A 107,822-nucleotide genomic window follows, 5' to 3' on the forward strand; every position below is an offset into this window, starting at 1 on the left:
GGGCCGATCAGCCGGACACCGGGCACCGAGACCACGGCGTCGACCAGCTCCGCCGCGAGAGCGTCCTCGTGTGCTCGCACGTTCGCCATCCCGAGCTCCTCCAGGTAGTCGACCGCCGCGCCGAGCCCGACGATCTGCGTGACCGGCTGCGTGCCGGCCTCGAATCGCTGCGGCGCGGGCAGGAACTCCGCCTCCGTCATCGTCACGGTCGTGATCGCCGAGCCGCCCGTGCGCGCCGGCGGGAGCTCGGCGAGGAGCTCCGCCCGCCCGAACAGCACGCCTACACCGTTCGGGCCCAGCATCTTGTGACCGGAGAACGCGGCGAAGTCGACGCCCAGCCGGCCGAGATCCAACGGCAGGTGTGGAGCGGACTGGCAGGCGTCGAGCACGGTGAGCGCTCCCGCCTCCTGCGCGAGCGCGACGATGTCGGCGACCGGGGCGATCATGCCCGTGACGTTGGAGACATGGGCGAACGCGATGACGCGGGTGCGGCTGCTGAGCTGCGCGCGCAGGTCGTCGATCGTCCAGAGGCCGCGCTCGTCCACCGGCACCCAGCGCAGCGCAGCGCCGGTGCGGCGGGCGAGGCGCTGCCAGGGAATGAGGTCGGCGTGGTGCTCGGCCTCCGTGACGAGGATCTCGTCGCCGGGCCGCAGCGCGAAGCGGTCGCCGCCGAGGCCGGCGGAGGCGTCGGACATCCCGAGCGCCACCACGTTCAGCGCGTCGGTGGCACTGGCGGTCCAGACGACCTCCCGCTCCCCCGCTCCGATGAAGGCCGCGACCCGCTCACGCGCGGTCTCGAAGGCGTAGGTGGCCTCCCCGGTGGCGAGGCTCGAGCCGCGGTGAACGGCGGCGTAGTCGCGGCGCGCGAAGTCCGCCTCAGCGGCGATCACCGACTCTGGGCGCTGCGAGGTCGCCGCCGAGTCGAGGTAGACGCGGTCGGGGCGGCCGGCGATGCCGGGGAAGTCCGCGCGGATGTCCTTGCGGACCGGCGCGGGCGAGACGAACGACATGGTGAGCTCCCTGCAGGGCGGGTAGGGCGTCTTCCAGTGTCTCATCCGCCCGCCTCCGCCGCTCAGCGGCGGGTGAACGTCACAGGCTCCTCCACGTACGGCTCCCACGCCGAGCGCATGGCCGGAGTCAGTCGCACGGGGCGGGCGGACTCCACGTCGACGAGCACGACGACCGCATCCGCGCGCGCGTAGATCACGCGCTCCTCCTCGCCCTCGGCGCTGTGCACCTCGTAGCAGACGTCGATGCTGGAGCCGCCGAGGCGGCCGATCCACAGCTGCACGTCCAGAGGCCGATGCCGATACGGCACGGGGTGCAGGTACTCGATGCTCTGCCGCGCGATGAGCGTGGCGACGCCCGTGGGCGAGCCGAGGACCTCCGGGTCGAACACGGCGGTGGCCGGAACGCCGTCGCCCGAGTCCTCCGCGCGGAAGAACGCCCGGCAGCGCGCCTCCTCGAGCAGGCGCAGCATCGCGGCGTTGTTCACATGGCCGAAGGCGTCGAGGTCTCCCCACCGAAGCTGGATGGGGACGTGCACGCGCGTCATCGGGGTCCTCTCCGGGCGGGATCCGGCGTCGGGGGTAACGATCCGGTCACGGTAGCGACCGCCCTTTCGGGCTCGACCATACCGCCTTCTTCCGCACCACGACGCGGAAGTCGGCGGTGCAGGACCGGTCATCGCCGCCCCCCGCTCGAGCACGTGGACGTTGTTATGGTGTCGGAGGCCCGCTTCGCCGCAACAGGAAGCGGGCCGCACCGCCGGCGACGCGTCCGACACGACCGAGCGGTGACCCGCCCAGGACCGCGAATGCCGCTTCAGCGGCGTGCGTATGGCCGACGAGCAGCCGCCCACCCGGACGGCCGCGAGCCAGGTGCCCGAAGCCCGGCCCCTCGTCTGCCCGGACCGCAACCGATGACCGAGCGTGGATGTTGCCTGCCTGGAGATCCCGCGTTCGGCATGTGGAGAACGTGACCGACAACGACACGACCATTGCCCTGCGCGCGGAAGGCCTCTACAAGGTCTTCGGCCGACGTCCGCACGACGCCGTGGAGCGCCTCAGAGCAGGTACCACGCGCGACCAGCTCGAGGGCGCCACCGCGGCCGTCATCGACGCCTCCTTCGAAGTCCGTCGCGGCGAGATCTTCGTCGTCATGGGGCTCTCCGGGTCCGGCAAGTCGACGCTCATCCGCATGCTGAACGGACTGCACGACATCACCGCGGGCACCGTGACGATCAACGGCGAGCCGATCACCGGCATCCCCGGCGCCCGCCTGCGGGAGATCCGGCGCGACCGGATCTCCATGGTGTTCCAGCACTTCGCGCTGCTCCCTCACCGCACGGTGGCGGCGAACGTCGCGTACCCGCTCGAGCTGCAGGGGGTCGGGCGAGCCGAGCGGATGGCCAAGGCCGCCGAGATCCTGGAGCTGGTCGGGCTCTCGGGCTGGGGAGACAAGCTGCCCGCTCAGCTCTCCGGCGGCATGCAGCAGCGCGTCGGCATCGCCCGCGCCCTCGCCGCGGACACCGACATCCTGCTCATGGATGAGGCCTTCAGCGCGCTCGACCCGCTCATCCGACGCGAAATGCAGGACCAGCTGCTGGAGCTCCAGCAGCGCCTCGGCAAGACCATCGTCTTCATCACGCACGACCTCAACGAGGCGATGCACCTCGGCGACCGCATCGCCGTGATGCGCGACGGCCGCATCGTGCAGATCGGAACGCCCGAGGACATCCTCACCGATCCCGCGAACGACTACGTCGAGCAGTTCGTGCAGGACGTCGACCGCGCGCGGGTGCTCACCGCGGGTAACGTCATGGAGCGGCCGCGCCCGGTCGTCGCGGAGAGCGCGGGCCCGCGTACGGCGCTGCGCACCATGCGCGACGCGTACACCTCCGCGACGTACGTCGTCGGCCGCGACCGCCGGCTCCTCGGCATCATCTCCGACCGCGACGCGATGAAACTCGTCCGCAAGGGCGAGAGCGCGCTGGCGAGCATCCTGAAGCCGGTGCCGCAGGCCGTGAGCGAGGACGACGTCCTGATGGACCTCTTCGTGCCGGCCGTGGAGTCGCCGCTGCCGCTCGCGGTGACCGACGGCAACGGGCGTCTCGTCGGCGTCATCCCGCGCGTCACCCTGCTCGCCGCCCTCGGCCCCGGCCCTGGCGCCACAGAGGAGATCACCTTGCCCCTGCGTCCCGTCCCGACGACCGTGATCGACCAGCTCCTCGCGGAGACGGATCCGGACGGCGCCGTCGAAGGCGGAGCCCGCGAGCCGGAGGGGGTGCGCTGATGGACGGCTTCATCCGCCTCCCGCTCGGTGACGTCGTCGCCGAGGCCATCCAGTGGGTCGTCGACAACCTGGGCGGCCTGTTCGATGTGATCCGCGCGGTCTTCGTCGGCATGTACGACGCCCTCGCGCTCGTGTTCGGCGCCCCCTCGTTCTGGATCGTCGCAGCCATTGCCCTCGTCATCGGCGTCCTCGCCCGCGGCTGGGTGTTCGGCATCGGCTCCGGTGTCGGTCTCCTCCTGATCGCCGCCGTGGACCAGTGGGACAATGCGATGAGCTCCCTCGCGCTCATCATCGTCGCGACGGTGTGGGCGCTCGTGCTCAGCATCCCGCTCGGAATCGCGGCGGCGAAGAGCGACCTCGTGTCGAAGGTCCTGCGCCCGGTGCTCGACTTCCTGCAGACGATGCCCGCCTTCGTGTACCTGATCCCCGCGCTGCTGCTGTTCCGCGTGGGCGTCGCGCCCGGCATCTTCGCGACCATCGTGTTCGCCATGGCCCCCGGCGTCCGGCTCACCGAGCTCGGCATCCGCGGCGTGGACCGCGAGGTCGTCGAGGCCGGCCACGCGTTCGGCTCCACCGGCGGACGCATCCTCCGCCAGATCCAGCTGCCACTGGCCCTGCCGACCATCATGGCCGGCGTCAACCAGGTGATCATGCTGGCGCTGTCGATGGTGGTCATCGCCGGCATGGTGGGCGCGGGCGGCCTCGGTGGCGACGTCGTCGCCTCGCTGAACCGTCTCGACACCGCTCTCGGCGTGGAAGCGGGCCTCTCCGTGGTCATCCTCGCGATCATCCTCGACCGGCTGACCGGCTCGTTCGGCAAGCGGATGGGCCTGCTCGCGCAGCTGAAGGCGACGCGCGCCGCGCGCGCCGACCGCGCCGCAACCGCTGATCGGGCAGAGCCCGTCGCCGTCGCGGCCTGAACTCACACACCTGCGGAGCCGCACGGCTTCGTCGCATCGGAACGCACGCCGATGCAGGCGGCGCGGAGAGACTCTCCCGCCGAGGAAGGAACACACGCATGACCAAGCGCATTCTCGCTTTCACCGCTCTCACCGCCACGGCGGCGCTGGCCCTCACCGGCTGCGCGGGCTCGGACGAGGCCGCCGGCGACGACGACTCGAAGGGCAGCATCACGATCGCCGTCTTCAACGGCTGGGACGAGGGCGTCGCCACCTCCGAGCTGTGGAAGGCCGTCCTGGAGAACGAGGGGTACGACGTCGAGCTGGAGTACGCCGACGTGGCGCCGCTCTTCACGGGGCTCTCGACGGGCGACTACGACTTCACGACCGACGTGTGGCTGCCCGTCACCCACGCCTCCTACCTGGAGAAGTTCGGCGACTCCATCGAGGAGCTCGGCGCGTGGAATGACGAGTCGCGCCTCACCGTGGCGGTCAACTCCGACGCTCCGATCGACTCGCTCTCGGAGCTCGCCGACAGCGCGGGTGAGTTCGGCGACCAGATCGTCGGCATCGAGCCGGGTGCGGGCCTGACGCTCACCATGGACGAGTCCGTGATCCCGACCTACGGCCTGGAGGACATGGACTTCACGACGTCCTCCACCGCGGCGATGCTCACCGAGCTCGAGGCGGCCGAGCAGTCGGGCGAGAACATCGTCGTGACGCTGTGGGAGCCGCACTGGGCGTACGGCGCCTACGACATCAAGAACCTCGAGGACCCGGAGGGCGCACTCGGCGACGCCGAGAGCCTCTACTCCTACGGCCGCGAGGGCTTCGGCGATGACTTCCCCGAGGTGGCCGAGTGGCTGTCGAACTTCCAGATGGACCTCGACACGCTGTACGACCTTGAGAACCTCCTCTTCGTCGAGAACGACACCGACGACTACGCGCCGCTGATCGACCAGTGGATCGAAGACAACCAGGAGTACGTGGACTCGCTCACCAGCTGAGCTCGCACGCTCGTCACGACAGGGCCGCCCTCGCGGTTTACGCGAGGGCGGCCCTGTGCATACGCGCACGCGCTGTGCGCACGATCGACAAGGAGAACACGATGAAGAACACCACCACCAGGATGCTCGCCGCCGGCTCCCTCACGGCCGTCACCGCGCTCGCTCTCGCGGGCTGCTCGGGCGGTGAGGCCGCCTCCGACGACCGCGGCGAGGAGGTGACGATCGCGGTGTTCAACGGATGGGCGGAGTCCATGGTCTCGAGCGAGCTCTGGAAGGCTGTCCTCGAGCAGAAGGGGTACGACGTGGAACTCGTCCCCGCCGATCCTGCTCCCGTATTCGCAGGCCTCGCCAGCGGCGACTACGATCTCGCCACGCAGGTGTCGCTGCCGACGCTGCACGCGGACTACGTCGCCCAGTTCGGCGACGCGCTCGAGGATCTCGGCGCGTGGTACGACAAGTCCTCGATCACCGTCGCGGTGAACGAGGACGCTCCCATCGACTCGCTCGACGAGTTCCTGGACAACGCAGACGCATTCGGCAATCGCATCGTCGGCATCGAGGCGGGAGCGGGTCAGACCCAGCTCATGGAGAGCGACGTGCTCCCCGGGTACGGGCTGGAGAGTGTGGACTTCCCGACGTCGTCGACGCCGGCGATGCTGGCGGAGCTCGATGCGGCCATCTCGAACGGCGAGAACATCGCCGTCTCGCTGTGGGAACCGCACTGGGCGTACGCGGTCTATCCGCTCAAGAACCTCGAGGACCCGAAGGGCCTGCTCGGGGAGCCGGAGCTGCTGCACACCTTCGCTCGGGAGGGGTTCTCCGACGATCACGCCGAGGTCGCCGGATGGCTGCGGGACTTCCAGATGGACGAGGAGCGGCTGCTGGACCTGGAGGAGCTCCTCTTCGTGGACAACGACACCGACGAGTACGGCCCGATCGTCGACGCGTGGATCGAGGAGAACCAGGACTACGTGGACTCGCTCACCAGCTGACGCGAGAACGACGAAGGCCGCCCCGTTCGCCGGGGCGGCCTTCGTCGTTCTCGCTGTGATCAGTCGCGCGTGAGCTTGCGGTGCGTCGCGCGGTGCGGTCGGGCGGCATCGGCGCCGAGCCGCTCGATCTTGTTCGCCTCGTACGCCTCGAAGTTGCCCTCGAACCAGTGCCACTGGGCCGGGTTCTCGTCGGTTCCCTCGTAGGCGAGGATGTGCGTGGCGATGCGGTCGAGGAACCACCGGTCGTGGGTGATGACCACGGCGCAGCCGGGGAACTCGAGCAGTGCGTTCTCGAGCGATCCCAGCGTCTCCACGTCGAGGTCGTTCGTCGGCTCGTCGAGGAGGAGCAGGTTGCCGCCCTCCTTGAGGGTGAGCGCGAGGTTCAACCGGTTGCGCTCGCCGCCGGAGAGGACGCCGGCCTTCTTCTGCTGGTCCGGCCCCTTGAAGCCGAACTTCGACACGTAGGCGCGCGAGGGGATCTCGGTCTTGCCGACCGTGATGTAGTCGAGCCCGTCGGAGACGACCTCCCACAGCGTCTTCTCGGGGTCGATGTTCGCGCGCGACTGGTCGACGTAGCTGATCTTGACCGTCTCGCCGATCTTGAGATCGCCGCCGTCGAGGGGCTCCAGCCCGACGATCGTCTTGAACAGCGTGGTCTTGCCGACGCCGTTCGGACCGATGACGCCGACGATGCCGTTCGGCGGCAGGCTGAACGAGAGGCCGTCGATGAGCGTGCGCGCGTCGAAGCCCTTCTCGAGCTTCTTCGCCTCGATGACGACCGATCCCAGACGCGGGCCCGCGGGGATTTGGATCTCCTCGAAGTCGAGCTTCCGCGTGCGCTCGGCCTCGTTCGCCATCTCCTCGTAGCGCGCCAGACGCGCCTTCGACTTCGCCTGGCGGCCCTTCGCGTTCGAGCGGACCCACTCCAGCTCCTCCTTGAGGCGCTTCTGGAGCTTGGCGTCCTTCTTGCCCTGGACATCGAGGCGCTCGGCCTTCTTCTCCAGGTAGGTCGAGTAGTTGCCCTCGTAGGGGTAGAGCCGGCCGCGGTCGACCTCGGCGATCCACTCCGCGACGTGGTCGAGGAAGTACCGATCGTGGGTGATCGCGATGACCGCGCCCTTGTACGCCTGCAGGTGCTGCTCGAGCCAGAGCACGCTCTCGGCGTCGAGGTGGTTGGTGGGCTCGTCGAGGAGCAGCAGGTCGGGCTTCTGCAGCAGCAGCTTCGCCAGCGCCACGCGGCGCTTCTCGCCACCGGAGAGCGGCGCGATGGCGGCGTCGCCGGGCGGCGTGCGCAGAGCGTCCATCGCCTGCTCCAGCTGCGAATCGAGGTCCCAGCCGTCGGCGGCGTCGATCTCCTCCTGCAGCGTGCCCATCTCGGCCAGCAGCGCGTCGAAGTCCGCGTCGGGCTCGGCCATGAGCGCGGAGATCTCATTGAAGCGATCGAGCTTGGCCTTGATGGCGATGCCGTCCTGGATGTTCTCCAGCACGGTCTTCGACTCGTCGAGCTCCGGCTCCTGCATGAGGATGCCGACCGAGAAGCCCGGGGTGAGCTTCGCGTCGCCGTTGGAGGGCTGGTCGAGACCGGCCATGATCTTGAGGATCGTCGACTTGCCGGCGCCGTTCGGGCCGACCATGCCGATCTTCGCGCCGGGCAGGAACGACATGGTCACGTCGTCGAGGATGAGCTTGTCGCCCACCGTCTTGCGGGCGCGCACCATTTGGTAGATGTATTCAGCCATTTGAGGTCCAGTCTAGAGGGCCATGGCTGAGCAGCGGATGGCCCGCGCCGGTGAGCAGGCCGACAGGGGACGTCGACGCGGGCGGCCGCTCAGAACGGGGAGAGCTCGCGCTCCGCCTCCTCTCCGAGCATCTCCGGTTCGCCGAGCGGCGCCGTGCTCCACGCCATGTCCGGCTCCTGCGTCTGCTCGGGCTCCTCCCGCCGGATCTCGCCGCCCGCGGCGTTCTTGGAGTACGAGACCGTGCCGAAGAGGAGGTCGACCGCGAGGTTGTCGGCGGTGATCTCCACGTCGGTGCCCTTGGCGCCCTTGTCGTTCTCCCACGGGCGCACCCGGAGCCGCCCGGTGACCAGCACGCGCATGCCCTTCGACAGCGACAGGGCGCCGTTGGACGCGAGGGACCTGAACGCCGACACCTTGTAGAAGTTCGGCGGGTCCTCGACCCACCCCGCCTTCTCGCGGACGTAGCGCCGGGGATTCGTCGCCAGACGGAAGCGAAGGACGGCGGTGCCGTCGGCGAGCGTGGTGGACGTCGGGTCGTTCGTGATGTTGCCCACCACCACGATCTGATCGGTCATGGGGATCCCTTCCGCCGGGGACGATCCCCGACTGCATCCAGCACACCGCCTGCGAGAGTCCGGCGGAGCGGGCGGCGGGGATCTGTGGATGCAGCGAACCCCTCCGCACCGCTGTGCACGCGGTGTCGGAGGGGTTCGCAGGATCTCAGGCGGCGTACTGCGCGAAGCGCGCGCGGACCTTGTTCACCTTGGGCGCGGCCACCGCGAGGCAGTACCCCTGCGTCGGGTTCTTCGCGAAGAAGTCCTGGTGGTAGTCCTCAGCGTCGTAGAAGTCGCCGAGGGGATCGATGCGCGTGACGATCGTGCCCTCCTCATCGCCGATGGGCGCGTCCCAGATCTCCGCGGCGCGCTCACGCGCCGCCTCGAACAGCTCACGCTGCTCGTCGCTCTCGTAGAACATCGCGCTGCGGTACTGGGTGCCCCGATCCGCGCCCTGATGGTTCAGCTGACGCGGGTCGTGCATCGTGAAGAACGCGTCGAGGATGATGTCGGGCGCGATGACCTCGGGATCGAACGTCACCTTCACCGCCTCGGCGTGCCCGGTCGCGCCCGTGCACACCTGCTCGTAAGTGGGATGGGGGCGTCGGCCACCCGTGTATCCGGACACGACGGACGAGACGCCTCGCAGCGCTCGATACGCGGCATCCAGACACCAGAAGCAGCCGCCGGCGATGACGTACGTCTCGGTCATGTGCACTCCTCAGAACGAATGTCGGAACCCCCTCCTATCGTCGCAGAGAAGCTCAGGAGGGATCACCGATGACCAACGCCGCCGTCGCCGCCGCCATTCCCCTCGCGCCCCCGGCTGTCCGCCGCGGACGTCTCACGCGCGCGGGTGCCGCGCTGTGGCGGGTCGTCGCTCCCGACGGGCGCGTCGCCGGCCACCTGCGCGCGCTCGAGTCCGACGCCGGCATGCGCTACCGAGCGGAACGACTCCGTGCGGGGGCGCTCGTCGCCGTCGGCGAATTCTGGACCCCCGACGAAGCGGTCGAGACGCTCCTGCTGTCGCGCTGAGCGCGCGGCTCAGTGCCTCCGGAACTCCGGGCGCTCCGCGCCCGGCTTCAGGTGCGCGTGCAGCGCGCGCTTCGCGATCTCGAGCTGCGGGTAGGTGCCGACCGCCCGGTCTGCGCCGACCATCCGCACCTCGTACTGGCCGTCAACCTCTCGGATCGACCCGACGGCCCCGACCGGACCGTGCGCGACCCACAGTCGACTCGTTCGCGTGATCGTCATCTTCGTCCCCCTCCGCTGACTGCCCCACCTTCGACGATACGAGCAGAACGGGCCGCGCACCAGGGCTTCAGCTGCAGCCCGCAGGCGGTCGAGATGACGCACCGGGCCGGACTCGGTAACCTGGGACCGACCCCCAGTAGCTCAGTGGATAGAGCAACGAACTTCTAATTCGCAGGCCGCACGTTCGAATCGTGCCTGGGGGACCGAGAGCCGAGTGTCCGCCCCGTCGATAGGCTGGGGGGATGTCAGGTGCCTCCGAGAACGACAGACTCGTCTGGATCGACTGCGAGATGACCGGCCTCGACCTCGCGGTCGATGAGCTCGTCGAGATCGCGATCGTCGTGACCGACTTCGAGCTGCGCATCCTCGACCCCGGATTCCAGGCGGTCATCAAACCGACCGAGGCGGCCCTCGAGAACATGGGCGACTTCGTGACGGAGATGCACCGCAAGTCGGGGCTCCTCGAGGAGATCCCCGGGGGCGTGAGCCTCGCCGAGGCCGAGCGGCTGTCGCTGGAGTACATCCGGCGCTTCGTCCCCCTCGAGCGCAAGGCGCCCCTGGCCGGCAACACCATCGGCACCGACCGGATGTTCCTCGCCCGCTACATGCCGGCGGTCGACGGCTACCTGCACTACCGCAACGTCGACGTGTCCAGCATCAAGGAGCTGTCGCGCCGGTGGTACCCGCGGGCGTATTTCCAGGCTCCGGCGAAGGACGGCGGACATCGCGCGCTGGCGGACATCCTCGAGTCCGTCCGCGAGCTGGAGTACTACCGCCGCGCGGTGTTCGTCGCCGATGGACCGACCTCCGAGGAGGCGCGACAGGTCGCCGCCGACGTCGTGTCGTCATTCACTCCGAACGTATGACAGAATAGAGAAGTTGCCCCGGCAGGCCGGGACACATGGTGGCTGTAGCTCAGCTGGTAGAGCACCGCGTTGTGGTCGCGGGGGTCGCGGGTTCAAGCCCCGTCAGCCACCCCAATGAGGCGAGGTTCGATTCTCGGCGAGAGGGAGCGCTCTCGGTCCGGGTTCGAACCTCGCCTTTCTTCACCTCGGGAGAGCGCGAGCTCTCGCGGTCTTCGCCACCTCGCCGGCCCGCTCGCCTCGGCGCCGAACGGAGCGGCCATCCGCGCCCAGGGCGGCGTTCTGACGACGCCGCAGTGACGAGTGATGGCTAGACTCGGAAGCCGATGATGGACATGGACGCCGACGCCTTCGAGGCCCTCGTGGTGGATGAGCTGGATCAGCTGCCCGACGAGATGGTCGACGGCCTGGACAACGTCGTGTTCGTCGTCGAGGACCGCTCCGACGACGGCGAGGAGCTGCTGGGTCTGTACGACGGGCTCGCCGTCACCGAGCGCGACCGCTACGGCATGGGCGAGCTGCCGGACCGCATCATCGTCTTCCGCGAGGCGCACCTGGAGCGGTGCACCTCGGAGCGCGAGCTTCGCGACGAGGTGCACACGACGCTCGTGCACGAGATCGCTCACTTCTACGGCATCGACGACGCCCGGCTCCACGAGCTGGGATGGGCGTGACCGGAATGACGAGCGCGCTGGCCGACCACGCGACCGAGGAGGACGTGCGCCTCGTCGTCGCTCCCGAGAGTTCGGCGCCCTGGCAGACCGTGGTGTGGGACGATCCGGTCAACCTCATGAACTACGTCGTGCGGGTGTTCCGCGAGTACTTCGGCTACGGCGAGGAACGGGCGACGCAGCTCATGCTCGCGGTGCACAACGACGGCCACGCGGTCGTCGCCGAGGGTGCCCGTGAGCAGATGGAGCTGCACGCCCAGGCGATGCACGACTACGGCCTGTGGGCTACCGTCCGCCGGGCCCCGATGTGAGGAAGACCGCATGACCGAGAAGCTGGTGATCTTCACGCTGACGCGGATCGAGGCCGCGCACCTGCGCGATCTCGTGACGCAGTTCGCGTCTCTCGTCGCCGAGACGCCCGCCGAGACCGACCCGGCCGTGGAGCGCCTCGCGCCCGACGCGTATCCCGACGATCGCGAGGCCGGCGCGGACTTCCGCAGCGTGACGCGCGGAGACCTCCTGGCGCGGCGCGCGGCCGACGCGGCCGCCGTCCTCGCGGATCTGGCGCGGATCGAGGATGCGCCCCTGGAGGACGCGCTCTCCCCCGTCGACGTGAGCATCGAGGGGCCGGCGCTCGACGCGTGGCTGCGCACGCTCGCGGCGGTCCGCCTCGTGCTGGCGAGCCGCCTCGGCATCCAGACCGCAGGGGACCACGACGAGGACGACCCGCGCTTCGCGCTGTACGACTGGCTGGGATACCGCCTCGACGGCCTGCTGCAGGCCGCGGAGGACGCCTGAATCAGCAGGTCGTCAGCGTGAGGTCGGCGAGCTCCTGCGGCGCCTCCCGGCGGATGTGCGCCTCCTCCTGCTCCGCCCACATCTCCCAGTAGGGTGCGAAGCCGTCTCCATCACGGCAGAGGGCGCGCTCCCGGCGGCGGTCGGCGTCGCCGTCGAGCCACGCCGACACATCCGCCAGCCCCGCTGCGGCGGCGGTGAGCGCACCGCATCCTTCGACCACGAGCGGCCGCTCCGGGTCGATCTCGACCAGCGGTCCCGCGAAGGTGCCGTCGACCCAGTCGAATCGGCGGTAGTCGCCGCGGCGCCCCTCTGCGTGCGGGGCGAGCACGAGCGCGCTCGCGAGCGCCGCCCCCTCCCGCAGGCCGCCCCAGCCCGGATACACCTCATCCAGTGAGAGCAGCTGCGCCCCCGACCACGACGCGACGAGATCGCGTGCGAGCGTGGTCTTGCCGGCGCCGCTGCGGCCGTCGATGACCACACGACGAGCACCGCTCCCCCGCACGAGGGTGCGGATGAGCTCGAGCGCGCGCGGGATCGGAAGCGGGGCGCTACTTCTTGAGGGCACGGACGAGCTTGGCCAGCATGCGCCCGGTCACCCAGAACAGCGGGATGGCCACCGCGAGCGTGGCGATGAGGTTCGGCTCGAACCGCAGCTCGCCGTTGCGGCGCACGTATGCGCCGATCGGCATCGAGAACCCGCCGCCGCCTCCGCCGCCGTTGCCGGTCTCGTCGGATCCGCCGCCGAACCCGGTCCAGGTGGCGGCGACCGGGACGAAGCGCTCGCCGTCGATGTCCTGCGGCTCGCCGTACGCGGCGGTCACGCCGAGGTTCGCGGAGATCCGGCCGATTTCCAATGCGATGTTGGGCATGAGGCCACGCTACCGCCGACCGGCGCCGCTGTCAGTCGGAATCCTCCGCCGGCCGCGGCGTGCGCGGCACCTGCGGATGGCGCTCCGTCCTGCCGAGGAACGCTGCGCGCATGACGACGCCGTCCCCGAAGCGGGAGACCGCGTCATCGAGGGTGCCCTCCACGCGCTTCCAGTCCGCGTCCTCGTCCCACAGTGCTAGGGCGGACGAACCGGCTTCGCGCAGCCGCTCGGCGCGCACGCCGATGAGCCGCACGGCCTGGCGCAGCTCCACGCCCGCGAGAAGATCGCGCGCGACGTCGCCGATCCGCTGCCCGAGCGCGGTGGGCTCGGCGAGGGTCTGCGAGCGGGTGAGCGTCGTGAAGTCCGAGAACCGGACCTTGATCGCGACACCCGCGGCCTCGAGGCCGCCGCGACGCAGCCGCACGGCGACTCGGTCGGAGAGCCGCAGCAGCTCGGCGCGCAGCAGCACGACGTCGTCCACGTCCGTCTGGAAGGTCTCCTCATGCGAGACGCTCTTCTCCACGCGGTGCGTCTCGACCTCTCGCGAGTCCTCGCCGCGGGAGAGCGCGTGCAGACGCTGTGCCGACGCCGCCCCGACGGCGCGCGTGAGCACGGGCAGCGGCGTCTCGCGCAGGTCCGCGATGGTGCGGATGCCCCGGCTCTCCAGCACCTCCGCCGCCTTCGGCCCGACGCCCCACATCGCCCGCACGGGCCGAGCGCCGAGGAACTCCAACGTCCGTGCACCCGGCACCACGAGCATCCCGTCCGGCTTGCAGATGGTGGAGGCCATCTTCGCGACGTGCTTGCTGGCGGCCACGCCGACGCTGCAGGTGATGCCGGCCTCGGCGTGCACCCGCGCGCGGATCATCCGCGCGATCTCGGCGGGCGTGCCCCACAGGCGGCGGGCACCCCGCACGTCGAGGAACGCCTCGTCGATCGAGAGCTGCTCCACGAGCGGTGTGAAGTCGCGGAAGATCGCCATCACCTGCGCGGAGACCGCGCGGTACCGGTCGAAGTGGGGCGGCACGATGAGCGCGTGCGGGCAGAGCCGCACGGCCTGGCTCACGGGCATCGCCGAGCGCACCCCGTAGCGGCGGGCCTCGTACGACGCGCTCGAGACGACGGAACGGCCATCCGGAGCGCCGATGATGAGCGGCTTCCCCGCCAGCGACGGGTCGTCCAGGATCTCCACCGCCGCGTAGAACGCATCCATGTCGACGTGGAGGATGCCGGTGCCGCTGTCGTCCGCGCCCTCGGCGGAGACGATGCGACCGGTGCCGTCAGCGCGCCCCATCCGCCCATCCTCTCCCCGGCCACGGACATCCGCTCACACAGCGCGGGCGGAGGCTTCCGCCTCCGCCCGCGCCGCTCGACTGCGCGTCGTCGTTACTCGTCGTCTTCCTCGAGCTCGGCCTGCACCTCGGGCGTGAGGTCGATGTTCGTGAAGACGTTCTGCACGTCCTCGCTGTCCTCGAGGGCGTCGATGAGGCGGAAGACCTTGCGCGCGGTCTCGGCGTCGGCCTCGACCTTGAGGTTCGGCACGAACTCGGCGTCGGCCGACTCGTACTCGATGCCGGCGTCCTGAAGCGCCGTGCGCACCGCGACCATGTCGGCGGCCTCGGTGATGATGGCGAACCCGGCGGGGTGCGGCTCGATCTCCTGAGCGCCGGCCTCGAGGGCGGCCATCATGACGTCGTCCTCGGTGGTGCCCTCGCCGGAGGCGACGATGACGCCCTTGCGCTCGAAGTTGTACGAGACGCTGCCCGGGTCGGCCATATTGCCGCCGTTGCGGGTCATCGCCGTGCGCACCTCGGCGGCCGCACGGTTCTTGTTGTCGGTGAGGCACTCGATGAGCATCGCGACCCCGCCGGGGGCGTAGCCCTCGTACATGATCGAGGTGTACTCGACCGCTTCGCCGCCGATGCCGGCGCCGCGCTTGATGGCGCGGTCGATGTTGTCCTTCGGGACCGACGTCTTCTTCGCCTTGAGCACGGCGTCGAACAGCGTCGGGTTGCCCTGCAGGTCGGCGCCGCCGAGCTTGGCCGCGACCTCGATGTTCTTGATGAGCTTGGCCCACGACTTCGCACGCTTGGCGTCGATGGCCGCCTTCTTGTGCTTCGTCGTGGCCCACTTGGAATGCCCGGACATATCTCTCCCGCTCGTGTGACTGCGAGACCGCACGCCGCGCGCGCAGGCCTCAGGCGATTCTATTCTCTCGCACGGCCGGCTCGGTGCGGATGGCCGGGGCCGGGTCGGGTGCGTCAGGTCGGTCGCCACCGGCGGGCGGGCGCAGCGCGCGTCGGGTGCGGCGGGCGGGCGCAGCGCGCGTCGAGTGCGGCCGGCGGGCGCGCTGGGCCGGTGCATCCCATGTCTCACTCGGCGCGGGAACTGCAGACGAATAGCCGCAGCAAATGAGACACGCACCGCTCGCCCAAGATCCCATGTCTCACTCGACGCGGGAACTGCAGACGAATAGCCGCAGCAAATGAGACACGCACCGCTCGCCCAGGACCCCATGTCTCACTCGACGCGGGAAAAACCGTCCTGAAGCCGCACGGAGTGAGACACGCCCCACACCCACGGCCGGCCCGGTGCGGATGGCCAGGGGCCGGTCAGTCGCGGATGTAGACCGGCGTGCCCTCCGGCAGCTCCGCCAGCCGCGTGATCGCGCTCTCGTCGAGTCGGATGCAGCCGTTGGAGATCTCGCCGGAGTGGGCGTCGTGGTAGTGGAACGCCGTGACCGCCACGCTCTGGCCGTCGAAGCCGTCGAGCACGGGCGACTGCGCGGAAAGGTACACGAGCGGCAGCCCGCGCGTGTAGGCGAGCGATGCGGTGCGCGTGGTCATCACGAACGAGCGTCCCCGCGGGGTGGGGGTGGCCGTCGCGCCGGAGGCGAAGTCACTCGCGACCCGCTCGGACTCGCCGCCCGTGACGATGTCGATCGTCCGATCCGACAGATCCACCTCGACGCGGTACGGATTGGCCGCCAGCTCGACATCGGCCATCCGCAGCCAGCCGGTGACCTGGCCGGGGTCGCCCTGCGACGGGATGGCCTGCCGCCCGACGAGCAGCACGCGCACCCAGTGCTCCTCGCGCTCGATCACCGGGACGACCGTGCCCTCGAAGTGCTGCGTGCGCGGCAGGTAGGCCACCGGCTCCCCGGTCGGATCGGCGAAGACCGGCGCGCCCTCCGCCAGCGGCTGCGCCGTGAGCGGTTCGGTGTCACCGTCGGGGTTGTCGTCGACGGGGAGGGCGGGGTTCACCTCGAACACCTCGACGACCTGGAGGGACGCGAGGTCGTAGGCCCGCGTGTTCTCCGGATGGCCCTCGGGCGTGGGCGACGGAGTGGGCGTGGGCGCCGGTGTCGCGGTCGGCGTGCGCGTGGGCTCCGCCGTGGGAGTCGGCGCCGGCAGCGCCTGCTGCTCGCGCGCTCCCGCGACGAGGAACCCCGTGACCACCGCGGCCGCCGCCACGAGGATCGCCACCGCCACCCAGATGATGCGCCGACGCGCCGTGATCGCCCCCATGCCGCCATTCCACCACGCGAGCGCGGCGGTCGGCGACGGATGAGAGGATCGCAGGATGAAGATCCTCTCGATCCAGTCCGCCGTCGCGTACGGACACGCCGGCAACTCCGCCGCCGTCTTCCCGATGCAGCGCATCGGAGTCGAGGTGCTGCCGGTCTACACCGTGAACTTCTCCAACCACACCGGCTACGGCGCCTGGCGCGGGCCGCTCATCGCGCCGAGCGACGTGGCCGAGGTCATCACCGGTGTCGAGGAGCGTGGGGCGTTCCCGACCTTGGACGTGGTGCTCTCGGGCTACCAGGGCAGCGAGGGCATCGCCGACGTCATCATCGACGCCGTCGCCCGCGTCAAGCAGGCCAACCCCGCCGCGGTCTACGCCTGCGACCCGGTCATGGGCAACGCGAAGTCCGGCTGCTTCGTGGCTCCGGCCATTCCCGATCTGCTCCGCGAGCGCGTCGTGCCGGTGGCCGACATCATCACGCCCAACCAGTTCGAGCTGGGATTCCTCACGGGGACCGAGCCCGACACCCTCGAGTCGACGATCGCGTCGGCGGACGCGGCGCGCGCGATGGGGCCGCGGACCGTGCTGGTGACGTCGGTGGAGCGCCCCGACCGGCCCGAGGGGACCATCGAGATGATGGTCGTCGACGACGAGGGCGCCTGGGTCGTGCAGACGCCGTTCCTGCCGATGAAGGCCAACGGATCCGGCGACGTCACGGCGGCCCTGTTCACCTCGCACTACGTGGCCACGAACTCGGCGCCCGATGCGCTCGCGCGCACGGCGTCGAGCGTCTTCGGCCTCCTCGAGCAGACCTACGCCGTGGGAGACCGTGAGCTGCAGCTCGTGCAGTCGCAGGAGCACTTCGCGAACCCGCGCCTGGAGTTCGAGGTCCGCCAGCTGCGCTGAGTGCCGTGTTCCGAGCCGGTGCCCCTACGCCGACGCTCGCACGTGGTCGAGGAAGCGCCGATGAAAGCGGTCCTCCCCCGTCACCTCCGGATGGAACGAGGTGCCGAGGAGTGATCCCTGCTCGACCGCGACCACCCGGCCGTCGGCGAGGGTCGCCAGCTCCGTCGCCCGCGCGCCGACCTCGGAGACGATCGGGGCGCGGATGAACGTGGCGCGGACGTCGGCGGCTCCGAGCGTCGGCACGGCCAGCCCGGTCTCGAACGAGTCACCCTGCGTGCCGAAGGCGTTCCGGCGCACGGTGACGTCGAGGCCGCCGAGGGTCTGCTGTCCGGGGATGCCGTCTTCGATGCGGTCGGCGAGCAGGATGAGCCCGGCGCACGTCCCGTAGGCCGGGAGCCCATTCGCGAGGGCGGCGACGAGCGGCTCGCGCAGCTCGAAGGCGCGGGTGAGCTTGTCGATGACGCTGGACTCGCCGCCCGGCAGCACGAGGCCGTCCACCTCGGCGAGCTCACTCGGTCGCCGCACCCGCGTCACGCGCGCCCCGAGGTGCTCGAGCACCGCGACATGCTCGCGGACGTCGCCCTGCAGCGCCAGGACGCCGACGCGCGGCGCCGCGCTCACCAGCCGCGCTCGGCGAGTCGGTGCGGTGCGGGCAGATCGGCGACGTTGATGCCGACCATGGCCTCGCCGAGGCCGCGCGAGGCGTCGGCGATGGCCTTCGGGTCGTCATAGAACGCCGTCGCCCGAACGATCGCCGCCGCCCGCTTGACGGGGTCGCCCGAACGGAAGATCCCCGAGCCGACGAAGACGCCGTCGGCGCCCAGCTGCATCATGAGCGCGGCATCGGCCGGCGTGGCCACGCCGCCCGCGGTGAACAGCACGACGGGGAGCTGGCCGGTCTCGGCGACCTCCACGACGAGCTCGTAAGGCGCCTGCAGCTCCTTGGCCGCGACGTACAGCTCATCCTTCGTCTTCGAGCGCAGCACGTTGATGTCGCTCGTGATGCGACGGATGTGCTTGGTGGCCTCCGAGACGTCGCCGGTGCCGGCCTCTCCCTTCGAGCGGATCATGGCCGCGCCCTCCGTGATGCGGCGGAGCGCCTCGCCGAGGTGAGTCGCTCCGCACACGAACGGCACCGTGAAGGGCCACTTGTCGACGTGGTTCACGTAGTCGGCGGGCGAGAGCACCTCCGACTCGTCGATGTAGTCGACGCCGAGCTCCTGCAGCACCTGCGCCTCGACGAAGTGGCCGATGCGCGCCTTCGCCATCACCGGGATGGACACGGCCGCCCTGATCTCGTCGATGAGGTCGGGGTCCGTCATGCGAGCCACCCCGCCCTGCGCCCGGATGTCGGCGGGCACCCGCTCGAGCGCCATGACCGCGACGGCACCCGCGTCCTCGGCGATCCTCGCCTGCTCGGCGGTGACGACGTCCATGATGACGCCGCCCTTCAGCATCTCCGCCAGCCCCCGCTTGACGCGCGCCGTCCCCGTCGTCGTACCGGTCATGGGTGTCCTCCCTCGCCTCACCCACGACTATGACAGCCGTGGATTTTGTCCTATGCCAAAAGCTAGCACGGGATGGGCCGTAGGATCGTCTCGATGCAACACGGCGACTCCTCCCCCGCGATCATCGGCCGTTCGACGGCCGAGATCGCCGAGAGCGTGCGCGGCTTGATCGAACGGGGCGCTCTCGCGCCGGGCGCCGCCCTTCCCTCCGTTCGCGCGCTCGCGGAGCGCCTCGGGGTGAACCGCAACACCGCGGTCGCCGCCTACCGGCAGCTCGCGCAGGCCGGGCTCGTCGTGACACTGGGCCGCGCCGGCACCCGTGTCACCGACCGCGCGGCCCTCGCCCAGGACGGCTTCGCCGCGGACAGCGTGCTCCGCGACGTCGGCACCGGGAACCCCGAGCCGGCTCTCATCCCCGACATGTCAACCGCCCTCACCGCCCTCGCCGGTCGCCCCGTGCTCTACGGCGAGCCCGTCATCGACGCCGGCCTCGAGGAGCGCGCCCGCGGCTGGCTCGGCGACGACGTGGCATCAGCAGAGGAGATGCGCCTCACCGTCACGAGCGGAGCGTTCGATGCCGTCGAGCGCCTGCTCGCCCAGGCCCTCACGCGGGACGACGCAGTCGCGGTCGAGGACCCCTGCTTCCTCGCGACGATCCGCACCGTCCGCCTCGCCGGCTACCGCCCCGTCGCCGTTCCCGTCGACGAGGAGGGCATGACGCCGGATGGCCTGCGCGCGGCCCTCGCGGAGGGGGTGCGCGCAGTGGTCTGCACCCCGCGCGCGCAGAACCCGACCGGCGCGAGCCTGTCGGCCGAACGCGCGGCCGAGCTCCGGGCCATCCTGTCGGAGCACCCCTACGTGCTCGTGATCGAGGACGACCACTTCTCGCTGCTCTCGCGCCATCCGTACCACTCGATCATCGGCCCGGCCCATCGACGCTGGGCGCTCGTGCGGTCGGTGTCGAAGTTCCTGGGTCCGGACATGTGCCTCGCGGTCACCGCTTCCGATGCGGAGACGGCGGAGCGGCTGGCGATGCGGTTGAGCCCCGGGACGACCTGGGTGAGCCACCTGCTGCAGCGACTCGCCCTCGCGCTGCTGACCGACCCCGTCGCTCTCGACACCATCGAGCGCGCCGGCGAGCACTACGCCGAGCGCAACCTCTCGTTCGCCGAGCGACTGCGGCGGCACGGCATCGACACAGCGCCTCTCGACGGGCTGAGCCTCTGGGTGCGGCTGCCCCTGCCGGCTCGCACGGTATCCGAGCGGCTCATGCGCCGCGGATGGCTCGCGCGGACCGGTGACGATTTCGCCCTGTCGCGAGGGGGCGCGGCCTCGCGCCACCTGCGCCTCACCGTGCACGGCCTCGACGACGCCGACGCCGAGACGCTGGCGGCCGACCTCGCGGCCGCCTGCGCGCAGCGCGTCTGACGTCGGACCGCTCAGGCGGCGGGCCAGGCGTCGGCGATGGCCGAGCGGACCTCGCCGAGGAGCTGCGGCAGCGCCTTCGTCTTGGCGATGATCGGGAAGAAGTTCGCGTCGCTCGTCCACCGCGGCACGATGTGCTGATGCAGGTGCTCCTCCACCCCTGCACCGGCGACGTGGCCCTGGTTCATGCCGATGTTGAACCCGTCGCAGCGCGACACCGTCCGCAGCACCCGCATCGCGGTCTGCGTGAGATAGGCGATCTCCGCCGTCTCGTGCGGATCGGCCTGGTCGTACAGGCCGATGTGGCGGTACGGGCACACGAGCATGTGCCCGGAGTTGTACGGGAAGAGGTTGAGGAGGACGAAGGCATGCTCTCCTCGGTGGACGATGAGGCCATCCTCGTCGCTCTTGTCCGGCGCTGCGCAGAACGGGCAGCCGGTCCCCCGGTTCGCGTCCGCACCGGCGTTGATGTAGGCCATCCGGTGCGGCGTCCAGAGGCGCTGGAACGCGTCTGAGGACGCCGCGAAGTCCGACGCGGGCTCGAGGCGCGCGAACTCCTCGCGCGCCTCGTGCTCGGTCGTCATGCTCAGAGGTCCTCGTCGGCCAGCACGAGGCGCTTCTCGGCGATCGCGCGGGTGACGAGCGCCACGGCCTCGTCGACCGGGACACCATTGCGCTGAGAGCCGTCCCGGAAGCGGAAGGAGACCGTGCCGGCGGAGCGGTCCTGCTCTCCCGCGATGAGGAGGAGCGGCACCTTGCCCGTGGTGTGGGTGCGGATCTTCTTCTGCATGCGGTCGTCGGAGTGGTCGACCTCGGCGCGCACGTCGGCGACGCGCAGCTTCTGCACGACCTCGTCGAGGTACGGCGCGAACTCGTCGGCCACCGGCACGCCCACCACCTGCTGCGGCGCGAGCCACAGCGGGAAGTCGCCCGCGTAGTGCTCGAGCAGGATGGCGAAGAATCGCTCGATCGAGCCGAACAGCGCGCGGTGAATCATGATGGGGCGCTGCTTGGTGCCGTCGGCCGCGGTGAACTCGAGGTCGAAGCGCTCAGGCAGGTTGAAGTCGAGCTGCACGGTCGAGAGCTGCCACGAGCGGCCCAGCGCGTCGGTGACCTTGAGGTCGATCTTCGGGCCGTAGAAGGCCGCCTCGCCGGGCTCCTCGATCAGCTCGAGTCCGGTGGACTTGGCCACGCGGCGCAGGGCGTCGGTGGCGGTCGCCCAGACATCCTCCTCGCCGATCCACTTGGACTTCTCGTCGTCGCGCATGGAGAGCTCGAGGCGGAAGTCCTCCAGCCCGAAGTCCTTGAGCAGCGAGAGCACGAATTCGAGCACCTTGGTCGTCTCGGCCTCGAGCTGGTCGGGCGTGACGAAGAGGTGCGCGTCGTCCTGCGTGAAGCCGCGCACGCGCGTGAGCCCGTGCAGCGCGCCGGAGAGCTCGTTGCGGTAGACCGTGCCGTTCTCCGCGAGGCGGAGGGGCAGGTCGCGGTAGCTGCGCGCGCGCTCCTTGTAGATGAGGATGTGCATCGGGCAGTTCATCGGCTTCAGGTAGTAGTCGACGCCCTGCTTCGTGACGTTGCCGTCCTCGTCGCGCTCCTCGTCCATCCGGATCGGCGGCCAGATGCCGTCCGCGTACGTGACGAGGTGGTTGGAGGTCACGAAGAGGTCCTTCTTCGTGATGTGCGGCGTGTAGACGTAGCTGTAGCCCTCGGCGATGTGCCGGCGGCGCGCGTGCTGCTCCATCTCGCCGCGCGCGATCGCCCCCTTGGGGTGCCAGACCGACAGGCCAGACCCGATCTCGTCGGGGAAGGAGAAGAGGTCGAGCTCGCGACCGAGCTTGCGGTGGTCGCGGCGCGCGGCCTCGGCGAGCCGGTCCTGGTACGCCTTGAGGTCGTCCTTCGTCGGCCAGGCGGTGCCGTAGATGCGCTGCAGCTGCGGGTTCTTCTCGCTGCCGCGCCAGTACGCGCCCGCGGTGCGGACGATGTCCCAGCCGTTGCCGAGCATGCGCGTCGTCGGCACGTGCGGGCCGCGGCAGAGGTCCTTCCACTGCGTCTCACCCGTCTTGGGGTCGACGTTGTCGTAGATGGTGAGCTCGCCGCCGCCGACCTCGACGTTCGCGCCTTCGGCGACTTCCTTCTGGCCGCCCTTGAGGCCGATGAGCTCGAGCTTGTAGGGCTCGTCGTGGAGCTCAGCGCGTGCCTCGTCGTCGGAGACGGCGCGGCGGACGAACCGCTGGCCCTCCTTGACGATGCGCTGCATCTCCTTCTTGACCGCCTTGAGGTCGTCGGGCGTGAAGGGCTCGGCGACGTCGAAGTCGTAGTAGAAGCCGTCGGTGATGAACGGACCGATGCCGAGCTTCGCGGCCGGGTTGATCTTCTGCACCGCCTGCGCGAGCACGTGCGCGGTCGAGTGGCGCAGGACGTTCAGCCCGTCGGGGCTGTCGATCGTCACCGGCTCCGTCGTCGCCGTGTCCGGGACCTCCGCCGCGAGGTCCTTCAGCTCACCGTCGACGCGCATCGCGACGACATTCTTCTCGGGGTACAGGTCGAATCCGGAGGTCACCGCACCATCCTAGTTCCGCGGACGCGGAGGCCGTGTCGGCAGGTGCGGGCTGAGCGCCGGGTGGCGGCCCTGGACCGCCGGGAACGAAGAAGGGCCTCCGCGAGGAGGCCCTTCGAGAGAGCGGATGACGAGATTCGAACTCGCGACCCTCACCTTGGCAAGGTGATGCGCTACCACTGCGCTACATCCGCATGCCGGGACGAGTCCCGGACGTCGGAAACCCCCGGCGAGCCGGGGGTTTCTCTGGTGGGCGATACTGGGATCGAACCAGTGACCTCTTCCGTGTCAGGGAAGCGCGCTACCGCTGCGCCAATCGCCCATATTGCTCCGGCCTGAGCCGGGAGTGGAGGTGGCGACGGGATTCGAACCCGTGTAAACGGCTTTGCAGGCCGGTGCCTCGCCTCTCGGCCACGCCACCGCGGGGGTTTCGAACCCGCATGCCGAGATCTCCGAAGAGATCCCTGCACTCGAGCGGATGACGAGATTCGAACTCGCGACCCTCACCTTGGCAAGGTGATGCGCTACCACTGCGCTACATCCGCATTTCATCCCCGGCTGCTTGCCCCGGGCACTTGAACTACATTAGCCCAGGTTCGGCGGGCGTCCAAACCACGCCTCAGATCCGGGCGTGTCACCGGCGCAGCCGTCACCCACGACACGCTCGGCTCTCTGCCCTGGTTCGTCAGCCACCCCAGCATCGGGTATGCTCGTCATCTGTGCCGCAAGGCCGACAACTTCAGAGCCTGGGCGATTGGCGCAGTTGGTAGCGCGCTTCCTTCACACGGAAGAGGTCATCAGTTCGAGTCTGGTATCGCCCACCACCCAAGACCCCCGGTACGCCGGGGGTCTTGTCGTTCCGCTGATTTCGCTCACGACGGCGGCGCCCTGCCTCCTCGGGAGGCGAGCACGATGCGAGCGCGTCAGGCGCCCTCGACGATGTCGAGTCGATAGCCGCGCTTCACGACCGTGCGGATGAGCTGCGGAGCGCCGAGCGCCTCCCGCACGCGCGCCACGGCGACCTCGACCGCGTGCGGACTGTCTGCCGAGCGCGCGAGAGCGCACTGCAGCTCCTGCCGCGAGACCACTCCGCCGCGCGCGTCGAAGAGCGTCCGCAGCACGCCGATGCCCGTGCGCGAGAGCGGCACGTGCCGCCCGTCGAGCACCGCTCCGGCGCTGCGCAGCTCCAGTCGCCCCGCGGCGGTCTCGAGGGACGGGGCGTGACCGCCGCCGAAGTGCGTGACCACCGCGCGCACGAGCGAGCCGAGCCGCCCCCGCTCGGCCACGAGCACCTCGATGCCGACGTCGACGAGCGGGGCCGAGGTGATGGGACCGACCGCCGCCATGAGCAGCCGCCCCGAACGCGACAGCCGCGCGAGGTCGCCGAGCACCTCCTGCCGGTCCGCCGCCGCCAGCCACTCCGCCGCGCCGGGTGCGGAGGTGAAGAGCACCGCGTCCACCTCGCCCTGCGCGGCCGCGAGCACAGAGCGGATCACGACCTCCGGATCCGGCGGCGGCCCCCACCGGTACACGGTGAGGCTCACGACGTCGGCGCCCGCCTCGGTGAAGAGGTCGTCGAGGCCGTCCGCGCCCGACCCGTGGTGCTGGATGGCGACACGACGCCCGCCGACACCCTCCGCGAGGAGGAACGCCCCGAGCTCGCTCGATGTCTCCGACTCCGCGACCCAGTCCGCGGAGAGGCCGGCCTGCTCGATGGCTCCCCGCGCCTTGGGCCCGCGCGCGACGATCTGGGCGGTGCGCAGGGCGGCCTGCAGCTCGTCGCGCAGCCCCGCCTCCTCGGCGGCCTCGATCCATCCGCGGAAGCCCACGCCCGTCGTGACGACCACGATGTCCGGTGGCCGCGCCACGAGCTCGCGCGTGGCCGACAGCAGCGCCTCGTCGTCGATGTGCGGCACGATGCTCAGCGCCGGCGCGCGGCGCACCCGTGCGCGGTGCCGTTCGAGGGCGGCCGCGAGCTCAGAGGACCGACGGTCGACGGCGATGACGATCGTGCAGCCGTCGAGGGCGGCCGAGAGGGCGGCACGGGCGGGGGCGGTCACGACGTCGCATCACCCGTCAGCGCGGGCTCCGCGAGCAGCAGCCCCACCCGGGCGACCTCTCCGACGACGATGACCGCCGGGTTCCGCACGCCGGCTGCCGCGGCGTCTGCGAGCACCCGGCCGAGCGTGGTGCGGGTGGTGCGCTGCTCGGGGGTGTGCCCGCGCTCGACGATCGCGACGGGCCGCTCATCGGGCGCGCCGGCCTCCCGCGCGGCGGCGACGAGGCGCGGGAGCGCCGCGACGCCCATGAGCACGACCGTCGTCACGGTCTCGTCGGCGAGCGCTGCGAGGGTGGACGGCGACACCTCGGCCTGGCCGTTGACGACGTGCAGGCCGGCGGATGTCCCCCGATGGGTGACGGGGATGCCCGCGGCCTGCGGCACGGACACCGCGCTCGTGAGCCCGGGGACGACCTCGACGGGGATGCCCGCCGCGAGGCACGCCGCCACCTCCTCGCCGCCGCGACCGTACACGAACGCGTCCCCGCCCTTCAGGCGCACGACCCGCTTCCCCTCGCGCGCGAGGGCGACGAGGAGGGCGTTGATCTGCTCCTGCGGCATCGTGTGGCGCCCCGGGCGCTTCCCGACGTCGATGACCTCGACGCCGCCCTCCAGCTCCCGCAGCACGTCGGTCGGCCCCAGGCGGTCGGCCACGACGACGTCGGCCTCGGCCAGCAGCCGGCGCCCGCGCACGGTGAGGAGGTCGGCCGGGCCGGGGCCGCCGCCCACGAGGTCCACGCGACCGGGGCCGCCGGCGCGGCGTGCGCGCAGCGGCAGCCGTCCGTCGCGCAGCTGCGCGCCGACAGCGTCGCGGACGGCGGCGGCGCGCCCGGGATCGACGCCGTCGTGCGACATGGCACCCACGACCACGTCGCCGGAGCGGGTCTGCGCGGTCATGCGCGCGGTCCCGTGCGCCCCGTCGGAGGCGTTGACGCACAGCACGCGTCGGCGCTCGCACTCCCCCGCGACCTCGTCGTCCGCACGGCGGTCGCCCGTGGCGGTGTGGACCATCCACGCCCCCTGCACGTCGTCGGCGCGCGCCTCCCGCGGGATCCACTCCAGGTCGTGGCGGAGGATGAGCTCGCGCGTGGCCGCGGCGAGCGCGGGCGCGACGACCACGACCTCCGCCCCCTCGTCGAGGAAGCGGGGCAGCCGCCGTGCTGTGACTGCGCCGCCGCCGACCATGAGGACGCGGCGGCCGGTGAGGGAGATCCCCATCATGATCGTCATGCGAGCGCCTTCCACTGGATGAGCACGAGGCCGTCTTCGGAGACGGCGGCGGGCCAGACGCGCAGCGGCGTCGGCTCCTTGCCCTGCGCGTCGAGGCACGCCCCGGTGCGAAGGTCGAAGACCTGCTTGTACATCGGGGAGGCGACGGTGGGGGCGTCCTGCCGGGTGCCGACGATGCCGCGCGCGATCACGTGCGCCCCGCTGTACGGGTCGCGGTTCGAGACGGCGTGGACGCGTCCGCTGTGCAAGAGGAACAGCGCCACCTGCTCACCCTCGACGAGGGCGGCCCGGCCGCGCTCGACCTCGAGGTCGCCGACCGCGCACACCGGCAGCCATCCCGTGCGCGGCTCGGCCGTGACGACGTCGAGAAGGGTCATGAGCGCACCTCCAGGGTGGTGCCGGCGATGAGGACGCGTGCGTCCTGGCGCTCGGCCTCGGTCGCGGGGCGCGCCTGCCCCCGCTCGACGGTGTACGCCAAGGACGGATCGGGCGTCGCGGGCGCGTTCACGAACGACGAGAACCGGCGCAGCTTCTCCGGGTCGTCCAGCGTCGCCTTCCACTCGTCCTCGTAGCCGTCGATGTGGCGCGCCATAGCCGCGTCGAGATCGTCGCACAGGCCCAGGCTGTCATCGAAGATCACCGCGCGGAGCCCCTCGATGCCGCCTTCGAGGTCCTCGAACCACGGCGCGGTGCGCTGCAGCCGGTCGGCGGTGAAGATGTAGTACATGAGAAAGCGGTCGATGGCGGTGAGGAGCGCGTCGTCGTCGAGTCCCTCGGCGAGGAGCACCGCGTGGCGCGGGGTGAACCCGCCGTTGCCGCCGACGTACATGTTCCATCCCGCCTCGGTCGCGATGACGCCGACGTCCTTGCCGCGCGCCTCCGCGCACTCGCGCGCGCAGCCGGAGACGCCGAACTTGATCTTGTGCGGCGAGCGCAGGCCCCGGTAGCGCAGCTCGAGCCGCACCGCCATCCCGACGGAGTTCTGCACGCCGTACCGGCACCACGTCGACCCGACGCACGACTTCACCGTGCGCAGCGACTTGCCGTACGCGTGCCCGGACTCGAAGCCGGCGTCGACGAGCCGCCGCCAGATGTCGGGGAGCTGCTCGAGGCGCGCGCCGAACATGTCGATGCGCTGGCCGCCGGTGATCTTCGTGTACAGCCCGTAGTCGCGGGCCACCTCGCCGATGACGAGCAGCCCCTCCGGGGTGATCTCGCCGCCGGGAATGCGGGGCACGACCGAGTAGCTGCCGTCCTTCTGCAGGTTCGCCATCACGTGATCGTTGGTGTCCTGGAGCGTCGCGTTCTCGCCGTCCAGGACGTGAGCGCCGGTGAGGGTGGAGAGGATGCTCGCAAGCGCGGGCTTGCAGAGGTCGCACCCGCGTCCTTGCCCGAACCGCTCGATGACGGCGCTGAATGTCCGCAGGCCCGACACCCGCACGGCGTCGAAGAGCTGCCGGCGCGACAGCGCGAAGTGCTCGCAGAGGGCGTCGCTCGCGACGGCGCCGGATGCCGCGAGCTCGCCGGCGACGAGCTTCTTGATCATGCCGACGCACGAGCCGCAGGCCGCTCCGGCCTTCGTGCACGACTTGACCGCCGCGACATCTGCGCAGCCCTCCTCGTGCACGGACGAGCGGATGCGTCCGGCCGTGACGCCGTTGCACGAGCAGACGAGCGCCTCATCCGGCAGGGCGCCGCTCGGCGCGGCAACGCCGTCCTCCGGCATGAGGTACGCCACCGGGTCACCGCCCAGGGCGCTGCCGACGAGGGGGCGCAGAGCTCCGTAGGCCGACGCGTCGCCGACGAGGATCCCGCCGAGCAGGGTCTTCGCATCGTCGGAGAGGACGAGCTTCTTGTAGACCCCCGCCACCGGGTCGGCGTAGACGACATCGAGCGCGCCCGGCGTCTCCGCGAACGCGTCGCCGAAGCTCGCCACGTCCACCCCGGAGAGCTTCAGCTTCGTCGAGAGGTCGTACCCGCCGAAGGCCGCGTCGCTCCCGAGGAGGCGGGTGGCGGCGACCTCGGCCATGGCGTAGCCGGGGGCGACGAGTCCGACGCTCGCGCCGCCGAAGCTCGCGACCTCGCCGATGGCGGAGATGCGCGGGTCCGCCGTGCCGCAGGCCGCGTCGATGACGACGCCACCCCGCGGATGGACCTCGAGACCCGCCGACCGGGCGAGCTCGTCGCGGGGGCGCACGCCCACCGTGAAGACGACGACGTCGGTCTGCTCCCACGCGCCGTCCCGGAACTCCAGCCCCGTCACCCGGCCGGACCGGTCCGCGTCGAGCCGGGTCGTGAGCGACTCCGTCCGCACGCGGAGCCCCCGGGCCTCGATGAGCCTGCGGAGGACGTCGCTGCCCGGTCGGTCGAGCTGCGCCGACATGAGGCGGTCGGACGACTGCACGACGGTGCATGCCACGTCGAGGCTCTGCAGCGCTCCGGCCGCCTCCAGCCCGAGGAGGCCCCCGCCGATCACGGTGCCCACGAGCGGCCGTCCGAGCTCCGCGCTGCGATGCCGCACGAAGTCGCGCAGGCGGGTCACGTCGTCGAGCGTCCGGTAGACGAAGCATCCGTCGTGCTCGAAGCCGTCCACCGCGAGCTTCGCGGCATACGACCCTGTGGCGAGCACCAGGTGCTCGTAGCCGATGCTCAGGCCGCTGCGCGTGGTCACTCGCCGCGCGGAGCGGTCGATCCGGACGACGGGATCGCCGGAGAGGAATCGCACCCGCTCGTCGTCGAGCCACGTGCGCTCGAGCGCGAGCTCGTCCGCGGACGCGCCGGAGAAGAACGAGGTCAGGCCGACCCGGTCGTAGGGTCCGTGCGGCTCCTCCCCCACCAGGGTGACGCGCCACTCGCTGCCGCCGCGGCTGAGGAGGCTCTCGACGAAGCGATGGGCGACCATCCCCGCGCCCACCACGACGACGTTCGTCGTGGTCGCGTCGGTGAAGCTCATTCGGTCACCGTAGGCGTCCGGTGTTGCGGTCATGTCAGCGGGATGTTTCCGGCTCTTGACGTGGGCCACGGAGATCCTCCTTCCGTCTGCGTCGCGTCAGACGCCGGTCGGGACCGACGGGGCGGCGGAGGCCGGGGCCGCGGCGGGCAGCGCGCTCCCCCGACGGTCGCGACGCGGCGAGCTCGAGCGGCCGTACGTGGCGTAGAACGGGAGGCCGACGAACAGGAGGCCGCCGACGAGGTTGCCGAGCACGGTGGGGATCTCGTTCCAGATGAGGTAGTCGAGGATCGTGAAGTCGCCGCCGAGGAGGAGGCCCGAGGGGAAGAGGAACATGTTGACGATCGAGTGCTCGAAGCCCATGAAGAAGAAGAGCATGATCGGCATCCACATCGCGATCACCTTGCCCGGCACGTCCTTCGCGACCATCGACAGGATGACCCCGGTGGCGACCATCCAGTTGCACAGCACGCCGCGCACGAACAGGGTGAGCATGCCGGCTGCGCCGTGCTCGGCATAGCCCACGGTGCGCCCCTCGCCGATGTGGCCGATGGCCTCGCCGACGGCGTTGGGCGCCGAGGAGAAGCCGAACGTGACGACGATCGCCATGAGCACCGCCACCGAGAACGCGCCGATGAAGTTCCCGAGGAACACCAGCCCCCAGTTGCGGAGGATGCCGCCGAACGTGACGCCCGGCCGGCGGTCGAGCCACGCCAGCGGCGTCAGGACGAAGACACCCGTCAGCAGGTCGAAGCCGAGCAGGTACAGCATGATGAAGCCGACCGGGAAGAGCAGGGCGCCGAGCAGCGCCACGCCGGTCGTGGTGGAGACGGTCACGGCGAAGGCGGCCGCGAGGGACAGCATCGCGCCCCCGAGGATGCCGCGCAGCAGGGTGTCGCGGGTCGACAGCATCACCTTGGATGCGCCGGCATCGATCACGGTTCCGATGAGTTCGGCGGGCTTGAGGTACGTCATGGCGGTTCTCCTCGAGTCGAAGGGCTTCGGGCCTTGATCCGAAGCTAGAACCCGCGTGTTTCCCGCCGACGACCCCTTCGAGCCCGTTGCGTTACCTCTCTCTCTCAACCCGGCGCGGCCGGTTGTGAGAACGCGCTATGCCCGCCAGCCGTACCGGCGGTGGAGCTCCTCGGCTACCCGGGCGAACCGCTCGCGATCGAGCTCCGCGGCCTCGCGACGCATCCCTTCGGGGTGGACGCTGTACAGCTGATCGAGGTCGACCCACGATTCCCGGCCCTGGCCATCCCACGGCCCCGCGCCGATCGAGACGTACTCCCGGTCGCCGTCGTGCGACTTGCTCGTGAGCTTCACCGCGTACGCGCGGTCCGCGCCGTGCGCCGCGATCACGAGCACGGGACGGTCCTTCCCGCGTCCGTCGTTCTCCGCGTACGGGACCCAGGTCCAGACGATCTCGCCGGCGTCGGGAGCCCCATCGCGATCGGGCGCGTAGCGGAGGCGCAGGTCGCGCACCGCGCGCGGGTCGATCTCGACCGTCTGCGCGGCCGAGTGCGCATCGCTCGCAACAGGAGGAATGGGCCGCACCGCGGCAGGGGCGGAACGCCTTCCCGCGTCGTGGGTGGGCCGAGATGCGCGACGCGGCGCCGCGGGCGCGCCCTGAGCAGCGCCGGCGAGCGCGCCCAGCGCGCGCGTGACGAGCATGCCGAGGAGTCCCTGTCGTGCCACGTGGTCACCCTACCTGCGCGCAGGAATGCCCCGGCCGAATCCGGCCGGGGCATTCCTCGAAGCGGGCGCTCAGCGCGCGGTGAGGACGTAGCCCTCCTCGCCGTGCAGCACCGTGTCGATCCCGGCGACCTCGTCCTCGTTCTTCACGCGGAAGCCGATCGTCTTCTCGATCGCGAAGCCGATGACATAGGCCAGCACGAAGGAGTAGACGAGGACCGCGGCCGCGGCGATCGCCTGCACGATCAGCTGGTTGATGCCGCCGCCCATGAACAGGCCCGTGCCGTTCGCGAAGAAGCCCAGGTAGAGCGTCCCGAGGAGACCGCCGACGAGGTGGATGCCCACGACGTCGAGGGAGTCGTCGAAGCCCCAGCGGTACTTCAGGTCGATGGCGAGGGCGCACACCGCGCCGGCGATGAGGCCGAGCAGGATGGCCCAGACCGGGTGCAGCGACGCGCAGGCGGGGGTGACGGCGACGAGACCGGCCACAGCGCCCGAGGCGGCGCCGACCGAGGTGGCCTTGCCGTCCTTCACCTTCTCCACGACGAGCCAGGCGAGAAGCGCTGCAGCGGGAGCGGCGATGGTGTTCACGAAGGCGAGGGCCGCGGTGCCGTCGGCGGCGAGCTCCGAGCCGGCGTTGAACCCGAACCAGCCGAACCACAGGAGTCCAGCACCCAGCAGCACGAACGGCGGGTTGTGGGGCACGTGCGCGCCCTTCTGGAACCCGACCCGCTTGCCGAGCACGAGTGCCAGGGCGAGGGCCGCGGCACCGGCGTTGATGTGGACGGCCGTGCCGCCGGCGAAGTCGATCGCCCCGACGCCGAAGACCTCCTGCATGCCGTACGTGATCCATCCGCCGTACGCGAAGGAGCCGTCGTCGGCGAGGCCGAAGTTGAACACCCAGCTGGCGACCGGGAAGTAGACGACCGTCGCCCAGATCCCCGCGAAGGTCATCCACGCCCCGAACTTCGCGCGGTCGGCGATGGCACCGGACACCAGCGCGACGGTGAGGATGGCGAAGGTCGCCTGGAAGGCCACGAACGCGAGCGGCGGGAAGGCGGCGTCCTCAGGGGTCTCCAGCAGGCTGTCGAGGCCGAGCGCCGTCCAGTCGATGGCCCAGGGCGCGACGAGCCCCTCGGCGCCGGGGAACGCGACGGCGTAGCCGTACAGCACCCAGAGCACCCCGATGAGGCCCATGGCCCCGAAGCTCAGCATCATCATGCTGATGACGCTCTTGGCCTTCACCAGGCCGCCGTAGAAGAACGCCAGTCCGGGCGTCATCAGCAGGACGAACGCCGCGGCGATCAGCAGGAACGCCGTGTTGCCTTGATCCATGTGCATCTCCAGATCCGTGAACAGGACCCGGGCGAGATGGGCGGATGACCTCAGCGGCTCGACCGGGTGCTCTCAGTGTCGAGCGGTCGCGTTACCGTCAACCTGCACTCGGTGTTTCCGCGGTGTTACAGGTCGCCCCTCTCCGTGAACACCGTGTTTCGCGGAGAGGGGACGACCGGATGACGCGGGTCAGGAGTTCGTGGAGGCGACCAGACGCGAGACGGCGCGCAGGTACTTCTTGCGGTAGCCGCCGGCGAGCATCTCGGCGCCGAAGACGTCGTCGAGCGGCGTGCCGGTGGCGCGGATCGGCAGCTGCGCGTCGTACACGCGGTCGACGAAGGCGACGAAGCGCAGCGCCTCGGACTGGTCGGTCAGCTGCCGCACACCGCGGAGGCCCACCGCGCTCAGCCCGTCGATGAGGCGGATGTAGCGCGAGGGGTGCACGCGCGCCAGCTGCCCGATGAGGGCGTCGAAATCGTCGTCGGAGGCGGTGCCACCGGCTGCGGCGAGCGCGTCGTCGTAGGCGCGCTCCTCGAGGACGGCGGCGTGCCCGTCGAGCGACCGCTGGCGGAAGTCGACGCCGTCGATCCGCAGGGTGCGGAAGCTGTCGGCCATGGCGTGGATCTCGCGCAGGAAGTCCTGCGCGGCGAACCGGCCCTCTCCGAGCGCGTTCGGGGGCGTGTTGCTCGTCGCGGCCAGGCGCGTTCCCGACCCGACGAGCTCGCCCAGCAGACGGGTCATCACCATGGTGTCGCCCGGATCGTCGAGCTCGAACTCGTCGATGCACAGCAGCGCCGACCCGCGCAGCAGGTCGACGGTGTTCTTGTAGCCGAGCGCGCCGACGAGCGCGGTGTACTCGATGAACGAGCCGAAGAACTTCCGCCGCGCGGGCACCGCATGGTAGATCGCAGCGAGCAGGTGCGTCTTGCCCACGCCGAACCCGCCGTCGAGGTAGACGCCCGGCTTGATCTCCGGCGCCTTGGGCTTGCGTGAGAAGAATCCGCCGCGGCGCTCCGGCTGCCCGCCCGATGCGAAGAGCTCGAGCTCCTGCTTCGCCTCCTCCTGCGAGGGATACGAGGCGTCGACCCGGTACGAGTCGAAGGTCGCGGTGTCGAACTGCCGCGGCGGCACGAGGCTCTCGAGCATCTCCTCGCCGGAGAGCTGCGGATGGCGTTCGGCGAGGTGGACGATCTCGGTCGCGGTGGAGGTCATGGGTCCTCGGATCTCGGAGAGTCGCGTCTCGACGGAGGAGCCGAGCCGCCCCGTGCTCGCGAGCCTTAGGCTCGAAGACGGATCCCATCAACGATAACGAGGAGCAGCCATGCCCGTCGCATCCGACCAGTCGCAGGAGAAGTTCGCGGCCTACGCCGAGCCGTGGCGGCTCGTCTCCACCCAGTGGCTCGAGGAGCACCGCGGCGACGCGGGCCTGGTCGTCGTTGAGTGCGATGAGGACGTCCTCCTCTACGAGGTCGGGCACATCCCCGGCGCCGTGAAGGTCGACTGGCACACCGAGCTCAACGACCCCGTCATGCGCGACTACCTCGACGGCGCCGGCTTCGCCGACCTCCTGAGCCGCAAGGGCATCTCGCGCGACGACACCGTCGTGATCTACGGCGACCGCAGCAACTGGTGGGCCGCCTACGCGCTGTGGGTGTTCTCCCTCTTCGGCCACGAGGACGTGCGCCTGCTGGACGGCGGCCGCGACAAGTGGGTGAGCGAGGGCCGCGAGCTCACCGCCGAGCGGCCGCAGCGCGAGCGCACCGACTACCCCGTCGTCGAGCGCGACGACGCCGAGCTGCGCGCCTTCAAGGACGACGTCCTCGCGCACCTCGGGAACCCCCTCATCGACGTGCGCTCCCCCGAGGAGTACTCCGGCGAGCGCACCACGGCGCCCGCCTATCCGGATGAGGGCGCGCTGCGGGCGGGGCACATCCCCTCCGCCCTGAGCGTGCCGTGGGGGCGCGCGGCGGCCGAGGACGGCACCTTCCGCACCCGCGCTGAGCTCGAGGCGATCTATCGCGACGAGCTCGGCCTCGGCGGTGACGACGACATCGTCGCCTACTGCCGCATCGGGGAGCGCTCGAGCCACACGTGGTTCGTCCTGAAGCACCTCCTGGGCTTCCCGCGCGTACGCAATTACGACGGCTCCTGGACGGAGTGGGGCAGCGCGGTGCGCGTCCCGATCGTCACGGGGTCCGAGCCGGGACCTGCTCCCGCGAAGGCGGCGTGACATGACCGAGAGCGCCCTGCCCGCCGCCCTCGCCGAGATCCGCGACGAGTTCCTGGAGCTCGACGAGCCCGAGCGGCTGCAGCTCCTCCTGGAGTTCTCCAACGAGCTGCCGGCGTTCCCGCAGCGCTACGCCGACCGCCCCGAGCTCTCCGAGCGCGTCGTCGAGTGCCAGTCCCCCGTGTTCATCGTGCTGGAGGTCGACGACGACCAGCGCGTGGCGATGCACGCGTCGGCGCCGGCGGAGGCGCCCACGACGCGGGGATTCGCGAGCATCCTCGCGCAGGGCCTCACCGGCCTGTCAGCCGCGGCGGCGCTCGCCGTGCCGGACGACTACCCGCAGTCGCTCGGTCTCACGCGGATCGTGTCGCCGCTGCGCATCTCCGGGATGACGGGGATGCTGCTGCGCGCGAAGCGGCAGATCCGAGCGCGCATCGGGGAGTGAGCCGGCTCAGGCGCCCGGGGCGAGCGAGCGCTCGCGCAGCCATTCCCGGATGGCCTCGTTCCACCGTCGCTCGTCGTAGTTCCAGAGCTTGGTGTGGCGCGCGGTGCGGAAGCTCTCCAGGGTGACGAGGTCCGGCCGCTCCGCCGCGAGCCGGTGGGACGCGTCGGACGGCACGAAGCCGTCGTCGTCGCTGTGCAGAAGCAGGATGGGATGGTCGAGCTCTCCCGCGCGGGAGACGATGTCGAGGTCGTCGAGCGAGATCGGGTCGCCCCGCCGGATCATGCGGGACGTCCAACTCCGTCCGAGCGCTCCCATCGCCAGCCGAGTGACCGGCGAGGGGACGCGCATCCGCTGCGCCTGGAAGCCCAGCACGAGGCGCCAGTCGACCACGGGCGACTCGAGGATGACGCCCGCGATGGCCTGGGCGTGCACGGAGTTGAGGGCGACCTGGAGCACGATCGCGCCGCCCATGGACCAGCCCATGAGGAGGACGCGGCGAGCGCCGTTCCGGAGCGCCCATGCCACGGCGGCGTCGACATCGCGCCACTCGGTCGCACCCAGCCCGTAGTGCCCCGACCGGCTGCGGGGCGCCTCGCCGTCGTTCCGGTACGACACGCACAGGACGGGAAGACCCTCCTCGTGCAGGACCGGCACCGCACGCAGCACCTCGGCGCGCGTCGTGCCGCGGCCGTGCACCGCGATGACCCACGTGTCCGCCGCCGCGCCGGCTGCGGGGAACAGCCATGCCGGGCACGCGCCGACGGGCGTACCGACCGAGACCGTGGTGAACGGCAGGTGCAGCTCCTCCGGACCCATCCAGTACCAGCCGCTGAACGCGGCGAACGGGGCGATCTCGGTGTCGGCGTCGACCTCGGTGAGGAGCTTCCGCCGCACGCTGAGACCGTCTTCGGAGAGCACGGCGCCCAGCTTCAGGTAGCGCTCGGTGCCGCCGGTGAACAGGCCGTAGCGGCCGGGCAGCACGGTGTCCGGCGTGCGCGCGAGGGTGATCGTCTGCGCCGCGGTGTCGAACCCGTGCACCGCGACGTCGGCCACCCGCACCGCGGGGGTGACGGCGGTGCGCGCGACCCGCAGCGAGAGGTAACCCACCGCTCCCGCGACGGCCGCGCCGAGCGCTCCGGCGAGGGTGAACGTCGCTCTCGCTGCTGCGAGGACCGGGGATGCGGCGCGCCTGGGGGTCTTCATGGCCCCCTCACTCTAATCTGTCGACGTGACGCGAGATGGGGCGGGCTCCGGCGCCTTCGCCGAGGCCGAGGCGGCGGTGCGGTCGGCGACGTTCCGCTCCGACCTGTCGGTGCGCGACATCCCCGCCCCGCAGGGACTGGCGCCCTTCAGCCTCGCCCTGGCCGCCGACATCCGTCCCGACGATCACGGCGACTCCCCCTACGGGACCGGACGCCTCGTCCTCCTGCACGACCCGGAGGGACAGGACTCCTGGGCCGGACCCTGGCGCATCGTCAGCTTCGCGCAGGCGCCTCTCGAGTCGGAGATCGGCACCGACCCGCTGCTGGCGGACGTCACCTGGTCCTGGCTCGTCGACGCCCTGCACTCGCGGGGCGCTCCCTATCACTCGCCGTCCGGCTCGGCCACGAAGATCCTCTCGAAGGGCTTCGGGTCGCTGGCGGACGAGGGCGACGGCGCGCAGATCGAGCTGCGCGCCTCCTGGTCGCCGATCGGCTCCTTCCGTGCGCACGTGGAGGCGTGGGCTGAGCTCGTGTGCATGCTGGCGGGGCTGCCGCCCGGCTCAGAGGACATCGCCGTGTTCGGCGCCCGGAGGTTCCGTGACTGACTACCCCGTGATCGACAGCGCCGACGCGTTCGAGGCCGCCGTCGAGCGCCTCGCCGGCGGCACCGGCCCCGTCGCGGTCGACGTGGAGCGCGCGTCCGGCTTCCGCTACTCGCAGCGCGCGTACCTCATCCAGCTCTACCGGCGCGACGGCGGGGTGGTCCTCGTCGACCCGATCGCTGTTCCCGACGTCTCCGCGATCCAGCGCCAGCTCGGCGAGGAGGAGTGGGTCTTCCACGCCGCGAGCCAGGATCTGCCGTCGCTGCGCGAGCTCGGCCTCGACCCGCGCCGCATCTTCGACACCGAGCTCGCCGCGCGCCTGCTGGGCTGGGAGCGGGTGGGCCTGGGAGCCGTCGTCGAGGCGGCGCTCGGCATCTCCCTCGCCAAGGCGCACTCCGCCGCGGACTGGTCGACCCGTCCCCTTCCCCGTGAGTGGGTCGAGTACGCCGCGCTCGACGTGCTCCACCTCATCGACGTCCGCGATCGGCTCGCGGACGAGCTCGAGGCCGCGGGTAAGACCGAGTTCGCGCGACAGGAGTTCCAGGCGACGCTCGACCGGCAGCCCAAGGCCCCGCGGGCCGACCCGTGGCGGCGCCTCAGCGGGCTCCACAAGGTGCGCGGACGCCGCGGTCTCGCGGTCGCGCGCGAGCTGTGGCGCTCCCGGGAGGAGCTGGCCCAGCAGCAGGACGTCTCCCCCGGCCGCCTCGTGCCCGACCGCGCGCTGCTGGCGGCGGTGCTCGCGATGCCCCGCACGAAGCAGGCGCTCGCCGGATTGAAGGAGTTCACCGGGCGCGCGAGCCGCACACAGCTCGACCGCTGGTGGGATGCCATCGTCGCCGGCCGGGAGACCGAGGATCTGCCCGCGGAGCGCGTGCCGAGCGACTCCCTGCCGCCGCATCGCGCCTGGGCCGAGCGGCACCCCGACGCCGACGCGCGCCTCAAGCAGGCCCGGCCCGAGGTGGAGGCGAAGGCGGCGGAGCTGGACATGCCCACGGAGAACCTCCTCACCCCGGAGACGCTGCGCCGGGTCGCGTGGGAGCCGCCCATCCCGATCACCGCCGAGAGCATCGCGGTGGCCCTCCGCGAGCAGGGCGCGCGCGAGTGGCAGATCGAGGCGACCGCCGAGGTGATCGCCACCGCCTTTGTGCGCGCCGCGCAAACACCCGGAGAGGACGCCGCCGCCGCTTCGTAGGTTCATCCCAATCGATGCGATCTCGCGTCGGAGGCCCCGCCTAGGCTGAAGCCAACTGACACAGGGAGGCAGAGTGGCCGAGCTTTCGGATGTCCACTTCGTGGATGGCGTGCGGACCCCTTTCGGGCGCGCGGGTGAGAAGGGCATGTACGCCGGTACGCGGGCGGACGACCTCGTCGTCAAGGCGATGATCGGGCTGATCGAGCGCAACGGCGGCGTTCCGCCCGAGCGGATCGACGACGTCGCGATCGCCGCGACGTCGCAGACGGGAGACCAGGGGCTCACCCTGGGACGCAGCGCGGCCATCCTCGCCGGCCTCCCGCAGACGGTCCCCGGCCTCGCCATCGACCGCATGTGCGCGGGCGCGATGACGGCCGTCACGACCATGGGTGCCTCGATCGGCGTGGGCATGTACGACCTCGCCATCGCGGGCGGCGTCGAGCACATGGGGCATCACCCGATCGGGAAGAACGCCGACCCCAATCCGCGCTTCGTCGCCGAGCGGATGGTCGACCCGGGGGCGCTGGACATGGGGGTCACCGCGGAGCGCATCCACGACCGGTTCCCGCACCTCACGAAGGAGCGCGCGGACCGCTTCGCGGTCGCCAGCCAGCAGAAGGTGCAGGCCGCGTACGACGCCGGCCGCATCCAGCTCGACCTCGTGCCCGTGGCGGTGGCCGGGGCGGACGGGGCCTGGCGACTCGCCGCCGACGACGAGGGCCGGCGCCCGGAGACGACGATGGAGGCGCTGGCGAACCTCAAGACGCCCTTCCGCCCGCACGGTCGCGTCACGGCCGGCACGTCGTCGCCCCTCACCGACGGCGCGACCGTGAGCCTCCTCGCGAGTTCCGCCGCGGTCAAGGAGCTCGGCCTCACGCCCAAGATGCGGATGGTCTCGTTCGCGTTCGCGGGGGTGCAGCCGGAGATCATGGGAATCGGTCCCATCCCGTCCACCGAGAAGGCGCTCGCGAAGGCCGGACTCTCGATCGACGACATCGGGCTTTTCGAGCTCAACGAGGCCTTCGCCATCCAGGTGCTGTCGTTCCTCGACCACTTCGGCATCGCCGACGACGATCCCCGCGTGAACCCGTGGGGCGGTGCGATCGCCGTCGGCCATCCGCTGGCCGCATCGGGCGTGCGCCTCATGATCCAGCTCGCCGCGCAGTTCGCCGAGCACCCCGAGGTGCGCTACGGCCTCACGGCGATGTGCGTGGGCCTCGGCCAGGGCGGCAGCGTCGTGTGGGAGAACCCGCACTACACCGGCAAGAAGAAGCGGAAGTGAGCACGATGACCCACTACAGCTCCCTCGACTTCTCCCGCCTCGAGCAGCTGGCGACCGAGGAGGTCGTCACTCATTCGCTGGTGAGCGACATCGCCCTCGCCAGCGGGCGCACCCTCGCGCTCATCACGCTGCACAACGGGCGCGACCACCGCCGTCCCAACACGATCGGCCCGCGCACGCTCCTCGAGCTGGACGACGTGCTGGAGACGCTGCGCGGGCGTGCGGCGGCCGGCGAGATCGACGCGGTCGCGATCACCGGCAAGCCGTACGTCTTCGCCGCCGGCGCCGACCTGTCGCAGATGAATGCGCTCCGCGAGCGCGACGACGCCCTCCTCGTCGCCCAGCAGGGGCACCACGTGCTGGGCAAGCTCTCCGACCTCGGGGTGCCGTCGTTCGCATTCGTCAACGGCGTCGCGCTCGGCGGCGGCACGGAGATCGCACTGAACTCGACGTACCGCACGGTGGACTCGTCGGCCGCCGCGATCGCGCTGCCCGAGGTGTTCCTCGGACTCGTCCCCGGCTGGGGCGGCGCCTACCTGCTGCCGAACCTCATCGGCATCGAGAACGCCCTCGAGGTCGTCATCTCGAACCCGCTCAAGCAGAACCGCACCCTGAAGCCGCAGCAGGCGTTCGAGCTCGGGATGTTCGACGCGATCTTCTCCCCCGCGAACTACCTCGAAGACTCGCTGCGCTGGGCCGACGGCGTGCTCTCGGGCGCGACGAAGGTCGAGCGGAGGAACGCGCCGGGGCGCCTCGAGCGTCTGACGAAGTGGCCCGTGGCGATCAAGATGGCGCGCGGCATGCTGGAGAGCCGCATCGGCACGGTGCCGCTCTCGCCGTACCGCGCCCTCGACCTGCTCGACAAGGCGAAGTCAGGCACCCGAGAGGAGGGCTTCGCCCGCGAGGACGAGGCGCTGGCCGACCTCATCTCGGGCGACCAGTTCGCCGCGTCGATGTACGCGTTCGACCTCGTGCAGAAGCGGGCGAAGCGCCCTGTGGCCGCACCCGATCGCTCACTCGCCCGCAAGGTGTCGAAGGTGGGCGTCATCGGCGCCGGCCTCATGGCCAGTCAGTTCGCGCTGCTCTTCGCGCGACGCCTGCAGGTGCCGGTGCTCATCACCGACGTCGACCAGGCGCGCGTGGACAAGGGGCTGCAGCACATCCGCGAGGAGATCGGCAAGCTCGAGCAGAAGGGCCGCGTGGATGGCGACACCGCCAACCGGCTGCGCGCGCTCGTGCAGGGCACGGTCGACAAGAGCGCCTATGCCGACTGCGACTTCGTCATCGAGGCGGTGTTCGAGGAGACGGGCGTGAAGCAGCAGGTGTTCGCCGAGATCGAGCGCATCGTCGCTCCCGAGGCCATCCTCGCCACGAACACGTCGTCGCTGTCGGTGGAGGAGATCGGGTCGGTGCTCGAGCATCCCGAGCGGCTCATCGGCTTCCACTTCTTCAACCCGGTCTCCGCGATGCCGCTCGTGGAGGTCGTGCGGACGCCGCGGTCGAGCGAGGAGGCGCTCGCCACCGCCTTCGCCGTGGCGAAGGACCTCCGGAAGAACGCCATCGGGTCGGCCGACGCCCCTGGCTTCATCGTGAACCGCCTGCTGGCGAAGGTCATGGGCGAGGCCGCGCGCGCGATCGACGAGGGCACGCCCCTCATGACAGTGGAGCGTGCGTTCGGCCCGCTGGGGCTCCCGATGACGCCGTTCCAGCTCATCGACCTCGTGGGCTGGAAGGTGGCCGCCCACGTGCAGGACACGATGGCGACGCACTTCCCCGAGCGCTTTCACGCCTCGGCCAACCTGCACGCGCTCGCGGACCTGCCGCACGCGGTCGAGAAGGACAAGAACGGCCGCGTGACGGGCTGGACGAAGGAGGCGCAGAAGGTCCTGCGTGTCGGCCGCGCGCCGGTGCCGGAGGCGGAGATCCTGCGCCGGGTGGAGGACGAGCTCGCGCGCGAGATCCGCATCATGCTCGACGAGCAGGTCGTCCCCGAGGTGCAGGACATCGACCTCGCCCTCATCCTGGGGGCCGGATGGCCGTTCATCGACGGCGGCGCATCGGCCTACCTCGATCGGGTGGGGGCTTCCGAGCGGGTGTTCGGCAGCACCTTCCACGACCCGGTCATCCGCGGGGTCTCCGCCTAGCGGACGACGTCGCTGCGGACGACGTCGAGGGGTGGGTGCCGGAAGGCGTCCGCCCCTCGTCGCGTCAGGACGAGGCGCCGCCCTCGCGGGTCATGGCTGGAAGGCCGCGCCAGCCCTTCTCCGGACGTGCCACCGGCACTCGCGTGCCCAGCACCTGCGACACGACGTCCTGCGCGATCTTCGCCGGTGTGAGGCCGGCGTCGGTCAGCACCTGCTCGCGGGAGGCGTGGTCGATGAACGCGTCGGGCAGCCCGAGCTCGTCCACGGCCGTGTCGACGCCCGCTTCGCGCAGCACCTGACGCACGCGTGTGCCGATGCCGCCGACGCGGATGCCGTCCTCCAGGGTGATGACGAGGCGATGACGATCCGCCAGCTCGACGATCGAGCGCGACACCGGCACCACCCAGCGCGGGTCGACGACGGTCGCGCCGATGCCCTGGTCGCGCAGGCGGCGGGCCACGTCGAGCGCGGTGGCGGCGAACGCGCCGATCGCGATGATGAGCACGTCCTCCTCGTCGCCGCGCGCGAGCACGTCCACGCCGTCCGCGAGGCGCTCGAGCGCAGGGATCTCCGCGCCCACCGCGCCCTTCGGGTAGCGGATGACCGTGGGGGCGTCGTCGACGGCGACGGCCTCTTCGAGCTCCTCGCGCAGGCGCTCGGCGTCGCGCGGGGCGGCCAGGCGGATGTCGGGGACGATGTTCAGCAGGGCGAGGTCCCACATGCCGTGGTGGCTCGGGCCATCCGGCCCGGTCACGCCGGCGCGGTCGAGCACGAAGGTCACCCCGGCGCGATGCAGCGCCACGTCCATGAGCACCTGGTCGAAGGCGCGGTTCATGAACGTCGCGTAGAGCGCGACGACGGGATGCAGGCCGCCGTACGCCAGACCCGCCGCCGAGGCCACGGCGTGCTGCTCGGCGATGCCGACGTCGTACACGCGGTCGGGGAACCGCTCGGCGAACGGCGCGAGGCCGGTGGGGCGCAGCATCGCCGCCGTGATCGCGATGACGTCGTCGCGCTCCTCGCCCACCCGCACCAGCGCGTCGGCGAAGACGTCGGTCCAGCCGCGCGCGGACGCTCCGCCGACGGGGTCGCCCGTGAGCGGATCGATGCGGCCCACCGCGTGGAACTGGTCGGCGACGTCGTCGAGCGCCGGCTGGTATCCGCGCCCCTTCTCCGTGATGACGTGCACGAGCACGGGCGCTCCGAAGGCCTTCGCCAGCTGCAGCGTCTCGATGAGCGCCGGCAGGTCGTGCCCGTCGACAGGGCCGAGGTACTTGATGTCCAGCTGCGAGTAGAGCTCGCTGTTGTTGGTCAGGCGCGAGAGGAACCCGTGCGTGCCGCCGCGCACGCCGCGGTACAGCGCGCGTCCGGCGGCGCCGAAGCGGCCGGCCAGCCGCCCGGACTTCTCGCCGAGGTCGCGGTAGACCTCCCCGGTCCGCACCCGGTTCAGGTAGCGGGCCATGCCGCCGATGGTCGGGGCGTAGGAGCGGCCGTTGTCGTTGACGACGATGACGAGGTTGCGCTCGTTGTCGTCGGTGATGTTGTTGAGCGCCTCCCACGTCATGCCGCCGGTGAGGGCGCCGTCGCCGACGACCGCCACGACGTGGCGATCGGCGCGACCGGTGCGCTGGAAGGCGCGGGAGATGCCATCCGCCCAGCTCAGCGAGCTCGACGCGTGCGACGACTCGACGACGTCGTGCTCGCTCTCGGAGCGCTGCGGGTAGCCGGCGAGCCCGCCGCGCGAGCGCAGCGCCGAGAAGTCCTGGCGGCCCGTGAGCAGCTTGTGGACGTACGACTGATGCCCGGTGTCCCAGATGATCGGGTCGGACGGCGAGTCGAAGACGCGATGCAGCGCGATCGTCAGTTCGACCACGCCGAGGTTGGGGCCGAGATGCCCGCCCGTGCGCGCGACGTTCTCCACGAGGAACGCGCGCACCTCCTCCGCGAGGGTCGCGAGCTCGTCCTGAGACAGGGCGTCCAGGTCGCGGGGGCCGGCGATGCCGTCGAGCAGACTCATGCTCCGAGCCTACGCCGGGCCGCTGGGAGCGGGCGCGAAGCGCGCCCGCAGACGACGGCGGCCCCGGGATGATCCCGGGGCCGCCGTGCGAGGAGTGCAGGTCAGACGAGGCTGCGCAGCACGTACTGCAGGATGCCGCCGTTGCGGTAGTAGTCAGCCTCACCGGGGGTGTCGATGCGGACGACCGCGTCGAACTCGATGGTCTCCTTGCCGGGCGCGGAGTGCTCGCTGGGCGACGCGGTGACCTTGACCGTCTGCGGGGTGACGCCGTCGTTCAGCTGGTCGAGGCCCTCGATCGAGACGATCTCGGTGCCGTCGAGCCCGAGCGACTCCCAGCTCTGGCCCTCCGGGAACTGCAGCGGGACGACGCCCATGCCGATGAGGTTCGAGCGGTGGATGCGCTCGAAGCTCTCCGTGATGACCGCCTTGACGCCGAGGAGGCTCGTGCCCTTGGCCGCCCAGTCGCGCGACGAGCCGGAGCCGTACTCCTTGCCGCCGAAGATCACCAGCGGCGTGCCCGCCTCCTGGTAGTGCTGGCTCGCGTCGTAGATGAACGACTGCGGGCCCTCCGGCTGCGTGAAGTCGCGGGTGTACCCGCCCTCGACGACCTGGCCGTCGTTGACGGCGCTCACGAGGAGGTTCTTCAGGCGGATGTTCGCGAACGTGCCGCGGATCATCACCTCGTGGTTGCCGCGGCGCGAGCCGTAGGAGTTGAAGTCGCGCTGGGCGACGCCGTGCTCCGTCAGGTACTGCGCGGCGGGGGTGCCGGCCTTGATGTTGCCGGCAGGGCTGATGTGGTCGGTCGTCACCGAGTCGCCGAGGGTCGCGAGGACCCGGGCACCGGAGATGTTCTCGACGGGCGTCAGCTCCATCGTCATGTCATCGAAGTACGGCGCCTTGCGCACGTACGTCGAGTCGTCGTTCCACTCGAAGACCGGCCCGGTCGGGGTGGGCAGGTTCTGCCAGCGCTCGTCGCCGTCGAAGACGGTCGCGTACTGCTTGATGAACTGCTCGCGCGAGATCGACGAGTCGATGATCTCCTGGACCTCCTCGGTGGAAGGCCAGATGTCCTTCAGGAAGACGTCGTTGCCGTCGCCGTCCTGGCCGAGCGCGTCGGCGTCGAAGTCGAAGTGCATCGACCCGGCCAGCGCGTAGGCCACGACGAGCGGCGGGCTCGCGAGGTAGTTCATCTTCACGTCGGGGCTGATGCGCCCCTCGAAGTTGCGGTTGCCGGAGAGGACGGCGGTGACGGCGAGGTCATGCTCGTTGATCGCCTCGGAGACCTCCTCGATGAGCGGACCCGAGTTGCCGATGCAGATCGTGCAGCCGTAGCCGACCGTGTAGAAGCCGAGGCCCTCGAGGTCCTTGTCGAGGCCGGACTTCTCGTAGTAGTCCGTCACGACCTTGGAGCCGGGACCGAGCGTGGTCTTCACCCACGGCTTCTGCTTGAGCCCCTTCTCGCGCGCCTTGCGTGCCAGCAGCCCCGCGGCGACCATGACGGTCGGGTTCGAGGTGTTGGTGCAGGAGGTGATCGCGGCGAGGGTCACGGCCCCGTTGTCGAGGATGTACTTCTCACCGTCGGGCGTGGTCACCGGGACCGGCTGCGAGACCGCCTCGGGCGCGCCGCTGGTCAGCACAGGGCGCTCGCGCTCGTGCTGGTAGGACACGCCCTCGGGCGACACGTGCTCGCGCTCGACGCCGGGAGCGGTGCCCGGGTCGGACGCGGGGAACGTCCCCTCGACCTCGACCGAGTCCTCATCGGCGACGTTGGCGTAGTTGAGGATGTCCTGCTCGAACTGCGTCTTGGCGTCGGAGAGCAGGATGCGGTCCTGCGGACGCTTCGGGCCGGCGATCGACGGGACGACCGTCGCGAGGTCGAGCTCCATGTACTCGCTGAAGACGAGCTCGCGCGAGGGGTCGTGCCAGAGATGCTGCTCCTTGGCGTACGCCTCCACGAGGGCCACCGTCTGCTCGTCGCGGCCGGTGAGGCGCAGGTACTCGAGCGTGACGTCGTCGACGGGGAACATCGCGGCGGTGGAGCCGAACTCGGGGCTCATGTTGCCGATCGTGGCGCGGTTGGCCAGCGGCACCGAGGCCACGCCCTCGCCGTAGAACTCGACGAACTTGCCGACCACGCCGTGCTTGCGGAGCATGTCGGTGATGGTGAGGACGACGTCGGTCGCCGTCACGCCGGCGGGGATCTCGCCGGTGAGCTTGAAGCCGACCACGCGCGGGATGAGCATGGAGACGGGCTGGCCGAGCATGGCCGCCTCGGCCTCGATGCCACCCACGCCCCAGCCGAGGACGCCGAGGCCGTTCACCATGGTGGTGTGCGAGTCGGTGCCGACGCAGGTGTCGGGGTACGCCCGCAGGACGCCGCCGACCTCGCGGTCGTAGACGACCTTGGCGAGGTGCTCGATGTTCACCTGGTGCACGATGCCGGTGCCCGGGGGCACGACCTTGAAGTCGGAGAACGCCGTCTGGCCCCAGCGGAGGAACTGGTACCGCTCGCCGTTGCGCTCGTACTCGATCTCGACGTTGCGCTCGAGCGCGTTCTCGGTGCCGAAGAGGTCGGCGATGACCGAGTGGTCGATGACCATCTCGGCCGGCGAGAGCGGGTTGATGCGGTCGGGGTCGCCGCCGAGCGCGGTGACGGCCTCGCGCATGGTGGCGAGGTCGACGATGCAGGGCACGCCCGTGAAGTCCTGCATGACCACGCGGGCGGGCGTGAACTGGATCTCCGTGCTGGGCTGAGCCGAGGCATCCCAGGAGCCCAGGGCCTCGATCTGTTCCTTCGTGACGTTCGCGCCGTCCTCGGTGCGAAGCAGGTTCTCGAGCAGCACCTTCAGGCTGAACGGGAGCTTCTCGTACCCGGCGACCTTGTCGATGCGGAAGATCTCGTAGTCGGTGCTGCCGACCGTCAGGGTGCTCTTGGCACCGAAGCTGTTCACCGTTGACACGGGCTGTCTCCTCCTGGTCGACCGCGCACTTACGCCCCCATCTTGCTCGCCGTCTCACCGGTTCGGCTAGGAAGGCGGACCTCACCGGCCGTGGGCGAGGCGAGGGGCGTCGGCAGTGCGCGATTTATCTCGATGTCGAGATAAATCTATCACGAGGGGTGCCGCGGTCATCGAGCGGCGCGCGCGTGCGTCGGCTCGTCGCTTGGCCGGTACAGCGCGCGCACCGCGAGCCACGTCACCGCGACCAGCGGGGCGAACAGCGGCAGGCCCATCACGAGCTTCAGGGTGCCGAGCGCCGTGACGTCGCCGGCGAAGTAGAGCGGCAGCTGCACGCCGAGCCGGGCGAAGAAGAGCGCCGACCAGGCGATGGCGAGCCAGAAGAACACCCGCCGCTTGCGGCGATCGGCGCGCCACGCCGTCCCCTCGCCCATGAGGAATCCCGCCGCCAGGCCGATGAGCGACCAGCCCACGAGCGCCGACACGAGCAGCGCCGAGCCGTAGATCGCGTTCGTGAAGAACCCGGGGACGAAGTTGTCCTCCCCGCGCCCGGTCCACAGGGCGAGCGCGGCCGCGGCCGCGGCGGCGACGAGGCCGCCCAGTGCGGCCGAGGGCGGAGACTTCTGCACGAGGCGCACGACGGTGAAGACCGCCGCGAGCCCGACCGAGACGCCGAGCGCGAGGCCGAGCGCGGCGGGACGCAGGGTGAACAGGACGACGAAGGCGAGACTCGGCAGGACCGACTCCAGCACCCCGCGCCATCCGCCCATCGCGCCCCAGACCACGTGTCCGGCGCTCCGTTCCTGCGCGGGGTCGAGGCCCATCCGGCGGGCGGCGTCGCCCAGCGCGGCCCCGAGCGCGTCGGATGCGCGCGGGGGCGCGCCCTTCGCCTGCTCGTCGGGTCCGGTCACGCGGCGCCCGGAGTCTGCGGCATCTTCAGCGGGATGAGGTCGCGCGGGGGCATGGGCGTGCCGCCGCGGACGACGACGATGGAGCGGAAGAGGTCCTCGACCCGGGCCGCGGCCTCCGGGTCACTCGTCGCGCGCCCGCCGATCACGCCGCGCAGGAACCAGCGAGGGCCATCCACGCCGATGAAGCGCGCGAGGCGCTTCTCGGCGCCACCGCCGCCGGCGACGACGGGCACCTCGGCGAGCAGTTCGGCACCCAGCGGGCCCTCGCGCTCCTCGACGCGGCCACCCTGCTGGCGCACCTGGTCGCGGATCTGGTCGCGGGTCTCATCCCACAGGCCGGTGGAGCGCGGCGCCGCGAACGGCTGAACCTGCAGCGTGGAGTCGGCGTAGTCCAGCCCGACCGCGACGATGCGCTTGGACTGCTCCTCGACCTCCAGGCGGAGGTTCAGACCCTCCCGAGGCAGGATCTTGACGCCGCCGAGATCGATGTACGGGCGGACGGGGTTCGCCTCGCTCTCGTCGAACGGCCCCTCCTCGGCGCGGTTGCGCGTGGGCGCCTCCGCGGGTGCGGTGTCGTCGCCGTGCTGAACGGACTCGTCGCTCATGCCACTCCTCGTGTCTGATAGCCGGTCGATCCGAACCCGCCGGCCCCGCGCGCGGAGTCGGACAGGTCGTCGACCGGGATGAATCGCGCGCGCGTCACGGGCATGACGATGAGCTGGGCGATGCGGTCGCCCTCGTCGACGCGGTACGGCTCGCGCTGATCGGTGTTGAGCAGGGCGACCTTGATCTCGCCCCGGTAGCCGGCGTCGACGGTGCCCGGCGCGTTCACGATGGTGATCCCGTGCTTCGCGGCCAGTCCGCTGCGCGGCACCACGAATGCGGCGTATCCCTCGGGCAGGGCGATCCGCACGCCGGTGCCGACCAGAGCGCGCTCCCCCGGCGCCAGAGTCAGCGACTCTGCGGCTACGAGATCGGCTCCGGCGTCGCCGGCATGCGCGTAGGCCGGAGCCTCGGATGCCACAATGGGGACGTCCACGATATCGGTCACGCAACGAGGGTAATGCAGAACACAGTGTCGTCCCCGAATCGCGCGTCCGCTCAGGGCGCCACCTACCGCGAGCGGCTCTCGCCCTCGCTCTGGCTCCTCGGCGCGGCGGCGATCGTCGCGCCGATGGTCGCGCTCGTCTTCGTGCGCATCGACCCGGCCATCTCGCTCGTGCTCGGCGTGGCCGCCGCCGTCGGGCTCATCACGCTGCTCCTGGCCGCTTCGCCCGTCGTGGCGGTGGCCGACGGCCGCCTGCGCGCTGGCCGGGCGCGGATCGAGGTGGAGCATCTGGGAGAGCCCGTCGCGCTCTCGGGTGAGGAGGCGCGGAATGCGCGCGGCGCGGGGCTCGATCCTCGGGGCTGGTATCTCGTGCGAGGCGGGATCGATCCGGTGGTGGTCATCCCGGTGACCGATCCCGACGACCCCGTCACGTCGTGGACGATCTCCACGCGCACCCCGGACCGCCTCGCGGCGGCCGTGGTGCGCGCGCAGATCACGCAGCGCAGTCGCGGCAGATGAGGCCCTCGGCCCCGTCGTGGTCGAGCTGCGAGCGGTGCTTCACGAGGAAGCAGCTCATGCAGGTGAACTCGTCATCCTGCGGCGGGAGCACGACGACGTCGAGCTCCACGTTGGAGAGGTCAGCCCCAGGAAGGTCGAAGCTCGAGGGGTTGTCAGCGTCCTCCGAGTCGATCGAGCCCGCGTTGTCGGGGCGGCGCGCCTTGAGCGCTTCGATCGACTCGTTGTTGTTGTCGTCTTCGCTCTTGCGCGGCGCGTCGTAGTCGGTTGCCATCTGAAGGCGTCACTTCTTTCGTCATCGGGTGTTGCTGATCCCCGACGTCGGGCGGGGCGGCGATAGTTTGCACGACGACCGCGCCTTTCGCAAATGCTCAGCGCGTCGGCTCGCTGCGGGTCACCGTGCTCGCGATGAAACCCGCGGCGCGCCCGCCGTATTCCCAGCCCCGACGCCGTGCCCGTGAAAGCATGGCGGAACACCATGGGCATCGTGTGAGGAGCAGGAGCATGGATCAGCTCACGATCGTGGGGACCGAGGACGGCAAGCTCGTCCTCGCGAACGAATCAGGGCAGCGCTTCACGCTCCCCGTCGACGACCTGCTGCGCTCCGAGCTGCGGCGCATCGACCGCGCGTCGCACCGCGAGGAGCCGCGCCCGCCCTCGGCGAGCCCGCGCGACATCCAGCAGCACATCCGCGCCGGCCTCACCGCCGAGCAGGTCGCCGAGCTCCTCGGCGCGAGCGTGGCCGACGTCCGCCGGTTCGAGAGCCCCGTGCTCGCCGAGCGCGAGCACATCGTGGGCCGCGCGCTCTCGGTTCCCGTTCTCATGGGCGCCGATCTCACGGGCGACCAGAACCCGACGTTCGGCGAGGCCATCCGCTCGAAGCTCGCCGATCTGCAGGCCTCGGGCGAGCGGTGGACGAGCTGGAAGGACGAGACCGGCTGGATCGTCAAGCTCGAGTTCACGGCCGCCGAGGTCGATCACGACGCCCGGTGGAGCTTCGATCCGCGGCGCAGCGCCCTGGCGCCCCTGAACGCCGATGCGACGCAGCTGTCCCGGCAGGGGCCGATGCCCGAGGGCCTCATCCCGCGGCTGCGGGCACTCGACACCGCCGAGACGGCGGACGACGACCGGTTCGACTCGGCGGCCTTCGGCCCGCGCCGCACGCCCGAGCAGGAGGGGGCGACGGACGGCATGACCCGCGCCATCCCGTCGGTGCGCGAGGCCGCGACGAAGCACGCGCCGAATGCCGACGCTCCGAACGCGGAGACCGCCGACCTGCTCGAGGCGCTGCGCCGCCGCCGCGGGCAGCGCGAGAGCGCGCCGGTGATGGAGTCGGAGGAGAGCACCACGGAGGAGCCGAGCTCTCCCGTGGTCATCCTCGACGGGGGCGAATCCGGCCGCCGCTCGGAGCCGGAGGCGAACCCGGCCGAGCACGGCGGCTCGCGCCGACGCGGGCGCACGTCGATGCCCTCGTGGGATGAGATCGTCTTCGGAGCGCGCGCCGACGACTGATCCGGTGGATGGCCGCGCGGCCATCCGACGCTCAGCCCGCGTACGCGCCGAGCCGGATGAGCGGGACGGTCATCTCCTCCGGCGTGATGGAGCCGTGCTGGCCCACCATGAGCTGCGGCCGCTTGTCGGCGAGACGGTCGTCGTAGAACGCCCAGAGGCCCCGCGCCGCGACGAGCACGTCGCCGATGCGTGGGGACACGGCCTCGTCGACCCGGCCGAAGAGCCCCGCCGCGACCGCCTCGTCGCGGGTGGCGATGTCGGCGGTGCGCTCGGATTGCGCGCGCCAGGTCGCGGCCACGGCGTCCGCGTCCGCGCCGTCGTCGAGGTACAGGTGCAGCATCCGCGGCTCTCCGCCGATGTGGGCGACGCCGTCGAGGCGCGGGTCGCCGTCGCGGAGCAGCACGTGCCGATGGGGCGGCACGTCGACCATTCCGTGGTCGGCGGTGACGAGCACGCCGACGCCCGCCGGCACCGCGGCGGCGAAGGCCGCGTCGATCTCCTCGAGCGCCGCGATCCACGCGTCGGAGGCGACGCCGTGGCGGTGGCCGGCCTTGTCGGCCTCCGGCAGATAGCAGTACACGAACGAGCCCGGCTCTGACGCCGCGAGCGCGTAGGCCGTGGTGATCCGAGCGCGCACCGCGTCCTCCGGCACGTAGCGCGCGCCGCGCAGCACGGCGCCGGTGAAGCCGCTGCGCTCGTACTCCGCCAGTCCCACCGCGAACGCGGGGCGTCCCTGCACCGCCGCGCGCTCGAACACGGTCGAGGCGCGCTGCCAGGCAGCGGGGTCCAGTCCATCGCGCTCGTAGCCGTTGAGCTGGTTGACGAGCCGCCCGCGCGCGGGGTCGAGGACTCGGTAGCCGGCGAGGCCGTGCTCCCCCGGCCATGCCCCGGTGAGGGTGCTCGAGAGCGCCGCGGCCGTGGTCGAGGGGAAGACGCTGCGCGCGACGTCCCTCCTGGCCATCGCGCTCCCGAGGCGCCGCGCGTGCCCGGCGTGGGCGCGCAGCTGGATGGCGCCGAGCCCGTCGATGACGACGACGACCGTCGATCTCGCGGGGGCGAGCCAGGTCCCGGTGCCGTCGAGGGAGCGCAGCGTCTCGTCCGCGATCTCGGTGAGGCTCCGGGCGTTCGCAGGGCCCGACGGTACGATGAGGGACATCCGGGCCAGTCTCCCACAGCGGGGGCGCTCGTCCTCCGCGCCCGCGGCGCCGACGACAGGTGGCCGGAGTTCCGTCCCACCCGAGGAGAGGGCTGAATGGCGCGCAAGCAGGCATCCGACGCCGCATCTGTCGACGAGCGCATCGAGGACATCGACCTCGAGTCGGAGATGCAGGGGTCGTACCTCGAGTACGCGTACTCCGTCATCTACTCGCGAGCCCTCCCCGACGCGCGCGACGGGCTGAAGCCCGTGCAGCGGCGCATCCTCTACCAGATGGCGGAGATGGGCCTGCGCCCCGACCGCGGCCATGTGAAGAGCGCCCGCGTCGTGGGCGAGGTGATGGGAAAGCTCCACCCCCATGGCGACACCGCGATCTACGACGCCCTCGTGCGCCTCGCGCAGGACTTCGCCCTGCGCGTGCCGCTCGTCGACGGCCACGGCAACTTCGGCTCCCTCGACGACGGCCCCGCCGCCGCCCGCTACACGGAGGCACGCCTCACCTCGGCGGCGATGGCGATGACCGAGGACCTCGGCGAGGACGTCGTCGACTTCGTACCCAACTACGACGGGCAGTTCCAGCAGCCCGACGTGCTGCCGGCCGCGTATCCGAACCTCCTCGTCAACGGCACGACCGGCATCGCGGTCGGGATGGCCACGAACATGGCCCCGCACAACCTCACCGAGGTCGTGGCGGCGGCGAACTTCCTCATCGAGAACCCCGAGGCCACCCTCGACCAGCTCATGGAGTTCGTGCCGGGCCCCGACTTCCCCTCCGGCGGCATCGTCGTCGGGCTCGACGGCATCCGCGACGCCTACGAGACGGGGCGCGGGGCCATCAAGGTGCGCGGCAAGGTCTCCGTCGAGCAGATCGGCCCGCGCCGCACCGGCATCGTCGTCACCGAGCTGCCGTACATGGTCGGGCCCGAGCGCGTCATCGAGAAGCTCAAGGACGCCGTCCAGTCGAAGAAGCTGCAGGGCATCAGCGACGTCACCGACCTCACCGACCGCAACAACGGGCTGCGCATCGTCATCGGGGTGAAGACCGGGTTCGACCCGCAGGCGGTCCTCGAGCGGCTCTACCGGCTGACACCACTCGAGGACTCCTTCAACTTCAACAACGTCGCCCTCGTCGGCGGCCGCCCTCACACGCTCGGCCTCGTCGAGCTCCTCCGCGTCTACGTCGACCACCGCATCGAGGTCGTCACGCGGCGCAGCCGCTACCGCCTCGCGCGGCGCCAGGAGCGACTGCACCTCGTGCGCGGTCTGCTCGTGGCCATCCTCGACATCGACGAGGTGATCCAGGTCATCCGCTCGTCGGACGACTCCGAGCAGGCCCGCGCGCGCCTGTGCCAGGTGTTCGACCTCGACGACGTGCAGGCCGAGTACATCCTCGAGCTGCGTCTGCGGCGTCTGACCAGGTTCTCGCGCATCGAGCTCGAGAAGGAACGCGACGAGTTGCTCGCCGAGATCGCGCACCTCGAGGAGCTGCTGGGGTCGGACACGCTGCTGCGCCGTCAGGTGGCAGCCGAGCTCGACGCCGTGGTGGACAAGTACGGCACGCCACGCCGCACGCTGCTCATGAACGGCAAGCCCGCAGCCACCCGCTCGCGCCAGAGCGCTGATGTCGATCTCCAGATCGCCGACGGTCCGACGCTCGTGGCGCTGTCCACGACCGGCCGCGCCGTGCGCGTCGAGGTTCCGGAGGGCCAGCAGCTGACCGCACCGTCCCGACGCAGCAAGCACGACGCCATCCTGTCCACCGTGTCGACCACTGTGCGCGGCGAGGCCGGCGCGCTGACGAATCGCGGCCGGCTGGTGCGGTTCCACCCCGTCGACCTTCCGTCGGTGCCGGCGACCTCGGTGCAGCTGGGCGTGGGGGTGAAGCTCCACGACTACATCGGGCTCGCCGACCGGTCCGAGCGCGTGATCGGCCTCGTCGCGCTCGACGACACAACGCCGATCGCGCTCGGCACCGCACAGGGCGTCGTGAAGCGCGTGGTCCCGGCGACGGTGCCCGCGAAGCCCGAGATGGAGGTCATCGCCCTCAAGCCGGGCGACGAGGTTGTCGGCGCGGCCCCCGCGCCCGACGAGGCCGAGCTCGTGTTCGTCACGACCGACGCGCAGCTGCTGCGCTTCCCCGCCGCGACGGTGCGCCCGCAGGGGGCGAGCGCGGGTGGGATGGCCGGGGTGAAGCTGAGCGCGAAGGGCACGGCGCTCTTCTTCGGCGCCGCCTCCGGCGATGACACCGTGGTGGTGACGGTCTCCGGCTCCGAGGGGATGATCGCGGGCGCCGACATCGGGCGCGCGAAGATCTCGGACTTCTCGGAGTTCCCCGCGAAGGGCCGCGCGACCGGTGGGGTGCGCGCACACGGGTTCCTTCGCGGCGAGGACCGGCTCACCCTCGCGTGGGTCGGCCCGGACCCCGCTCTCGCCGTCGATGCGACGGGATCGGTGCGGAAGCTGCCGCAGACCCTCGCCAAGCGCGACGCATCCGGTCAGCCCCTCGACGCGGTGGTGTCGTCGATCGGCCGCACGCTGGTGTAGCCCGGCGCGGCTGTCGCCGGGCGCGGGGGCGTGTGCCGTCCGATGCGCGGGATGGATGACGTCTGATGCGCGGATAGGCCGGCCGGAGCGCCCGAACCTCGGAGGATCGCGCTTCCCCAGGACGCGAAGCGGCAGAACCCTCCGGGGTAAGCGCCATTCTCCGGAGTCAGGGCCGGCGTCGCGGCCCCTCACGCACCAGACGATGTCGTCTCGCCGGCGCGACACGAAAAACCGCGGAAAGCCGTGTCACCTCGGCGAGACGACATCGTCTGATGGACCCGCGCCCGGCGCGCCGGTCCGTGTCAGACGTCGATCGCCTCGCGGTCCAGGCGGTCTGCGGAGTCGATGATGAACTCCCGGCGCGGGGCGACCTCGTTGCCCATCAGCATCTCGAACACGCGGCCGGCGGCCTCGGCGTCCTCCATGCGCACGCGGCGCAGCAGGCGGCCGTCGCGCTGCATGGTGGTCTCCGCGAGCTGATCGGCGTCCATCTCGCCGAGGCCCTTGTAGCGCTGGATCGGCTCCTGCCACCGCTTGCCCTGCTTGCGCAGGCGAGCGAGGAGCCTGTTGAGCTCGCCATCCGAGTACGTGTAGATGGTCTCGTTGGGCTTGGAACCCGGGTGCATCACGATCACGCGGTGCAGCGGCGGCACCGCCGCGTACACGCGCCCGTGCTCGATGAGCGGGCGCAGGTAGCGGTAGAACAGCGTCAGCAGCAGCGTGCGGATGTGCGCGCCGTCGACATCCGCATCGCTCATCATGATGACCTTGCCGTAGCGCGCCGCGTCGATGTCGAAGGTGCGCCCGGAGCCGGCGCCGATGACCTGGATGATCGACGCGCACTCCGCGTTCGACAGCATGTCGCCGATCGAGGCCTTCTGCGTGTTGAGGATCTTGCCGCGGATGGGCAGCAGCGCCTGGAACTCGCTGTCGCGCGCGCGCCGTGCGGTGCCGAGCGCGGAGTCGCCCTCGACGATGAACAGCTCGGAGTTCGACACGTCGTTCGAGCGGCAGTCGATGAGCTTGGCCGGCAGGGACGAGCTCTCCAGCGCGTTCTTGCGGCGCTGCGTCTCCTTGTGGGCACGCGCCGAGACACGGGCCTTCATCTCCGCGACGACCTTGTCGAGCAGCATCGACGTCTGGTTCTTGTCATCGCGCCGCGTGGAGGTGAAGCGCTCCTTCAGCCCCTCGCGGACCACCTTCGCCACGATCGCGCGCACCGCCGGCGTGCCGAGGACCTCCTTCGTCTGGCCCTCGAACTGCGGCTCTGGCACCGAGACGGTGAGCACGGCGGTGAGCCCGGCGAGCACGTCGTCCTTGTCGAGCTTGTCGTTCTGGCCGACCTTCAGCCGCCGCGCGTTCTTCTCCACCTCCGCGCGGATCTGCTTCAGCAGCTCCTGCTCGAAGCCCTGCTGGTGCGTGCCGCCCTTGGGCGTGGAGATGATGTTGACGAACGAGCGGATGATCGTGTCGTAGCCGGTCCCCCAGCGCAGCGCGATGTCGACCGTGCACTCGCGCTGCACCTCGGTGGAGCGCATGGAGCCGTCGGGCTGCAGCATCGGCACGGTCTCGGTGAACGACCCGGACCCCTGGAAGCGCCAGTCGTCGGTGACGGGCGCGTCGGTCGCGAGGAAGTGCACGAACTCGGAGATGCCGCCGTCGAACTTGTACGACGTCTCGCTCGGCTCCTCGCCGCGCTCGTCACGGATCACGATCTCGAGCCCGGGCACGAGGAACGCGGTCTGCCGTGCGCGGGTGACGAGCTCGTCGACCTGGAACGCGGCGTCCTTCGTGAAGATCTGCCGGTCAGCCCAGTAGCGCACGCGCGTGCCGGTGACCCCGCGCGCGACCTTGCCGACGACCTGCAGCTCGCTGCGCTCCTCGAACGGCGAGAAGGGCGCGTCGGGGCTCGGCTGGCCCTGATCGGCGAAGCGGCCGGGCTCGCCACGGTGGAACGACATCGCCCACGTCTTGCCGCCGCGGTCGACCTCGACGTCCAGACGCTCGGACAGGGCGTTCACGACCGAGGCGCCGACGCCGTGCAGACCGCCCGAGGCGGCGTACGACCCGCCGCCGAACTTCCCGCCGGCGTGCAGCTTCGTGTAGACGACCTCGACGCCGGACAGGCCGGTGCGCGGCTCGACGTCGACCGGCACGCCGCGCCCGCGGTCCTGCACCTCGACGCTGCCATCGCCGCGCAGGATCACGTCGATGCGCGAGCCGTTGCCCGCGACGGCCTCATCGACGGCGTTGTCGATGATCTCCCAGAGGCAGTGCATGAGGCCGGGCGATCCGTTCGACCCGATGTACATGCCGGGACGCTTGCGGACGGCCTCGAGGCCTTCCAGCACCTGGAGATGATGGGCGGAGTACTCGGAGGTCACGGTCTTCGATCATACTTTCGATCGCCTGTGCGGACGCCGCGACACTCCCCTGTGCCGGATGGCCGTGGCGCCCATCCTGAGGATCGCGTACGCGCAGAGCGAAACTGCCGTCATCCGGGCATGATTCGGAGCCCCGCGTGGTTTCATACAGTGAATCGGAAGCGTCGAGACTCCTCGACAGGTTCGAACAGGGAGGCAGACCATGACCGCGACATCCACGACCGAAGCCCCTGTCTCCTACCGTCTCACGGCGGCCGACCGCTGCGACAGCTGCGGTGCACAGGCCTACATCGCCGCTGAGGTGAACGGAAGCCAGCTGCTCTACTGCGCCCACCACGGCCGCAAGTACGAGGAGAAGCTGCGCGCCGTCGCCACCTCGTGGCTCGACGAGACGGCCCGCCTCGACCAGGCGGACTGATACCGGCTTCCGAAGCGCCCGTCCCTCCGGGGGCGGGCGCTTCGTCGTTCCCGGGCGGCTGGCCGGGGCCGCGTGCGCGGCCGCCAGCCCGGGCGGATGGCCGGGTGCGGCTCAGACGGCGACGCGCGGGATGAGCGGGGAGACGCGCAGCAGCGGCTCCTCGCCCACCGTGCCGATGGCCTCCGCGACGGTGGTCGCGGTGCTCTCGTGCGCGTCGCCCGGTCCGAACACGCGCACCTCGTCGCCGATGGCCGCGCCCTCCCAGGCGTCGACGACGGCCGTCGTCTCGCGGACCTCGCGCAGCGCGCGCGGCCCCGCCGGCGTGCCGACGGCCATCCGCCCCGCCAGCGTCGAGAACAGGCCGTCCAGCCAGCCGATGCCGAGCTCCACGACGCCGTCGTGCACGGCGACGACCTCGGTCACGAGAGTCGCGGCGGGCGCGATGCCGGGGATCTCCGGGCCGTCCGCCGAGCGGATGCCGTAGCAGAACGCGCCGATGCGGACGAGATCGCAGCGGAACTCCGCCCGATGCCAGCTTGCCGCGCTGGCGGCGAGGTGCCGCACGTCGGGATCGAGGCCCGCGGCGCGCGCGACGGCGACCGCGTCGTCGAACACCGCGCGCGCGGCGTCGTCCTCGGCGTCGCTGGCCTCGGCGATGTGGCTCCAGATGCCGACGACACGCACGGTGCCCTCGCGCTCCCGCTCGGCCGCGTGCGCGACGAACTCCGGCCAGTCCTCGCGCCGCACGCCGTTGCGGTGCAGCCCGGTGTCGATCTTCAGATGCACGAGGGCGGGCTGCTGCCGCTCGGCGGCGACCGTCGCCACGCGCTCGAGGTAGTCGGCGTCGCCCACGCCGAGCTCGAGCTCCGCATCGAGGGCGGCGGCGATCTCGTCGCCGCCTGCCGTCTGCCAGCAGAACACGCGCGCACGGTCGCCCGCGATCGCCTTCGCGCGGCTCGCAGAGGAGAGGTCGATCGCGCCCATCCAGCGCACGCCGACCTCGAGAGCCGCGGGGACCATCCGCTCGACGCCGTGCCCGTACGCGTCGTCCTTCACGACGAGGAGGAGATCGGCGGGCGCGACGCGCTCCGCCACCGCACGCACGTTGTCCTGGAAGCGCTCCAGGTCGATGCGCAGCTCGCTCACGCGACCACCTCCCGCTCGACGCCGAGGCCGATGCGCGCGGCGAGCTCGCCGCCCGTCAGACCGGTGACGGCAATCCACTCGCCCAGCTCGTCGCGCACCGCGCCCGCCCCGAAGTAGACGACCTCGTCGCCCGGGTGAGCATCCGGAGCCTCGCCGATGTCGACGACGCAGACGTCCATCGCGACGCGCCCGATGATGGGGCAGCGGCGCCCGCCGACGTCGACGTGCCCTCGGCTGCCGAGCGCGCGGACGACGCCCTGCGCGTAGCCGCCGGGAACGAGCGCCACGCGCGTGTCGGTCGGCGCGCGGTGGATGAACCCGTACGACACGCCCTCACGCGCGAGGAGGCGCTTGGTGGAGAGGATGGGCGCGACCAGCGACAGCACCGGCTCGCCGCCGGAGCCCGGGAGGCCGAGCACGCGCGGCATGGCCAGCGTCGGCTCATCGGCGGCGGCGGTGAGCCCGAGTTCCTCGACGACCGCCACATCCGGGCCGTCCGCCCGCACCCGCTCGACGCCCGCCGCGCGCAGGGCGCGGGCGACCGTGAGGAGGCCATGCCCCCACGCGTCGCGACGCAGGTCGCCGACGGCGCCGGACGGTGCGTCGTGCAGGTTCGCGGCGAGGGCCGAGGTCGACACGCGCCCGAGGGGCGCCGCGGTCCGAAGGCGCTGCGAAGTCACCCGATCTAGACTAGCCAGGCCCATCGCAAGCCACCTGGAGGACGCCCGCATGCCCTCGACCCGCCTGAGCCCCGGCCCCAAGCTCCGCTACCTCGTGGAGCGCGCGCGCCGCATCGACGTCGGCTCGGTGATCGAACGCGCCAAGGAGGTGCACGAGCAGCACGGCAAGGCCGTGCCGCTCGTCGTCGCCGACATGCTGTGGTCCGCCGCCCGCCGCGACGTCGCCTTCCAGGACTACGTCGACTACGACTTCGCGATCCTCAGCCCCGAGGAGCGCGCGACCTTCATGACGCACCCGGTCTCCGCGCAGCTCGCCGCGCGCTATGCGCACCCCGACCATCGTCTGGTGTTCGAGAACAAGATCGAGTTCAACCGGCGCTTCGACCGATTCCTCCGTCGCGAGTGGCTGGTCGTCGAGGCCGGCAACGCCGATGCTGTCCGCGCCTTCGTCGAGAAGCACGGCACGATCGTCGCGAAGGTGCCCGTCAGCCACATGGGGCTCGGCGTGCACCGCTACCACGCCGCTGAGGTCGACGACTGGTCGGCCTTCCACCGCGGCCTGCTCGAGCGCGACGAGATCCTTCTCGAGCAGCTCATCGTGCAGCACGCCGATCTCGCCGCCGTCTGCCCCGGCACCGTCAACACCACGCGCATCACGGCGTTCAACGACAAGAAGGACGTCCATATCCTCGCCATCGCGCAGAAGTTCGGCCGCGGCGCGGTCAGCGACCAGATGTCGTTCGGCGGCTTCTACACGATGCTCGACGACGCCGGCCGCGCGATCGGGGCCGGGTACGACTCGCACGGCCACGTGCACGAGAAGCACCCCGACACCGGCTTCCCCATCGCCGACTTCCAGCTGCCGTTCATGGCGGAGGTCCGCGCGTTCATCGACGAGGTCGCGCGCGTCGTGCCCGAGGTCCAGTACGTGGGATGGGACGTGGTCGTCTCCCCGGACGGGCCGGTCCTCGTCGAGGGCAACTGGGGCGCCGGCGTCTACGAGAACAAGCCGTCGGTGACGGGCATCCGCACCGGCCACAAGCCCCGCTACCGCAGCGCCATCGGCTTCTGAGCACACCACAAAGGCGGGCCCCCCGAGGGGAGCCCGCCTTTGTCATGCCCTGTCTGCTGTCATGCCCTGTCTGCTCAGACCTTGCGGATGATCCCGAGCGGGGTCGACTGGTGCCCCTGGCCGAGCGGGTTGTCGCGGAGGATGCGCACGAGGCGCTTCTCCCCCGCCTTGTCGAGCGTCGAGCCGAGGATGTTGCCGCCGATGTCGTTGATGTCGACGACGGCGACGTCGGCGTCCACGCCGAGCAGCGACCGCACGTGCGCGGCGACGTCGCGCGGGCGCTCGGGCCCGAGCACCACGGCGCGGTTGTACGGCGGGATGGTCCCGGGCGTCGGGCCGTCGATGGCACGCGCCTTGTCGCCGGCGATGCGGTAGAAATCGCCGCGTCGTCCGAGGAGTTTCGTCACAGCGGAGACGCCCGCCGCGAAGAGGATCCTCGGGGTGCCGACCTCCCGCAGCGCCATCTCCATGGTCTCGGGGATGCCGAGCCCGATGCCGTACGCCGTCTTCGTGACGTACTTCGACAGGAACGTCGCGAGCTTCCGCGGACGGATCTCGTCCATCATGTACGAGCGGCCCTGCATGATCGCGATGATCTTCTCGGTCACGAAGAGCAGGTCACCCGGACGGACGGCATCCTTCGCGTACTCCGCGATGATCGCGTCGATCTCGTCGCCCGGCATGACCACGCGCGTGCGCAGCGGGATGCGCTGGTAGCGCGCGCCATCCACCTCGACCTCGAGGAGCTTGCCCTCGTTCGCCTCGCCGCTCACTCGAGGTAGTCCCGCAGCGACTGCGAGCGGCTCGGGTGACGCAGCTTCGCCATGGTCTTGGACTCGATCTGGCGGATGCGCTCACGCGTCACGCCGAAGGTGTCGCCGATCTGGTCGAGGGTCTTCGGCTGGCCGTCGCCGAGGCCGAAGCGCATGCGGATGACGCCCGCCTCGCGCTCGGAGAGCGAGTCGAGAAGGCTCTCCAGCTGACGCTGCAGCATGGTGAAGCCCACCGCGTCGGCCGGGACGACCGCCTCGGTGTCCTCGATGAGGTCGCCGAATTCGCTGTCGCCGTCCTCGCCCAGCGGGGTGTGCAGCGAGATCGGCTCGCGGCCGTACTTCTGCACCTCCACGACCTTCTCCGGGGTCATGTCGAGCTCCTTGGAGAGCTCCTCGGGCGTGGGCTCGCGGCCGAGGTCCTGCAGCATCTGCCGCTGGACGCGCGCGAGCTTGTTGATCACCTCGACCATGTGCACCGGGATGCGGATGGTGCGGGCCTGGTCGGCCATCGCGCGGGTGATCGCCTGGCGGATCCACCACGTGGCGTACGTGGAGAACTTGAAGCCCTTGGTGTAGTCGAACTTCTCCACCGCGCGGATGAGACCGAGGTTGCCCTCCTGGATGAGGTCCAGGAACTGCATGCCGCGGCCGGTGTAGCGCTTGGCCAGCGACACCACGAGTCGGAGGTTCGCGCCGAGCAGGTGGCTCTTCGCACGCTGACCGTCGCGGGAGACCCACTGGAGGTCGAGGCCGAGCTGGCTCGACTTCTCAGCGGCCGACATCTTCGACAGCTTCTCCTCGGCGAACAGGCCGGCCTCGATGCGCATTGCGAGGTCGACCTCCTCCGCGGCGTTGAGGAGCGGCACCTTGCCGATCTGCTTCAGGTAGTCCTTGACAGGGTCGGCCGTGGCGCCGGTGATCTGCGTCGAGTAGACGGGGACGTCTTCCTCGTCGGTCGAGCTGATGACGATGGCGCCCGTCGGAAGCGGCTCGGCGACCGGCTTCTTGTCGTCCTTCTCTTCGCCCTTGGCGTCGTCCTTCGGCTCCTCGGCCTCGTCGACGTCTTCGATCTCGACGTCGTTCTCGGTCTCGGCATCCTCGTCGGACGTCTTCTTCGCCGTGCTCTTGGTCGCCTTCGCCTTCTTCGCCGGCGCGGCCTTCGCTGCGGTCTTCTTGGTCGTCTTCTTCGCCGCGGCGGTCTGCGTCGTCTCCTCGACGACCTCGCTCTCGGCGGTCTCGTCCTTCTTCGCGGTGCTCCGCGAAGCCTTCGTGGCAGTTGTCACGTTCTCGCCTTTCACCGACGGCGCTGCGCGCGTCGCCCTCGGTTGTCTTCGGGCACTAGTAAGACCCTTGTCAAGTGCCGTGCCTTCACAGCACGGACTCGGCAATGGGTCGTGGAGTCATTCTCTCATACCTCAGCTCCGTCCTCAGACGTGCTCTGCAGTCAGAGATGCCAACGCCCGCGGGGCGGCCCGCATTCCCCCGGACCCGCTCAGTTCGGCTTGTCCTCGTCGCCGTTCGGGCGCGTGGCGAGGTAGCGCTCGAGCTCGGCGGCGAGCTCGTCGGCGCTCGGCAGATCGCTCTCGTGCAGCAGGCCGGTCGAGCTGGCCTCGGCCCCGCCGGAGAGGTTGGCGATGTAGGCGTCGTAGCGCTCCTCGAGCCCCGTGACCATGCGCGCCAGCTCGTCGTTCGCGACGATCTGCTCATCGACCTTGCCGAGATACTCCATGTTCTCCCGGCGCAGGCCGTCGAGGTCGAACACGCGCCCCGTGGACGACGCGATCCGATCGATCGCCGACAGCGTGGCCGCCGGGTAGTCCGTCTCCGCGAGGTAGTGCGGGATGAGGAGCACGAAGCCGGCCACCAGCATCCCCGCCTCCGTCGCGCGGAACTCCAGCAGATGGCCCGCGGTCGCGGGCACCTGCGTGCGCGGCTGCCAGATCGACTGCGCGGCGATGAGCTCGCTGCGGTTGCCGCTCACGGTGACCCCCAGGCCACGTGTGTGCGGCACCGGCATCGCGATGGCGTGGACCCAGGTGAGCCCGGTCACGTCGAACTCGCGCGCGAATGCCACCACGGCGTCAGCGAACGCCTCCCACACGAAGTCGGGCTCATAGCCGGAGAGGAGGAGGAACGGCTGCCCCAGCGCGTCGTGCACGAGCGAGAGCTCGAGCCGCGGCGGCCGGAACTCCGTGAGGTGGTCCTTGTCGAAGGTGACGATGGGACGACGCGCCCGGTAGTCGAGGAGCACGTCGTTCGAGAACACCGCGACGGGTCTCGGGTCCAGGTCCTCGCGAATGTAGTCGATGGCTCCCGAGACCGCGCCGCCGGCGTCGGTGAATCCCGTCAGGAGAACGACCAGTGGCAGCCCGCCGGGGACCACGGGGGCGTCGGCGAGGCGTTCGAAGAGGTCTCGAGGGGCGGGCATTCCTCCATGCTACGAGTCGCGCGGATGAACCGCTCGGGGTCGACCGGCGCCCGCCGCGGCCAACCTAGGATGGAGGAATGCCGTACCCCGAGATCGTGCTGTCCCCTTCCGCATTCCCCACCGACGGCGCGGAGGCCCTCGTCGTCGCCGTTCCGGATCTCTCCGGCGGGGCCCCAGCGGAGCTGGCCGATCTCGCTCCCGCGCTCGACGCTGTCGGCTTCACCGGCACCCGGAACGCCTTCGCCCGGGTCTACGCGCCCGCGTTCGCCGATCTGCCGCTGGCCGTCGTGGGTCTCGGGAAGAAGGCCGACGCGAACGCCGTCCGCGATGCCGTGGGCACCGCCATCCGCTCTCTCACCGGATTCCAGTCGGTCGGCATCGCCGTCGCCGCCGAGGTGGACGACGCCTGGCGCGCCGCCGCCGAGGGCGCCGCGCTCGGCGGGTACGTGTTCGACTCCTACAAGACGGACAGCGCGGAGAAGGCCGCCAAGCGCCGCCGCGCCACCCGCGTGATCGTGAGCGCTCCCGCGTCGGCGGACGACGCCGCGCTCGCGGCCGTCCGGGCCGGCGCCGAGGCCGTCGCGCTCGTGAAGGATCTCGTCTCGACGCCCGCCGAGTGGCAGAGCCCTGCTCAGCTCGCCGACCGCGCGATCGAGTCCACGAAGGACCTCCCCGTCGAGGTCACCGTGTGGGAGGAGAAGGCGCTGGCGGATGCGGGCTTCGGCGGCATCCTCGGCGTCGGCCAGGGGTCAGACCGGCCGCCGCGCCTCGTGCGCCTGGACTACGCGCCCGCCGGCGCCGAGCGGCACGTCGCGCTCGTCGGCAAGGGCATCACGTTCGACACCGGCGGTCTGTCGCTGAAGCCGGCCGCCTCCATGGTGGGCATGCAGGAGGACATGACCGGAGCCGCCGAGGTGCTCGCCGTCGTCCGCGCGGCCGCCCAGCTCGAGCTCCCGGTGCGGGTCACCGGCTGGATGTGCATCGCCGACAACATGCCGTCGGGCCGCGCCATCCGCCCCGGCGACGTCCTCGTGATGGCCGACGGCACGACCGTCGAGGTCACGAACACCGATGCCGAGGGCCGCCTGGTCCTCGCCGACGGCCTCATCGCCGCCAGCCGAGAGGACCCCGACGTCATCGTCGACGTCGCCACCCTCACCGGCGCGATGATCGTCGCGCTCGGCACCCGCCACACCGGAGTCATGGGCGAGGGCGACGCGGTCGACGCGTTCCTCCGCTCGGCCGACCGCACCGGCGAGCTCGCCTGGGCGCTGCCGCTGCCGGAGCACATCGCCGACGAGCTCGACTCCCGCGTGGCCGACATGCGCAATGCGAACGTCGGCAACCGCGCGGGCGGCGCCCTGTTCGCCGGGCTCTTCCTGCAGCGCTTCATCGGCCGCCGCGGACAGGGCGAGGACGCCGCTCGGATCCCCTGGGTGCACCTCGACATCGCGGGGTCCGCGATGAGCACGTCCAGCCCGTTCGGCTTCACCGACAAGGGCCCCACCGGCGCCAGTGTCCGTGCGCTCATCGATTTCGTCGCCGCGGGCGGTGAGGTGCGATGACCGAGCGCTCCTTCGACGTCGTCGTCCTCGGCGGCGGCAGCGGAGGGTACGCCGCGGCGCTGCGCGCCGCGGAGCTCGGACGCACGGTCGCCGTGGTCGAGCGGGACAAGGTCGGCGGAACGTGCCTGCACCGCGGGTGCGTGCCCACGAAGGCGCTCCTCCATGCCGCCGAGGTCGCCGACACCGTGCGCGATGCGGCCCGCTACGGCATCCACGCGGACCTCCTCGGCATCGACGCCGCGCGCATCGCGACGTACCGTGACGGGATCGTCGCGAAGAAGCACAAGGGGCTCGAGGGGCTGCTGAAGGCGCGCGGCATCACCGTCGTGCCGGGCGAGGGACGCCTCGAGAGCGGCCCCGCCGTGCGCGTGGGCGACGAGCTGCTGCGCGCGCGCGATGTCGTGCTCGCCACCGGCTCGTACAGCCGGACGCTGCCGGGGATCGAGATCGGCGGCCGGATCATCACGAGCGAGGGCGCGCTGGAGCTCGGCGAGGTGCCGCGCAGCGCGATCATCCTCGGGGGCGGGGTGATCGGCGCGGAGTTCGCCAGCCTGTGGCGCTCCCTCGGTGCCGACGTCACCATCGTCGAGGCTCTGGACCACCTCGTCCCGAACGAGGACGTCACCCTCAGCAAGGGTCTCGAGCGCGCGTACCGGCGCCGGGGCATCGGCATGTCGCTCGGCGTCCGCTTCGCTTCCACGAGGCAGGACGACGACGGCGTCACGGTGGCGCTCGAGAGCGGGGACGCACTCACGGCCGACGTGCTCCTCGTCGCCGTGGGCCGCGGTCCGGCGACCGACGGCGTGGGCCTCGACGAGACCGGGGTGCGCCGCGAGCGCGGCTTCGTCGTCGTCGACGAGCAGCTGCGCACGAACGTCCCGAACGTGTGGGCGGTGGGCGACATCGTCCCCGGCCTCCAGCTCGCGCACCGCAGCTTCCAGCAGGGGATCGCCGTGGCCGAGCGCATCGCGGGGATGGCCAGCGCGCCCGTCCCCGACACGCACGTGCCGCGCGTGACGTACTCCCACCCCGAGCTCGCCTCGGTCGGTGTGACCGAGGCTCAGGCCGTCGCCGCGCATGGCGAGGCCGAGATCGAGACCGCCGAGTACAACCTCGCGGGCAACGCCCGCAGCGAGATCATCGGGACGGGCGGGCTCGTCAAGGTGATCCGACGGAAGAACGGGCCGGTCCTGGGCGTTCATCTCATCGGCGATCGCGTCAGCGAGCTCATCACGGAGGGCCAGCTCGCCGTGGCGTGGGACGCCCACCCCGAGGACCTCGCCCCTCTCATCCACGCGCATCCGACGCAGAGCGAGGCGCTCGGCGAAGCCTTCCTGGCCCTCGCCGGAAAACCGCTTCACGCGCTCTGAGCCCGTCGGCGCGCGCGACGACACTAAGCTAGATAAGAATTCGACACTCCGAAGGAGACTCCTGACATGAGCACTTCCGTCGTCCTCCCCGCGCTCGGCGAGAGCGTCACCGAGGGTACGGTCACCCGCTGGCTGAAGCAGGTCGGCGACACCGTCGAAGCGGACGAGCCGCTTCTCGAGGTCTCGACCGACAAGGTAGACACCGAGATCCCCTCCCCCGTGAGCGGCGTCCTGGAGGCGATCCTCGTGCAGGAGGACGAGACCGTCGAGGTCGGCGCCGAGCTCGCCCACGTGGGCGACGGCTCGGGTGCCGCCGAAGCGCCCGCCGCCCCCGCCGCCGAGAGCGCCTCCGCACAGCAGAGCGCGCCCGCAGAGCAGAGCGCACCTCAGCAGAGCGCTCCCGCTCCCGCCGAAGCCGCTCCGGCGGCCGCCGCCGATGCCGGAGCGAGCGACGACGCCTCCGACGTCGTCCTCCCGGAGCTCGGCGAGAGCGTCACCGAGGGCACCGTCACCCGCTGGCTGAAGCAGGTCGGCGACAGCGTCGAGGTCGACGAGCCGCTGCTCGAGATCTCCACCGACAAGGTCGACACCGAGATCCCGTCGCCGGTCGCCGGCACCGTGCAGGAGATCCTCGTCCAGGAGGACGAGACGGTCGAGGTGGGCTCCGTGCTCGCCCGCGTCGGCAGCGGCGCTCCGGCGGCGCAGCCGCAGGCACAGCCTCAGGGCCAGGCGCCGGCGCCCGCACAGGCTTCCGAGCCCGCTCCCCAGCACGAGGTGGCGGAGGAGACCGCGCAGTCGCCGGCAGCGCCCGCCGAGTCGGAGGCCAAGGAGCCCGTTCAGGCGCAGGCCGCCGCACCGCAGCAGGCTCCCGCCCAGCAGGCTCCCGCCCAGCAGGCTCCCGCCGAGCAGGCTCCCGCCGAGGGCGAGGAGAAGCTGTACGTCACGCCGCTCGTGCGTCGTCTGGCCGCTCAGCACGGCGTCGACCTGGCCTCCGTCAAGGGGACCGGCGTCGGCGGACGCATCCGCAAGGAGGACGTGCTGAAGGCCGCCGAGGGCGCTTCCGCTCCGGCAGCCGCCGAGGCCGCCCCTGCCGCGCCGGCCGCCAAGCCCGAGCCGTCGCCGCTGCGCGGCACCACCGCTCCGATGTCGCGCCTGCGCAAGGTGCTCGCATCGCGCGCCGTGGAGTCGATGCAGAAGACCGCTCAGCTCACCACCGTGGTCGAGGTCGACGTCACCAAGCTCGCGGGGTACCGCGACCAGGTGAAGGGCACGTTCCTCGAGAAGACCGGCGACAAGCTGTCGTTCCTGCCGTTCTTCGCGCTCGCGGCCGCCGAGGCACTGCAGGCGTTCCCGATCGTGAACTCCACGGTCGACGCCGACAACAACATCGTGTACCCGCCGAGCGAGAACCTGTCGATCGCGGTGGACACCGAGCGCGGCCTGCTCACGCCGGTCGTGCGCGATGCCGGATCGAAGAACCTCGCGCAGATCGCCCACGAGATCGCCGACCTCGCCGCACGCACGCGCGACAACAAGCTGAAGCCCGACGAGCTCTCCGGCGGCACCTTCACGCTCACCAACACGGGTTCGCGTGGCGCGCTGTTCGACACCCCCGTGGTGTTCCTGCCGCAGTCCGCGATCCTCGGCACGGGCGTCGTCTTCAAGCGCCCCGGCGTGGTCAAGGTCGACGGGGTCGAGGCGATCGGCATCCGCTCGTACGTCTACCTCGCGCTGTCGTACGACCACCGCACGATCGACGGAGCGGACGCCGCGCGCTTCCTCTCCGCGGTGAAGACGCGGTTGGAGGCGGCCGACTTCGCCGCCGACCTCGGGATCTGATCTTCCGAGCCAGCTGACGAAGGGGGCCGGATGGACGTGTGTCGTTCATCCGGCCCCCTTCGCCGTCTCGTAGAGCTGTCGCACGCGCCACTCGCCCTGCACGCGCTCGAGCACCACATGGCGGTGCCCGGCGTCCTGGGCGATGCGAGTCACCGCGACGTCGCCGAAGTCGTCCACGAGCGCGACTTCGTCTGCGGTGACGCCCTCCACGAGGCGAGCGGTCGCCTCCTCCGGAGTCTCCTCCTCCGGGGTCTCGTCCTCCGGGGAGCTCTCCTGTCCTGCCGCGCCCTCCGGGGTGTTCTCCGCCGGCGAGACGGGTTCGGCCGAGGTGGGCTCCGACGGATCGCCCGACGGCGCGGATGCCTCGACCATCGCGGACTGCTCGCCAGAAGCCGGCGGTGCGTCGGAAGCCATCGGCGCGTCGGCTTCGGCGCTTCCCTCCCCGGGCCACAACGCTCCGATGAGGAGCACGGCTCCCGCACACGCGGCACCCACGAGGAGCGGAGCGCGACGGGACCGCGAAGGGCCCGACGGCCGCCGGGTGCTTCGACGCCGCCCGACCGCCGTCATCATCTCCCCCACGGACTCCCACGCCCCCGCCGCGAGAGCGGCCACTCCCGCGTCCACGTGCCGATCGAGCCACGCGCCGACGGCCTGCGCCGCGCCCTCCGCGGAGGGAGCAGGTCGCTCGACCTCGGGGATCGCGTCCTCCGCCGTCCGTTCCTCGAGGGCGAGCGCCCGCGGTGCATACGCTTCGAAGAGCCTCCCCTCTATGGCGTCGACGGCGCGGTGAAGGCCGCGCGGTCGTTCGAGTGCCGTGACGGCCTCCTCGAGGACGCGGCGGAGCACCCGGTCGGCCGACCCCCGTGCGAGGCCCTCCAGCACGCGCCGCGCCGAAGCCTCCGGCGTCTCGCCCGCGCCCTCGGCGAAGATCGGCCGCGCCTCATCGGTCAGCCACCACTCCCCGGCCGGTCCCTGCTCGTGTCCGGTGCGGCCATCCCACGCCTCCTGGACACCGCGCAGCAGGCTGACCGCCAGCGTCACGACCTCGCCGCCCGCGGGCGGTGAGCCCGACGCCGTGCGCATCGCCAGCCAGACCTCCAGCCGCGCGACGCACCACGGCAGCACGAGCGCGTGCCCATCGGTGAGGAGCACGATGTCCCGCGGCGAGAGGACGTGCGCGTGGCCTGCCGCGCGCCATCCCACCCAGTCGTCCAGCACCTCTGCGCGCACGAGCTGCACCACGTCGTCTCCGCACCTCGCCAGCTCCCCCGCGATGGGCACGGCGGGCGGCCGGACGTGGCGAATCGGGCGATACGCACTCGTCGCCTCCGAGATCTCCCGCTCCCCGGCGAGGACGCCACCCCAGCTCATGCCCTCAGCCTGCCGCCCCGTCGCGAGCTGCAGCGGGGTGACCGCGTCGCAGCGCACGACGCGCCGGTTCCGGCTCGCCTGTGCACACGGCGTCGGGCCGCGTGAACAGGAGCGCCCCGGTAGTCTTGTTCTCATGGCACGCAGCACTCCCACCGAGAAGCGGCCGGGCTTCTTCTCGCAGATCCGGTCACTGTTCACGTTCACCCGTGAGGCCTTCCCGTGGATCGGATGGCTGCTCGCCGGGATCATCGTGCTCGGCGTCCTGCTGGGTGTCGTCGTCGGCTTCCTCCTGCAGCCCCAGTGGTGGGGCATCCTCCTCTGGGGCATCACCGGTCTCATGGTCGGCGCCCTCGCGGCGATGATGACGATGACGCGCCTCTCCACGCGTGCGATGTACCGCAAGCTCGACGGGATGCCCGGGGCGGCCGGCCACGTGCTGGCGAACATGCTCGGCCGCAACTGGCGCGGCGAGGACATGCCGGTGGGCATCAACCCCAAGACGCAGGAGGCGGTGTACCGCGCCGTCGGCCGCGGCGGCATCGTCGTCGTGGGCGAGGGATCGAAGGGCCGACTCACGCGCCTCATGCGCGACGAGCGGATGCGCGCTCAGCGCGTGGCGCACGGCGTGCCGGTGCACGAGTACTACGTCGGCCACGGCGACGGCGAGGTGCCGATCGACCAGCTCGCGAAGACCGTCAAGTCCCTGCCCAAGGCGATCGACCGGGCGACGATGGCGGCCGTGCTCCAGCGCGTCGAGTCCGTGTCGCAGTCCATCGCGTCGCTTCCCATTCCCAAGGGCATCGACCCCACCAAGGTGCGCTCGCAGCGACCGCGTTGAGTCGCCCCTGACACGACGAAGCCCCGCCGATTCCGGCGGGGCTTCGTCGTGTCCGGCGCTCAGCGGCGCACGAGGACCGTTCCGGCGACCCGGTCGTGCAGTCCGCGGCGGTCGGCGTCCCACACGACCGCGGGAATGACGACGACGAGCAGGATGGTCCGGACGATCGGGCGCCAGATCCCCGTCCAGGCGCCGTCGGCGCGGACGAGACGCAGGCCGGCGATCCGGTGGCCGGGACTGCCGCCCAGCATGGGGATGAAGACGATGTGGAGCACGGCGAAGACCATCATGGGCGCGAACAGCGTCAGGCCCGCCTCCTCCGGCAGCGCGAACTGGTCGTAGCCGAAGAACGCCGTGGCGATGATCGTCGCGGCGGTGTAGTCGATGACGAGGCCGATGATGCGGCGACCGAGGCGGGCGATGGAACCGGGGCCTTCTGCGGGGAGACCGAGGCTCGCTCCCGGGTGGTCGGCGTGGGAGGGGGATGTCACCGGATGAGCCTAGAGGACCGGGGCTGTGTAACATGCCGGAAACATAAGGGACACGGCGGGGCAATCCCGCCGTCATATGTTTGCGCCGTTGTCCGTTCGCGGACGCCCGACTCGAGACCCGACTGGAGCCCCCGATGTTCAAAGATTCCTCCGAGGTGCTGGCCTTCATCAAGGACGAGGACGTCAAGTTCCTCGACATCCGCTTCACCGACCTCCCCGGTGTGCAGCAGCACTTCAACATCCCGGCCTCGACGGTGGACGAGGAGTTCTTCACCGTCGGCCAGCTCTTCGACGGATCGTCCATCCGCGGGTTCGCGAACATCCACGAGTCCGACATGCAGCTCATCCCCGACGTGTCGACGGCGTACCTCGACCCGTTCCGCGAGGCGAAGACGCTGATCATGGTCTTTGACATCTACAACCCGCGCAACGGCGAGATCTACTCGAAGGACCCGCGTCAGGTCGCCAAGAAGGCGGAGAAGTACCTCGCCTCGACCGGCATCGCCGACACCGCGTTCTTCGCTCCGGAGGCCGAGTTCTATATCTTCGACGACGTGCGCTACGAGGTGAAGGAGAACTCGAGCTTCTACTCCGTCGACTCGGAGGAAGGCGCGTGGAACACCGGGCGCAAGGAGGAGGGCGGCAACCTCGCCAACAAGACCCCCTTCAAGGGCGGCTACTTCCCCGTCTCGCCGGTCGACAAGACGGCGGACCTCCGCGACGACATGAGCCTCAAGCTCATCGAGGCGGGCCTCGAGCTCGAGCGCTCGCACCACGAGGTGGGCACCGGCGGACAGCAGGAGATCAACTACCGCTTCGACACCATGGTGCACGCGGCCGACGACATCCTGAAGTTCAAGTACATCATCAAGAACACCGCCGAGGAGTGGGGCAAGGTCGCCACCTTCATGCCGAAGCCGCTCTTCGGCGACAACGGCTCGGGCATGCACACGCACCAGTCGCTGTGGGCCGACGGCAAGCCGCTGTTCTACGACGAGACCGGCTACGGCGGGCTCAGCGACCTCGCCCGCTGGTACATCGGCGGCCTGCTCGCGCACGCTCCCTCGGTCCTCGCGTTCACGAACCCCACGCTGAACAGCTACCACCGTCTGGTGAAGGGCTTCGAGGCGCCGGTCAACCTCGTCTACTCCGCCGGCAACCGCTCCGCGGCCATCCGCATCCCGATCACGGGCTCGAACCCGAAGGCCAAGCGCATCGAGTTCCGCGCACCTGACGCCTCGGGCAACCCTTACCTCGCCTTCGCCGCGCAGCTGATGGCGGGCCTCGACGGCATCAAGAACCGCATCGAGCCGCACGAGCCGGTCGACAAGGACCTCTACGAGCTTCCCGCTGAGGAGGCCCGCAACATCCCGCAGGTGCCGAACTCGCTCCAGGACTCGCTCGACGCGCTTCGCGACGACCACGCCTTCCTCCTCGAGGGCGGCGTGTTCACGCAGGAGCTCATCGACACCTGGATCGAGTACAAGGAGGAGAACGAGATCAAGCCGCTCGCGCAGCGCCCTCACCCCTTCGAGTACGAGCTGTACTTCGGCGTGTGATCTAGCCACTTCGACGGCGGGGGCCTCCTCCCCTAGTGATGACGCGGATTTCCGCTCCACCACTGGGAAGGAGGCCCCTTTCGCTATCGCCTCGCCGGTCCTGTCGAGTCCTGCTCGGTCCTGCTCGATCCGCTCCGTTTACAGCCAGATCACATCCCGAGAGTCCCCCCTATGCTCACCTGGTCCGAGGTCCGCGACCTGCTCTCCGTCGTCGGCGCGACCGACGTCGACGAGCTCATCGAGTGGCTGCGGGAGTACCTCGACCAGGCGCCCTCTTCGTAACGGCGTTCCGCCACACCACGATCTGATGCGTGCCACCCGGCTCCCGCGTGAACTCGATCAGCACGACCCGGTCCACTGCACCCATGCCCACACCGGAAGCGGGCGCTTCGCCCACTCCACGCGGCCGCCGTACGCCTGCACCGGCAGCGTCACCGGCCGGCGCTGCGCGAGCGCCCGTTCGATTGAGCCGTCCGACGGCGGTCTGTTGCTACCCACCCGGCGAGGCTACGGGCGGCCTCGGACACCCTCCGCCCTCGTCAGCTGCTCACGGCGAAAGCGCGGGCGGCGAGGTGCGCGGCGTGCTGGTCGAGATTCCCCCGGTTCCGGTAGTAGTGCAGCGTCGTGCGCGGGTCGGCGTGGTCGGCGAACTCCTGCGCTTCGATGAGGGTGGCGCCGGCGTCGATGACCGCGGTGACGGCGGCGTGGCGGAGGGTGTGCGGGTGGGCGTTCTCCGGGAGGTCGGCTTTGCGGAGGAGGCGCTTGGTCCAGTCGTACGCGCCGGCGCGGGTCTGCTGCTTCCCGGCGCGGGTGAGGATGAGCGGACCACTGGTGCGGTCGCCGGCGGCGCGCTGGATGATGCGCAGTAGCGGGACGGGGATCGGCTTCACGCGGATCTTCCCGCCCTTGCGGACGGTGCGGAGGACGACGTACCCGAGGTCGTCCTCACGGAAGTCCTCGACGCGCACGGCGCACGCTTCGGACACGCGGAGCCCGAGCATCGACATGAGGCCGACGAGCGCGGCGTGCGCGGGTGAGGTGTCGATCGCGACGCGCAGAAGGGTCTTCACCTGCTCGGGTGTGAGGGTGGCGATGGCCTCCGGGTCCTCGTGCACCTTCGGAAGGCGGAGCAGCACGGTCGGGTCGCGGTCGATGAGCTCGTCAGCGACGGCGAGCTGATAGAAGCCACGGACAGGCTTCATCCGTCGGATGACGGAGGAAGGCTTGTTGCCGCGGTCTTCGAGCAAGTGCTGGATGAACAGCTCGAGGTGCGGACGTCGGGCGGCCATCGGGTCGACGCCGGCGGCAGCGCACCAGGTGAAGTAGACGCGGAGGTCGGCGGCGTACAGCTGCCGGGTGGCTCCGTCGTACCGGGCGAGGTACGCGTCACGCGCGAGCGCGGCGATGTCGTTTCGGGCAGGGGTGTGCGCAGTAGCATTGGCCACGGCGGCTCCAATCTCACACATTGGACATCCTCGCCCGCGAGGTCGGGACGTGGATCGGGTACTACGAGAACGACGACACCCGGGGGCTCTGTGACGGGCTGCGGCGCATTCCCGGCGTTGAGGAGTGGATACCCGTCGGACAGGCGCGGCGAGGCGCTGGACGCCACGAGACACCGCGCGCCGACGCCGACCACCCCTGAGCACACGCAGGCCATGATGATCACATGGACAAGCGCGAAGCTGCACACAACAGACTCAAGACCGCTATCGAGACGGCCCTCGCGGAGGCGGCTGGACACAAGGGGCGGATCCGGATCGAGGATCAGAACCACGCTCGTGAGATCACCCAGGAGATCGACCGGTTGATAGCCCTGCACGCCGCCGGTTCTCTCGACGAGAACTACGGATAGCCCGAGCACGACGAAGCCGCCCCTCCCTCGACCGGAGTCGAGAGAGGGGCGGCTTGTACGTTCAGAACGCGTAGGAGATGTTCATGACTGAGGGCGCGATCGCGTCGGTGCCGATGTCCACAGTGATCGTCGACGGACGCGAAGGATTGAGGTAGAGGTAGTCCACATACATCGCCATCGACGTCGTCGATTGTGCGAGCTGCTCAATGGTTTCGCCCTCATGCTTGCTCACGCGGAAGTCGATAAGCGTGAGCTTTTCCGGGAAGGCGACGAATACATTCGCTTCCCCGCCAAAGCCGTTGACGCGAGTCGCAACGGAGCCAAGCGTGTCCTCAGGGAGGGCAACCACGACGGGAGTCGAGCCATCGGAGAGACGCACAGGCAGCGGCTCGACAGCGGAGCGACGCGCTACGGTCTTCATGACCCGTCGCGTTGCGAGACTGTGAGTGTTCATCGCCATCCACCTCGGCAGTAGTTGTCGTGACGATCGTGCACGAGATCGTACGCCCTGTCGAAGCATTCTTGCACGTCGACCTGGGAGCGCAAGGCGCTGATGTTCCGCCTGTCATCGTTCTTGCGGTGCCCCGTCAGATGCTCGTGGAAGTAGCCGTGCTGCGAGTCGCATGAGTACTGCTCCACCCAGCGACCCAATGCGTCGCGGGTGATCCACATGATCGCGAACTGCACGAGCAGGTGATTTTGGTAGCAGTCGCGCTGCACGATCCGGCAGCCGCAAATGAGGTCGACGGGGATCGTGATCTCCTCCACGTCGAAGCCAGATGGAGCCTCGTATAGGGCCTCAATCGGTTGCGTGGCCAAGAGCTTGCTCGCCTTCTTGGCGTTCTTGTGCCTGTCGCCCTTCCTGGCCATGCCAGCGAGCCTACACACACGTCGAGACGCCCCTCCCGGGGAGCCTGCCGCCGTGTGGCGTCAGTAGCTCACCCAGGAGGGGCGGTTCGAGTATCTGTGCGGATAGGTGGGTACGTCAGGCGAGCATCTGCGTGAACGCTGCGTCCACCTCAGCGTCCGTCAGTGCGCGCTCGAACAGAGCGAGCGCGACAATGCCGCCCGTGAGGCGCTTCGTGGCGACGTTCGTCTCCCCGAGTCGGAGCACGTTGCCGCCGACCGCCGCACCGAGGGTGCCCGAGCTCTTCGAACCGTCGATGTACATGGCGCTCGTGGCCCCGTTCGCGACGATCCCGAGGCGCAGGTAGCTGGCCCCGGGCGTGAACGCCGCCGACAGGGTCTGACCGCTGCTCCCGGGCGCTGCCACGAGTGCCGTTCCCGCCTCGGAGTAGAGGTTGGTGGCGACACCCGAGCCGCTGAGCGAAACCGCGCACCCGTCAGCGTTCGTAATCGCACCGATCACCAGCACCGTCTGCGCGCCAGAGTAGGAAGCCGCCAGCGTCGCAGCCATGTCGTCATCGACGCCATCGAACAGGAGCGCCCGCTTCCCGCCATACACCGCCCCCGTGGACATGACGGGACGTTCGGCCGTCGCGCTCCGTGCGAGCGCCACAGTCTCGATACCCGCGCTCGGCGTCCACGTAGCCACCTGCGCCCCATCTGCCAACGCGGACAGCGAAGCGCTGTCGTAGAACGCCACGAGGCCAGGATCAGTGCGCAGGTCGAACGTCTCCGCTACCTCTCCGCCCGCGGTCGTCCCCGCTACGAGGCTGACCTGCACCGCCCGCCGTGTCATGTAGGCCAGGAGCGCGTCGCGAGCGGTGAGGAACAGGGCCTGCCCACCCTCCGCACTCGGGTGGACGCCGTCCGCCTGCACGAGAGCCCCATCGACTCCGGGGAGCGCCTTGGCCTTCGTCCAGTACCCAGCCTTCTGCGGGTCCGCGACGATCACGTTCGGGAACTCCGCGGCCACCTCGTCGACCAGTGCGTTGAACGCGTCGAGCGCCGCATCCGACCCGTTCGGGAAGGTTGTGCTGTAGGAGTAGTCGCCCAGGTAGGGCTCCTTCATCCACAGCACCGGCGGCGGGGTGAGTGACTGGGTGAGCAGCGCGTCGAAGTAGATCGACGTTCCGCCCGTGCGCGTGAACCGTACGACGTGGCCGCGCGCGGAGGCGGGGATGCGCCATGCGAACGGTCCCGTCGTTCCGAGCGCCTGGTTGGACAGGTCGAGGCTGTCCAGCGTGGTCCCGGTGTTCTGGTCGGTGATGGTGATGGTCGCGCCGGCGGTGCCCGCGCCTCGGGCGACGCTGAGCACGTACGCGTCTGTGAGAGGTGCGGTGAACTCGAAGTACGCCCCCGTGCCACTGTTGGACTTCACGCCGCCTCCGGACGCGGTCGTGACGGTGCCGTTCGTCCACGTTCCCGCGGAGTACGTGATCGCCGCGTCTGTCTCCTCGGTCTTCGCCGAAGCGTTCAGCGCTGCCATCATGGCGCGCATCGCGTTCCGCGCCGCGGTGAGGTCGAGTGCCACCGCGCCGTTCTTCCGAGCCGTGTTGATGAGGTTCTCCACGACCACGAGCTGCCCCGACCCGGGCACGTACGGGGCTGTGTTGAGAACGCGGGCCGCGGAGTCCTGCACCTCGGAACCGCCCACGGCCCGCTTGAGGTCGTTCGCCGTGCCGCCCTGGCTGGTCGGGTAGGTGAGTCCGAACGCGGCCGCGAACCGGCGAGCCCAGTGCGCCGTCACGTCGGCAAGGCCCTGCTCCGCGAGGAAGCTGTGCCCGTAGGTAATCTGGTTGAAGCCTGCGTAGACCTGCGCGAGGAACCCGAACGGGCCAGCTGCCGCCACCGCCTCATCAATCTGGGTGGATAGTCCAGCCGGAGTGAGCTCTTCGGGGAGCACCTCCTCGCGGACCTTCCCGTCTTCCCCGAGGATCGCCGACCCGTCAGCGAGCTGGGCTGCGGCCTGCGCGTTCTGCATCGCGACGGCCGCTTCATCCCGGTACTGCTTCGACTTCGCCGCCGCGGCCTCCGCGAGCTCGCGTTCCTCCGTCGACACGACGAGGGCGTACGGCAGCTCCCCTTCCGCCCCGAACTGCTCCTCGAGGTTCGTCGTCACGCCGCCGCCTGCAACGTTGAACGTGACCGGGTCCAGGTCCGCCTTCACGCCCTCGGCGTCTATCGTCGCCGTCCACTGCACGAAGTTCGGGACCGCGTTCGGCTGCGCGTACGCGATGACCGACACCCCGGGCTCGTTCGTCTCCGGGTCGACCAGCAGCCCGTCGACCACGGGGCACACGACGTCGTCGAGGTAGAAGATGCCGCCGTCCTCACCGAGGACTCGGATCCACCGCTGCGACGGGACGAGGGTGACGGTCACCGTCAGGTCCGCCACGTTCGGCGCGCGTCCCTCGTCGACCGTGTCGGTGATGATCTTGCCGATGCGGCCCTTGACGATGCCCCAGTCGAGGCTCTCGGGAATGTCAGCCATAGCGCCTCCTCAGGCGGAAGCCCCTCCCGGCGGCCAGGCTGGGAGGGGCGAGTGATGTGGTCGTCAGGGCTTGGTGAGGGGCGGCTCGTCGTCGTCGGCCGGCGCCTGCACGATGTGACCGTCGCGGTCTAGGCCGAGGTACTTCGCGGCGGCGGGCGCGACCACCTCAGGCGACACCTTCGGCAGATTCTGGATGATCACCGGCCCACCGGATGCGGGCGCCGGCGTCGGGTCCTGCGGGAGGGTCGCGAGTATCAGGCGCAGGAACGACAGCAGCGCGGACATCACGGCCGCCTGCAGCACGACGCCCCAGTCGACGTCGGTGATGAACACGGCGCCCACGAGGCCGGCGGCGAGGGACTGCGCGAACGTCTTCACCACCCGCTCGATCGCGGCGAGCCACCACGGCAGGTCCACACCTGCGGACTCGGGGAGCCCGGCGAGCGACGTCGCGAGTGAGAAGATCGCGCCGAGCAGAGCGGCGGACAGTGCGGCGAACCACGGCACGTCCGCGACGAGCGTCGCGCCGAGGTACGGGATGGCGACTGCGATCGCCGTGTACAGGGCCCGCAGGCCCGCGTCGCGCCACCATGCGGCGCTGGTGAGGTTGGTCTTCATGATGATCCCTCCCGGGGTCAGTTGTTGTTCTCTGGTTCCTCGACGAAGTAGCCCAGACCGAGGCGCTTCAGGATCGGAGCCGGAAGCATGGGGAGGTCGCCGGGGCGACCGCGCTGGTCCCACAGCCACAGCTGTGTCTCCCGCGCCCGGACGGCGTCGTGCATCTCGTGAGACTCGTCCTTCACCCGCTGTAGCTCCGCCTTGATCGGGGCGACCTGCCGTTCGACTTCCTCGCGGATGTACTTCGCCAGCTCGGAAGCGTCATCCCACCGGGCGGCGATCGCGGCCTGCTGTGCGTTCGTCTCCGCAACGTCCGTCTCTCGCCGCTTCCCCCGCCAGCCCATGTAGGCGGCGAACACGACGCCCGCGAGGCCGAGGGCTGGACCTCCGATCGCGAGCCACTCCATCAGCTCTCCCTCTGCGCGGCGAGCACCTGCCCGAGCCGGCGGGCGCGCACGCGCCGTCGACGCTCTCGGAGGAGCCACACGATCCGCCACATCGGGACCACCGCGCACGCAGCCGTCACACCGGAGACGAACCCTCGGGACTGGCTCCCTTCGAGCGCGAGCCCGAAGAGCAGGGCGGCGTACGTGATGAGCACGGCTACGAGACCGCACTTCGACGCGAACTCCAGCACCCAGAGCTTCGGGAACGACACTCCGACGAGGCACGCGGCGGCGAAGACGAGTACGGCGACGGCCGCGGCGTAGGAGACGGCCTCGTTGTAGACGATCGCGACGCTGGGGAGCCCGCCGGTCAGGCCGACGGCGCTCCCCAGGATGAGCAGGGCGTCGATGGGGGGAAGCACCCACCGCTTCACGTCCCGCGCGAGCTCCCCCTCACTGGCGGGGATGGCGTCCTTGTGCCAGATCGTCGCGCGCCCGAGACGCTTCAGGGCGCGCACGGGTCAGACTCCGTTGGCGTCGAGGATCGCCTTCACGCGCCAGTCGGCCAGCGTCTTCAGCGCGGTGATGGTGGGCGGGATGATCATCGTCGTCTGGCCGGCGTTGCGGAGGGTCTTCACCGTCTCCCGCCACGCGTTGTAGTCTTCCACGCTGGTGAACTTCTTCTTGAGGCCGGGGCGGGTGTAGTACACATCGCCCTTGCCGTAGTGCTGGTCGCCGGAGGCGAGAAGATAGGTCTCCACGAGGATGTCTCCCTTGTTCGAGGCGACGGCGTCGCCGGTGGTGGTATCGGTGCTGGCGGGTGCCGGTGTCCCGTTCGAGCTGATCGGCTGGCCGGGGTCGGAGGGGTCGATGGCCGTCGGCTTCCCCTGCCCGAGGAACGGGTCAGAGATGCCGAGGTCCTCGAAGTGCCACGGCTCCGCGAAGTTCTTCCCCGTGTGAGTCAGTCCGAAGCGGGACGCGTTCTGGGAGAGGAGCTGGTTGCGGGGGGAGCTGAACGACGATGCGACACCCGCGTCAGGGCCGGAGTCGCGGAGGTCCAGGGACCGTCCCGTCTCGTGGTTCGACGTGCCCGGTGCGGCAACCGTCCCCGCGGCGCTGATCCGGTACCAGAGGACGCCCTGCCAGGTGCGGATGTCGTACACGCGCCGCCCGTTCGGGGTGCGCGTGTACCGGGCGGTGAAGATCGCGACCTGATCGTCGTACGTGCGGATGGCGCTGTACACGATGAGGTCGTACCCGGTCTCCCCGCGGAACCAGGCCTTCGCGGCGAGCACGTTCTCCACGATCCCAATCGCGACGGGGAGTCCGTCGATGCGGGCGAAGGGGCGAGTGATCGTCGTCATGACGCGTCCTCCCCTTCGGACACGTACACGCTGGACTCGAGCGTCGCGCCGGATACGACGGTCAGCTTCCCGTCGCCGTCGAGGCCGTAGAAGTCGGGGACACCGTCACCGTCCACGTCATCGAACAGGGGGATCGTGGGGTTCTCCTCGCCGGCTTCGCGCCATGCCAGGAGTGCCTGCACGATCTGCTCCTCCTCTTCAGGAGTGAGTGTCTTGGCCACGGTGGGCCTCCTTCCGGGGTAAGCGAAAGCCCCACCGGTTCAGGTGAGGCTGGATAAGATGTGCCGCATGAGCACGAGCGCAGACACCGCATTGCCGGTCGCGCTGCGCGCCGGAGCATGCCCGGCCTGTGAACACTCGAGCGTCGAAGCAGGCCGCAGCCCAGTGGTCGTTGTTTGGGCGCGTCACCTATTCGGGCGAACACCTCGCGCCGCCCAATGCCGCGCCCCCGAACTCGACACGTCAGGGCTCGCAGGGCTGCCGTGCGAGTGCGACCACCCGTTCCACGGGTCCTAGACGTACGCCCGGAACTCCTCGAACGACGTCGTGACGTCGGACTGGTCGGCGTAGATCCCGACATGCGTCGCCGTCGGGAACGACGACATCGACGCTGAGAACAGCTCATCGGTGCCCGCGGGGCCCGCGTAGCAGGTCACCCGCCCGCTCGCTTCGACCTCGGCACGCAGGAAGTCCCCCACGAGCGGCTCACGACCCGACGTCGCGATGACGCTCCCGAGTTGTCCGTCCAGACGCCGGAAGAGGCTGTACTCGCGGACGGTGCTCGACGAGCGGAGGAACAGGCCGTAGTAGTTGTCGCCGTCCACGGCCCGGAAGACGAGCGCCGGGACCGGGCTGGTGGCGAGCGCAGCGATCCGAGCGACAGCAGTGACCTTCGCGGACCCCGGGTTGACAACCGCGATCGCGCCACCCGACCCCGAGGCGCCGGCGCGGAGCCGGCCCGACCCGTCCAGCACGATCTCCGAGTTCGACCCTGTCTGCCGTCCACGACCCCACGTCAGCCCGCCGCGAGGCATTGCACGCCCCGAGACATTGCCCGCCGCGCCATCGAAATTGTCGTGGTAGTTCGCCGCGTTCACCACGACCAGGCGAGTCTTGCCAGCCATCAGGGCCTCCTAGATGTTGTAGAGCGCGCTCTCGTATGCCTCGATGTACGCCTTGTGCAGTAGCCACTGGCCCTTGCCAGTGAAGTGCGTGTTGTCCGAGTTCGCGTACCCCTGACCAGGCGCGGGCGCGAAGCCCGTCCGCGTCACCCGGCTCGGCGTGGACTGCAGGACACCGTCGAGCTGCGCGTACGTTCCCGGGCGCCGCACGTTGCGGAACTCCCACACCGTCTGACCGGCGAGGAACACCGCGTCCTGCGCGTTCGGCATCGACATGCGGAACCCCGCGATCAGCGCATCCAGGTCGGCCGCGTACTGCCCGGCCGTGATCCCGCCGACGGCGTCCGCCTCCATCTGGTGCCACAGGATCGCGGGCACCTTCACCGTCCCGCCCACGAGGGCCGCGGCCGCCGCGACGCGGTTGATCGCCGCGCGGTAGAGGTTCGTGATCCCGGCTTCGCCCTCACGGCCCGGCGCCCACGAGTACGTGTTCGGCGACGAGAACCGGAACCCAGTGCCGGACACCGCGCACGGGACGAGCACGACGCGCACGTCCGGGTGCTGCAACGCGTACCACCGGGCGAACGCGAACGCGAAGCCGCGCGTGTTCGCCTGCGGCGCGGTGACCGGATGCGCGAGCGGCTCGGAAGCCTGCACGAGCGTGCCGGCCCCGGCGCCCTGCGCCGGCATCGCGAAGAGATTCGGCAGCTGGTCCGCGCTCCCCGGTGCGATCGGGGACGCGAGAACACCCACGGCGTTCGACTGCCCGGTCACCGGGATGAGGTGCGTCTCGCTGAAGTCCGTGTCGCCGCCGGCGCTGCCGCCCGACGCCGCGGAGGTGAACACGACCACCCCAGCGTCGTCCACGATCTCGAGCGCGGACCCGGAAGCCGCAGCGCGCGACGCCACGAGGTTCGCGTTGACGATCGCCTGCGCGACGCCCGCGGCCGCCGCCTGGGAGACGGTCGGCGTCGCGGCGATGATCCCGGCCGCGACCGGCCCGATGCGCTCTTCGACTGCGACCTGCGCGTGCGACGCTGTGCGCCGGATGTTCGCCGCGGTCGTCAGATCAGACGCGGCATCGAACTCGCCGTAGTAGACCAGAGCCATCAGGCGTTCCCTCCCTCAGGACCCCACACCCGGACCTTGGGTCCGGTGAGGTCGAAGTAGACGACGTCGTGCAGCTGCTCCGGCGGAGCCCCCCACCCGTACAGCACGCCGTTGATGTGCACTGCCGGTGGGAGCTCCTCGATGGGTCCGCCCTTGCCGGGGAAGATCGCCCGCCACTCGCAGTACCCCGTCCGGTCGTTCTCGCTCGTCGCGCCGTCCGTGAGCCAGTCCATGAACGGCACGAACAGCAGGCCCGCCGTCGACTCGAGCTGCACGGATCCCGCGCCTGTCGTCGGGTCGAGGCTCCCCCACACTTCCCGGTTGGTCATGAGACCGTTCGCGAACGACGTCTGCAGGGGCCGGAACCCAACGCGAGGCTGTCGCGACGCCGGGATCACCTCCCGGTTGTGGTTCCACGCGTTGTAGGTGATGGTCACCAGAGCCATGCGCTCTCCCTTGCATTTGTGGCCACAGTGGCCCTACGATTGCGGCATGAGCGAAACGCCCATCCGGAAGGTCCGAGTCGCGGACGACATTTGGAAGCCCGCCGACGAAGCCGCCAAACGGAACGGCGAGAATCTGTCCGTCGTCATCCGGCGAGCGCTCATCACCTACACCCGGGAGAACTCATGAAGCGCGCCACTCTCGCGACCACCATCACCGCCGCAGCCGTCATCGTCGGAGGTGGCACCGCCAGCGCGTTCGCGCTCGCGCAGGACCAGCGCACCCCGGATACCACCGTGCAGTCCGCAACGGCCGAGCCGACGCCTGAGGTAACGCCGACCGGGACGCCAGAGGCGGTAGAGACGCCGGCGCCCAGCGCGGAGCCGACACCTCAGGCCACGTACAGCGAGGGTGAGGCGTTCCTCATCGAGGTCACGCAGCGGGATCTACCCGAGCTGGCACTCACTGGCCAAGAGATCCTCGATGCCGCATTCGAAGTGTGTGCAACACCAAACGCTGGTCCCGTCGTCCCCACCGATCGCTTCACTTCAGCGAGTGAGGACCAGATCATCCAGTTCCGCGTGAATGCGGAGTACCACGTCTGCGACTAAGCCGCGAGCATGTACGCGTAGAAGTCATCGAGAGCAGATGCGCCGGGGAACAGTCCCGTGTATCCGCGCTTGAAGCTGACGTGCGTGTGCGGCCCGTAGCCCGCCTCGCTGCCCTTCCCGGACCCGCCGGAGTACGCGAGGACCTGCCCCTGCGTGACCGTCTGCCCGACGCTCACCTCGATGGTCGAGTTGTGGAGGAACCGGAACCAGTCGCCGGCATCCGTCACAAGGGTGACGTAGCGGCCCGCATCTCCCGAGGTCGAGGTCCAGGTGTCGACGATGGTCCCGGGGCCGGGTGCCCAGATGGGCGTCCCTGGTGGGCACCACCAGTCGATGCCCGGTTCCGCGGAGCCTCGCGCGACGTGCGCGGCGTAGTCGTCGCCTAGGGTCCAGGCGTTGGGGTCGACGGGGTAGATGTATCCGGCGGCGTTGTCGCCGGGCTCTCCCGGTGTGCCGGGGTTTCCCGGCCCGCCGCTCGCGAGCTTGACGAGTCGGTTGTCGTCGTCAACTCCGAGGTATCGCCCGCCCGCTCCGTCAGGGACGCCGACAACGTAGATGCCCTCCTCGATGTTGGGATCCGTCTCTTCCACGAGGATCAGCGAGCGGCTCGATGTCGAGACCGCGACTTGCGTCTCCGTCAGCGTGACGTGCGTGCCGCCGGTGAACATCTCGATCTGTCCGCCGTCGTCGTGCGAGAAGACTTGCGCACCGTTGTCGAAGATGATCGCGCCGTCGCCCTCGGTGGGGTCGATGGTGAGCTTCCCCGCATTGACCTTTCCCGTCTGGCCGTCGAGGACGACCTGAGCGGCTCCCACGCCGACGGTGACCTTCCCGCCGGAACCGGGCGTGATGAGGACGTTGCCGACCTTGATGCGCCCATCGCCGAGCACCTCAAGGTTGCCGGTCAGATCGAGGTCGCCCGTGACGTCCACGTCGCCGGCGATGTCGCCGGGACCGTTGAACTCCCACGCGCCGTTCTGCGTCCACTTGCCCTCAGCGACCACGTCGCCCGTGATCGCACCGTTTCCAGAGAACCGCCACTCCCCCGTGACGTTCAGGTTCCCGGAGATCGTCACAGGGCCCGTGATCGACGTGGTGCCCTCGACCTGGAGGTAGCCGACGATCTCCACCCGCCCGCCAGAGTCGACGCGGAGGGTGCCGCCGATGAACCGCATGCGGCCCTTCGTGATCGACGAGTTCCCCAGCTGGGCACCGGACTCGAGGCGCTCGATGCGGCGGACGATCTGCTGGATCCAGCCCCATGCGTCCTTGAGGTCACGCAGCACGCTGCACCTCCACTTCGATGATCCGCGACGTGACCTTGCCCTTCGCGGAGATGACACGCAGCTCGTGCGTCCCGTCGGGAATGACCGGCTCACCCTGCGAGTAGATCGACCAGCCGCGGGCCGGGAGCGCGTGCTCAGGCGACCATTCGTCGCTGATGTGGAATTGGCCGATGGACCACTGCACGAGCGGGTCCTGGTCCTCCCTCAGCCCCGCCTCAGTCGCAGCCGTGAGACGGTCGCCGACGAGATCCGGGTACTCCTTCTTCGTGTCGCGCACGATGATGTCCTGCCCGGTCGTCGACCCGGCCCACGCGACCTTCTGGTCCTGCTCCATCCCGTCGCCGAGACCCTGCACGCCGGTGACCTCGCTCGACCCGTCCACCGTGTACGTGATGTGTTCGATCGGGATCTCCGGCGCCTGCAGGATGAACTTCGTCCGGCCGAGGATGATCTTCGACGCGACGACCGTCTGGAAGCGCACCTGGTCCCCGGCGAGGTAGGGCCGGAAGTAGACCTCGAACCCTTCCTCCTCGATCTGCTGCAGCAGGTCGGAGATGCGCAGCTTCCGCCAGAACTCCCACGTCTGCGAGATCGTCCCGGACCCGTCGGCGGGGAGGTCGATGGGCAGTGCCCACTCGGCGGACCACTGCATCATGCGCGCGAGGATCGCCCGCACCGCGCCGGACGCCGACCTGTTCGTAATCGTCAGGGTGCCGTTTTCGTACTGGTTCACGCCGTAGGTGAGCCGCCACATCGTCTCGATGCGGATCTCCACCGTGGAGACGGTGAGCGTCTGCGCGTCGCGGGCGTGGGAGTAGGTCTCGATCTTCCCCGCGTAGAGGACGATGCCGCCCGCGATGACGGCGAGGCCGCGCGCGTTCGGCCGGAACGTGGCGGCCACGTTCGTGACTGGCCGTTCCTCGTCGTCGGTCTTCCACACAGCGTCGGAGGTTCCGTTGCCGAGCAGATCGGTCGACCATGTGTGCTCGGACGGGAAGACCCTACGGATCCGGTCGCCCGTGCGCAGGTTGAAAAGCCACGTCTCCTGATCGGCCACGTCGACCCCCTCACACGAACGTCGTCGGCGTCAGCACCCGCCCGGGCGCCGACAAGGTGTGCGCCCAGGACGCCCCGACGGGGACTGCCCAGATCGCGCCGGTCACGGTCGCTGTGTCGGTGACGTCGACGCCGTTCCGGGTCAGGCGGCCGGTGCGCATGTCGAACCGGTGCGTCCCGCCCGCTGGCGCGCCGCTGACCTGCAGCGTCCCGCCCGGGCTCGTCACCGACCATGCGGCCGGTGCGTTCGGGATCTCGATGACCGGGTGCGCGGGGAAGTTCCCGTACTGGAACGCGAGCGCGCTCGTCGCCGTCCCCGTCTCTGGTGCCGTCTTGACGTCGCCGTACTTCCGCGGGTCCGCGAACACGAACTGCAACTGCCCCGACGACCGCAGGTAGCGGCCGTGCCGGACACCCTGGTCCTCCGCTTCCGCGACGAGCGTGCGCCCGAGCGCGTGGAGCTCCTGCCCCTGATGATCGATGGTGACCTTCAGCCGGCCGCCGTCAGCCCCCACACCGGTGAGAATCTGCGACAGCGTCCGCAGCATGTCGACCGTCTTCGCGATAATCCACACGTCGACCGTCAGGACACGGGCACCGAGGTAGACGGGCACGTCGTGGTCGCCGTGCTCGACGGCGCGCGCGACCTGCTCGCGCCGGCGGTCCGTGATGCCTTCCCACCCCTGGAAACCGTTCGGCTTCACGAAGATGCCCTCGACGCGGTCGCGGGTCGGGCAGCCGCGGATGACTGCCCGACCCGCCCGGATCTCGAGGATGCCTCCCGTCATCGGACACCCGCCCTTCGAGCCACAGCGGACAGGCGCTGCCCGGTGGCCTGGATGCCGACCTCGGGGTCGACGTGCGCGAACTGGTTGTTCTGGATGAACGTCGACCCGCCTCCGCTGCCGGCGTTCGCCGCCGCAGAGCCGCTGACAGTGGCCGCGGCGGACACCGTCGCGGAGACGGCGTCCATGGCCCGCTGCGCCTTTCCCGACGCGTTCCGCGCCATCGACACCAGCGAGTCCCCGAAGGCGGGCGCCTCGTCCTCGACACCGCCGACAGCGCCCTCGACGAGGTTCACACCCGCGCCGCGCATGAGGCGCGACGGGGAGTGGATGCCGAAGAAGTCGGTGAACCCGTCCCACGCCGTCGACGCGAGGTCGCCGATCATATCGCCGACGTTCCCGATCATCGAGCCGAGCCCGTCGATCAGGCCCTGCACGATGTCCTTCCCGAGCTGCGCCCAGTCGATGTCGGCCAGGCCGTTCCAGATCGCGTCGACGATCTGCGGGAGCATCGCGACGATCTGCGGGATCGCGGTAATGAGTCCCTCGATGAGCGCGAGGATGAGCGTGATGCCCGCCTCGATCAGCTGAGGGAGCATCGTGATCAGCCCGGCCACGAGCCGCACCACGAGCTCCACCGCTGTGACGAGCAGCTGCGGGAGCGCGTTCAGCAGACCGAGGGTGAGCGCCAGCAGCAGCTGGATGCCCGCCTCGATCAGCATCGGCAGGTTCGCCACCAGTGCCGACAGCAGGCCCATGACCAGCTGCAGCGCCGCCTCGAGCAGAAGCGGCAGCGCGGTGATGAGCCCGGTGACCACCGCCATGAGCAGCGTGATGCCGCCCTCGATGATGACGGGCAGAGCGGCGATGATCGCGGTCAGCAGGCCGTTGACCAGCTGCAGGGCCGCCTGCACGAGCAGCGGCAGGGCGAGCACGATGCCCTGGATGAGCGACGTGACCAGCCCCACTGCGGCCGTGATGATCGTGGGCAGCGCCGACACGATCCCCGCGATGAGCGCCTGGACGAGCGTCAGCGCGGCGCCCGTGATCTGCGGCACGAGGGCGGGCAGCCCGGCGACGAGATTCGACACCAGCCCCGTCACGCTGGACACGAGCCCGCCGAGGTCCGCTCCCGAGAGCGCGAGCCCGGCGAGACCGGCCGCGACGATCCCGAGCGGCGACCCGAGCGCGGCGAGCGCCCCGCCGAGGCCCGGCAGGAGCGCGCCGAGCGGGCCGAGGCTCGAGACGATCGACGCCAGCCCACCCGCGCCGAGAGCGGCGACGAGGGGGGCGACGAGCCCGGCGATGTTCGGAATCGCGTCCCGGACTGCTGTGAACGCGTCCCGCACGCCGAAGAGGAATCCGACGAGGGCCGAGTCCTCCTCGACGTTGAACATCTCGCGGAACCGGCTCGTGAAGTCGCCCGTGGTGAGCAGGAGCACCAGCTCCCGCACCTTTAGCAGGAGCCCCACGATTGGGGCGTCCTCCTCGACGTTGAACGCTTCCCGGAACGCGCCAGTGAAGTCGCCCCGGCCGAGGAGCGACACGAGCCCCTCGACACCCTTGGAGGTGCGGTCGAAGAACGCGGTGAACCCGTTCGCGGCGCCCGACAGAGCGCCGGTGATGAGGGGCTTCAGCGGGGTGATGGTCTTCACCAGGCCGCCGGTGATCGAGGCGTCGAGGTTGCCCATCGCGCCCTCGATGGTCTTCGTCGAGGTCGCAGCCTCACGAGCGACGTCGGTCATGCCGAGGTCGAGGATCGCGGCGTTGAACTCCTCGGCGGAGATCTGCCCCTCGGCCATCGCGTCGCGGAAGTTGCCCGTGTACGCGCCAGTGCTCTTCAGCGCGTCCTGCAGCTTCCCGGCCGCGCCGGGGATGGCGTCGGCGAGCTGGTTCCAGTTCTCCGTCGTCAGCTTCCCCTGACCGGCGGTCTGGGTCAGCACCATGCCGACGGACTTGAACGTCTCCGCGTTGCCGCCGGCGACGGCGTTCAGGTTGCCGCCCGCCTCGGCGAGCCGGTCGAAGTCCTTCACGCTGTTCGCCGCAAGCTGCGCGGTCACGGACTGGATGTCGGACAGCTCGTAGACGGTCTGGTCGGCGTACTTCTGCGTGCTCGCGGTGAGGGCGTCGATCTGGCCGGTGTCGATGCCGGCGAAGCTCAGGGTGCTGCGGAACTTGTCCACGGCGTCCGACGCGCGCACGGCGTCGGGGGCGAGCGAGCCGATCTTCGCGCCGATGACGCCCAGGGCGACGCCGGAAGCGGTCTGCGCCGCCTCGAACCCGCTCGACAGGGCGGACCCGATCGCGCTACCCGCTGACCGGGCCGCACCGACCACGCCCGAGAGGCCCGCGGCCGCCGCGGAGCGGAAGCCGGCGAGGCGCCCAGCGCCGCGCTGCGCGGACCCTGCGGCCGCGTCAGTGGCGCCCTTCACGGCGTCCTGCGCGGACTTCAGCCGGTTCGATGCCGCCACGACGGTATCCGTCGCGGCGAGGTGCTGGCGGCGGGCGGCCGCGAGGCGCTCCTCCGCGGCCACGGCCTGCGAGGATGCCGCGCCGGACTTCGCTATCGCTTCCTGCAGCCGCACCTCGGCGATGCGCACCTTGCCGACTTCGTCCTGCTGCTTCAGCCGGGCCTTCGACAGCGCGGATGCGGCCGAGGCGACCTCGGACTTCAGCTTGCCGAGCGCGGCCGCTCCGACGTCGCCCGCGGACGTGGTGAGCGCCTGCTTCATGTCGCGGCCGAGGGCGCGGCCCGCGCGGGTGCCGGCGCCCTTGAAGCCGCCCTCGAACGTCTTCGCGCCGCGCGCGCCCGCGTCGCGGGTCTCCTTCGCGACCCTCGACTTGAACCCGGTGAGGACCGGGAAGATGCTGACGTGACCGGAGCCGACCTCAGACGACATCAGCACCCCCTCGGTCACTCCGCGAAGACGATCCCGGAGTCCAGTTCCGCCTCAGCGGCTGCGATTTCGTCGGTGGTCGCTCGCGTCTCGTCCTGCCGCTTCGGGCTCTGCATCACCCACGGCATGACCTTCCGCGCGGCCTTCTCGTTGCCGATCTGCGCGATCAGCGTGAGGAGGTCGGGCATGCTCGCCGGGTACGCCCAGTCGGCGAGCTCCGCGCCGAGCGCGGTGGACGGGTCGCCGGATGCTTCCTCGATGAGGAGCTTCGCTTCACCCCAGGAGAGGCCGTCGCCCAGATCGGACAGACCGACGCCGAACGTCTCGCGCAGTGTGCGCGCGACGGTGTGGCGTCGTTCCCGGATGATCCGGGCGACGGCGATCATTCCGGGAGTGACGCCTTGGCGATGCGGCTGAACACGCGGAAGAACTTCTCCGCCATCACCGCGGTCTCCGCGAGGCTGTGCCGGGTGAACTCGGCCGTCGCCTCGTCCCCGCCGATGCGGCCCAGGAGGGTCTTGAACTGGTCGACGGGCGGGAGCCCCTCGAGGGCGTCGACGTCATCGAGGCTGACCTCCAGCGGCATCTTCACGATGGCGCCGTCGGGGAAGCGGCCGACAAACGACTCCTCAACGATGATGTAGCGAACGTCGGGCTTGAGCGCCTCGATCGCTTTCGCCTCGTCCTCCTCCGACCAGCTGTCGAAGTCGTACTCGGGCTCGGTAGTGCGTGCAGCCACGGTGGGCCTCCTTCATCGGGGTTCTCGGGTTCGGGTTAGAGCTGGCCGGGGCGACCCGATAGCACCCCGGCCAGCGGTCTGTCAGGCGCCGGCCGCAGCGCCCGGCTTGGCCGGGCCCCACTGCCAGAACGGCGCGCCGTTGAACAGCTCGTCCTCCAGCCACGTGAACGTGACCGCGGCGCCCTCGACGGACCCGCGCTCCTGCTGGTCCGGCTCGACGGCGCTGACCCACGCGACGCCCTGCTGCCGCTTCTCGTTCCCGTTGCGGTACTTCGTGACCACGAGCAGGATGAACCGGTTGTCGGGCAGGTTGGACGACACCTCGATGACGCCGTTCGCGTCCGGCGTCTGCCCCTCGATGAGCTGCTGCACGGCGGCGTTCTGCTCTGCGAGGGTGATCGCGACGGAACGGGTGCCGTCGCCGGCGAGCTGGTAGCCCTTCTGGAAGAACTCGATCGCCTCGTCCTGGTCGCGGGTGGGCGCGGGGCCCCCGTCGGCCTTGTACAGGCCGAGGCGCTTGAATGCGGCCGGGAGGACGAGCGGGCTGGCCGCCATGTCCGCCTTCGGGATGACGTTCGCGGTCTCCGCGGGCGCGAACGCCGCGAGTCCGGTGATCGGGACGCCGACGGCCCCGAGGTCGTTGCCGGCTTCGTCTGCCGCCATGGTGTGCTCCTTCACATGCGGAAGGTCGCGCATCTGCGCGACCTCGGTGGATTTCTGGACGGCTCAGACGAGCCAGGGTGTGACCGCGGCGGTCACTTCTTCCGAACGGCCGGCTTGGGCTTCGGTTCGTCGTTGGGCACCTCGACAGGCTCCGGCGTCTTCGCGGGCTCGGGTGCCTGCTGACCGGCGATGATCACATCGACACGGGGGTACATCCGCACTTCCTCTCGTCGGGGGTCACCAGGACCCGGTGACGACGTACTGCGCGGTCATGTATCGACGCGCAACGTCGAGCTCTTCCGCCACCGCGTAGGGGCCGTTGCAGCCATCCCATTCGACGGACGCGATCGGGCTGTTCTCGGCGAGCACGATGGCGTCATCGAAGAGCACGGCAGCGAGCCAGCGGGCGATGTCGTTGATGGGCTGGTCGGCGCGCTTCGACCCGCCGAGGACGGACGCGCCGATCGACCGGTCGAACGTCGTCCACTCGAGGCGGGTGCCGGAGTCGTCGCGGATCACGATGAGGGGCCGATCGAGCGGGAGCCGCTGGCCGAGGTCGGCGGGCTCCTTGTTCGTCACGTCGACGGTCTTGCCCTCGGTGGCCGCGACCGCGCGGACGTAGCGGGTGAGCCATAGTTCGAGGTCGGGCGGGGTGACTCTCATCGCTTCCTCGCCGCCTTCACCGAGCGGGCGAGGTTGCCGGTCCTCGCCTCGATGAGCATCGTCTTCGGGTCGTCGCCGACCACGCGCGCGGTGCGCCGGTAGCGGCCGTCCTCGTGCTCGATGTGCAGCCCCGCCTTGTAGGCGCCGGTGTCCTCCGGCGCGGTGGCCTTCGCGGTCGCGAGGGTGTCCTCTGCGGCGGCGTCGACGATGCGCTCCACGCCGTTGCTACGGAGGATCTGGTCGAACCACTTCTGGTTCGGCTCGAAGCTGGTCTCCCCATTGCGTGGCATGGCGGTTTCTCCGATCAGCCGAGCGCGCGCGTGAGCGGCACTTCCATGACGGGCTGCCAGCCGGTGAACGGGTTCGTGTCCGCGGCGGGGAACCCGTCGACGGTGAACACCTCGCCGTCGGCGCGGATGCGGTCGCCGGGCTGCACGTCGGCGGCGGGGTCGCAGTACAGCGACTTCGCCTCGATCGCTTGGGTGCGGGTCGCGGTGCCGACGCGCGACGTCGACGACTGCGCGATGAACGCCCCATCGATGGGGAGCTCGTCGGGCTCGTCCCATCCGCCGGGCGTCTGCTCGTCCGAGTAGGGGTCGTCGATCATCCGCGGCCGCAGCCGGTAGACGGTGGTGCCGTGGGCGAATTGCATCAGTACGTCTCCGGCCACATGCGCGCGGTGGGCCGCTCGGTGGGGAAGGACCCGATGGCGGTTCCGCCGGCGGTTGCCGCGCACAGCGCGCGCAGGGCGCGTCGCGGCTGCCCGTCGAACGCGGATCCGATGTCGGCGTACTCGACTCTCGCGGGCCCGATGCTCTGGCCCTTGATGAACCGGGAGCCGCGCGCGGTGATGTCCTTGTACACGCGCTTCAGGATCGCCAGCGCGTCTTTCTGCTGCTCCGACTCGTCTGGGAACGAGGCGAGGCAGGGGGCGATGCCGCGAGCGATAATGAGCACCTCGCGTGCGAGGTCCTCATCCGGCCCGATCTTGTCGTGCGTGATCACGTCATCGCCCCCTTCTCGTTACTTCTTCGGCGTGCCGACGAGTCCCACCGACTGGGCGTGCTTGACGCCTTCCGCGGTGTAGTCGTCGCCGACGGGGGTGCCGCGGTACACGTACCGTTCCCCGCCCGACTTCAGCGGCAGCACGGCCACGGGGCCGATCACCTGCAGCTGCGACGCCGCCTCCGCGGCTGCCGCGACGCGATCCCGCTCGGCGTCCGCCGCCGCCTTCTCGGCAGCGGCCTTCTCCTCGGCGGCCTTCGCTGCGGCCTCCTGCTCGGCCTTCGCCTGCGACTCGGCGGCCTCCTTGTCGGCGGCGGCCTTCTGCTCGGCGGTCTGTGCGGCGGCCATCAGAGGCCCGTCCCGACGAGCTGGACGCCGGCGAGCGGCTCGAGGACGACGGGCACCGTGACGCGGCGGCCGCGGAGCTTGTAGCCCTCGGCGTCGTCGTCGCGGATCGACTTCGTCTCGACGCCGAACGAGCCGGCCGAGGCGTAGCCAGGGCCGCCGAGCTTCTCGTCGGCCATGCCGCCGAGCTGGTCACGGTCCACCAGCAGCGGGTTCGTGCCCTGGAAGTGCGGCGTGGTCGCCCACGTCAGCCCGAGCGCGTTCACCGGCAGGTTGCCGTTCACGGCCGTCTCCCCCGCCTCCCGCGGCAGCGCCTTGTCGTCCACGAGCAGGCGAATCACCTTGGCGTACTGCGTGGGACGCAGCACCACCGTGTCGAGCTCGATGCCGAGCCCGAGGTCGGCGCGCTCACCCTGGATCGAGATCGCGGCCTCCACCGCGGCCCCAGCGGTGTCCCACGCGTCCGAGGCGTGCGTGCTGGTGACCTTCGACTGAATCACGGCCATGGCGACCGAGTCGACGTAGCGGATGATGGTGTTCGCCACGCGCAGGATGCCGCGATCCACGTAGGTGCGTCCCTGACGGGCGATCTTCTCGTCCGAGACCATCGTGTCGAGGCCCCACTTGTCGGTCTTCGCCGACACGACGGTGCCGTCGTCGAGCACGACGAGGGGGAACTCGCCCAGGGGGCTAATCGCCTCGGGGTCCTGGTTCGCGAACACCGGCTCGCCGGTCTCGTAGAAGATGCCGCCGCCGGTCGCGTCGAGACGCGCCTGCAGCAGGTAGTCGGCGATGAACCGCATCTTCGTGATGTCCGCAACGCGGCGGGCGATGAGGTTGCGGTTGGACAGGAACAGGTGCAGCTGCTCCGTGGTGAGCGTCCCCGTGGGGTGCGCCACCGGGTAGGTGTACGACATCGCGTCTCCTCTCAGACGAACAGGACGTCGATGACGTCGTTGTCGGCGGCGGCCGCCTCGAGGGCGAGGCCGATGGGGTTGGTCGTGGTCCCGATGGTCTGGACCTTGCCGGATGCGGCGGACGAGACCTGGGCGCCCGCGGCGATCGCGCCGTTCGCGGTGAGCGGGTGGACACCGCCTGCGCGGGTGAACACGGTGACACGCTCACCGGCCTTCGCGTCGAAGCCGGCGACGCCGACGACGGCGGCCGAATCGGCACCTGCGGGTCCGACGGTGCGGTTGCCGGTGATCGCGACGAGGCGACCGCCGGTGACGTCCGCCGAGGCCGTGAAGGTGACGGACTGGCCGGGCTTGAACTTGGGCAGGTAGTCAGCCATCTCAGGCCTCCTTCTCGGTGGAGCCGTACATGGCGCCGTAGAGGGCGTCGTCGGCGCTGGTCACGGTGTCCGAGTGTCCGATCTCAGCCACGGGCGCCGCGGTGTTCTTCGCGAGCGAGGCGAGGAGCACGCTGGCGCCCTCCTCGTCCTTGTCGAGGTGGGCGCGCCAGGCGTCACGCGACGCGGCGGTGATGCGTCCCTCGTGCAGTGCGGTCGCGACGATGCCGTCGCGGCGGGTGCGGTCCTGCTCGGCGCGAGCCTCGGCGCCCTGGCGGGCGTTGTCCTGCAGCTCGGCGAGGACCGTGGCGTCGATGGCGACGGTGCCCTCGGGCAGGGTCGTCGACGCGGTGGGCGTGGTGGTGGTGTCGGGCTGCTCCGCGAGGGTCTCGTCGAGCGCCGCGAGCAGCGTCTCGTCCGAGGCGTCGGCATCGGTCACACCGAGCCGCTCACGGAGACCAGCCTGAAGGTCGCTGTAAGCCACAGCTTCGTCCTTTCGGTTGGGGGTACCCGGCTCGGTCGAGACCGGGAGTTCGGGGATCTCCACCCGCGGAGCGTTCGCGCGCGCCACAGCAGAGAACACGGTCGGGTCGAAGCGCGCGGTCGGCACGGGGCCTGCGGCGGCCGCCGCGGGCGCATCCGCCCACTCGTCGGCGAGGCCGGCGGTCACCGCTTCCTCGGCCGTGTACCAGGACTCGGCCCGCATGAGCGCCCGCCAGTGCGCGCGGTCCTCGCCGGCGCGGGCGGCGTACACGTCGGCGATCGAGTCGGACAGCTTGTGGAGGATCGACGCCGTCTCCTCCATCAGCTCCGCGTTGCCCCACGCCCCGCCGGAGGCGTCGTGGATCATCATCTGCGAGCCGCGGTTCATCACGATGTGATCGCCGGCCATCGCGATCACGGACGCAGCCGAGGCCGCCAGCCCGTCGACGATGACCTCCACGCGCGCCCGGTGGCGGCGCAGGGAGTTCATGATCGTGATGCCGTCCCACGCCGCACCGCCGGGGCTGTTCAGGTGCAGGTAGATGGTGTCGACGTCGAGCTCGTCGAGCTGCTGCGCCATCGACCGGGCGCCGACGCCGCCGCCGTACCAGCGGTCCCCGATCTCGTCGTAGATGTAGACGTCGGCGGAGGCTGGCGCCTCGGCATCGTCGGATGCGCGCGCCTGGATCTTGAACCAGTCCCGCGCGGGTGTGTTCGCCGTCATGCTGCAGCCTCCTCGGCGCTTCGTGTCTGTGCCGTCGCGGGGTCTTCCACGGGCATCCCGTACTTGTCGCGCACGTGCGCGCGCAGCGGGGCGTCGACGACGACCGCGCCGGACTCGATGAGCGCCTTGATCGCCTCGGCTGTGACCTGCTGCTGCTCGCCGATCGCGGCGGGGACGAGCCGCGGAGCGGGTTCCGCCGTCCCCCAGTTCTGGTCGACGAGGTCTTCGATGACGTGCTGGTTCGTGACCTCGGCGATGTGCTGTGCGACGGCGTTGAGCGAGTCGGTGAAGAAGTTCGCGAACGTGGATCCGAGCGCCCACGACCCGGTCTCGGTGCCGAGGTTCAGGAAGTGGGCGAGCACCGCACGGGCGATCTGCTCGTCGTAGTACCGGATCGGGCCGTCGGTGTCGGGGAGCTTCCCGGTGACGCCGACGAACTGCAGCGTGGCCCCGTGAGGGAGGGACGCCCCTGCGGCCTCGCCGGCGCGCGCATCCTTCGCGAGCTTCAGGTTGGCCTTGATCTGCTCGTCCAGCCACTTCACGATCTCTTCGAAGGACTCGCCCTCGGGAGGGGGTGCGCTCGTGACCACCGGCAGGCCGAGACCATTCCGCTCCGCGGTCAGGGCCTGGATGCGCAGCACCCGGTCCTTCAGGATGGACATCTTGTACGCCGAACGCAGCAGGGACTCCCCGACCCAGTTCGCGCCCTCGCGTTCGTTCACGAACACGACCAGCCGGTCGACTGGGATCTCCACGTCGGCGCTGCCCAGGCGCCCGTACTGCTTCACGGCGACGAGGCCGCCGTCACTCGCGACGTCGATGCTGGAGATCGTGCGCGGGGGCCGCCAGGCGAGCTTGCCGATATGCGCCCGCCCGCGCTCGTCGAATCGGTACACCTGCTCGAAGATTGAGTGCCCGTAGACGAGCTCGAGCAGCGCGAGGCGCAGGAACTCCTTGAACGAGAACCGTCCCTTGGTGCGCAGCGGCGCGACGGACGGCTTCCCCTTCACCGGCAGGCCGAAGTCGTTCGCGATGTGCTCCACGACCTCGTCACGGCATCCGGTGCCGTCGATTGCCCATTCGGTGCGGAGGATCGGGAGCGTGACCGCGCGGAGCACCGACTTCACCTGCGGATCCTCGCGCCGCATCCGGTCAAACACGTCGATCGACTTCGGCCACTGCAGGTCCGGGTTCGTCTCGTGCGTCTCGGCGAGCAGCGACCCCCACGTCACCAGTCCGGAGTCCGCCTGGTATCCGAGCTCAGACAACGGCAGCCTCCTTCGTTTCAGAACCTCACCGTCGCGAGGTCGATCTCGTCACGAGCGACGTCGCCGCGCGTCAGTACCGCTGCCTTCGGCGGCGGCGGCGTGGACTTCTTCGGGGAAGCCTCGGACTTGAGTACGCCCCACAGCGCCCACGTCACGGCCTGCGCCTGGCTGACGGGCTTCGTTGGGTCGGACTGCTCCCATGTCACGCCGGCGCGCCCGATGTTCCGCGTCGTCGCCAGCTCGAGCGACTTCGTCACCTCGTCCTGCTTGCGGTGAGGCACAAGGCCCGCGTTCACGTGCTCGATGAACAAGGTGTGCGCAGCGGCGATCTCGTCGAGGTTCATCGCGAGGTACTTGATCTTCGCGGCGTCGAGCGCTCCGATGACGGCGGCCGCGTTCTTCGCATCCAGCACGACGAGCGCGTTGCCGTACTGCGCCTTCAGCTCCTTCAGCTTCGGCGCTATCCACCGTGTGCCTGCCTCGGTGTGGAGGTGCTCGACGGCGATCGACTCGGTGTCGACGCGGACGGCGGCGGCGATCGTGCCGTACCCGCCGCCTCGGCCCAGAGCGAGGGACAGCACCACGCCGTCGCCGACCACGCCCGCGTCCTCGTGCGCGTGCCGCTTCCAGACCTCGATGTCGAGCTCGGACAGCTTCTCGGCCGCCGCCTGGCGGCGGCTCGGCCAGATCGAGCAGCGCTGGCGGGCGAACGCCTCGGGGCTCGTCTGCCCCATCCGGTCCCAGTCGTCCTGCACGGTCTTCCACGCGAGGCGGATCCCGAGACCGGGGTTCGCCTCGCGCCACGTCTGCGGCGAGCCGAGATCGATCTTCTCAGCGGTGTCCGGGTCGTCTGACCCGACCGGGGTGTGCTCGATCCATCCGGTGCGCTCGAAGCCGCCCTTGCGGCCGCGGTCGCGCAGGCCCTCGAAGTACTCCCCGTCCTGGTCCTCCTTCGGGACCGTGCCGGTGAACAGCACCTGCTTATTCGGGCTGGCGTCCGTCGTCGGGAGCAGCGCCTCGAGGATGGTCAGCGGCGAGTGCTGCGCCTCGTCGACGATCAGCACGTCGAACGACAGGCCGACTCCGGCGGACCCGGTGCGGGTGAAGAACACCAGCCGGTTGCCGTTCTTCAGCTCGATCGACCAGTTGCCGTTGCCGGTGGAGATCCCGGTGACGCCCTGCGCGGTCTGCTTGCCGCCGCCGACGAGCTCGGCGCGGAGGATCGGCGAGGCGAGGATGGCGCGGCGAGCCCGGCGGAACGCCTCGCGGGCGGTGACGCCTTCGTGCGCGGTATGGCCGATCAGCTTCGGCGCGCCGTCCTCGCGCGGCCAAAGGAACAGGTGCGCGAGCTCGTAGGGCAGAAGGATGTTGCCCTTGCCCTGCTGGCGAGAGACGAGGATGCCGAACTCCGTCGCGGCCCACTGGCCGTCGGTGTCGATCGACGCCACAGCCTCGAGCCCGCCCTCCTGCCACGGGTCGCACCGGATGGACGCGAGGTCGCAGATATCGAGGACGTCGTCGAGGAGCGAGTCGACGCGGCTAAGAGGGAGCGCCCTGACTCTGGGCTCTTGCAGCCCGAGCTTCTCGAGCTGCGGCGAGTTGGTCAGCAAGGCTCAGCTCCTTCGGCGCTTCCCCCGAGGAGTGGGACGCCTCAGCGACGGCAGCGCGGAACTCGCGCGCGATCGGAGCGAGCTTCGTGGGGTCCTTCTCGGCCACCGCCTTGAACGCCGACCGCAGCGTGTCGACGATCAGCTTCATGTCGTCGCCGTCGGCCTCGGGGGTAGCGACGACGGTCGCTGTAACCGCTGGAGCGGCGGCAGGCGAGCGTCGTCGCGCTCGCTGGGCTTCCGTGTGCGCCTGACGGCAGGCAACGTCGATCGGCTCGTCATTCCGGAGGTGTCGGCGGTACGCCGCATCCGTGCCACAGGGTGCCTTGGGCCGTGCCATTCACCCCACCCCCTGCAATTCCCCCACATCGTCGAATTCACCCGCGGAGAGAGGCGCCAGGACCGCGCGGGAGACTGGCAGCGATCCGGCGTCGCCGAATTTTTCGAGAACGCCGGTGTTGGACGGAGCAATGTCTATGAGGCGAGCCGCGACGCGTGCCGGGAGCACTAGAGACTCCACCTGCCTCTCAACAGCGCTTGATGGAACAGTCATGAGGGAGACCACGGCCGAGAGACGCCACCATCACGGGGAGCAGAGGCCGGGTGGCTGGGCGACTGTCTGACTCTTGGGAACGCGAGCGGCGATTGTCCACCACCGGCTAGCCTGACCGATAACGCGACGCGAGGAGGCTTCATGCAAGAGGGTCATGCGGTGAGCGGCGGGCTGACCGCTTTCATCATTTCGCCGATCGGGAATCGACTTGAGCCCGTCGGCTCACCTGGCCGCGCACGCTACGAGGAATCTGGCCAGATGTGGGAAGAGGTGTTCGAACCCGCCTGCAAAGAGTTCGGGCTCACGCCCGTGCGATCGGACAAGATCACCGAGACCGGTGAGATTCCCGACCAGATATTCACCTACCTGCGCGACGCGGACGTAGTCATCGCGGATCTGAGCCATGCGAATCCCAACGTGATGTACGAGCTTGGGCTGCGGCACTCACGGGCTGGCAAGATCACAATCCAGGTGGGAGAGTACGGCCAGCTCCCATTCGATGTAACGACGATCCGCACTATCCAGTTCAAGCGCACTGAGGCCGGTCTGGTGGCAGCGCGAAAGGAACTATCCGAAGCACTCAAGGCAGCCCTCGAGGGTGGAGGCTCTGCGCTTAGGGCAACGTTGGTATTCAATGACGCACCGTCCGCGTCCCCCGAGAAGGTTCGCGCGGACGCCAGCAAGTCGGCGGCGGAGGATGAGGGGTCCGTTGAGTCCGATGACCCCGCAGTGCTGGACATGCTGGCCGAGGGCGAGGCTGCGATGCACCACATCGCTGAAGTGCTGGAGGAAGCGAACGTGCTGATCAGCGATGTGAGCGCACAGACGGTCATTTCGCAGGAGAAGATGCAGCAGTCCGATTCCAAAGGTAAAGGCTTCGCCGGGCGGCTTCTCATCGTGAAGGAGCTCGCGGAAGCGATCGAGCCCACAGGCATCGAACTTGAGGAGCGCGCCAACGAGTTTCTCGCTGACGTCCGCCAGCTGGACGCGATGATCCGGTACGGGATTCAGCGATTGCAGAATGGCGATGAGGATATCGCGGAGGCTGGCGGCTTCATCACTTCGACACTGGGCTTGGTCGATTCGGCCGAGTCTGGGGCTGTTGGAATCGCGAAGTACCAGACGAGCACGAAGAACCTCCGCAAGATGTCTAAGTTGCTCGACCGTCCGTCGAAGTCACTTGAGCGCGGTTCAGGCCGTCTGCTCGAGGGTATCGACATAATGAGCCACTGGAAGGCCCCTCTTGAGGAGCTTCGCTCGCAGTTGCCCGACGATCGCGACGGCAGTGCGCCGACCAGTTGAGACTGCCCCCATCGTGACGCCAGCGGACGGATAACCAATCAGCTGGCGCTCCATATCTCGACAGCGGCATGGTCGCTCTTGCGGCTGTTGCAGCTGCGGTGCATCGGCACGAGCGGGCCCAGCAGCTTCCCCCCACCTGCGAGCGGTTCGTCATGGTCCGCGGTGAAGGAGAGGCTGTGGGTCGGTGGGAGCGTCGTGTCGATCGAGTTCCCACACCCCCACCCGTGGGTGGAGCCATACCCGCACGGGAGGTCCTCGACCGCGGTGCGGCGCTTCAGCGCGGCCTGCCGGCGTCGATAGGCGCGGTGGCCCTTGCCATCCCGGACCGCGTGGCTCCCCATGCTGCGCTCCCTCGGACGATGATTCCCGGCGTGCTCGGCTCGCGCGTGCGAGTGTCTAGGCGAGGGCACGACCGTGAAGCATTGGGTGAGCCCGGCACCCGCACCCTGCACCTCGATACTCTGCTCAAGTGCTATCGCTCTTGGCTGCGCTCATCCCGACGCTGGGCGGACTCTTCGTCGCCGGCTCGGTGCTGATCCAGCAATCACGAGCAGCGCACGAGCACAGAGTCCGAAGCCGGATATCCCCAAGGCTTGAGGCGAACCATCAGCGTCTTCTCGCGCGAGCCAGAGCGCACGACCTCACTTACGACGAGGTGTCCGCGAAGCAGGAGGAGTACGAACGCGAGCTGCTCGCCCTGAACGGGATCCACGCGAGGCGCCCAACCTACCGGGACGTGGACATCGCCATGAACATGGCAGTGCCGTTGATGCCCGCCCGCGAGCGCCTCCACCAGTGGATCCTGCTGACCACCTCGACGCTCTCGCTGATCCTCCTCGCGATTGACCAGCTCTAGGAGATGACGTGGGGCGCAGGGTCCGTTCGAGCGCGGCCTTAGTGACGCCGTCTCAGCCGCTCCGGTTTCCTTCGGGTGAAAGGTCGATCGCGCGAGCCATTGCTGGTTCGGTTGGATGATGGCGGCCCGTTGACGCCCCACGTCAGGACTAACGCCGAGCCCGCGCGGTGCGATGCACCCAGATACGCGGAAGGGCCCGGGATTCCTCCCGGGCCCAGCTCTCGACTACGTCTAGCGTATCAGGCGCGCGCGCGCGACGCACACGATCCTCACCGCGCGTCGAGCGCTCCCTTCCGCACTGTGCCTGTCAGGCCTCCGGTCTCCGGGTTGAAGGCCACCGTGCCGACCTTCACGCCGTCGATCACGAGATCCATGTGCACCCGCTTCTTCGGCCCGTGCTGCCGGTCACGTTGCTCGGCGTCGACCTGCACCAGCGTGTCCGCGTGGATCAGCCCGTGCAGGGTGCGCAGCTTCCCCTCTCGTCGCCACCGGCGGATCGTCTGCTTGTCCTTCCCCACACGCTCGGCCGCTTCCTCCACCGACAGCCAGCCAGGGATGCCGTCAGCCACTGCGCTGCCCGTAGTCCTGGCCAGCGGTGAAGCGTGCGACGTGGTCGAGCGCTCTCGCGAGCACGGGCCACTCGAGGCGCAGCTGACCCTGCGCGCGGTGATGCGTCACCGGGTCACGGCCCTCCACGCTCCACGCGGCGACCACCGTTCGTAGCGCGTCCGCGGCCGCGTGGTCGACGGGCGCCGGCTGCTGGGCTGCGGCGAGCGCGAGCGTGGCGTGCACCTGCGCGGCCGCGACCGCCACCTCCGCCTCGCGGATGTCGCCCTTCTCGTTCGCCACCTCCACCAGACGCGCCGCCTCGGCCGCATGGTCGATCGTCTGCGCCGTCATCGCCCTTCCCCCTGCCCCCCGATCCGGGCGGCCCACTCGTCCCACCGCCACGACGGCAGCCAGCCACTCGCGTCGTTCTGACCGTCGATGATGTCGGCGAGAAGACGCGCCGCGTGAGCCTCACGCTGTGTCGCCTCGTGGTCGTACTCGGCGCGCGCGTCGGCCAGCCATCGAAGGTTCGCCGCGGCCTTCTCGCGCTCCTCGGCGCGCACGGCCTCATCGTGCGCGGCCATCATGCGATCCCACTCTGCGCCCCACTCCTCCTTCGACTGCGTGGGGCCAGGCTTCTCGAAGCACTCTCGGAAGTTGTGCGCGATGTAGAGTCCGCGCACCTCGTCCAGGCTCGGCGTGTAGTCGTCGCTCATGGTCAGTCCTTTCGCCAGTCGTCGTGTCCGGGGAGCTCGGCGTCGTCCACGTCCGCCAGGGTCACCCTCTGCTCCATCTCGGCGACGAGCATCTGCTCGTGCCGGTCCCTCGCCCAGCTCATGCGACGTCCTCGAGGGGCTCCTCGGGCACGAACCCGGGCTGTCCCATCCGGTGCGAGAACATCAGCGCCCACGGGGCGTCGTCGTCCGTGTCGTCGCGCTCCCAGTCGCACGCGGGCGACTGGCACACGAACCGGGTGCGGCCGGCGGGCGTGCGAGGCGGGAACACGCGAACGCTCTTCAGCCCGCACCCGCCCATCCCGTCCTCGTTCGGGCACGGCTGCGCCGCCCACCACGCCCGCTCGACCAGCGACCACCGGTTCAGCGCGCGCGTCAGCGTCCACGACCGGTCCTCCTCCGACCGGTCGAGCTCGTCGTGGATCCACTGGTCGAGCGTCCACGAGCACAGCGCCAAGACGTTGTCGCGGTCGTTCACGACGTCGTCGAGGCGGTCGAGGATATCCACCGCGTACTCGCGCGCGAGAGCATGCGCGACGTCGGCGCCCGCGCCCGGGGCGAGGCCCGGCGCCCGGTGCAGCGGCGCGACGCCATGCCTCAGGAACCGCGACCACTCCGCCAGGCGGGACGTCAGCTGCTCCCCGGCGTCCACGAGATCCGCGTCGACGGGCGCCGGCGCGAGATCCGCACGCGACCCGCCCACGATCTCCCGGTCCATGTTCCAGCCCGACTTCGACGGGTCCGCCTTCGAGCGGATCAGGCCGATCAGGTCCGGGGCGTCGTCGAGCAGCCTGCGGAGCCGCCGGTAATCGCGGTCGCAGATCAGCGCGCCCTCACGGGCCTCCACCGGGACGCACCCGCGGCACTCGGCGTCCACGGGTGCGCGGCCGTAGTTCGAGCACCCGGCGAAGTGCTCGCCCCGCTTCACGCAGCCCCGCACGCATTCACGCTCGTGCGCCATACCTCGCCCCGTCCTTCGAGATCGTCTCAGGGAAGAAGATCCAGTGCTGGAAGCCGGAACGCGTCTGCGCCTCGTTCAGCTCGACCGCGCGCTTCGAGACGGTTGGGTAGTCCCCGGTCATCTGCTCGAACTGCGGCGGGATCTCGGGCAGAGTGGCCGCCCTCTCCGGCTCCTCGATGAATCGCTTGCCGCGCACGCCCGACACGATCTGCCCCGGATGTGCCCGGAAGCCCAGCTCGAACTGCACCTGATCTGTCATCGTCTTCCCCATCTGCTCGCGTTGATCTCTGCCCGCATCGCTTCCCCGGCCTGCTGCTGCGACCGTGCCGCGGCCTGCACAGCCGGGCGGGCGTGGCACCGGCACACCGGGTTCCCGCACCACGGGAACGGGACCTTGCACGCCGCGCAGCACCGGCCCTGCACCTGCTTCGGCTCAGAACGGCGTGTCATCGCCCGCCCATCCCCCCGCACCGCTCGGCGTCGACCAGGAGTCCTCCTGCGGGGCCTGCGACTGCTGCTGCTGGCTCTGCTGGCTCTGCTGGCCGCCCTGCCCCTGCTGACGGGCCGCGCGGGTGACCTGCGCCGTCGCGTACTTCAGCGACGGGCCGATCTCCTCCACCTCGAGCTCGATGGACGTGCGGCGCTCGCCCTCCTTCGTCTCGTACGAGCGCTGGCGGAGGCGGCCCGTCGCGATGACGCGCATGCCCTTCGTCAGCGACCCGGCGACGTGCTCCGCGAACTCCCGCCACACCGACGCGCGCAGGAACAGCGCCTCTCCGTCCTTCCACTCCCCCGACGCCCGGTCGAAGTTCCGCGGAGTCGACGCGATCGTGAAGTTCGCCACCGGGAGGCCGTTCTGCGTGTAGCGCAGCTCCGGGTCGGCGGTGAGGTTGCCGACGACGGTGATGATCGTCTCGCCAGCCATCAGCGGACCTCCCGATCGATGCGCGCCACGCCGGCCACGCGTCGCATCGACAGCTCGAAGCGGCCCTCCGAGAGTTCGTCGAGGATCTCCTGCGACCCCTCATCGATGCGACCCTCCAGGTCCCATCCGCCGCCGAGCGTGTTCAGCGACGAACGCACTACCCCGGGCCCCTGGCCGTTGTAGCTGGATTCGAGATGCCCGGTGATCGTGTACTCCACGATGCCCTTTGGGTGGAAGGCTGCCTGGCGGACGGCGACCACGTGTTCGTCGTTGCGGGCTGTCGTGGTCCACCAGGCGCTCTCGCGCGATCCCGGGATGAACCGGACGCGGTCGCCGACCGCGACGTCTCCGATGGGCACCGTCTCGATGTTCTTCGTCATGCTGTCTTCCTGTCTGTTCGTGCCGGATACCGGCGGTTTGCTGGGAGGCCGAGCCCTCGGCGCGTGTCCGCGACCCAGCCGTTCGAGTAGTGGAGTCGTGCGGCGATGTCGGCGTCGCACAGGCCCGCCTCGACGAGCTCGCGCACCTTCTCCCGCATGTCCCGGGAGCGGCGCTGCAGAGCGATCTCGTCGCGGAGCACGTCGCCAGGTCTCACGCCGAGCTGCTCGGCCTTCTCCTGGATGCGCCACACGTCCCGCGGGTCGAGGTCGACGGTCACCTTCATGGCGCGCCCCGTCCCTCGTGAGACGGCGTCAGAAGGGCTCGTCGTCGCCGACCGCCTGCTCGTAGTCGGTGAGCTTCTCGCCGTACCTGGCTTCCGCTACCCACCTGTCGTGACGTCGCCGGGCGGTGCCGCAGGGACCGCAGTCCTGGTACCTGCCGTTGGGGTGGTCGGGACATCCGATGGGCGGAGCATCCAGCAGCAGCGGACGTCGAGGCGGTTCCGGCCGGCGTTCCTGCCCATCCGCCCACGTCGCCCACTGGCTCGCCCGCACGCCCTGCTCGGCACGCATTCGCTCGCCCGCTCTCGCCGCCGCCCGCTCCCTCGCTCCCCCCATAGCCATGGGATCCCATGGAGAGTCCTGGACCGGCGGCGGCGGGCAGTCGTCCGGCGCCCCGCGGGTGTCCGCCTTCAGCGGCCGCACCAGCTGGATCCACTCCGACCCGTCCGCCCGGTACAGCGTCAGGAACCCCGACTCCTGCAGCATCAGCAGATGCGTCTCCACGCGATCCGTCGCGTCCTGCCCCGGGTAGATCTCCCCCGCAATCAGCTCCGGCACGCACTCCCGACGCCCGAACACGTCCGTCGACTTCGTCCACAGGCCCAGCGCCGTCGGCTTCGCCTCGTGCGGCGCACGCAGGTAGCCCCGGAACTCGAGATCCGCGCCGCTGATCATCCGCTGCTTCCTCGTTGACACCCTGGTCGTTTCCCTTCGCGAATCCCTCGAAACACAGGTCGACGGCGAGCTGCAAGTGGTGCTCGTCGACCGTGAAGCATTCCGACCAACCGCGGCCCAGGAACAGCAGGTCCCGGGCGTCGTCCTCGTTGCGGAATGCGCGCGGGAACCAGGCGGAAAGGATCCGCAGGGCCTCCGCCTCCCACGTCGCGTCCGTCCCGCGGGCGAGCACGAGCACGTGCCCTCCCGAGCGGGTCATCATGTCGATGCGCGCCCACTGGCACGTGCGGCCCACCTTCAGGACCTCCTCGCGCGGCCAGTAGACGACGTACGTCATCGCGTACTGCGGCATGCCGGCCATCAGAACGGCACCGCCCCGCCGACCTTCGACGCGTGCACGCGCGACGTCGCCGACACGAGGAACCACCGCTGCCCATCAAGGCCCTCCGCGGGCGTCTCCTTCGCGCGCTGCAGCGTCTCCTCGTTCGTCGCGGCCTTCCGGATCCACAGCCCGCGCTCCTCGAGGTCGAGGAGCACGAGCGAGCGGGCGTCGGCCTTCGCGCCGTTGCAGAGCGTGCACGCGGCGATGAGGTTCGCGGGGTGGTCGAGGACCGGCGAGCCGCCCGAGCCGCGGTTCGCGCGGTGGTCCGTCGTCTGCGCTTCCCCGAGGCACCCCGGAAGCGCGAGCAGACAGAACCCGCCGTCGCGCGCGATCACCTGGCGCTTCGTCCCCACAGAGACTGTCACGGGGTCACCTCGGGCGCGTCGAAGCAGACCGATAGGGTGCACGCATGGACAACGGATGGGCAGTCGTTCTTGGTGCGGTGATCGCCTTCTTCGGCTCGGCTCTGCTTCCCTGGGTGCGCGATGCGTGGGCCGACCGCCGCCGCAGGAGCGACGAGGCAGCAATCCGGCGTCGCGACGCAATCGTTGAACTGCTCGCTGCGAACAACGCAGTCGGATTGGGCATCGCCGGGAAGCAGAGCGACAGCGTCTTCCCGGCGTTCGAGCGCCGGGCACGAGCCGCCGCGCGTCTGCTGCTCGAGCTCGCTGATGGTGAGCGTGCACCGATTCGAAACCTGCTCACCGACTCCGTTCCCGTCGGCGACGATGACCGACCGGGCGGAGTCGGCCGCAGGATGAACGCGCTTCAGCAGGTCCTGACCGACTGGGCAGCGGGTTCTCTGAGTGTCGACAAGATCGAGTCCACCTACTCGCGGCTGGTGAACGAGCAGCTGAGCGCGGCACAGGCCTCCGAGAAATAGCCTCCGGGCGCTCATTCGTCGCCCCCGTCGCCGCTGCTGGGCTGGATGAGCGCGGTCGCGCGGAGATTGCCGCTCTCCCAGAAGTCGAGGAGCGCGGGCCCGGGCTTGCCCTTGGGCCCGGCGGTGAACTGGATCACCGGCGGGTCGGTGAAGGTGGTCTCGAGGTTCTGCGCGTCGGCGATGAACGCGAGCTGGATGGGGTGCGGCATCGTCGGCTCGGCGGCGCGCGCCTGGTCGATGATGCGCTCGACGTGCGGGTAGGCGTCCTTTACTAGGGGCGCGTCGAAGCGCGCCGACGGGGCGGTGTCGTCGTCCCACTCGCGGTAGATCGCGGACACCCACCCGGCGATGCTGTTCTCGTCCTGGATGGCGGGGACGGCGAGCAGCAGCGACGCGACGGGCTCGATGAGGCTGTCGCGCTTGGGCTTGAAGGTGCGCACGTTGCGCTTGGCCCACACGAGCACGTCGCGCGGGATGACCGCCTCGATGCGCTCCACGGGCTCGCGCAGCGACAGGTGCATCTGGTGGAGGCGGTAGCCGTCCGTCGACTCGGCGATCGCGGTGAGGCCCTCGGCGACGATGTGCGCGTGCTGGCGCACGCCGTACACCTCGCCCTCGGCGGCCGCGGCGAGCATGCCGGCGGCGAGCCATCCGAGGTCAGGGGTGGACACCTTCAGCTCGCGCGTGACCATGATGTCGCGCGCGTCGATCGTGGTGGTGGTCATGCTTCCCACGCCTTTCGCTCTTCGGGGGTGAGGACGTCGACGCACGGCCTGCAGAGCCGGGTCTTGCGGTTGTTGCGGTGTCCGCGGGGTCCGCCGCAGCGGTCGCAGACGAAGCTGGGCGTCCGCGCCGGGGTGGAGGTGGCCTTGATCGTCATGACCCGTGCTCCGCCCGGTAGTTGGCGTTCAAGCTGCGGAGCAGGTCGATGTCCTTGTCGAGGGTCTTCCGCAGCTCACGGCCGTACTCGAGGCGCAGCTCGGCGTCGTCCGCGGCCTCGCGCGCAGCCGAGACCTTCTCGTCGCTGTCGACGAGCGCACGGGCGTCACCGAGGGACCAACCCTCGCTGCGGTAGCGGGAGAACGCGAGCGCGCGGGCGACGATGAGGTCGCGCTTGGCCTTCTTCAGCTCGCCGGAGAGGGTGTCGAGCGCGGCCGGGGCCTTCGCGAGACGCTCGCGGGCGATGAGCATCGCCCCGGCGACCTGCCGCGGCGTCGGCAGCAGCTGCAGGATCTCGTCCTCGTTGAGGCCTGAGATGTTCAGCGGGACGAGCGCGGTCTCCTCCTCGGAGATCTCACCTGTGCGCGGGTCGACGGCGCTCACAGCTCCTCCATCCCGGGGAGCGCGACGAACTCGGCGGGCGCGACGTGCGTGCGCTCCGTCTTCAGGAGCTCCACCTCGCTCTTGTCCCACATGTCGATCGAGTCGAGGTCGAACAGGCTCTCGTCGGTCTCCTCGAGTGCGAACTCCTCAACCGACTCCCAGTCGATGTCCTCGTCCCCGTCGATCCCGAGCCACTCGCGCACCTGCTGGTCGGTGACCTTGACCGTCGCCGTCACGGTGGCCGTGACGCGCGACTTGATCCGCACGGTGCGCACGGTCTGCGTGCCGGGCATCCCGCTCATCGCTGCTCTCCGTCACGTCGAGCGAGGGCCTCGCGCATGGCGGCCTCGACAGAGGTGCCGGTCTGCACCCGCTCCTCACGCGGCGGCCGGGGCTTCCGAGTGCGGCGCTTCGCCTTCGCGCGCTCGGGCGCCGGCGCGGCGGATGCCTCGGCGGTCGCCGACTCGGGCTCCT

General features: G+C 70.3%; 119 protein-coding genes and 7 tRNA genes (2 of these 126 running past the window's edge). 37 read left to right on the forward strand and 89 right to left on the reverse strand.

What is annotated here, in order from left to right; translation table 11 throughout:
- Together QWJ90_RS00830 and QWJ90_RS00835 are read right to left on the reverse strand one after the other, a co-directional pair.
- Positions 1-1,010: the 5' portion of an aminotransferase class V-fold PLP-dependent enzyme gene (locus QWJ90_RS00830; protein WP_436836681.1), read on the reverse strand. The gene continues 256 nt to the left of window position 1, outside the view; 1,010 of the gene's 1,266 nt are visible here — the first part of the coding sequence; its start codon is at positions 1,008-1,010; its stop codon lies beyond the left edge, outside the window.
- 62 nt (positions 1,011-1,072) lie between these two features.
- Positions 1,073-1,555 (reverse strand): acyl-CoA thioesterase, encoded by a 483-nt coding sequence (locus QWJ90_RS00835; protein WP_290105694.1) that lies wholly within the window; start codon positions 1,553-1,555, stop codon positions 1,073-1,075.
- 380 nt (positions 1,556-1,935) lie between these two features.
- Here QWJ90_RS00835 and QWJ90_RS00840 point away from each other — a divergent pair, with 380 nt between their 5' ends.
- The 4 genes from QWJ90_RS00840 to QWJ90_RS00855 all read left to right on the forward strand — a co-directional run bounded on the left by QWJ90_RS00840 (position 1,936) and on the right by QWJ90_RS00855 (position 6,192).
- Complete coding sequence (locus tag QWJ90_RS00840; RefSeq protein WP_436836670.1) at positions 1,936-3,294, forward strand: quaternary amine ABC transporter ATP-binding protein; 1,359 nt, start codon at positions 1,936-1,938, stop codon at positions 3,292-3,294.
- Positions 3,294-4,214 carry an ABC transporter permease gene (locus QWJ90_RS00845; RefSeq protein WP_290105696.1) on the forward strand — a complete coding sequence of 307 codons (921 nt, stop codon included), beginning with the start codon at positions 3,294-3,296 and terminating at the stop codon, positions 4,212-4,214. The genes QWJ90_RS00840 and QWJ90_RS00845 overlap by 1 nt, the downstream gene beginning before the upstream one ends.
- A 98-nt stretch (positions 4,215-4,312) precedes the next feature.
- Positions 4,313-5,200 carry a glycine betaine ABC transporter substrate-binding protein gene (locus QWJ90_RS00850; RefSeq protein WP_290105697.1) on the forward strand — a complete coding sequence of 296 codons (888 nt, stop codon included), beginning with the start codon at positions 4,313-4,315 and terminating at the stop codon, positions 5,198-5,200.
- 101 nt (positions 5,201-5,301) lie between these two features.
- Entirely contained in the window at positions 5,302-6,192 is an 891-nt protein-coding gene (locus tag QWJ90_RS00855) for a glycine betaine ABC transporter substrate-binding protein (RefSeq protein WP_290105698.1), read from the forward strand.
- A gap of 59 nt (positions 6,193-6,251) precedes the next feature.
- Here QWJ90_RS00855 and ettA read toward each other — a convergent pair whose 3' ends face one another.
- From ettA to msrA, 3 genes are all read right to left on the reverse strand, one after another.
- Complete coding sequence (ettA, locus tag QWJ90_RS00860) at positions 6,252-7,931, reverse strand: energy-dependent translational throttle protein EttA (protein ID WP_290105699.1); 1,680 nt, start codon at positions 7,929-7,931, stop codon at positions 6,252-6,254.
- Between the two features lie 89 nt (positions 7,932-8,020).
- Positions 8,021-8,506 carry a single-stranded DNA-binding protein gene (locus QWJ90_RS00865; RefSeq protein WP_290105700.1) on the reverse strand — a complete coding sequence of 162 codons (486 nt, stop codon included), beginning with the start codon at positions 8,504-8,506 and terminating at the stop codon, positions 8,021-8,023.
- A 145-nt stretch (positions 8,507-8,651) separates the two neighbouring features.
- Positions 8,652-9,197: a peptide-methionine (S)-S-oxide reductase MsrA gene (msrA, locus tag QWJ90_RS00870; protein WP_290105701.1), complete on the reverse strand. Its 546-nt coding sequence runs from the start codon at positions 9,195-9,197 to the stop codon at positions 8,652-8,654.
- Positions 9,198-9,265: 68 nt separating this feature from the next.
- Here msrA and QWJ90_RS00875 point away from each other — a divergent pair, with 68 nt between their 5' ends.
- The gene (locus QWJ90_RS00875; RefSeq protein ID WP_290105702.1) at positions 9,266-9,520 is read left to right on the forward strand and encodes a hypothetical protein; all 255 of its coding nucleotides are present in this window, start codon (positions 9,266-9,268) and stop codon (positions 9,518-9,520) included.
- A gap of 9 nt (positions 9,521-9,529) precedes the next feature.
- Here QWJ90_RS00875 and QWJ90_RS00880 read toward each other — a convergent pair whose 3' ends face one another.
- The gene (locus QWJ90_RS00880) at positions 9,530-9,739 is read right to left on the reverse strand and encodes a methyltransferase (RefSeq protein ID WP_156241040.1); all 210 of its coding nucleotides are present in this window, start codon (positions 9,737-9,739) and stop codon (positions 9,530-9,532) included.
- A gap of 130 nt (positions 9,740-9,869) precedes the next feature.
- On the opposite strand from QWJ90_RS00880, the gene QWJ90_RS00885 reads away from it, so the two are divergent.
- From QWJ90_RS00885 to QWJ90_RS00910, 6 genes are all read left to right on the forward strand, one after another.
- Positions 9,870-9,942: transfer RNA gene (locus QWJ90_RS00885), tRNA-Arg, on the forward strand.
- Between the two features lie 39 nt (positions 9,943-9,981).
- Positions 9,982-10,605, forward strand: a complete 624-nt coding sequence (gene orn / locus QWJ90_RS00890; RefSeq protein ID WP_290105703.1) for an oligoribonuclease — start codon at positions 9,982-9,984, stop codon at positions 10,603-10,605.
- A 38-nt stretch (positions 10,606-10,643) separates the two neighbouring features.
- Positions 10,644-10,719 (forward strand) — tRNA-His (locus tag QWJ90_RS00895).
- Positions 10,720-10,928: 209 nt separating this feature from the next.
- Positions 10,929-11,276: a metallopeptidase family protein gene (locus QWJ90_RS00900; RefSeq protein ID WP_290105704.1), complete on the forward strand. Its 348-nt coding sequence runs from the start codon at positions 10,929-10,931 to the stop codon at positions 11,274-11,276.
- 5 nt (positions 11,277-11,281) lie between these two features.
- Entirely contained in the window at positions 11,282-11,584 is a 303-nt protein-coding gene (clpS, locus tag QWJ90_RS00905) for an ATP-dependent Clp protease adapter ClpS (RefSeq protein ID WP_156241039.1), read from the forward strand.
- 10 nt (positions 11,585-11,594) lie between these two features.
- Positions 11,595-12,071: a DUF2017 family protein gene (locus QWJ90_RS00910; RefSeq protein WP_290105705.1), complete on the forward strand. Its 477-nt coding sequence runs from the start codon at positions 11,595-11,597 to the stop codon at positions 12,069-12,071.
- Between the two features lies 1 nt (position 12,072).
- Here QWJ90_RS00910 and QWJ90_RS00915 read toward each other — a convergent pair whose 3' ends face one another.
- The 5 genes from QWJ90_RS00915 to QWJ90_RS00935 all read right to left on the reverse strand — a co-directional run bounded on the left by QWJ90_RS00915 (position 12,073) and on the right by QWJ90_RS00935 (position 16,467).
- A complete protein-coding gene (locus QWJ90_RS00915) occupies positions 12,073-12,636 on the reverse strand; it encodes a hypothetical protein (protein ID WP_290105706.1) in 564 nt (187 codons plus the stop codon).
- On the reverse strand, positions 12,620-12,940 hold the full coding sequence (locus QWJ90_RS00920; RefSeq protein WP_290105707.1) for a hypothetical protein: 321 nt from the start codon (positions 12,938-12,940) through the stop codon (positions 12,620-12,622). The genes QWJ90_RS00915 and QWJ90_RS00920 overlap by 17 nt, the downstream gene beginning before the upstream one ends.
- Before the next feature lie 31 nt (positions 12,941-12,971).
- A complete protein-coding gene (gene dinB, locus QWJ90_RS00925; protein WP_290105708.1) occupies positions 12,972-14,234 on the reverse strand; it encodes a DNA polymerase IV in 1,263 nt (420 codons plus the stop codon).
- A 92-nt stretch (positions 14,235-14,326) separates the two neighbouring features.
- The gene (locus QWJ90_RS00930) at positions 14,327-15,088 is read right to left on the reverse strand and encodes a YebC/PmpR family DNA-binding transcriptional regulator (RefSeq protein WP_290105709.1); all 762 of its coding nucleotides are present in this window, start codon (positions 15,086-15,088) and stop codon (positions 14,327-14,329) included.
- 464 nt (positions 15,089-15,552) lie between these two features.
- A complete protein-coding gene (locus QWJ90_RS00935) occupies positions 15,553-16,467 on the reverse strand; it encodes a L,D-transpeptidase (protein ID WP_290105710.1) in 915 nt (304 codons plus the stop codon).
- 55 nt (positions 16,468-16,522) lie between these two features.
- Here QWJ90_RS00935 and pdxY point away from each other — a divergent pair, with 55 nt between their 5' ends.
- Positions 16,523-17,374: a pyridoxal kinase PdxY gene (gene pdxY / locus QWJ90_RS00940; RefSeq protein ID WP_290105711.1), complete on the forward strand. Its 852-nt coding sequence runs from the start codon at positions 16,523-16,525 to the stop codon at positions 17,372-17,374.
- A gap of 24 nt (positions 17,375-17,398) precedes the next feature.
- Here the strand turns inward: pdxY and pdxT are convergent, their stop codons facing one another.
- Together pdxT and pdxS are read right to left on the reverse strand one after the other, a co-directional pair.
- Positions 17,399-17,995, reverse strand: coding sequence for a pyridoxal 5'-phosphate synthase glutaminase subunit PdxT (pdxT, locus tag QWJ90_RS00945; RefSeq protein WP_290105712.1), 597 nt, complete (start codon positions 17,993-17,995; stop codon positions 17,399-17,401).
- On the reverse strand, positions 17,992-18,882 hold the full coding sequence (pdxS, locus tag QWJ90_RS00950; RefSeq protein ID WP_290105713.1) for a pyridoxal 5'-phosphate synthase lyase subunit PdxS: 891 nt from the start codon (positions 18,880-18,882) through the stop codon (positions 17,992-17,994). The genes pdxT and pdxS overlap by 4 nt, the downstream gene beginning before the upstream one ends.
- Positions 18,883-18,975: 93 nt before the next feature.
- Here pdxS and QWJ90_RS00955 point away from each other — a divergent pair, with 93 nt between their 5' ends.
- Positions 18,976-20,310, forward strand: coding sequence for an aminotransferase class I/II-fold pyridoxal phosphate-dependent enzyme (locus QWJ90_RS00955; protein ID WP_290105714.1), 1,335 nt, complete (start codon positions 18,976-18,978; stop codon positions 20,308-20,310).
- 11 nt (positions 20,311-20,321) lie between these two features.
- Here QWJ90_RS00955 and QWJ90_RS00960 read toward each other — a convergent pair whose 3' ends face one another.
- The 6 genes from QWJ90_RS00960 to QWJ90_RS00985 form a co-directional block, all read right to left on the reverse strand.
- On the reverse strand, positions 20,322-20,891 hold the full coding sequence (locus QWJ90_RS00960) for an HIT family protein (protein WP_290105715.1): 570 nt from the start codon (positions 20,889-20,891) through the stop codon (positions 20,322-20,324).
- A 2-nt stretch (positions 20,892-20,893) separates the two neighbouring features.
- A complete protein-coding gene (gene thrS / locus QWJ90_RS00965; protein WP_290106332.1) occupies positions 20,894-22,822 on the reverse strand; it encodes a threonine--tRNA ligase in 1,929 nt (642 codons plus the stop codon).
- Between the two features lie 164 nt (positions 22,823-22,986).
- Positions 22,987-23,058, reverse strand: a tRNA-Gly gene (locus QWJ90_RS00970).
- Positions 23,059-23,111: 53 nt separating this feature from the next.
- A tRNA-Val gene (locus QWJ90_RS00975) sits at positions 23,112-23,186 on the reverse strand.
- Between the two features lie 25 nt (positions 23,187-23,211).
- Positions 23,212-23,285, reverse strand: a tRNA-Cys gene (locus tag QWJ90_RS00980).
- A 52-nt stretch (positions 23,286-23,337) separates the two neighbouring features.
- Positions 23,338-23,409 (reverse strand) — tRNA-Gly (locus QWJ90_RS00985).
- A gap of 203 nt (positions 23,410-23,612) precedes the next feature.
- Between QWJ90_RS00985 and QWJ90_RS00990 the strand changes: the two genes are divergently transcribed.
- A tRNA-Val gene (locus tag QWJ90_RS00990) sits at positions 23,613-23,688 on the forward strand.
- 99 nt (positions 23,689-23,787) lie between these two features.
- On the opposite strand, the gene QWJ90_RS00995 is transcribed toward QWJ90_RS00990, so the two are convergent.
- From QWJ90_RS00995 to zapE, 8 genes are all read right to left on the reverse strand, one after another.
- The gene (locus QWJ90_RS00995; RefSeq protein ID WP_290105716.1) at positions 23,788-24,924 is read right to left on the reverse strand and encodes a uroporphyrinogen-III synthase; all 1,137 of its coding nucleotides are present in this window, start codon (positions 24,922-24,924) and stop codon (positions 23,788-23,790) included.
- A complete protein-coding gene (cobA, locus tag QWJ90_RS01000) occupies positions 24,921-26,153 on the reverse strand; it encodes a uroporphyrinogen-III C-methyltransferase (RefSeq protein ID WP_290105717.1) in 1,233 nt (410 codons plus the stop codon). Before cobA ends, QWJ90_RS00995 begins: the two co-directional genes overlap by 4 nt.
- Positions 26,150-26,530, reverse strand: coding sequence for a nitrite reductase small subunit NirD (gene nirD / locus QWJ90_RS01005; protein ID WP_290105718.1), 381 nt, complete (start codon positions 26,528-26,530; stop codon positions 26,150-26,152). Before nirD ends, cobA begins: the two co-directional genes overlap by 4 nt.
- On the reverse strand, positions 26,527-29,106 hold the full coding sequence (gene nirB, locus QWJ90_RS01010) for a nitrite reductase large subunit NirB (RefSeq protein WP_290105719.1): 2,580 nt from the start codon (positions 29,104-29,106) through the stop codon (positions 26,527-26,529). Before nirB ends, nirD begins: the two co-directional genes overlap by 4 nt.
- A 96-nt stretch (positions 29,107-29,202) precedes the next feature.
- Complete coding sequence (locus tag QWJ90_RS01015) at positions 29,203-30,078, reverse strand: formate/nitrite transporter family protein (RefSeq protein ID WP_290105720.1); 876 nt, start codon at positions 30,076-30,078, stop codon at positions 29,203-29,205.
- A gap of 135 nt (positions 30,079-30,213) precedes the next feature.
- Positions 30,214-30,801 carry a type II toxin-antitoxin system PemK/MazF family toxin gene (locus tag QWJ90_RS01020; RefSeq protein WP_290105721.1) on the reverse strand — a complete coding sequence of 196 codons (588 nt, stop codon included), beginning with the start codon at positions 30,799-30,801 and terminating at the stop codon, positions 30,214-30,216.
- A gap of 69 nt (positions 30,802-30,870) precedes the next feature.
- Positions 30,871-32,133, reverse strand: a complete 1,263-nt coding sequence (locus QWJ90_RS01025; protein WP_290105722.1) for an ammonium transporter — start codon at positions 32,131-32,133, stop codon at positions 30,871-30,873.
- Between the two features lie 189 nt (positions 32,134-32,322).
- Entirely contained in the window at positions 32,323-33,345 is a 1,023-nt protein-coding gene (gene zapE / locus QWJ90_RS01030) for a cell division protein ZapE (RefSeq protein ID WP_290105723.1), read from the reverse strand.
- Positions 33,346-33,454: 109 nt separating this feature from the next.
- Here zapE and QWJ90_RS01035 point away from each other — a divergent pair, with 109 nt between their 5' ends.
- Positions 33,455-34,363, forward strand: a complete 909-nt coding sequence (locus QWJ90_RS01035; protein WP_290105724.1) for a sulfurtransferase — start codon at positions 33,455-33,457, stop codon at positions 34,361-34,363.
- A gap of 1 nt (position 34,364) precedes the next feature.
- Entirely contained in the window at positions 34,365-34,805 is a 441-nt protein-coding gene (locus tag QWJ90_RS01040; RefSeq protein ID WP_290105725.1) for a SufE family protein, read from the forward strand.
- Between the two features lie 6 nt (positions 34,806-34,811).
- Here the strand turns inward: QWJ90_RS01040 and QWJ90_RS01045 are convergent, their stop codons facing one another.
- Positions 34,812-36,008: an alpha/beta hydrolase family protein gene (locus QWJ90_RS01045; protein WP_290105726.1), complete on the reverse strand. Its 1,197-nt coding sequence runs from the start codon at positions 36,006-36,008 to the stop codon at positions 34,812-34,814.
- A gap of 25 nt (positions 36,009-36,033) precedes the next feature.
- On the opposite strand from QWJ90_RS01045, the gene QWJ90_RS01050 reads away from it, so the two are divergent.
- The 4 genes from QWJ90_RS01050 to QWJ90_RS01065 all read left to right on the forward strand — a co-directional run bounded on the left by QWJ90_RS01050 (position 36,034) and on the right by QWJ90_RS01065 (position 41,227).
- Positions 36,034-36,612 (forward strand): DUF3000 domain-containing protein, encoded by a 579-nt coding sequence (locus QWJ90_RS01050; RefSeq protein ID WP_290105727.1) that lies wholly within the window; start codon positions 36,034-36,036, stop codon positions 36,610-36,612.
- Positions 36,605-37,801: a ribonuclease D gene (locus tag QWJ90_RS01055; RefSeq protein WP_290105728.1), complete on the forward strand. Its 1,197-nt coding sequence runs from the start codon at positions 36,605-36,607 to the stop codon at positions 37,799-37,801. The genes QWJ90_RS01050 and QWJ90_RS01055 overlap by 8 nt, the downstream gene beginning before the upstream one ends.
- Positions 37,802-37,874: 73 nt before the next feature.
- Positions 37,875-39,083 carry a thiolase family protein gene (locus QWJ90_RS01060; RefSeq protein ID WP_290105729.1) on the forward strand — a complete coding sequence of 403 codons (1,209 nt, stop codon included), beginning with the start codon at positions 37,875-37,877 and terminating at the stop codon, positions 39,081-39,083.
- A gap of 5 nt (positions 39,084-39,088) precedes the next feature.
- The gene (locus QWJ90_RS01065; protein ID WP_290106334.1) at positions 39,089-41,227 is read left to right on the forward strand and encodes a 3-hydroxyacyl-CoA dehydrogenase NAD-binding domain-containing protein; all 2,139 of its coding nucleotides are present in this window, start codon (positions 39,089-39,091) and stop codon (positions 41,225-41,227) included.
- Between the two features lie 64 nt (positions 41,228-41,291).
- On the opposite strand, the gene dxs is transcribed toward QWJ90_RS01065, so the two are convergent.
- The 5 genes from dxs to dut all read right to left on the reverse strand — a co-directional run bounded on the left by dxs (position 41,292) and on the right by dut (position 48,163).
- Positions 41,292-43,244: a 1-deoxy-D-xylulose-5-phosphate synthase gene (dxs, locus tag QWJ90_RS01070; RefSeq protein ID WP_290105730.1), complete on the reverse strand. Its 1,953-nt coding sequence runs from the start codon at positions 43,242-43,244 to the stop codon at positions 41,292-41,294.
- 101 nt (positions 43,245-43,345) lie between these two features.
- Complete coding sequence (locus tag QWJ90_RS01075; protein WP_290105731.1) at positions 43,346-46,204, reverse strand: aconitate hydratase; 2,859 nt, start codon at positions 46,202-46,204, stop codon at positions 43,346-43,348.
- Between the two features lie 167 nt (positions 46,205-46,371).
- Positions 46,372-47,112, reverse strand: a complete 741-nt coding sequence (locus tag QWJ90_RS01080; RefSeq protein ID WP_290105732.1) for a DUF3159 domain-containing protein — start codon at positions 47,110-47,112, stop codon at positions 46,372-46,374.
- Complete coding sequence (locus QWJ90_RS01085) at positions 47,109-47,717, reverse strand: DUF3710 domain-containing protein (RefSeq protein ID WP_290105733.1); 609 nt, start codon at positions 47,715-47,717, stop codon at positions 47,109-47,111. Before QWJ90_RS01085 ends, QWJ90_RS01080 begins: the two co-directional genes overlap by 4 nt.
- Positions 47,714-48,163, reverse strand: coding sequence for a dUTP diphosphatase (dut, locus tag QWJ90_RS01090; protein WP_290105734.1), 450 nt, complete (start codon positions 48,161-48,163; stop codon positions 47,714-47,716). The genes QWJ90_RS01085 and dut overlap by 4 nt, the downstream gene beginning before the upstream one ends.
- A 12-nt stretch (positions 48,164-48,175) precedes the next feature.
- Between dut and QWJ90_RS01095 the strand changes: the two genes are divergently transcribed.
- Positions 48,176-48,679 (forward strand): DUF3093 domain-containing protein, encoded by a 504-nt coding sequence (locus QWJ90_RS01095; protein ID WP_290105735.1) that lies wholly within the window; start codon positions 48,176-48,178, stop codon positions 48,677-48,679.
- On the opposite strand, the gene QWJ90_RS01100 is transcribed toward QWJ90_RS01095, so the two are convergent.
- Positions 48,654-48,950 carry a DUF4193 domain-containing protein gene (locus QWJ90_RS01100; protein WP_290105736.1) on the reverse strand — a complete coding sequence of 99 codons (297 nt, stop codon included), beginning with the start codon at positions 48,948-48,950 and terminating at the stop codon, positions 48,654-48,656. The two genes, QWJ90_RS01095 and QWJ90_RS01100, sit on opposite strands and share 26 nt — an antisense overlap.
- 230 nt (positions 48,951-49,180) lie before the next feature.
- On the opposite strand from QWJ90_RS01100, the gene sepH reads away from it, so the two are divergent.
- The gene (gene sepH, locus QWJ90_RS01105; protein WP_290105737.1) at positions 49,181-50,188 is read left to right on the forward strand and encodes a septation protein SepH; all 1,008 of its coding nucleotides are present in this window, start codon (positions 49,181-49,183) and stop codon (positions 50,186-50,188) included.
- A 31-nt stretch (positions 50,189-50,219) separates the two neighbouring features.
- Here the strand turns inward: sepH and QWJ90_RS01110 are convergent, their stop codons facing one another.
- The gene (locus QWJ90_RS01110) at positions 50,220-51,344 is read right to left on the reverse strand and encodes an alkaline phosphatase family protein (RefSeq protein ID WP_290105738.1); all 1,125 of its coding nucleotides are present in this window, start codon (positions 51,342-51,344) and stop codon (positions 50,220-50,222) included.
- Positions 51,345-51,440: 96 nt separating this feature from the next.
- On the opposite strand from QWJ90_RS01110, the gene QWJ90_RS01115 reads away from it, so the two are divergent.
- On the forward strand, positions 51,441-53,888 hold the full coding sequence (locus tag QWJ90_RS01115) for a DNA gyrase/topoisomerase IV subunit A (protein WP_290105739.1): 2,448 nt from the start codon (positions 51,441-51,443) through the stop codon (positions 53,886-53,888).
- Positions 53,889-54,190: 302 nt separating this feature from the next.
- On the opposite strand, the gene QWJ90_RS01120 is transcribed toward QWJ90_RS01115, so the two are convergent.
- The gene (locus tag QWJ90_RS01120; protein WP_290105741.1) at positions 54,191-56,272 is read right to left on the reverse strand and encodes a DNA gyrase/topoisomerase IV subunit B; all 2,082 of its coding nucleotides are present in this window, start codon (positions 56,270-56,272) and stop codon (positions 54,191-54,193) included.
- Between the two features lie 202 nt (positions 56,273-56,474).
- Between QWJ90_RS01120 and QWJ90_RS01125 the strand changes: the two genes are divergently transcribed.
- Complete coding sequence (locus tag QWJ90_RS01125) at positions 56,475-56,690, forward strand: DUF7455 domain-containing protein (protein ID WP_156241009.1); 216 nt, start codon at positions 56,475-56,477, stop codon at positions 56,688-56,690.
- A gap of 111 nt (positions 56,691-56,801) precedes the next feature.
- Here the strand turns inward: QWJ90_RS01125 and QWJ90_RS01130 are convergent, their stop codons facing one another.
- Positions 56,802-57,836 carry an alanine racemase gene (locus QWJ90_RS01130; RefSeq protein WP_290105743.1) on the reverse strand — a complete coding sequence of 345 codons (1,035 nt, stop codon included), beginning with the start codon at positions 57,834-57,836 and terminating at the stop codon, positions 56,802-56,804.
- Positions 57,833-58,516 carry an alanine racemase gene (locus QWJ90_RS01135; protein ID WP_290105744.1) on the reverse strand — a complete coding sequence of 228 codons (684 nt, stop codon included), beginning with the start codon at positions 58,514-58,516 and terminating at the stop codon, positions 57,833-57,835. The genes QWJ90_RS01130 and QWJ90_RS01135 overlap by 4 nt, the downstream gene beginning before the upstream one ends.
- Positions 58,517-58,565: 49 nt before the next feature.
- Between QWJ90_RS01135 and QWJ90_RS01140 the strand changes: the two genes are divergently transcribed.
- Entirely contained in the window at positions 58,566-59,588 is a 1,023-nt protein-coding gene (locus tag QWJ90_RS01140) for a sugar-transfer associated ATP-grasp domain-containing protein (RefSeq protein ID WP_290105745.1), read from the forward strand.
- Positions 59,589-59,662: 74 nt separating this feature from the next.
- Here QWJ90_RS01140 and QWJ90_RS01145 read toward each other — a convergent pair whose 3' ends face one another.
- The 3 genes from QWJ90_RS01145 to QWJ90_RS01155 form a co-directional block, all read right to left on the reverse strand.
- The gene (locus QWJ90_RS01145) at positions 59,663-60,361 is read right to left on the reverse strand and encodes a coenzyme F420-0:L-glutamate ligase (protein ID WP_290105746.1); all 699 of its coding nucleotides are present in this window, start codon (positions 60,359-60,361) and stop codon (positions 59,663-59,665) included.
- Positions 60,358-61,644 (reverse strand): RNA polymerase sigma factor, encoded by a 1,287-nt coding sequence (locus tag QWJ90_RS01150; protein ID WP_290105748.1) that lies wholly within the window; start codon positions 61,642-61,644, stop codon positions 60,358-60,360. Before QWJ90_RS01150 ends, QWJ90_RS01145 begins: the two co-directional genes overlap by 4 nt.
- A gap of 209 nt (positions 61,645-61,853) precedes the next feature.
- Positions 61,854-62,789: a proteasome assembly chaperone family protein gene (locus tag QWJ90_RS01155; RefSeq protein ID WP_290105749.1), complete on the reverse strand. Its 936-nt coding sequence runs from the start codon at positions 62,787-62,789 to the stop codon at positions 61,854-61,856.
- A 77-nt stretch (positions 62,790-62,866) separates the two neighbouring features.
- On the opposite strand from QWJ90_RS01155, the gene QWJ90_RS01160 reads away from it, so the two are divergent.
- The 3 genes from QWJ90_RS01160 (at position 62,867) to sucB (ending at position 67,563) form a co-directional block, all read left to right on the forward strand.
- Positions 62,867-64,354 (forward strand): leucyl aminopeptidase, encoded by a 1,488-nt coding sequence (locus QWJ90_RS01160; protein WP_290105751.1) that lies wholly within the window; start codon positions 62,867-62,869, stop codon positions 64,352-64,354.
- A complete protein-coding gene (gene lpdA / locus QWJ90_RS01165; protein ID WP_290105752.1) occupies positions 64,351-65,724 on the forward strand; it encodes a dihydrolipoyl dehydrogenase in 1,374 nt (457 codons plus the stop codon). The genes QWJ90_RS01160 and lpdA overlap by 4 nt, the downstream gene beginning before the upstream one ends.
- 66 nt (positions 65,725-65,790) lie before the next feature.
- The gene (gene sucB, locus QWJ90_RS01170) at positions 65,791-67,563 is read left to right on the forward strand and encodes a 2-oxoglutarate dehydrogenase, E2 component, dihydrolipoamide succinyltransferase (protein WP_290105754.1); all 1,773 of its coding nucleotides are present in this window, start codon (positions 65,791-65,793) and stop codon (positions 67,561-67,563) included.
- A gap of 45 nt (positions 67,564-67,608) precedes the next feature.
- Here sucB and QWJ90_RS01175 read toward each other — a convergent pair whose 3' ends face one another.
- Positions 67,609-68,937: a hypothetical protein gene (locus QWJ90_RS01175; protein ID WP_290105755.1), complete on the reverse strand. Its 1,329-nt coding sequence runs from the start codon at positions 68,935-68,937 to the stop codon at positions 67,609-67,611.
- Between the two features lie 133 nt (positions 68,938-69,070).
- Between QWJ90_RS01175 and QWJ90_RS01180 the strand changes: the two genes are divergently transcribed.
- Positions 69,071-69,775, forward strand: a complete 705-nt coding sequence (locus QWJ90_RS01180) for a DUF4191 family protein (protein ID WP_156240998.1) — start codon at positions 69,071-69,073, stop codon at positions 69,773-69,775.
- Positions 69,776-69,834: 59 nt separating this feature from the next.
- Here the strand turns inward: QWJ90_RS01180 and QWJ90_RS01185 are convergent, their stop codons facing one another.
- Complete coding sequence (locus QWJ90_RS01185; protein WP_290105756.1) at positions 69,835-70,266, reverse strand: RDD family protein; 432 nt, start codon at positions 70,264-70,266, stop codon at positions 69,835-69,837.
- Between the two features lie 134 nt (positions 70,267-70,400).
- Between QWJ90_RS01185 and glnA the strand changes: the two genes are divergently transcribed.
- Positions 70,401-71,825, forward strand: coding sequence for a type I glutamate--ammonia ligase (gene glnA / locus QWJ90_RS01190; protein ID WP_290105757.1), 1,425 nt, complete (start codon positions 70,401-70,403; stop codon positions 71,823-71,825).
- A 339-nt stretch (positions 71,826-72,164) separates the two neighbouring features.
- Here glnA and QWJ90_RS01195 read toward each other — a convergent pair whose 3' ends face one another.
- The gene (locus QWJ90_RS01195; RefSeq protein WP_290105758.1) at positions 72,165-72,323 is read right to left on the reverse strand and encodes a hypothetical protein; all 159 of its coding nucleotides are present in this window, start codon (positions 72,321-72,323) and stop codon (positions 72,165-72,167) included.
- Between the two features lie 41 nt (positions 72,324-72,364).
- Positions 72,365-73,270: a tyrosine-type recombinase/integrase gene (locus QWJ90_RS01200; RefSeq protein ID WP_290105759.1), complete on the reverse strand. Its 906-nt coding sequence runs from the start codon at positions 73,268-73,270 to the stop codon at positions 72,365-72,367.
- Positions 73,271-73,290: 20 nt separating this feature from the next.
- Between QWJ90_RS01200 and QWJ90_RS01205 the strand changes: the two genes are divergently transcribed.
- Complete coding sequence (locus QWJ90_RS01205; protein ID WP_290105760.1) at positions 73,291-73,470, forward strand: hypothetical protein; 180 nt, start codon at positions 73,291-73,293, stop codon at positions 73,468-73,470.
- Positions 73,471-73,494: 24 nt separating this feature from the next.
- Positions 73,495-73,680 carry a hypothetical protein gene (locus QWJ90_RS01210; RefSeq protein WP_290105761.1) on the forward strand — a complete coding sequence of 62 codons (186 nt, stop codon included), beginning with the start codon at positions 73,495-73,497 and terminating at the stop codon, positions 73,678-73,680.
- Positions 73,681-73,741: 61 nt separating this feature from the next.
- Here QWJ90_RS01210 and QWJ90_RS01215 read toward each other — a convergent pair whose 3' ends face one another.
- The 11 genes from QWJ90_RS01215 to QWJ90_RS01265 all read right to left on the reverse strand — a co-directional run bounded on the left by QWJ90_RS01215 (position 73,742) and on the right by QWJ90_RS01265 (position 82,122).
- Positions 73,742-74,101: a hypothetical protein gene (locus QWJ90_RS01215; RefSeq protein ID WP_290105762.1), complete on the reverse strand. Its 360-nt coding sequence runs from the start codon at positions 74,099-74,101 to the stop codon at positions 73,742-73,744.
- Positions 74,102-74,130: 29 nt separating this feature from the next.
- Positions 74,131-74,550, reverse strand: coding sequence for a hypothetical protein (locus QWJ90_RS01220; RefSeq protein ID WP_290105763.1), 420 nt, complete (start codon positions 74,548-74,550; stop codon positions 74,131-74,133).
- A 115-nt stretch (positions 74,551-74,665) separates the two neighbouring features.
- Positions 74,666-77,077, reverse strand: a complete 2,412-nt coding sequence (locus tag QWJ90_RS01225) for a hypothetical protein (protein ID WP_290105764.1) — start codon at positions 77,075-77,077, stop codon at positions 74,666-74,668.
- A 63-nt stretch (positions 77,078-77,140) separates the two neighbouring features.
- Complete coding sequence (locus tag QWJ90_RS01230; protein ID WP_290105765.1) at positions 77,141-77,695, reverse strand: holin; 555 nt, start codon at positions 77,693-77,695, stop codon at positions 77,141-77,143.
- Between the two features lie 17 nt (positions 77,696-77,712).
- Entirely contained in the window at positions 77,713-78,102 is a 390-nt protein-coding gene (locus tag QWJ90_RS01235; RefSeq protein ID WP_290105766.1) for a hypothetical protein, read from the reverse strand.
- On the reverse strand, positions 78,102-78,599 hold the full coding sequence (locus tag QWJ90_RS01240) for a hypothetical protein (protein WP_290105767.1): 498 nt from the start codon (positions 78,597-78,599) through the stop codon (positions 78,102-78,104). Before QWJ90_RS01240 ends, QWJ90_RS01235 begins: the two co-directional genes overlap by 1 nt.
- A 3-nt stretch (positions 78,600-78,602) precedes the next feature.
- Positions 78,603-79,445, reverse strand: a complete 843-nt coding sequence (locus QWJ90_RS01245) for a M15 family metallopeptidase (RefSeq protein WP_290105768.1) — start codon at positions 79,443-79,445, stop codon at positions 78,603-78,605.
- A complete protein-coding gene (locus QWJ90_RS01250; RefSeq protein ID WP_290105769.1) occupies positions 79,442-79,666 on the reverse strand; it encodes a hypothetical protein in 225 nt (74 codons plus the stop codon). The genes QWJ90_RS01245 and QWJ90_RS01250 overlap by 4 nt, the downstream gene beginning before the upstream one ends.
- A gap of 291 nt (positions 79,667-79,957) precedes the next feature.
- Complete coding sequence (locus QWJ90_RS01255) at positions 79,958-80,569, reverse strand: hypothetical protein (RefSeq protein WP_290105770.1); 612 nt, start codon at positions 80,567-80,569, stop codon at positions 79,958-79,960.
- 9 nt (positions 80,570-80,578) lie between these two features.
- A complete protein-coding gene (locus QWJ90_RS01260) occupies positions 80,579-81,676 on the reverse strand; it encodes a sialate O-acetylesterase (RefSeq protein WP_290105771.1) in 1,098 nt (365 codons plus the stop codon).
- The gene (locus tag QWJ90_RS01265) at positions 81,676-82,122 is read right to left on the reverse strand and encodes a hypothetical protein (RefSeq protein ID WP_290105772.1); all 447 of its coding nucleotides are present in this window, start codon (positions 82,120-82,122) and stop codon (positions 81,676-81,678) included. The genes QWJ90_RS01260 and QWJ90_RS01265 overlap by 1 nt, the downstream gene beginning before the upstream one ends.
- A 46-nt stretch (positions 82,123-82,168) precedes the next feature.
- On the opposite strand from QWJ90_RS01265, the gene QWJ90_RS01270 reads away from it, so the two are divergent.
- Both QWJ90_RS01270 and QWJ90_RS01275 read left to right on the forward strand, forming a co-directional pair.
- Entirely contained in the window at positions 82,169-82,309 is a 141-nt protein-coding gene (locus tag QWJ90_RS01270; RefSeq protein ID WP_290105773.1) for a hypothetical protein, read from the forward strand.
- On the forward strand, positions 82,306-82,731 hold the full coding sequence (locus QWJ90_RS01275; RefSeq protein ID WP_290105774.1) for a hypothetical protein: 426 nt from the start codon (positions 82,306-82,308) through the stop codon (positions 82,729-82,731). The genes QWJ90_RS01270 and QWJ90_RS01275 overlap by 4 nt, the downstream gene beginning before the upstream one ends.
- Here QWJ90_RS01275 and QWJ90_RS01280 read toward each other — a convergent pair.
- The 18 genes from QWJ90_RS01280 to QWJ90_RS01365 form a co-directional block, all read right to left on the reverse strand.
- The gene (locus QWJ90_RS01280) at positions 82,728-84,017 is read right to left on the reverse strand and encodes a M23 family metallopeptidase (protein WP_290105775.1); all 1,290 of its coding nucleotides are present in this window, start codon (positions 84,015-84,017) and stop codon (positions 82,728-82,730) included. The genes QWJ90_RS01275 and QWJ90_RS01280 overlap by 4 nt on opposite strands.
- On the reverse strand, positions 84,007-85,074 hold the full coding sequence (locus tag QWJ90_RS01285) for a hypothetical protein (protein ID WP_290105776.1): 1,068 nt from the start codon (positions 85,072-85,074) through the stop codon (positions 84,007-84,009). The genes QWJ90_RS01280 and QWJ90_RS01285 overlap by 11 nt, the downstream gene beginning before the upstream one ends.
- A gap of 10 nt (positions 85,075-85,084) precedes the next feature.
- On the reverse strand, positions 85,085-85,861 hold the full coding sequence (locus tag QWJ90_RS01290; RefSeq protein WP_290105777.1) for a hypothetical protein: 777 nt from the start codon (positions 85,859-85,861) through the stop codon (positions 85,085-85,087).
- A complete protein-coding gene (locus tag QWJ90_RS01295; RefSeq protein ID WP_290105778.1) occupies positions 85,858-88,758 on the reverse strand; it encodes a tape measure protein in 2,901 nt (966 codons plus the stop codon). Before QWJ90_RS01295 ends, QWJ90_RS01290 begins: the two co-directional genes overlap by 4 nt.
- A gap of 14 nt (positions 88,759-88,772) precedes the next feature.
- Positions 88,773-89,141: a hypothetical protein gene (locus tag QWJ90_RS01300; protein WP_290105779.1), complete on the reverse strand. Its 369-nt coding sequence runs from the start codon at positions 89,139-89,141 to the stop codon at positions 88,773-88,775.
- Complete coding sequence (locus QWJ90_RS01305; protein ID WP_290105780.1) at positions 89,138-89,494, reverse strand: hypothetical protein; 357 nt, start codon at positions 89,492-89,494, stop codon at positions 89,138-89,140. Before QWJ90_RS01305 ends, QWJ90_RS01300 begins: the two co-directional genes overlap by 4 nt.
- An 81-nt stretch (positions 89,495-89,575) precedes the next feature.
- Positions 89,576-90,157, reverse strand: a complete 582-nt coding sequence (locus QWJ90_RS01310; RefSeq protein ID WP_290105781.1) for a hypothetical protein — start codon at positions 90,155-90,157, stop codon at positions 89,576-89,578.
- Positions 90,158-90,249: 92 nt separating this feature from the next.
- Positions 90,250-90,372 (reverse strand): hypothetical protein, encoded by a 123-nt coding sequence (locus QWJ90_RS01315; protein ID WP_290105782.1) that lies wholly within the window; start codon positions 90,370-90,372, stop codon positions 90,250-90,252.
- 22 nt (positions 90,373-90,394) lie between these two features.
- Entirely contained in the window at positions 90,395-90,820 is a 426-nt protein-coding gene (locus QWJ90_RS01320; RefSeq protein WP_290105783.1) for a hypothetical protein, read from the reverse strand.
- Complete coding sequence (locus QWJ90_RS01325) at positions 90,817-91,110, reverse strand: HK97 gp10 family phage protein (RefSeq protein WP_290105784.1); 294 nt, start codon at positions 91,108-91,110, stop codon at positions 90,817-90,819. The genes QWJ90_RS01320 and QWJ90_RS01325 overlap by 4 nt, the downstream gene beginning before the upstream one ends.
- 14 nt (positions 91,111-91,124) lie before the next feature.
- On the reverse strand, positions 91,125-91,472 hold the full coding sequence (locus tag QWJ90_RS01330) for a hypothetical protein (RefSeq protein WP_290105785.1): 348 nt from the start codon (positions 91,470-91,472) through the stop codon (positions 91,125-91,127).
- On the reverse strand, positions 91,472-91,825 hold the full coding sequence (locus tag QWJ90_RS01335) for a hypothetical protein (protein ID WP_290105786.1): 354 nt from the start codon (positions 91,823-91,825) through the stop codon (positions 91,472-91,474). Before QWJ90_RS01335 ends, QWJ90_RS01330 begins: the two co-directional genes overlap by 1 nt.
- 18 nt (positions 91,826-91,843) lie before the next feature.
- Entirely contained in the window at positions 91,844-92,173 is a 330-nt protein-coding gene (locus QWJ90_RS01340) for a hypothetical protein (RefSeq protein ID WP_290105787.1), read from the reverse strand.
- On the reverse strand, positions 92,173-93,087 hold the full coding sequence (locus QWJ90_RS01345; protein ID WP_290105788.1) for a phage major capsid protein: 915 nt from the start codon (positions 93,085-93,087) through the stop codon (positions 92,173-92,175). Before QWJ90_RS01345 ends, QWJ90_RS01340 begins: the two co-directional genes overlap by 1 nt.
- 11 nt (positions 93,088-93,098) lie before the next feature.
- Positions 93,099-93,464, reverse strand: a complete 366-nt coding sequence (locus QWJ90_RS01350; RefSeq protein WP_290105789.1) for a DUF2190 family protein — start codon at positions 93,462-93,464, stop codon at positions 93,099-93,101.
- A gap of 1 nt (position 93,465) precedes the next feature.
- A complete protein-coding gene (locus QWJ90_RS01355) occupies positions 93,466-94,668 on the reverse strand; it encodes a head maturation protease, ClpP-related (protein WP_290105790.1) in 1,203 nt (400 codons plus the stop codon).
- On the reverse strand, positions 94,665-95,936 hold the full coding sequence (locus QWJ90_RS01360; RefSeq protein WP_290105791.1) for a phage portal protein family protein: 1,272 nt from the start codon (positions 95,934-95,936) through the stop codon (positions 94,665-94,667). Before QWJ90_RS01360 ends, QWJ90_RS01355 begins: the two co-directional genes overlap by 4 nt.
- Positions 95,937-95,953: 17 nt before the next feature.
- Positions 95,954-97,546, reverse strand: coding sequence for a hypothetical protein (locus QWJ90_RS01365; protein ID WP_290105792.1), 1,593 nt, complete (start codon positions 97,544-97,546; stop codon positions 95,954-95,956).
- 691 nt (positions 97,547-98,237) lie between these two features.
- Between QWJ90_RS01365 and QWJ90_RS01370 the strand changes: the two genes are divergently transcribed.
- Complete coding sequence (locus QWJ90_RS01370; protein ID WP_290105793.1) at positions 98,238-99,398, forward strand: hypothetical protein; 1,161 nt, start codon at positions 98,238-98,240, stop codon at positions 99,396-99,398.
- Between the two features lie 38 nt (positions 99,399-99,436).
- On the opposite strand, the gene QWJ90_RS01375 is transcribed toward QWJ90_RS01370, so the two are convergent.
- Positions 99,437-99,739: a hypothetical protein gene (locus tag QWJ90_RS01375; RefSeq protein WP_290105794.1), complete on the reverse strand. Its 303-nt coding sequence runs from the start codon at positions 99,737-99,739 to the stop codon at positions 99,437-99,439.
- Between the two features lie 128 nt (positions 99,740-99,867).
- Between QWJ90_RS01375 and QWJ90_RS01380 the strand changes: the two genes are divergently transcribed.
- Positions 99,868-100,254: a hypothetical protein gene (locus QWJ90_RS01380; RefSeq protein ID WP_290105795.1), complete on the forward strand. Its 387-nt coding sequence runs from the start codon at positions 99,868-99,870 to the stop codon at positions 100,252-100,254.
- A gap of 269 nt (positions 100,255-100,523) precedes the next feature.
- Here QWJ90_RS01380 and QWJ90_RS01385 read toward each other — a convergent pair whose 3' ends face one another.
- The 10 genes from QWJ90_RS01385 to QWJ90_RS01430 all read right to left on the reverse strand — a co-directional run bounded on the left by QWJ90_RS01385 (position 100,524) and on the right by QWJ90_RS01430 (position 105,507).
- On the reverse strand, positions 100,524-100,823 hold the full coding sequence (locus tag QWJ90_RS01385) for a helix-turn-helix domain-containing protein (protein ID WP_290105796.1): 300 nt from the start codon (positions 100,821-100,823) through the stop codon (positions 100,524-100,526).
- Entirely contained in the window at positions 100,816-101,154 is a 339-nt protein-coding gene (locus QWJ90_RS01390) for a hypothetical protein (protein ID WP_290105797.1), read from the reverse strand. Before QWJ90_RS01390 ends, QWJ90_RS01385 begins: the two co-directional genes overlap by 8 nt.
- Positions 101,151-101,519 (reverse strand): hypothetical protein, encoded by a 369-nt coding sequence (locus tag QWJ90_RS01395; RefSeq protein ID WP_290105798.1) that lies wholly within the window; start codon positions 101,517-101,519, stop codon positions 101,151-101,153. Before QWJ90_RS01395 ends, QWJ90_RS01390 begins: the two co-directional genes overlap by 4 nt.
- Before the next feature lie 118 nt (positions 101,520-101,637).
- Positions 101,638-102,477: a hypothetical protein gene (locus QWJ90_RS01400; RefSeq protein ID WP_290105800.1), complete on the reverse strand. Its 840-nt coding sequence runs from the start codon at positions 102,475-102,477 to the stop codon at positions 101,638-101,640.
- Positions 102,478-102,481: 4 nt separating this feature from the next.
- Positions 102,482-102,757 (reverse strand): hypothetical protein, encoded by a 276-nt coding sequence (locus QWJ90_RS01405; protein WP_290105801.1) that lies wholly within the window; start codon positions 102,755-102,757, stop codon positions 102,482-102,484.
- Between the two features lie 174 nt (positions 102,758-102,931).
- Entirely contained in the window at positions 102,932-103,423 is a 492-nt protein-coding gene (locus QWJ90_RS01410; protein WP_290105802.1) for a single-stranded DNA-binding protein, read from the reverse strand.
- Positions 103,423-103,803 (reverse strand): hypothetical protein, encoded by a 381-nt coding sequence (locus QWJ90_RS01415; protein ID WP_290105803.1) that lies wholly within the window; start codon positions 103,801-103,803, stop codon positions 103,423-103,425. Before QWJ90_RS01415 ends, QWJ90_RS01410 begins: the two co-directional genes overlap by 1 nt.
- Positions 103,800-104,087, reverse strand: a complete 288-nt coding sequence (locus tag QWJ90_RS01420) for a hypothetical protein (protein ID WP_290105804.1) — start codon at positions 104,085-104,087, stop codon at positions 103,800-103,802. The genes QWJ90_RS01415 and QWJ90_RS01420 overlap by 4 nt, the downstream gene beginning before the upstream one ends.
- A gap of 28 nt (positions 104,088-104,115) precedes the next feature.
- Entirely contained in the window at positions 104,116-104,760 is a 645-nt protein-coding gene (locus QWJ90_RS01425) for a hypothetical protein (protein WP_290105805.1), read from the reverse strand.
- Between the two features lie 360 nt (positions 104,761-105,120).
- The gene (locus tag QWJ90_RS01430; protein WP_290105807.1) at positions 105,121-105,507 is read right to left on the reverse strand and encodes an HNH endonuclease; all 387 of its coding nucleotides are present in this window, start codon (positions 105,505-105,507) and stop codon (positions 105,121-105,123) included.
- Between the two features lie 44 nt (positions 105,508-105,551).
- Between QWJ90_RS01430 and QWJ90_RS01435 the strand changes: the two genes are divergently transcribed.
- The gene (locus tag QWJ90_RS01435) at positions 105,552-106,025 is read left to right on the forward strand and encodes a hypothetical protein (protein WP_290105808.1); all 474 of its coding nucleotides are present in this window, start codon (positions 105,552-105,554) and stop codon (positions 106,023-106,025) included.
- A gap of 11 nt (positions 106,026-106,036) precedes the next feature.
- Here QWJ90_RS01435 and QWJ90_RS01440 read toward each other — a convergent pair whose 3' ends face one another.
- The 4 genes from QWJ90_RS01440 to QWJ90_RS01455 all read right to left on the reverse strand — a co-directional run.
- Entirely contained in the window at positions 106,037-106,750 is a 714-nt protein-coding gene (locus QWJ90_RS01440) for a hypothetical protein (protein ID WP_290105809.1), read from the reverse strand.
- 151 nt (positions 106,751-106,901) lie between these two features.
- Complete coding sequence (locus QWJ90_RS01445; RefSeq protein WP_290105810.1) at positions 106,902-107,348, reverse strand: hypothetical protein; 447 nt, start codon at positions 107,346-107,348, stop codon at positions 106,902-106,904.
- Positions 107,345-107,650, reverse strand: a complete 306-nt coding sequence (locus QWJ90_RS01450; RefSeq protein ID WP_290105811.1) for a hypothetical protein — start codon at positions 107,648-107,650, stop codon at positions 107,345-107,347. Before QWJ90_RS01450 ends, QWJ90_RS01445 begins: the two co-directional genes overlap by 4 nt.
- Positions 107,647-107,822: the 3' portion of a hypothetical protein gene (locus tag QWJ90_RS01455; protein WP_290105812.1), read on the reverse strand. Its footprint extends 580 nt past the window's final position; only the last 176 of its 756 coding nucleotides appear in the window; the start codon falls outside the window, past its right edge; its stop codon occupies positions 107,647-107,649. The genes QWJ90_RS01450 and QWJ90_RS01455 overlap by 4 nt, the downstream gene beginning before the upstream one ends.

It is taken from the genome of Microbacterium oryzae (assembly GCF_030406385.1).
Taxonomy (GTDB): Bacteria; Actinomycetota; Actinomycetes; order Actinomycetales; family Microbacteriaceae; genus Microbacterium; species Microbacterium oryzae_A.

Bases quoted from the DNA above. Each gene is read 5' to 3' on its own strand.
- QWJ90_RS00845 (WP_290105696.1), top strand. From the start codon at position 3,294: ATGGACGGCTTCATCCGCCTCCCGCTCGGTGACGTCGTCGCCGAGGCC.
- QWJ90_RS01140 (WP_290105745.1), top strand. From the start codon at position 58,566: ATGCCCTCGACCCGCCTGAGCCCCGGCCCCAAGCTCCGCTACCTCGTG.
- QWJ90_RS01390 (WP_290105797.1), bottom strand. From the start codon at position 101,154: ATGACGGCGCAGACGATCGACCATGCGGCCGAGGCGGCGCGTCTGGTG.
- QWJ90_RS01375 (WP_290105794.1), bottom strand. From the start codon at position 99,739: ATGGGGAGCCACGCGGTCCGGGATGGCAAGGGCCACCGCGCCTATCGA.
- QWJ90_RS01180 (WP_156240998.1), top strand. From the start codon at position 69,071: ATGGCACGCAGCACTCCCACCGAGAAGCGGCCGGGCTTCTTCTCGCAG.
- pdxY (WP_290105711.1), top strand. From the start codon at position 16,523: ATGAAGATCCTCTCGATCCAGTCCGCCGTCGCGTACGGACACGCCGGC.
- QWJ90_RS01350 (WP_290105789.1), bottom strand. From the start codon at position 93,464: ATGGCTGACTACCTGCCCAAGTTCAAGCCCGGCCAGTCCGTCACCTTC.
- QWJ90_RS00850 (WP_290105697.1), top strand. From the start codon at position 4,313: ATGACCAAGCGCATTCTCGCTTTCACCGCTCTCACCGCCACGGCGGCG.
- cobA (WP_290105717.1), bottom strand. From the start codon at position 26,153: ATGACGATCATGATGGGGATCTCCCTCACCGGCCGCCGCGTCCTCATG.
- QWJ90_RS01425 (WP_290105805.1), bottom strand. From the start codon at position 104,760: ATGATCAGCGGCGCGGATCTCGAGTTCCGGGGCTACCTGCGTGCGCCG.
- QWJ90_RS01275 (WP_290105774.1), top strand. From the start codon at position 82,306: ATGAAGCGCGCCACTCTCGCGACCACCATCACCGCCGCAGCCGTCATC.
- QWJ90_RS01265 (WP_290105772.1), bottom strand. From the start codon at position 82,122: ATGGCTCTGGTGACCATCACCTACAACGCGTGGAACCACAACCGGGAG.
- lpdA (WP_290105752.1), top strand. From the start codon at position 64,351: ATGACCGAGCGCTCCTTCGACGTCGTCGTCCTCGGCGGCGGCAGCGGA.
- QWJ90_RS01160 (WP_290105751.1), top strand. From the start codon at position 62,867: ATGCCGTACCCCGAGATCGTGCTGTCCCCTTCCGCATTCCCCACCGAC.
- QWJ90_RS01290 (WP_290105777.1), bottom strand. From the start codon at position 85,861: ATGACGGGAGGCATCCTCGAGATCCGGGCGGGTCGGGCAGTCATCCGC.
- QWJ90_RS01245 (WP_290105768.1), bottom strand. From the start codon at position 79,445: ATGACGACGATCACTCGCCCCTTCGCCCGCATCGACGGACTCCCCGTC.
- clpS (WP_156241039.1), top strand. From the start codon at position 11,282: ATGACGAGCGCGCTGGCCGACCACGCGACCGAGGAGGACGTGCGCCTC.
- QWJ90_RS01435 (WP_290105808.1), top strand. From the start codon at position 105,552: ATGGACAACGGATGGGCAGTCGTTCTTGGTGCGGTGATCGCCTTCTTC.
- QWJ90_RS01100 (WP_290105736.1), bottom strand. From the start codon at position 48,950: ATGGCAACCGACTACGACGCGCCGCGCAAGAGCGAAGACGACAACAAC.
- QWJ90_RS01025 (WP_290105722.1), bottom strand. From the start codon at position 32,133: ATGGATCAAGGCAACACGGCGTTCCTGCTGATCGCCGCGGCGTTCGTC.
- QWJ90_RS01450 (WP_290105811.1), bottom strand. From the start codon at position 107,650: ATGAGCGGGATGCCCGGCACGCAGACCGTGCGCACCGTGCGGATCAAG.
- QWJ90_RS00955 (WP_290105714.1), top strand. From the start codon at position 18,976: ATGCAACACGGCGACTCCTCCCCCGCGATCATCGGCCGTTCGACGGCC.
- QWJ90_RS01085 (WP_290105733.1), bottom strand. From the start codon at position 47,717: ATGAGCGACGAGTCCGTTCAGCACGGCGACGACACCGCACCCGCGGAG.
- QWJ90_RS01045 (WP_290105726.1), bottom strand. From the start codon at position 36,008: ATGAAGACCCCCAGGCGCGCCGCATCCCCGGTCCTCGCAGCAGCGAGA.
- sepH (WP_290105737.1), top strand. From the start codon at position 49,181: ATGGATCAGCTCACGATCGTGGGGACCGAGGACGGCAAGCTCGTCCTC.
- QWJ90_RS00865 (WP_290105700.1), bottom strand. From the start codon at position 8,506: ATGACCGATCAGATCGTGGTGGTGGGCAACATCACGAACGACCCGACG.
- QWJ90_RS01300 (WP_290105779.1), bottom strand. From the start codon at position 89,141: ATGATCGCCGTCGCCCGGATCATCCGGGAACGACGCCACACCGTCGCG.
- QWJ90_RS01295 (WP_290105778.1), bottom strand. From the start codon at position 88,758: ATGTCGTCTGAGGTCGGCTCCGGTCACGTCAGCATCTTCCCGGTCCTC.
- orn (WP_290105703.1), top strand. From the start codon at position 9,982: ATGTCAGGTGCCTCCGAGAACGACAGACTCGTCTGGATCGACTGCGAG.
- QWJ90_RS01320 (WP_290105783.1), bottom strand. From the start codon at position 90,820: ATGAGAGTCACCCCGCCCGACCTCGAACTATGGCTCACCCGCTACGTC.
- QWJ90_RS01345 (WP_290105788.1), bottom strand. From the start codon at position 93,087: ATGTCGTACACCTACCCGGTGGCGCACCCCACGGGGACGCTCACCACG.
- QWJ90_RS01440 (WP_290105809.1), bottom strand. From the start codon at position 106,750: ATGACCACCACCACGATCGACGCGCGCGACATCATGGTCACGCGCGAG.
- QWJ90_RS01225 (WP_290105764.1), bottom strand. From the start codon at position 77,077: ATGGCTGACATTCCCGAGAGCCTCGACTGGGGCATCGTCAAGGGCCGC.
- QWJ90_RS00935 (WP_290105710.1), bottom strand. From the start codon at position 16,467: ATGGGGGCGATCACGGCGCGTCGGCGCATCATCTGGGTGGCGGTGGCG.
- glnA (WP_290105757.1), top strand. From the start codon at position 70,401: ATGTTCAAAGATTCCTCCGAGGTGCTGGCCTTCATCAAGGACGAGGAC.
- QWJ90_RS01340 (WP_290105787.1), bottom strand. From the start codon at position 92,173: ATGGCCGCCGCACAGACCGCCGAGCAGAAGGCCGCCGCCGACAAGGAG.
- QWJ90_RS01115 (WP_290105739.1), top strand. From the start codon at position 51,441: ATGGCGCGCAAGCAGGCATCCGACGCCGCATCTGTCGACGAGCGCATC.
- QWJ90_RS01355 (WP_290105790.1), bottom strand. From the start codon at position 94,668: ATGACGGCGAACACACCCGCGCGGGACTGGTTCAAGATCCAGGCGCGC.
- QWJ90_RS01065 (WP_290106334.1), top strand. From the start codon at position 39,089: ATGACCCACTACAGCTCCCTCGACTTCTCCCGCCTCGAGCAGCTGGCG.
- QWJ90_RS01410 (WP_290105802.1), bottom strand. From the start codon at position 103,423: ATGGCTGGCGAGACGATCATCACCGTCGTCGGCAACCTCACCGCCGAC.
- QWJ90_RS01395 (WP_290105798.1), bottom strand. From the start codon at position 101,519: ATGAGCGACGACTACACGCCGAGCCTGGACGAGGTGCGCGGACTCTAC.
- pdxS (WP_290105713.1), bottom strand. From the start codon at position 18,882: ATGACCGGTACGACGACGGGGACGGCGCGCGTCAAGCGGGGGCTGGCG.
- QWJ90_RS01015 (WP_290105720.1), bottom strand. From the start codon at position 30,078: ATGACGTACCTCAAGCCCGCCGAACTCATCGGAACCGTGATCGATGCC.
- dinB (WP_290105708.1), bottom strand. From the start codon at position 14,234: ATGGGGCGCGCTGACGGCACCGGTCGCATCGTCTCCGCCGAGGGCGCG.
- QWJ90_RS00960 (WP_290105715.1), bottom strand. From the start codon at position 20,891: ATGACGACCGAGCACGAGGCGCGCGAGGAGTTCGCGCGCCTCGAGCCC.
- QWJ90_RS01270 (WP_290105773.1), top strand. From the start codon at position 82,169: ATGAGCGAAACGCCCATCCGGAAGGTCCGAGTCGCGGACGACATTTGG.
- QWJ90_RS00900 (WP_290105704.1), top strand. From the start codon at position 10,929: ATGATGGACATGGACGCCGACGCCTTCGAGGCCCTCGTGGTGGATGAG.
- QWJ90_RS01155 (WP_290105749.1), bottom strand. From the start codon at position 62,789: ATGCCCGCCCCTCGAGACCTCTTCGAACGCCTCGCCGACGCCCCCGTG.
- QWJ90_RS01415 (WP_290105803.1), bottom strand. From the start codon at position 103,803: ATGACGAAGAACATCGAGACGGTGCCCATCGGAGACGTCGCGGTCGGC.
- QWJ90_RS01405 (WP_290105801.1), bottom strand. From the start codon at position 102,757: ATGACAGATCAGGTGCAGTTCGAGCTGGGCTTCCGGGCACATCCGGGG.
- QWJ90_RS00920 (WP_290105707.1), bottom strand. From the start codon at position 12,940: ATGCCCAACATCGCATTGGAAATCGGCCGGATCTCCGCGAACCTCGGC.
- thrS (WP_290106332.1), bottom strand. From the start codon at position 22,822: ATGCGCGTCGACGGTGAGCTGAAGGACCTCGCGGCGGAGGTCCCGGAC.
- QWJ90_RS00875 (WP_290105702.1), top strand. From the start codon at position 9,266: ATGACCAACGCCGCCGTCGCCGCCGCCATTCCCCTCGCGCCCCCGGCT.
- nirD (WP_290105718.1), bottom strand. From the start codon at position 26,530: ATGACCCTTCTCGACGTCGTCACGGCCGAGCCGCGCACGGGATGGCTG.
- QWJ90_RS00855 (WP_290105698.1), top strand. From the start codon at position 5,302: ATGAAGAACACCACCACCAGGATGCTCGCCGCCGGCTCCCTCACGGCC.
- QWJ90_RS01255 (WP_290105770.1), bottom strand. From the start codon at position 80,569: ATGGCTGGCAAGACTCGCCTGGTCGTGGTGAACGCGGCGAACTACCAC.
- QWJ90_RS01210 (WP_290105761.1), top strand. From the start codon at position 73,495: ATGGACAAGCGCGAAGCTGCACACAACAGACTCAAGACCGCTATCGAG.
- QWJ90_RS01230 (WP_290105765.1), bottom strand. From the start codon at position 77,695: ATGAAGACCAACCTCACCAGCGCCGCATGGTGGCGCGACGCGGGCCTG.
- QWJ90_RS01220 (WP_290105763.1), bottom strand. From the start codon at position 74,550: ATGGCCAGGAAGGGCGACAGGCACAAGAACGCCAAGAAGGCGAGCAAG.
- QWJ90_RS00910 (WP_290105705.1), top strand. From the start codon at position 11,595: ATGACCGAGAAGCTGGTGATCTTCACGCTGACGCGGATCGAGGCCGCG.
- zapE (WP_290105723.1), bottom strand. From the start codon at position 33,345: ATGACCTCCACCGCGACCGAGATCGTCCACCTCGCCGAACGCCATCCG.
- ettA (WP_290105699.1), bottom strand. From the start codon at position 7,931: ATGGCTGAATACATCTACCAAATGGTGCGCGCCCGCAAGACGGTGGGC.
- QWJ90_RS01330 (WP_290105785.1), bottom strand. From the start codon at position 91,472: ATGCAATTCGCCCACGGCACCACCGTCTACCGGCTGCGGCCGCGGATG.
- QWJ90_RS01110 (WP_290105738.1), bottom strand. From the start codon at position 51,344: ATGTCCCTCATCGTACCGTCGGGCCCTGCGAACGCCCGGAGCCTCACC.
- QWJ90_RS01420 (WP_290105804.1), bottom strand. From the start codon at position 104,087: ATGAAGGTGACCGTCGACCTCGACCCGCGGGACGTGTGGCGCATCCAG.
- QWJ90_RS00840 (WP_436836670.1), top strand. From the start codon at position 1,936: ATGTTGCCTGCCTGGAGATCCCGCGTTCGGCATGTGGAGAACGTGACC.
- nirB (WP_290105719.1), bottom strand. From the start codon at position 29,106: ATGAGCTTCACCGACGCGACCACGACGAACGTCGTCGTGGTGGGCGCG.
- QWJ90_RS01040 (WP_290105725.1), top strand. From the start codon at position 34,365: ATGACCGAGAGCGCCCTGCCCGCCGCCCTCGCCGAGATCCGCGACGAG.
- QWJ90_RS01125 (WP_156241009.1), top strand. From the start codon at position 56,475: ATGACCGCGACATCCACGACCGAAGCCCCTGTCTCCTACCGTCTCACG.
- QWJ90_RS01325 (WP_290105784.1), bottom strand. From the start codon at position 91,110: ATGCCACGCAATGGGGAGACCAGCTTCGAGCCGAACCAGAAGTGGTTC.
- QWJ90_RS00930 (WP_290105709.1), bottom strand. From the start codon at position 15,088: ATGTCCGGGCATTCCAAGTGGGCCACGACGAAGCACAAGAAGGCGGCC.
- QWJ90_RS01035 (WP_290105724.1), top strand. From the start codon at position 33,455: ATGCCCGTCGCATCCGACCAGTCGCAGGAGAAGTTCGCGGCCTACGCC.
- QWJ90_RS01370 (WP_290105793.1), top strand. From the start codon at position 98,238: ATGCAAGAGGGTCATGCGGTGAGCGGCGGGCTGACCGCTTTCATCATT.
- QWJ90_RS01175 (WP_290105755.1), bottom strand. From the start codon at position 68,937: ATGAGCTGGGGTGGCGTCCTCGCCGGGGAGCGGGAGATCTCGGAGGCG.
- QWJ90_RS01310 (WP_290105781.1), bottom strand. From the start codon at position 90,157: ATGGCGGCAGACGAAGCCGGCAACGACCTCGGGGCCGTCGGCGTCCCG.
- QWJ90_RS01235 (WP_290105766.1), bottom strand. From the start codon at position 78,102: ATGGAGTGGCTCGCGATCGGAGGTCCAGCCCTCGGCCTCGCGGGCGTC.
- QWJ90_RS01215 (WP_290105762.1), bottom strand. From the start codon at position 74,101: ATGAAGACCGTAGCGCGTCGCTCCGCTGTCGAGCCGCTGCCTGTGCGT.
- dxs (WP_290105730.1), bottom strand. From the start codon at position 43,244: ATGAGTCTGCTCGACGGCATCGCCGGCCCCCGCGACCTGGACGCCCTG.
- QWJ90_RS01260 (WP_290105771.1), bottom strand. From the start codon at position 81,676: ATGGCTCTGGTCTACTACGGCGAGTTCGATGCCGCGTCTGATCTGACG.
- QWJ90_RS00880 (WP_156241040.1), bottom strand. From the start codon at position 9,739: ATGACGATCACGCGAACGAGTCGACTGTGGGTCGCGCACGGTCCGGTC.
- sucB (WP_290105754.1), top strand. From the start codon at position 65,791: ATGAGCACTTCCGTCGTCCTCCCCGCGCTCGGCGAGAGCGTCACCGAG.
- QWJ90_RS00835 (WP_290105694.1), bottom strand. From the start codon at position 1,555: ATGACGCGCGTGCACGTCCCCATCCAGCTTCGGTGGGGAGACCTCGAC.
- QWJ90_RS01095 (WP_290105735.1), top strand. From the start codon at position 48,176: ATGCAGAACACAGTGTCGTCCCCGAATCGCGCGTCCGCTCAGGGCGCC.
- QWJ90_RS01315 (WP_290105782.1), bottom strand. From the start codon at position 90,372: ATGTACCCCCGTGTCGATGTGATCATCGCCGGTCAGCAGGCACCCGAG.
- msrA (WP_290105701.1), bottom strand. From the start codon at position 9,197: ATGACCGAGACGTACGTCATCGCCGGCGGCTGCTTCTGGTGTCTGGAT.